This is a genomic window from Billgrantia saliphila (assembly GCF_002930105.1).
Taxonomy (GTDB): Bacteria; Pseudomonadota; Gammaproteobacteria; order Pseudomonadales; family Halomonadaceae; genus Halomonas; species Halomonas saliphila.
This window is the reverse complement of record NZ_PJRN01000008.1, coordinates 56,273-171,615: the sequence shown is the minus strand read 5'-3', so window position 1 is coordinate 171,615 and position 115,343 is coordinate 56,273. Positions and strand designations below refer to the sequence as shown.

85 protein-coding genes (2 of these 85 running past the window's edge) are annotated in these 115,343 nt (G+C 61.3%); 52 read left to right on the top strand and 33 right to left on the bottom strand.

Going from position 1 to position 115,343, the window contains the following annotated elements; genetic code table 11:
• A protein-coding gene (locus CYJ07_RS11120; protein WP_104203766.1) for a DNA polymerase II crosses the window boundary here: on the top strand, positions 1 to 1,342 show its 3' portion. 1,037 nt of this gene lie to the left of the window's left edge; 1,342 of the gene's 2,379 nt are visible here — the last part of the coding sequence; its start codon lies off the left edge, out of view; it ends in the stop codon at positions 1,340 to 1,342.
• A gap of 12 nt (positions 1,343 to 1,354) precedes the next feature.
• On the opposite strand, the gene CYJ07_RS11115 is transcribed toward CYJ07_RS11120, so the two are convergent.
• Entirely contained in the window at positions 1,355 to 2,506 is a 1,152-nt protein-coding gene (locus CYJ07_RS11115) for an LBF_2804 family protein (RefSeq protein ID WP_156085492.1), read from the bottom strand.
• 265 nt (positions 2,507 to 2,771) lie between these two features.
• Between CYJ07_RS11115 and CYJ07_RS20615 the strand changes: the two genes are divergently transcribed.
• Genes CYJ07_RS20615 through CYJ07_RS11105 form a run of 3 tightly spaced genes read left to right on the top strand, consistent with a single transcriptional unit; the run spans position 2,772 to position 6,934 of the window.
• Positions 2,772 to 3,332, top strand: a complete 561-nt coding sequence (locus CYJ07_RS20615) for an efflux RND transporter periplasmic adaptor subunit (RefSeq protein WP_231489612.1) — start codon at positions 2,772 to 2,774, stop codon at positions 3,330 to 3,332.
• Positions 3,329 to 3,829 (top strand): efflux RND transporter periplasmic adaptor subunit, encoded by a 501-nt coding sequence (locus CYJ07_RS20610; RefSeq protein ID WP_231489611.1) that lies wholly within the window; start codon positions 3,329 to 3,331, stop codon positions 3,827 to 3,829. Before CYJ07_RS20615 ends, CYJ07_RS20610 begins: the two co-directional genes overlap by 4 nt.
• A 15-nt stretch (positions 3,830 to 3,844) precedes the next feature.
• Positions 3,845 to 6,934: an efflux RND transporter permease subunit gene (locus tag CYJ07_RS11105; protein WP_104203764.1), complete on the top strand. Its 3,090-nt coding sequence runs from the start codon at positions 3,845 to 3,847 to the stop codon at positions 6,932 to 6,934.
• Here the strand turns inward: CYJ07_RS11105 and CYJ07_RS11100 are convergent.
• From CYJ07_RS11100 to CYJ07_RS11090, 3 genes are all read right to left on the bottom strand, one after another.
• Complete coding sequence (locus tag CYJ07_RS11100; RefSeq protein ID WP_197038324.1) at positions 6,874 to 10,149, bottom strand: transglycosylase domain-containing protein; 3,276 nt, start codon at positions 10,147 to 10,149, stop codon at positions 6,874 to 6,876. The genes CYJ07_RS11105 and CYJ07_RS11100 overlap by 61 nt on opposite strands.
• Before the next feature lie 175 nt (positions 10,150 to 10,324).
• Positions 10,325 to 11,803, bottom strand: a complete 1,479-nt coding sequence (gene thiI / locus CYJ07_RS11095; protein ID WP_104203762.1) for a tRNA uracil 4-sulfurtransferase ThiI — start codon at positions 11,801 to 11,803, stop codon at positions 10,325 to 10,327.
• 151 nt (positions 11,804 to 11,954) lie between these two features.
• Positions 11,955 to 12,239: a hypothetical protein gene (locus CYJ07_RS11090; protein ID WP_104203761.1), complete on the bottom strand. Its 285-nt coding sequence runs from the start codon at positions 12,237 to 12,239 to the stop codon at positions 11,955 to 11,957.
• A gap of 421 nt (positions 12,240 to 12,660) precedes the next feature.
• On the opposite strand from CYJ07_RS11090, the gene CYJ07_RS11085 reads away from it, so the two are divergent.
• The 6 genes from CYJ07_RS11085 (at position 12,661) to CYJ07_RS11055 (ending at position 29,290) form a co-directional block, all read left to right on the top strand.
• The gene (locus CYJ07_RS11085; RefSeq protein ID WP_104203760.1) at positions 12,661 to 14,880 is read left to right on the top strand and encodes a TolC family outer membrane protein; all 2,220 of its coding nucleotides are present in this window, start codon (positions 12,661 to 12,663) and stop codon (positions 14,878 to 14,880) included.
• Positions 14,881 to 15,028: 148 nt separating this feature from the next.
• The gene (locus tag CYJ07_RS11080; protein WP_231489610.1) at positions 15,029 to 17,200 is read left to right on the top strand and encodes a type I secretion system permease/ATPase; all 2,172 of its coding nucleotides are present in this window, start codon (positions 15,029 to 15,031) and stop codon (positions 17,198 to 17,200) included.
• Positions 17,200 to 18,639 carry an HlyD family type I secretion periplasmic adaptor subunit gene (locus CYJ07_RS11075; protein ID WP_104203758.1) on the top strand — a complete coding sequence of 480 codons (1,440 nt, stop codon included), beginning with the start codon at positions 17,200 to 17,202 and terminating at the stop codon, positions 18,637 to 18,639. The genes CYJ07_RS11080 and CYJ07_RS11075 overlap by 1 nt, the downstream gene beginning before the upstream one ends.
• Positions 18,639 to 19,250: a response regulator transcription factor gene (locus CYJ07_RS11070; RefSeq protein WP_104203757.1), complete on the top strand. Its 612-nt coding sequence runs from the start codon at positions 18,639 to 18,641 to the stop codon at positions 19,248 to 19,250. The genes CYJ07_RS11075 and CYJ07_RS11070 overlap by 1 nt, the downstream gene beginning before the upstream one ends.
• Positions 19,251 to 19,447: 197 nt before the next feature.
• Positions 19,448 to 28,873, top strand: a complete 9,426-nt coding sequence (locus tag CYJ07_RS11060) for a retention module-containing protein (protein ID WP_156085491.1) — start codon at positions 19,448 to 19,450, stop codon at positions 28,871 to 28,873.
• A 90-nt stretch (positions 28,874 to 28,963) separates the two neighbouring features.
• The gene (locus CYJ07_RS11055) at positions 28,964 to 29,290 is read left to right on the top strand and encodes a tryptophan synthase subunit beta like protein (RefSeq protein WP_104203755.1); all 327 of its coding nucleotides are present in this window, start codon (positions 28,964 to 28,966) and stop codon (positions 29,288 to 29,290) included.
• A gap of 14 nt (positions 29,291 to 29,304) precedes the next feature.
• Here CYJ07_RS11055 and CYJ07_RS11050 read toward each other — a convergent pair whose 3' ends face one another.
• From CYJ07_RS11050 to CYJ07_RS11030, 5 genes are all read right to left on the bottom strand, one after another.
• Entirely contained in the window at positions 29,305 to 31,224 is a 1,920-nt protein-coding gene (locus tag CYJ07_RS11050; RefSeq protein ID WP_104203754.1) for a bifunctional diguanylate cyclase/phosphodiesterase, read from the bottom strand.
• Between the two features lie 111 nt (positions 31,225 to 31,335).
• On the bottom strand, positions 31,336 to 32,043 hold the full coding sequence (locus CYJ07_RS11045) for a transglutaminase-like cysteine peptidase (protein ID WP_104203753.1): 708 nt from the start codon (positions 32,041 to 32,043) through the stop codon (positions 31,336 to 31,338).
• Positions 32,044 to 32,169: 126 nt separating this feature from the next.
• Entirely contained in the window at positions 32,170 to 33,360 is a 1,191-nt protein-coding gene (locus CYJ07_RS11040; RefSeq protein WP_104203752.1) for a cation diffusion facilitator family transporter, read from the bottom strand.
• Positions 33,357 to 34,550, bottom strand: coding sequence for a 1-acyl-sn-glycerol-3-phosphate acyltransferase (locus CYJ07_RS11035; protein WP_104203822.1), 1,194 nt, complete (start codon positions 34,548 to 34,550; stop codon positions 33,357 to 33,359). Before CYJ07_RS11035 ends, CYJ07_RS11040 begins: the two co-directional genes overlap by 4 nt.
• A gap of 14 nt (positions 34,551 to 34,564) precedes the next feature.
• On the bottom strand, positions 34,565 to 35,497 hold the full coding sequence (locus CYJ07_RS11030; RefSeq protein WP_104203751.1) for a recombination-associated protein RdgC: 933 nt from the start codon (positions 35,495 to 35,497) through the stop codon (positions 34,565 to 34,567).
• A gap of 290 nt (positions 35,498 to 35,787) precedes the next feature.
• Here CYJ07_RS11030 and CYJ07_RS11025 point away from each other — a divergent pair, with 290 nt between their 5' ends.
• From CYJ07_RS11025 to rpsA, 7 genes are all read left to right on the top strand, one after another.
• The gene (locus CYJ07_RS11025; protein ID WP_104203750.1) at positions 35,788 to 36,216 is read left to right on the top strand and encodes an acyl-CoA thioesterase; all 429 of its coding nucleotides are present in this window, start codon (positions 35,788 to 35,790) and stop codon (positions 36,214 to 36,216) included.
• Positions 36,217 to 36,369: 153 nt separating this feature from the next.
• The gene (gyrA, locus tag CYJ07_RS11020) at positions 36,370 to 39,084 is read left to right on the top strand and encodes a DNA gyrase subunit A (protein ID WP_104203749.1); all 2,715 of its coding nucleotides are present in this window, start codon (positions 36,370 to 36,372) and stop codon (positions 39,082 to 39,084) included.
• Between the two features lie 17 nt (positions 39,085 to 39,101).
• On the top strand, positions 39,102 to 40,187 hold the full coding sequence (gene serC, locus CYJ07_RS11015) for a 3-phosphoserine/phosphohydroxythreonine transaminase (protein ID WP_104203748.1): 1,086 nt from the start codon (positions 39,102 to 39,104) through the stop codon (positions 40,185 to 40,187).
• Positions 40,188 to 40,191: 4 nt separating this feature from the next.
• Positions 40,192 to 41,280, top strand: a complete 1,089-nt coding sequence (gene pheA / locus CYJ07_RS11010) for a prephenate dehydratase (RefSeq protein WP_104203747.1) — start codon at positions 40,192 to 40,194, stop codon at positions 41,278 to 41,280.
• A gap of 2 nt (positions 41,281 to 41,282) precedes the next feature.
• Positions 41,283 to 43,580 carry a bifunctional prephenate dehydrogenase/3-phosphoshikimate 1-carboxyvinyltransferase gene (locus CYJ07_RS11005; protein ID WP_104203746.1) on the top strand — a complete coding sequence of 766 codons (2,298 nt, stop codon included), beginning with the start codon at positions 41,283 to 41,285 and terminating at the stop codon, positions 43,578 to 43,580.
• Positions 43,577 to 44,263, top strand: a complete 687-nt coding sequence (gene cmk, locus CYJ07_RS11000) for a (d)CMP kinase (protein WP_104203745.1) — start codon at positions 43,577 to 43,579, stop codon at positions 44,261 to 44,263. The genes CYJ07_RS11005 and cmk overlap by 4 nt, the downstream gene beginning before the upstream one ends.
• A gap of 180 nt (positions 44,264 to 44,443) precedes the next feature.
• A complete protein-coding gene (gene rpsA / locus CYJ07_RS10995; RefSeq protein WP_104203744.1) occupies positions 44,444 to 46,120 on the top strand; it encodes a 30S ribosomal protein S1 in 1,677 nt (558 codons plus the stop codon).
• 97 nt (positions 46,121 to 46,217) lie between these two features.
• Here the strand turns inward: rpsA and rimO are convergent, their stop codons facing one another.
• Positions 46,218 to 47,579 (bottom strand): 30S ribosomal protein S12 methylthiotransferase RimO, encoded by a 1,362-nt coding sequence (rimO, locus tag CYJ07_RS10990; protein WP_104203743.1) that lies wholly within the window; start codon positions 47,577 to 47,579, stop codon positions 46,218 to 46,220.
• A 168-nt stretch (positions 47,580 to 47,747) separates the two neighbouring features.
• Between rimO and CYJ07_RS10985 the strand changes: the two genes are divergently transcribed.
• Entirely contained in the window at positions 47,748 to 48,158 is a 411-nt protein-coding gene (locus CYJ07_RS10985) for an SRPBCC family protein (RefSeq protein WP_104203742.1), read from the top strand.
• Positions 48,159 to 48,252: 94 nt separating this feature from the next.
• Complete coding sequence (locus tag CYJ07_RS10980; RefSeq protein ID WP_104203741.1) at positions 48,253 to 48,435, top strand: hypothetical protein; 183 nt, start codon at positions 48,253 to 48,255, stop codon at positions 48,433 to 48,435.
• A 33-nt stretch (positions 48,436 to 48,468) separates the two neighbouring features.
• Here the strand turns inward: CYJ07_RS10980 and CYJ07_RS10975 are convergent, their stop codons facing one another.
• The 3 genes from CYJ07_RS10975 to CYJ07_RS10965 form a co-directional block, all read right to left on the bottom strand.
• Positions 48,469 to 49,242: a universal stress protein gene (locus CYJ07_RS10975; RefSeq protein WP_197038322.1), complete on the bottom strand. Its 774-nt coding sequence runs from the start codon at positions 49,240 to 49,242 to the stop codon at positions 48,469 to 48,471.
• The gene (locus CYJ07_RS10970; protein ID WP_231489609.1) at positions 49,235 to 51,649 is read right to left on the bottom strand and encodes a Lon protease family protein; all 2,415 of its coding nucleotides are present in this window, start codon (positions 51,647 to 51,649) and stop codon (positions 49,235 to 49,237) included. Before CYJ07_RS10970 ends, CYJ07_RS10975 begins: the two co-directional genes overlap by 8 nt.
• Positions 51,650 to 51,763: 114 nt before the next feature.
• Positions 51,764 to 52,669, bottom strand: a complete 906-nt coding sequence (locus CYJ07_RS10965) for a LysR substrate-binding domain-containing protein (protein ID WP_104203739.1) — start codon at positions 52,667 to 52,669, stop codon at positions 51,764 to 51,766.
• A 108-nt stretch (positions 52,670 to 52,777) separates the two neighbouring features.
• On the opposite strand from CYJ07_RS10965, the gene CYJ07_RS10960 reads away from it, so the two are divergent.
• The 3 genes from CYJ07_RS10960 (at position 52,778) to CYJ07_RS10950 (ending at position 55,456) form a co-directional block, all read left to right on the top strand.
• Positions 52,778 to 54,007 carry an MFS transporter gene (locus CYJ07_RS10960; RefSeq protein ID WP_104203738.1) on the top strand — a complete coding sequence of 410 codons (1,230 nt, stop codon included), beginning with the start codon at positions 52,778 to 52,780 and terminating at the stop codon, positions 54,005 to 54,007.
• Positions 54,008 to 54,044: 37 nt separating this feature from the next.
• Positions 54,045 to 54,644, top strand: a complete 600-nt coding sequence (locus CYJ07_RS10955; RefSeq protein ID WP_104203737.1) for a 2-hydroxychromene-2-carboxylate isomerase — start codon at positions 54,045 to 54,047, stop codon at positions 54,642 to 54,644.
• Positions 54,645 to 54,709: 65 nt separating this feature from the next.
• A complete protein-coding gene (locus CYJ07_RS10950; RefSeq protein WP_104203736.1) occupies positions 54,710 to 55,456 on the top strand; it encodes a tellurite resistance TerB family protein in 747 nt (248 codons plus the stop codon).
• 162 nt (positions 55,457 to 55,618) lie between these two features.
• On the opposite strand, the gene CYJ07_RS10945 is transcribed toward CYJ07_RS10950, so the two are convergent.
• From CYJ07_RS10945 to pilB, 6 genes are all read right to left on the bottom strand, one after another.
• Complete coding sequence (locus CYJ07_RS10945; RefSeq protein WP_104203820.1) at positions 55,619 to 56,482, bottom strand: DNA replication terminus site-binding protein; 864 nt, start codon at positions 56,480 to 56,482, stop codon at positions 55,619 to 55,621.
• A gap of 2 nt (positions 56,483 to 56,484) precedes the next feature.
• The gene (gene yacG, locus CYJ07_RS10940; protein WP_104203735.1) at positions 56,485 to 56,712 is read right to left on the bottom strand and encodes a DNA gyrase inhibitor YacG; all 228 of its coding nucleotides are present in this window, start codon (positions 56,710 to 56,712) and stop codon (positions 56,485 to 56,487) included.
• Positions 56,713 to 56,762: 50 nt separating this feature from the next.
• Positions 56,763 to 57,368, bottom strand: a complete 606-nt coding sequence (coaE, locus tag CYJ07_RS10935; RefSeq protein WP_104203734.1) for a dephospho-CoA kinase — start codon at positions 57,366 to 57,368, stop codon at positions 56,763 to 56,765.
• A 9-nt stretch (positions 57,369 to 57,377) separates the two neighbouring features.
• Complete coding sequence (locus CYJ07_RS10930; protein WP_104203733.1) at positions 57,378 to 58,235, bottom strand: prepilin peptidase; 858 nt, start codon at positions 58,233 to 58,235, stop codon at positions 57,378 to 57,380.
• A gap of 9 nt (positions 58,236 to 58,244) precedes the next feature.
• Positions 58,245 to 59,477: a type II secretion system F family protein gene (locus tag CYJ07_RS10925; protein ID WP_104203732.1), complete on the bottom strand. Its 1,233-nt coding sequence runs from the start codon at positions 59,475 to 59,477 to the stop codon at positions 58,245 to 58,247.
• Positions 59,478 to 59,545: 68 nt separating this feature from the next.
• On the bottom strand, positions 59,546 to 61,336 hold the full coding sequence (pilB, locus tag CYJ07_RS10920; protein WP_104203731.1) for a type IV-A pilus assembly ATPase PilB: 1,791 nt from the start codon (positions 61,334 to 61,336) through the stop codon (positions 59,546 to 59,548).
• A 348-nt stretch (positions 61,337 to 61,684) separates the two neighbouring features.
• Here pilB and CYJ07_RS20840 point away from each other — a divergent pair, with 348 nt between their 5' ends.
• Complete coding sequence (locus CYJ07_RS20840) at positions 61,685 to 62,074, top strand: pilin (RefSeq protein ID WP_331280928.1); 390 nt, start codon at positions 61,685 to 61,687, stop codon at positions 62,072 to 62,074.
• Positions 62,075 to 62,293: 219 nt separating this feature from the next.
• On the top strand, positions 62,294 to 64,111 hold the full coding sequence (locus tag CYJ07_RS10910; RefSeq protein ID WP_104203730.1) for a DUF7305 domain-containing protein: 1,818 nt from the start codon (positions 62,294 to 62,296) through the stop codon (positions 64,109 to 64,111).
• A 76-nt stretch (positions 64,112 to 64,187) separates the two neighbouring features.
• Here CYJ07_RS10910 and CYJ07_RS10905 read toward each other — a convergent pair whose 3' ends face one another.
• A complete protein-coding gene (locus CYJ07_RS10905) occupies positions 64,188 to 64,916 on the bottom strand; it encodes a Crp/Fnr family transcriptional regulator (RefSeq protein WP_104203729.1) in 729 nt (242 codons plus the stop codon).
• Positions 64,917 to 65,717: 801 nt separating this feature from the next.
• Between CYJ07_RS10905 and CYJ07_RS10900 the strand changes: the two genes are divergently transcribed.
• Positions 65,718 to 66,098 carry a histone-like nucleoid-structuring protein, MvaT/MvaU family gene (locus CYJ07_RS10900; protein ID WP_104203728.1) on the top strand — a complete coding sequence of 127 codons (381 nt, stop codon included), beginning with the start codon at positions 65,718 to 65,720 and terminating at the stop codon, positions 66,096 to 66,098.
• A gap of 85 nt (positions 66,099 to 66,183) precedes the next feature.
• Here the strand turns inward: CYJ07_RS10900 and CYJ07_RS10895 are convergent, their stop codons facing one another.
• On the bottom strand, positions 66,184 to 67,005 hold the full coding sequence (locus CYJ07_RS10895) for a helix-turn-helix domain-containing protein (RefSeq protein WP_104203727.1): 822 nt from the start codon (positions 67,003 to 67,005) through the stop codon (positions 66,184 to 66,186).
• 357 nt (positions 67,006 to 67,362) lie between these two features.
• Between CYJ07_RS10895 and CYJ07_RS10890 the strand changes: the two genes are divergently transcribed.
• The 18 genes from CYJ07_RS10890 to CYJ07_RS10805 all read left to right on the top strand — a co-directional run bounded on the left by CYJ07_RS10890 (position 67,363) and on the right by CYJ07_RS10805 (position 92,350).
• Entirely contained in the window at positions 67,363 to 67,659 is a 297-nt protein-coding gene (locus tag CYJ07_RS10890; protein WP_231489607.1) for a hypothetical protein, read from the top strand.
• A gap of 24 nt (positions 67,660 to 67,683) precedes the next feature.
• Positions 67,684 to 68,187, top strand: coding sequence for a hypothetical protein (locus CYJ07_RS10885; RefSeq protein WP_104203725.1), 504 nt, complete (start codon positions 67,684 to 67,686; stop codon positions 68,185 to 68,187).
• A 495-nt stretch (positions 68,188 to 68,682) separates the two neighbouring features.
• Entirely contained in the window at positions 68,683 to 69,690 is a 1,008-nt protein-coding gene (locus CYJ07_RS10880; RefSeq protein WP_104203724.1) for an NAD-dependent epimerase, read from the top strand.
• A 39-nt stretch (positions 69,691 to 69,729) separates the two neighbouring features.
• The gene (locus CYJ07_RS10875; RefSeq protein WP_104203723.1) at positions 69,730 to 71,202 is read left to right on the top strand and encodes an MBL fold metallo-hydrolase RNA specificity domain-containing protein; all 1,473 of its coding nucleotides are present in this window, start codon (positions 69,730 to 69,732) and stop codon (positions 71,200 to 71,202) included.
• An 81-nt stretch (positions 71,203 to 71,283) separates the two neighbouring features.
• Entirely contained in the window at positions 71,284 to 72,606 is a 1,323-nt protein-coding gene (locus tag CYJ07_RS10870; protein WP_104203722.1) for a UDP-glucose dehydrogenase family protein, read from the top strand.
• Between the two features lie 24 nt (positions 72,607 to 72,630).
• Entirely contained in the window at positions 72,631 to 73,452 is an 822-nt protein-coding gene (gene cysQ / locus CYJ07_RS10865; protein WP_331280927.1) for a 3'(2'),5'-bisphosphate nucleotidase CysQ, read from the top strand.
• Between the two features lie 68 nt (positions 73,453 to 73,520).
• The gene (gene wecB, locus CYJ07_RS10860) at positions 73,521 to 74,666 is read left to right on the top strand and encodes a non-hydrolyzing UDP-N-acetylglucosamine 2-epimerase (protein WP_104203818.1); all 1,146 of its coding nucleotides are present in this window, start codon (positions 73,521 to 73,523) and stop codon (positions 74,664 to 74,666) included.
• A gap of 29 nt (positions 74,667 to 74,695) precedes the next feature.
• The gene (gene wecC, locus CYJ07_RS10855; RefSeq protein ID WP_104203720.1) at positions 74,696 to 75,976 is read left to right on the top strand and encodes a UDP-N-acetyl-D-mannosamine dehydrogenase; all 1,281 of its coding nucleotides are present in this window, start codon (positions 74,696 to 74,698) and stop codon (positions 75,974 to 75,976) included.
• A 54-nt stretch (positions 75,977 to 76,030) separates the two neighbouring features.
• A complete protein-coding gene (locus CYJ07_RS10850; RefSeq protein WP_104203719.1) occupies positions 76,031 to 78,790 on the top strand; it encodes an FkbM family methyltransferase in 2,760 nt (919 codons plus the stop codon).
• Positions 78,787 to 80,967: a glycosyltransferase family protein gene (locus CYJ07_RS10845; RefSeq protein ID WP_104203718.1), complete on the top strand. Its 2,181-nt coding sequence runs from the start codon at positions 78,787 to 78,789 to the stop codon at positions 80,965 to 80,967. The genes CYJ07_RS10850 and CYJ07_RS10845 overlap by 4 nt, the downstream gene beginning before the upstream one ends.
• A gap of 47 nt (positions 80,968 to 81,014) precedes the next feature.
• Positions 81,015 to 82,580 carry a heparinase II/III domain-containing protein gene (locus CYJ07_RS10840; RefSeq protein ID WP_197038320.1) on the top strand — a complete coding sequence of 522 codons (1,566 nt, stop codon included), beginning with the start codon at positions 81,015 to 81,017 and terminating at the stop codon, positions 82,578 to 82,580.
• A gap of 773 nt (positions 82,581 to 83,353) precedes the next feature.
• On the top strand, positions 83,354 to 85,111 hold the full coding sequence (locus CYJ07_RS10835; protein WP_104203716.1) for a hypothetical protein: 1,758 nt from the start codon (positions 83,354 to 83,356) through the stop codon (positions 85,109 to 85,111).
• On the top strand, positions 85,112 to 86,353 hold the full coding sequence (locus CYJ07_RS10830) for a glycosyltransferase family 4 protein (protein ID WP_197038319.1): 1,242 nt from the start codon (positions 85,112 to 85,114) through the stop codon (positions 86,351 to 86,353). It begins immediately after the preceding gene.
• 5 nt (positions 86,354 to 86,358) lie between these two features.
• Positions 86,359 to 87,570 carry a glycosyltransferase family 4 protein gene (locus tag CYJ07_RS10825; RefSeq protein WP_104203715.1) on the top strand — a complete coding sequence of 404 codons (1,212 nt, stop codon included), beginning with the start codon at positions 86,359 to 86,361 and terminating at the stop codon, positions 87,568 to 87,570.
• Positions 87,560 to 88,834, top strand: coding sequence for an exopolysaccharide biosynthesis polyprenyl glycosylphosphotransferase (locus tag CYJ07_RS20600; RefSeq protein ID WP_104203714.1), 1,275 nt, complete (start codon positions 87,560 to 87,562; stop codon positions 88,832 to 88,834). Before CYJ07_RS10825 ends, CYJ07_RS20600 begins: the two co-directional genes overlap by 11 nt.
• 116 nt (positions 88,835 to 88,950) lie before the next feature.
• Positions 88,951 to 90,306: an O-antigen ligase family protein gene (locus CYJ07_RS10815; protein ID WP_231489606.1), complete on the top strand. Its 1,356-nt coding sequence runs from the start codon at positions 88,951 to 88,953 to the stop codon at positions 90,304 to 90,306.
• Entirely contained in the window at positions 90,306 to 91,463 is a 1,158-nt protein-coding gene (locus CYJ07_RS10810) for a glycosyltransferase (protein ID WP_231489605.1), read from the top strand. Before CYJ07_RS10815 ends, CYJ07_RS10810 begins: the two co-directional genes overlap by 1 nt.
• On the top strand, positions 91,460 to 92,350 hold the full coding sequence (locus CYJ07_RS10805; protein ID WP_104203713.1) for a hypothetical protein: 891 nt from the start codon (positions 91,460 to 91,462) through the stop codon (positions 92,348 to 92,350). Before CYJ07_RS10810 ends, CYJ07_RS10805 begins: the two co-directional genes overlap by 4 nt.
• An 85-nt stretch (positions 92,351 to 92,435) precedes the next feature.
• Here the strand turns inward: CYJ07_RS10805 and CYJ07_RS10800 are convergent, their stop codons facing one another.
• The 3 genes from CYJ07_RS10800 to CYJ07_RS10790 are packed head-to-tail and all read right to left on the bottom strand — an operon-like array spanning position 92,436 to position 95,186.
• A complete protein-coding gene (locus CYJ07_RS10800) occupies positions 92,436 to 93,341 on the bottom strand; it encodes a glycosyltransferase family 2 protein (protein WP_197038318.1) in 906 nt (301 codons plus the stop codon).
• Between the two features lie 23 nt (positions 93,342 to 93,364).
• Complete coding sequence (locus CYJ07_RS10795) at positions 93,365 to 94,090, bottom strand: lipopolysaccharide kinase InaA family protein (protein WP_104203711.1); 726 nt, start codon at positions 94,088 to 94,090, stop codon at positions 93,365 to 93,367.
• Positions 94,091 to 94,118: 28 nt separating this feature from the next.
• A complete protein-coding gene (locus CYJ07_RS10790) occupies positions 94,119 to 95,186 on the bottom strand; it encodes a glycosyltransferase (RefSeq protein ID WP_104203710.1) in 1,068 nt (355 codons plus the stop codon).
• Between the two features lie 361 nt (positions 95,187 to 95,547).
• Here CYJ07_RS10790 and CYJ07_RS10785 point away from each other — a divergent pair, with 361 nt between their 5' ends.
• Positions 95,548 to 96,351 (top strand): glycosyltransferase family 32 protein, encoded by an 804-nt coding sequence (locus CYJ07_RS10785; protein WP_104203709.1) that lies wholly within the window; start codon positions 95,548 to 95,550, stop codon positions 96,349 to 96,351.
• A gap of 74 nt (positions 96,352 to 96,425) precedes the next feature.
• Here the strand turns inward: CYJ07_RS10785 and CYJ07_RS10780 are convergent, their stop codons facing one another.
• From CYJ07_RS10780 to CYJ07_RS10745, 8 genes are all read right to left on the bottom strand, one after another.
• The gene (locus CYJ07_RS10780; protein ID WP_104203708.1) at positions 96,426 to 97,706 is read right to left on the bottom strand and encodes a hemolysin family protein; all 1,281 of its coding nucleotides are present in this window, start codon (positions 97,704 to 97,706) and stop codon (positions 96,426 to 96,428) included.
• Between the two features lie 85 nt (positions 97,707 to 97,791).
• Positions 97,792 to 98,802, bottom strand: coding sequence for a GSU2403 family nucleotidyltransferase fold protein (locus tag CYJ07_RS10775; protein ID WP_104203707.1), 1,011 nt, complete (start codon positions 98,800 to 98,802; stop codon positions 97,792 to 97,794).
• Between the two features lie 98 nt (positions 98,803 to 98,900).
• Positions 98,901 to 99,224, bottom strand: coding sequence for a helix-turn-helix transcriptional regulator (locus CYJ07_RS10770; RefSeq protein ID WP_104203706.1), 324 nt, complete (start codon positions 99,222 to 99,224; stop codon positions 98,901 to 98,903).
• A complete protein-coding gene (locus CYJ07_RS10765) occupies positions 99,221 to 100,567 on the bottom strand; it encodes a type II toxin-antitoxin system HipA family toxin (RefSeq protein ID WP_104203705.1) in 1,347 nt (448 codons plus the stop codon). The genes CYJ07_RS10770 and CYJ07_RS10765 overlap by 4 nt, the downstream gene beginning before the upstream one ends.
• A gap of 762 nt (positions 100,568 to 101,329) precedes the next feature.
• Positions 101,330 to 101,848 carry a CAP domain-containing protein gene (locus CYJ07_RS10760; protein WP_231489604.1) on the bottom strand — a complete coding sequence of 173 codons (519 nt, stop codon included), beginning with the start codon at positions 101,846 to 101,848 and terminating at the stop codon, positions 101,330 to 101,332.
• Between the two features lie 66 nt (positions 101,849 to 101,914).
• On the bottom strand, positions 101,915 to 103,336 hold the full coding sequence (locus CYJ07_RS10755; RefSeq protein WP_104203704.1) for an FAD-binding oxidoreductase: 1,422 nt from the start codon (positions 103,334 to 103,336) through the stop codon (positions 101,915 to 101,917).
• Positions 103,336 to 104,640: an L-fuconate dehydratase gene (locus CYJ07_RS10750; RefSeq protein ID WP_104203703.1), complete on the bottom strand. Its 1,305-nt coding sequence runs from the start codon at positions 104,638 to 104,640 to the stop codon at positions 103,336 to 103,338. The genes CYJ07_RS10755 and CYJ07_RS10750 overlap by 1 nt, the downstream gene beginning before the upstream one ends.
• Positions 104,641 to 104,694: 54 nt before the next feature.
• Positions 104,695 to 105,858, bottom strand: a complete 1,164-nt coding sequence (locus CYJ07_RS10745; protein ID WP_104203702.1) for a fumarylacetoacetate hydrolase family protein — start codon at positions 105,856 to 105,858, stop codon at positions 104,695 to 104,697.
• 185 nt (positions 105,859 to 106,043) lie between these two features.
• Between CYJ07_RS10745 and CYJ07_RS10740 the strand changes: the two genes are divergently transcribed.
• The 8 genes from CYJ07_RS10740 (at position 106,044) to nanR (ending at position 114,081) form a co-directional block, all read left to right on the top strand.
• Positions 106,044 to 106,808 (top strand): SDR family NAD(P)-dependent oxidoreductase, encoded by a 765-nt coding sequence (locus CYJ07_RS10740; protein ID WP_104203701.1) that lies wholly within the window; start codon positions 106,044 to 106,046, stop codon positions 106,806 to 106,808.
• Positions 106,805 to 107,830: a 4-hydroxythreonine-4-phosphate dehydrogenase PdxA gene (gene pdxA / locus CYJ07_RS10735; RefSeq protein ID WP_104203700.1), complete on the top strand. Its 1,026-nt coding sequence runs from the start codon at positions 106,805 to 106,807 to the stop codon at positions 107,828 to 107,830. Before CYJ07_RS10740 ends, pdxA begins: the two co-directional genes overlap by 4 nt.
• Positions 107,827 to 109,023, top strand: coding sequence for a four-carbon acid sugar kinase family protein (locus tag CYJ07_RS10730; RefSeq protein ID WP_104203699.1), 1,197 nt, complete (start codon positions 107,827 to 107,829; stop codon positions 109,021 to 109,023). The genes pdxA and CYJ07_RS10730 overlap by 4 nt, the downstream gene beginning before the upstream one ends.
• Positions 109,024 to 109,155: 132 nt before the next feature.
• Positions 109,156 to 110,148 carry a sialic acid TRAP transporter substrate-binding protein SiaP gene (locus CYJ07_RS10725; RefSeq protein ID WP_104203698.1) on the top strand — a complete coding sequence of 331 codons (993 nt, stop codon included), beginning with the start codon at positions 109,156 to 109,158 and terminating at the stop codon, positions 110,146 to 110,148.
• 50 nt (positions 110,149 to 110,198) lie between these two features.
• Positions 110,199 to 110,741, top strand: a complete 543-nt coding sequence (locus CYJ07_RS10720; protein ID WP_104203697.1) for a TRAP transporter small permease — start codon at positions 110,199 to 110,201, stop codon at positions 110,739 to 110,741.
• A gap of 27 nt (positions 110,742 to 110,768) precedes the next feature.
• Positions 110,769 to 112,148, top strand: coding sequence for a TRAP transporter large permease (locus tag CYJ07_RS10715; protein WP_104203696.1), 1,380 nt, complete (start codon positions 110,769 to 110,771; stop codon positions 112,146 to 112,148).
• A gap of 17 nt (positions 112,149 to 112,165) precedes the next feature.
• The gene (locus CYJ07_RS10710) at positions 112,166 to 113,236 is read left to right on the top strand and encodes an Ldh family oxidoreductase (RefSeq protein ID WP_104203695.1); all 1,071 of its coding nucleotides are present in this window, start codon (positions 112,166 to 112,168) and stop codon (positions 113,234 to 113,236) included.
• A 131-nt stretch (positions 113,237 to 113,367) separates the two neighbouring features.
• Positions 113,368 to 114,081, top strand: coding sequence for a transcriptional regulator NanR (gene nanR / locus CYJ07_RS10705; protein WP_104203694.1), 714 nt, complete (start codon positions 113,368 to 113,370; stop codon positions 114,079 to 114,081).
• A gap of 184 nt (positions 114,082 to 114,265) precedes the next feature.
• Here the strand turns inward: nanR and CYJ07_RS10700 are convergent, their stop codons facing one another.
• Positions 114,266 to 115,343, bottom strand: the 3' portion of a protein-coding gene (locus tag CYJ07_RS10700) for a UxaA family hydrolase (RefSeq protein ID WP_104203693.1). 563 nt of this gene lie beyond the right edge of the window; 1,078 of the gene's 1,641 nt are visible here — the last part of the coding sequence; its start codon lies beyond the right edge, outside the window — the gene reads right to left on this strand; its stop codon occupies positions 114,266 to 114,268.

Genomic DNA, 115,343 nt, shown 5'->3' with positions numbered 1-115,343 from the left:
CATCTTCGAGAAGACCGAACTGATCGACTTTCTGCTCGAGCGCGCCAGCGTGACGGGGTTGCCCGCCGACCGTAGCGGTGGCTCGGTGGCGGCATTTTCACACCTTTATCTGCCGCGCATGCATCGGCTCGGCTACGTGGCGCCCAACCTTCTCCAAGGGCGGGGAGAGCAGGGCGAGAACAGTCCAGGTGGCTTCGTCATGGATTCACGCCCCGGTCTCTACGATTCGGTGCTGGTGCTCGACTTCAAGAGTCTTTATCCCTCCATCATTCGTACCTTCCTGATCGATCCCGTCGGCTTGGTGGTGGGATTGGGGGAGTCTGAGGCCGACACGGTGCCGGGCTTTCGCGGGGCACGCTTCTCGCGCAGCCGGCATGCGCTGCCCGACATGGTGGCCCGAGTATGGGAGGGGCGAGAAGCGGCCAAGCGCGAGGGCAACGCGCCGCTCTCCTACGCGCTCAAGATCATCATGAACGCGTTCTATGGCGTCCTGGGCTCGCGCGGTTGTCGCTTCTTCGATCCTCGCCTGGCATCTTCCATCACGCTGCGCGGCCACGAGATCATGCGTCGCACGCGGGAATTGATCGAATCCGAAGGTTATACCGTTATCTACGGTGACACCGACTCCACTTTCGTGTGGCTGGGGCAGGCACACGAGGAGCACGCAGCCAGGGCCATCGGGATGAGGCTGGCGGAGCGCGTCAACGCCTGGTGGCGCGATCACCTGGCGGGCGAACTGGGCCTCGCGAGCGCGCTGGAACTTCAGTTCGAGACACACTTCCGGCGCTTTCTGATGCCGACCATCCGCGGGGCCGAGGAGGGTAGCAAGAAGCGCTATGCCGGGTTGGTGCGCGAGGCGGATGGCAGCGAGCATGTGGCGTTCAAGGGGCTGGAGACGGTACGCGCCGACTGGTCGCCGCTGGCCAAGGTATTTCAGCAGGAACTTTATCGACGCATCTTCCTGGGAGAGCCGTATCGGGACTACGTGCAGGACTTCGTGAGACGTACCCTGGCGGGCGAACATGATGAGTTGCTGGTCTTTCGCAAGCGCTTGCGGCGTCGGCTGGACGACTATCGGCGCAATGTGCCGCCACACGTGCGTGCCGCGCGCATGGCCGACGAACTCAATGAACGATTGGGCCGACCGCAGCAATACCAGAGCGGCGGCTGGATTCGCTATGTGATGACCGTGGCGGGACCGGAGCCACTGGAGGCACGGCGCTCGTCGATTGATTACCAACACTATGTCGCCCGTCAGCTCCAGCCGGTGGCAGATGCCATCCTGCCCTTTGTCGGGGGCGATTTCACGGCGCTGATCGATCGCCAACTGGGCTTGTTCTAAACGCTTCGTAGGTCATCCGCTTGAGGGAGTGATCCTGGGGTGTCCCACAGCCGGTCCACGGCTGCGGAACGCTTCGCCGTCAAGGAACCGGCGGCGCCAGGAGCGGACTTTCTCTGTCGGATACTCCTTGTCGCATGCCTCGAACAGCTCTTCGAGAAAACGCCGGCGATTGCCGTGCGGCTTGCCGACCATCACCGTGGCGGCGGTAAGCAGTTCCAGAAGTCGACGCCTCTCGCCGCGCTCGAGGCGCCCCAGGACATGACGCTGTTTCGGCCAGTCGACGTCGATATGGTGGTGCTCGCAATCGAAAGTCTCGAGCAGGCGAGCCAGCAGGTAGACGTGATTGGGGTGAGCGTCCTGATGACGCATGATCATCTCACCGAGCGCATGCAGCAAGACGTGGCGCCCGGCCTCGCTCAAAGGCTCCTGCTCCAGAGCAGCGAGCAGTGCCTCGATGGCATGCGGACCCAGCGCCTGCTCCCTGGCTCGGAGCATGATGCGCCAAGTGATGGCGGCATTCCATGCGGCATAGAGCGGCCCGGTGACCAGCGGCAGCAGGCTACGAAGTGCTGCCCGGCCCAGCAGGCGACGTAGCAGCACACGCAGCAGGAAGCTGCTGGCGCCTACCTTCATGCGATACATCACCGCCATGACGATGAGCCGCCAGCGATTCATCTGGGCATAGGGGTCGATGCCGTAGAAGCGATGTCGCGGACTGGGAAATTCCAGGGCGACACGGGACAGGCCGTGCAGGACCAGGCGGGCATGAGGATTACCGCCCAGCGGGGTGTCGGCCAGTCGGCTGATGACGGCAACGCCATGCAATGAATTCCAGTAGAGGAAAGCGATTTCCCCCGCACTGATCAACCCGGCCAGGGCGAGGAAGCCACTCCAGTAGGGCCATTGCGCACCCGGTTCCGTGTCCTCCATGCCGCCGAGCATGCTTTGGCCCAGATACCACTCCATCCCACCGATGAGACCACCCGACATGATCCCGGCCAATGCCGCGCAGGCTACCCTGCGCCGTGTGGTGCGTTCGAGTTCAGCGGGTGTTCGCTGCGATGAGGCCGGTCCGGCACTGCAGCGCTGCAGTAGGGCGGCCGCCCAGCATTCCATTCGGCTGGGGGTCGGAGCGTATTCCTGGTCCGGTCTCGCGTCGGCCATGAGGCGTCATCACTTCCGGTGTGAATGTTTACATAGCGTAGCGTCTTGAAACGAAATGCACGACCGAACTCAAGGAAGCCCTGGCTTGCTGGGATGAAGTAAATTCAAACGTATGCTTGAATGCAGGCGTCGACGTGGTCATGCCCACGTGGGCCAGTAGGTGTTCTATAGTGTGCAGTTTTCGGCATCCCGCATGATTCGGCTTCGTCTCGTGTCAGTTAACGGCCGGGCGGCAAGGGTTGCATCGTTCGACAGGGAGGTGGACATGAAAGCGGCATGGGGGGTTGGGGCTCTGCTGCTCCTGGCGCTGGCCGGGTGCGACGGCAAAGGCGACGATGAATCAGGCGAGCCGGAGCCGCGCGTCGTCAAGCTGATCGAAGTGGGTGCTCAAACCCATGTGCCGAGCCGGCGCTTCGTGGGGCGGGTAGAGGCGGTGCGAACCGTCGATCTGTCGTTTCGCGTCGGCGGGCATCTGGTCGAGCTTCCGCCACGCCAGGGCGAGGTAATTCCTCGCGGCGAGACGATCGCAAGGCTCGACGCCACCGACTACGAGCTGGCAGCCAGGCGTGCCGAGGCCGAGTATGAGCTGGCTCGACGCGAGATGCAGCGTACCCGGCAATTGCTCGAGAGCAACTCGGTTGCCCAGTCGACCTTCGACGAGGTTCGCACCAACTACGAACTCGCCGCGGTGCAGCGAGACAGCGCCCGGCAGGATCTCTCCTACACCTCGATCGAGGCGCCGTTCGATGCGCTCGTCACGCGCCGTCTGGTGGAAAACCACAGCAACGTGCCCCCAATACCGCAGTCGTCCGCGTGCAGGACGTGACGGAGCTTCGGGTCAAGATCAACGTTCCCGAATCGCTCATTCGCCATGTGGACGAACCGGACCGCTTCGCCGTCGAGGCGGAACTGCTCTCCCAGCCGGAGAAGCGCTTCTCGCTGGAGTATCGCGAGCATGTCACGGAGCCGGACGAAGTGGCGCAGACCTATGAGGTCGATTTCGCCATCGTCGATCATGAGCAGAGTGGTGCACGGCCCGGCATGACGGCGTCGGTGTCGATCTCGCTGATCGATGCGGTCGAGCACGGCGCGCTGCTGATACCCGTCGACGCTCTGGACAAGGATAGCGGCGGCGACTTCCGTGTCTGGGTCTATCGCGCCGATGAGCGGCGCGTCGAGCCGCGACAGGTCGTGGTGGGCGAAATACACGGTGAGACGGTGCCGGTACTCGCCGGCCTGCAGCAGGGTGAGCGCATCGTGGCTGCGGGCTCTCATCTGCTGGCCGAAGACGTTCGCGTACGGCCCATGGAAGAGAGCCTCTAAGACCGGGAGCAGGATATGGATATCGCCAAGTCATCCATCGAGCGGCCGATACTCACCTGGCTGATCGTCATCGTCTGTCTGTTCGGCGGCCTCTGGGGATTCACCAACTTGGGCAAGCTCGAGGATCCCTCATTCACCATTCCCAACGCCATCATCAACACGCCATACCCCGGCGCCACCGCTCAGGAAGTCGAGGAGGAAGTCACCGAGCGCCTGGAGATGGCGATTCAGGAACTGCAGCAGATCGACCTGATCGAATCGGTCTCGATGCCGGGACGCTCGGAAATCGAGGTCGAGGTGGCCTCGAACTATCGCAGCCACGAGTTGCCGCAGATCTGGGACGAGCTGCGGCGAAAGGTCAACGATGCCCAGGACGACCTGCCGCAAGGGGCCTTGCCCTCCCAGGTCAACGACGATTTCGGCGAGGTCTACGGCATCTTCTATGCCGTGACCGCCCCCGGCTATTCGCCCGACGAGATCCGCGACATCTCGCGCTTTCTGCAGCGTGAAGTGCTGACCGTCCCCGATGTGGCCCGGGTGGCTACGGCGGGCGAGCGTGAGGAGACGATCTACATCGAGATACCCAACGAGCGTCTTACCACGCTGGGTATCCCCATCGATCATGTAATCAATACGATCCAGACCGAAAACCAGATCACCCAAGCGGGATCGATGCGCATCGGCGACGAGCATGTACGGATCGTGGCGCGTGCCGGCGTGGATAGCGTGGCCAACATCGAGGCGATTCGTATCGGTCGCCCCGGTACCACCGAGCAGGTCTCGTTGATCGATATCGCCAATATCTACCGCCAGCCCCAGGAAGTGCCCGATCACCTGATTCGTCATGACGGCGAGTCGGCCTTCACCCTGGCCGTGGCCGGGGTGGCCGAGGCCAATATCGTCGAGGTGGGCAGAGCGGTGGAGCGCCATCTGGCGTCGCTCGAAGGGCGAATTCCGCTCGGCGTCGAACTCCACCCCATCTACGAGCAGCATCACGTGGTCGACGAGGCGATCAACGATTTCCTGATCAATCTGGCGACATCGGTCGCCATCGTGATCGGCGTGCTCTGCGTATTCATGGGCTGGCGTGTCGGCATGGTGGTCGGCTCGACGCTGCTGTTGACGGTGCTCGGCACGCTGTTCTTCATGTGGATCTTCGAGATCGAAATGGAACGGGTCTCGCTGGGGGCATTGATCATTGCCATGGGCATGCTGGTTGATAACGCCATCGTCGTAGCCGAAGGTATGCTGATCGACATGCAGCGCGGCCAGCCCGTCAAACAGGCCGCCAGCGATGCCGCCAAGCGTACCCAGATCCCGCTGCTGGGGGCCACCGTCATCGGCATTCTGGCCTTCTCCGGCATCGGCCTCTCGGATGACGTCACCGGCGAGTTTCTGTTCTCGCTGTTTGCGGTGATTGCGATCTCGCTGCTGCTGAGCTGGATATTGGCCATCACCGTCACGCCGCTGTTCGGTTTCTATCTGTTCCGCGGGGCGCGGATCCAGAGCGACGGCGACCCCCACGGTGGCTGGCTTTATCGTCTGTATTCCCGCTTTCTCGGGCTGACGCTGCGTCTGCGCGGGTTGACCGTCGTATTGCTGGTCGCGATCACGGTCGCCTGTGCTTGGGGGTTCTCCTTCGTTTCGCAGTCGTTCTTTCCCGACTCGAACACGCCGATGTTCTACGTCAATTACGAACTCCCCCAAGGCAGCGATATCCGCGCCACCCGCCGCGACGCCGAGCGGATCGAAGCCTATCTGCTGGAAAAACCCGGCGTCGAGCATGTCTCGACCTTCGTCGGGCGAGGAGCGACACGCTTCATGCTGACCTACGCGCCGGAACAGCCCGACACGGCCTATGCGCAGTTCCTGGTGCGAGCCGAAAGTCTCGCGCGTATCGACGAGCTCGACCCCGAAGTCTACGCCGAGCTTCGCGCCGAGTTTCCCGAGGCACGGGTACGCACCCAGCGCATTCAGTTCGGCCCGGGAGCGGGCGCACAGATTGAGGCCCGCTTTCACGGCAGCAACCCGGCTGAGCTGCGTCAGTTGGCCAACGAGGCACAAGGCATCATGCATGCAAGCGACAGCCTGATCGACGTGCGGCATGACTGGCGCGAGCAGGAAACCGTCGTGGTGCCGCTGTTCAACGAGGAGCGGGCGCGCATCGCCGGTGTGACTCGCGACGAGCTGGCCCAGACGCTGGAGTTTGCCTCTTCGGGGGTGCGCGCCGGCACCTATCGCGAAGGCGACCACCTGATACCCATCGTGGCACGCCCACCCGACGAGGAGCGGCACGACGTCTCGCGGCTCGAGGATCGCCTGGTATGGAGCAGCGCCGAGCAGCGGTTCATCCCCATCGCCCAGGTGGTAGACGCCTTCGATACACAGAGCGAGGAGGCACTGATCCACCGTCGCAATCGCGTGCGCACGTTGACGGTGCAGGCCGACCCTGCCGAGGGAATCACCGCAGCGGCCGCTCTCTCCACGGTGCGCGAGAACATCGAAGCCATGTCGCTGCCACCGGGGTATTCCCTGTCATGGGGCGGTGAATACGAAAACTCCTCCGACGCCCAGGCGTCGCTGGGGCGGCAATTACCGCTGAGCTTCGTGGCGATGCTGCTGGTGTCGATCTTGCTGTTCGGCAAGCTGCGCCAACCGTTGATCATCTGGTTGGTGGTGCCGATGTCGATCTGCGGCGTGGTGATCGGCCTGCTGCTGATCGGGCTGCCGTTCTCGTTCACTGCGCTGCTGGGGATGCTCAGCCTGTCGGGCATGCTGATGAAGAACGCCATCGTGCTGGTCGACGAGATCGATGCCCAGATTGGCTCGGGGAAAGAGCGTCTGAGTGCGCTGATCGATGCCAGTATCAGCCGTCTGCGGCCCGTGACGCTGGCGGCCGGTACGACCATTCTCGGCATGTTGCCACTGCTGACCGATGCCTTCTTCAACAGCATGGCGGTAACGATCATGGGCGGCCTGGCCTTTGCCTCGCTCTTGACCCTGTTCGCCGTCCCGGTGTTCTACTCTCTGTTCTTCGGCATTCCCTATCGGCGAGCCAGCGCCGCGGGTGAGGGCGAAAGTAGGGGGGAGGCCGGTGTCGTGTGAGCGGCGGAGCGAGCCGCCGTATCGGGCGGCGGCTCCTCGTCGGGCCCTGCATACTGATAGTAGGGGAGCGAGGAGCTCACGCAGCCTCTGCGCGCGGCTTCGAGTTCGTCCCGCAGGACGATCTGCAGCTGATCGGGCTGGAGGTTGGGACGGGGATCGGCCTGGAGGTAGGGCGTCAGGATCGACTCCATGCCCTTGAGTACCTGGACTGGCAGGGCGGAGGTGAAGCGGAAATTCGCCGCGGCGTCGCCCGCGACGTAGGCGGTCAGGGTGCCGAAGTGATCCTCGCCGAGATAGAACACGAAAGTGGCGGTTCGGTTGCGTGCGCGCGATTCGATGATCTGGCCGCTGCGGGTCACGGTCTCGATGCGGTTGTCGCCGGTGCCGGTTTTCCCCCCCAAGGCGAGCTCGCTGCCGTCGGCACCTGCAAAGCTGCCATGCAAACGCCGGGCGGTACCGCTCTCCACCACATCGGCCAGCGCTTCGCGCAGGACAGCGGCCACTTCCGGTGCCATGACCTGGCGAGAACGCTCGGCCACCGGCAGGAAACGGGTCTCATAGGGCGTTCCCGCGGCGAAGTGCAGTTCGTCGATGCGCAAGGTGGGAAATTGCACACCATCGTTGAGGATGATGCCCATCAGTTCCGCCAGTGCCGCTGGGCGATCTCCCGAGGAGCCCACGGCAGTAGCCAATGACGGTACCAACTGGCCGAAAGGATAACCCAGCCGCTGCCAGCGCTGTTGAATGTCGAGGAACGCCTCGACTTCCAGCATGGTGCGGATACGCACGTCGCGAGCGCTGCGATGGCGGGTGCGGAACAGCCAGCCATACACTTCCTGACGTTCCTCGGCGCTGGCGGAGATGGCTTCGCCTAGGCCTGCCTGCGGTCGGTCGAGCAGGAAGCCGAGCAACCACAGCTCCAGTGGATGCACCTTCGCGATGTAGCCCTGGTCCGACAGGGTGTGGTTGTCGGGGGCGTAGCGCTCGTAGAGCGCCTCGACGCTATCGGCACCAGGCACCGCATCGGCAGGCAGCCACCGCTGCAGGAAGCTGGCCAGATCATCGCGGTCGGCCTCGGGAAAGAGATAGCGATGCACCGCCGCCAGGCGTGAAGGGGTGCGGCTCAGTCCGGTAACGAACGCATGCAGGCGCTCATCGCTATCCAGGTTGCGGTACTTGTTCCAGAAGCGCTGGAGGAAGGTGCGTCCCTCGCGGTCGGCGAATCGGCGCAGGTACGCCTCGCGGCGCGGGTCGTTGTCGTCCTCGAGCAGTGGAGTACGCGATTCCTCGTGGTGAATGCTATAGCGCACCAGGTCCCGCATCAGGCGAATGAACGGAAGATTGAGCGATTCGCGCATGGCCTCGGTGAGCGTCGCATTGCGGCCATTGTCCTCACGGCGGAAATTGCTGAACGTGTGACGCCCGCCGCCGGTAAAGAAGGCTTCAGACGGACTCGCCGAATAACGGCGCTGCATGGCGTCGGCCAGGAGCGTCTCGAGGGCGATATCGGGGGTTTCGATGAGCAGATCCAGCACCCAGCGGCTGAGCACATCCTGTCGATCCACCTCGACTTCCCGCAGCGCATCGATGCTCTTGCCGGCATGACGTCCATGCAGTTCCGCGATGACTTCCAGGTAGTGGGCCATGACCCGCAGCTTGGCAGTGGAGCCAAGTTCCAGCTTGCTGCCCTCGTTGATATCGAAAGGCTGGTCGGTATTGTCGGTTTGCACCCGTACCATGAAACCGGCATCCGTCCGTTCGAACAGAGTGAAACTGTAGCGTACGTCCCCGGTGCTCTCGGGCGAGAGCATTCGTTCGCCCAGTAGTCCGATTTCGGCGGCGAACTCGGGCTCGGCGAGGTGATGCAGGTATGCGGTGACTTCGCGCTGGAGCCTGCCATCGAGCGTGGTACGTGCCGAGAGGTCGAGGCGATCCAGATCGTAGAGCGGTACGTCGAGCAGCCCGGCGAGTCGCTGCCGAGCGACCCGAAGCCCTCTATCGGGTGTGACGTTCAGGTCGAAGGGTTGCTGCTGGGGGTCGCGGAATACGAGCTGCTGGGCCAACGCCGCCTGGGCGATATCGGACGGCACGATCCCTTCGTCGACGAGTAGCCGTAGATGGCTGTCGGTCAATCTCTCCAGTGCCTGACGTCCCCCCGACAGATACCAAGAAGGACGTCGTTGCGCGATCATCAGGGCCACCACCTGGCGCAGGGCCAGCCCTTGCGCCTGACGATCCTCGGTCTCGTCGAAGTCGGTCGACAAGCGCTGGTTGAGTGTGTCGAAGTCCGCGCCGAACCAGGCCCAAAGGCCATCGCCCAGGCCGTGCACCTCGCCGTAGCCCGGCGCCGCCGATAGCGGTACGGAGTTGAGGTAATCCAGCGCCACATCCTGGCGAGCCGTGAGGGTCTGGGGGCCATGGCGGTAACTGCGTACGCTGGCCGAGACCATCTGTCGCAGCTTTTCGCGCGGCGATCCCGTCAGGCCGCGTGGCGAATGGCGGTACTTTTCCAGCTGAGTCGCCAGCGTGCTGCCGCCCGCCGCCTGGCCGGGCAGGTCAAGCGCACGGCCGACCTGAGAGATGGCCGCCTTGGTGAAGCGCGGCCAGTCCACCGCAGGATTGGCATAGGGGCTGCTGTTATCGAGCAACTGTCGATTCTCGATATAGAGCAATACCTGCAGCACCAGGGAGGGGATGGCCTCGAAGTGGGAATATTGACGCTGCGGATGGCGGAAACTGTAGAGCGTATCCCCGCGACATTCTGTCAGGGTGAGGCCGGCCTGGGTCTTTTCGGGGTAGGGGGGGAAGAAGCCCCAGTGGGCATAATCGAGCAGTGCGGGTGAAAAACGTGCCTGTTCGGTGATTTCGTAGCCGCGTGAATAAAGACGCTCTTCGAAGTCCGGTAACCGGGCGTATCCCAGGCGCTGATCGAACGGGCCGTGATCGGGATACGCGATGCTATCGCTTTTGCCTGAATTGAGGGCATAGCGAAGCGTAGCCGCGTAGCGCGACAATTCCTGTGCCTGGAAATGCGACGTCTTGGCTTCGGCCACCAGCAGCGTGGCCAGCGACACTCCGAACAGACCGAACAGTACGCCAAGGACGATCCACAAATAACGATGACTGGCATCCGGGCGCACCGCCGGCTCGAGCCGAGGCTCCTCGAGAAAAGGAGAACGGGGCTCGAGCGACTCGCCACCTTCAAGCCACGACACGTCGGACGCTCCCCGGCGTGACGAAGAACCGCGCACACCCATGCGTCACTCCCACCCGACCGCGACTTATAAGTTGTTTGTAGCGCAGCCGGACAGGGCAATAAAGAGCTGTTACAAAAAAAAGAGCGGTTACAAATAGGATTGTTACAAATGGTGTTGTTATAAATAGAGAAACTCAGCCGTTTCGATAAACGCCGAAGTGGGTCATTCCCCGGTCGTGCAGATGCAGCGCTTGCATGCGGCTCATGACGCCCTGGTCGCAATAGAGCAAATAGCGACGGTCGTCGGGGAGTGTTTCGGCGCGCGCCTGCAATTCGAAGAAGGGGATCTCCAGGCACTCGACATTCTCGAGCGACAGCGGTGCCGCTTCCCGTTCGGCCGGGGGACGGATATCGATTACGCTGATCGGAGCATCACGCGCCGCCACCGCCTGCAGGTCGCTGACCACCTCGAGGACGGGTGCGTCGGTTGGCAGCGACTCCATGAGACGGTCGGAGCGAGTCGTGGTCGCATTCGCGACCGCGGCGTCCAGCACGCCAAAATCGAAGTTTTCCTCGGCGTCGACCACCTTGTCGCGGCGGGCCTGTGTATTGGGTCGCTGGGACACGGCCCCGCACACTTCCGGCATGGTCTCGGCGAAGCGCGCAGTGCCGATCTGCCGAGCGGTATCGATGATCGTCTGCTTATCCTCGGCGATCAGCGGACGCAGAATGGGCAGTTCGCTGGCTTCGTCTATAAGGACCAGGTTGGTCAGGCTCTGGCTCGACACCTGGGCGATGGCATCGCCGGTCACCAGTATGGGAATGCGCGAACGTGCCGCGATGCGGCTGGCCGCGCGTACCATCATGCGCTTCAGCACGACACCGATCAGCCCGTCGGGAATGCTGCGCTGTAGCTCCCCGACCACGCCCTCGAAGGGCACCGAGATGAACTTGACCCGATGCGATCGACCGTAGGTTTCCCAGAGATGATGGCAAACCTCGCGTACCGCCGCTTCATGGCCGGCTCCTCCGAGCTCGAAAAATAGCAAATGAGTCTTGATACCACGACGCATCATCTTCCAGGTGGCGACGGGTGAATCGTAACCGCCCGAAATCAGCGACAGGGCCTGGCCCTGTAGCCCCAGTGGGTAGCCGCCAAGCCCCGGCCAACGCTGGCGCACCAGGCGCAGCCGGTCGTCGACCACCTCCACACGCACATCCACGTCGGGTTCCTTGAGCTGCACTCGAGAGTCGGGCGCGGCGTCGAGCAGCTCCCGTCCGAGGTGGCGCTCCAACTGCTCGGAGGAAAAGTCGTGCTCCCCGCGGCGTTTCACCGTGATGCGGAAAGTGCGGCCGGCGATTGCCTCGCGCCATACCGGCAGCAGGCGCTCGGTGGTATCGGCAAAGGAGTGGAACGGAACCTCTTCGACGCTCTGGATCTCGTGGATACCCGGAATGTGGCGAAGCATTTCTTCGAGCTGGCGACGCCACTCGGGAGTGGCCTCACTCGGGATTCTCACCTTCAGGGCATCCCAGCCGCCCTGAACATGTACCGCATCGCCGAGAGGACGAAGCACGTTGCGTATATTTCCCACCAGGCAGCGGGTCATCTGCCGACGCACAGAGCGCGACTTGATGGTGATCTCGGGAAACAGTTTGAGCAGGTAATACATGGGCATGCACTTGTAAAATTTCTGGAAAACAATTGCTTGCCATTATACCAGAGGGAAGGCCGCAGGACCCGATCGGTTCCTGTGCAAGCGGAATGGACGAAGGATGAGAGAAGCCGGGCGGTTTGGCGCCCGGCTGGGGCGGCGCTCGAACTCAATAAAGGGCTTGCTCCTCGCTGACCACTTCCTTCAGCAGCTCCAGAAAGAGTTTGTCGGCTTCCGAATGTTCCTGGGGGTCTTCGGGAATGTGCACGCTGGTGGTGTCGGATATCTCGTTGGCGATGCGCGCCATGACATCGTCGGGCTTGCCCTCGCCGAGGTGTCGGCGGGCGATCTCCAACGAGTTCTCGAGGATGCGGGGTTCCTGCAGCAGTTTCTTGATGAAACCGCGCAGCTCGTAGATGACGCGCGTCTTTTGAATCTCGGATGAAGCGGACATGGCGGTCTCCTCGTGCTGGTGGCCGTGTCGACATGGGCTGACGATAGCATGTTTGGCAATGTCAGGAGAGCGATGCGGGTAGTCACAGGGTGTGCTGAACCGCGCCTAATCAAGTACTTGATAGAAGTCATGCGAAAGGTTGACACGCAAGGTTTAAAAATTGTTGGCGAAACCGAAAAGCTCGGTTACGCTGCCTTACAAAACTGCGTACAGAGGCCTGCTTTCTCATCATTTTGTTACATAAAAGTAACATAGTGGTATGAGAACGAATCAGGTGGAGACGAGTTTCGATAGGGAATCGGGAAAGGATGCACCGTCCGGTCTGACCGGATGAGCCCCGCCATAACAAGAAAACAACCTCTACTGCCAGTCGGCCTCGCCGTACTCAAGGGGGCGGCCGAATCATGATCAGGGAACACCCATGAAGAATGCTATCGACTTATCTCATGTCCACCAGCTTGCCAAGGCTGTCGTGGTGGGCTCCTCGTTGTCGCTACTGCCCATCGCCGCCGCCGTGGCGCAAACCCTGCCGCCGGGCCTGGCGGCGCCGGGTTCCAGCGATCTCCAGCAAGTGGTACGCCAGGCACTGGTCACCAATCCCGAGGTGAAGGCCGCCTGGAACGGCCTCAGTGCAGCCGGCCATGATGCCGATGTGGCGCGCGGCAACTATCTGCCGAGCCTAGACCTGTCGGCCGGTATCGGGCGCGAGGAGCGGGAAGGGGATGGTCGCGGAAGCTACGACACGGATTTCGCCGAACTGCGCCTCAGCCAAATGATCTACGATGGCTTTGCCACCCGCAGCGAAGTCGAGCGGCTCGACCGTGCGCAGCTGGTGCGTTACTACGAATTGCTCGGTGCCAGCGAGAACGTGGCGCTGGAAGCCGCTCGTGCCTATCTGGACGTACGCCGTTACCGCGAGCTGGTAGGGCTTGCCCAAGGCAACTATGCCGATCACCTGCGCGTATTCAATCAGATCGAGGATCGTGTACGTTCCGGTGCCGGGCGTGGCGTCGATCTGGAGCAGATCAGCGGTCGTCTTGCGCTGGCTGAGTCCAACCTGATGACCGAGGCGTCCAACTTGCACGACGTGACGGCACGCTATCAGCGTATCGTCGGTACGCTGCCCGCGGAGGACTTGGCGCCGGCACCGCAGCTCGACGACCGCCTACCGCCTTCGGTGGCCGAGGCAGTCGATCTGGCTTTCCAGGGCAACCCCGACTTCCATGCCGCCATCGAGAACATCGAGGCGGCCCGCGCGGAACATTCCGGCACCCGCTCGGCCTTCCAGCCGCGTCTCGATCTGCGTGGCCGCACGGGAACCAACAACAACGAGACGGGTTACGACGGCTTCGGACGTCGCGACCGGCACAGCATCGAGCTGGTCGCGAGCATGAACCTGTATCGTGGCGGTAGCGATCTGGCCTCGTTCCGGGCCGCTAGCGATCGCGTCGAACAGGCAATCGACCAGCGCGACCTGGCTTGCACCAACGTGCGCCAGACCACCCAGATCGCGTTTAACGACACCCGTCGTCTGCGCGAACAGCTTCGCTATCTCAACGAGCATCGTCAGTCGATCGACCGGGTTCGCGGCGCCTACCAGCAGCAGTTCGATATCGGCCAGCGCACGCTGCTGGACGTGCTGGACAGCGAGAACGAATACTTCGAGGCGGGCCGCGCCTACATCAATGCCGAGTACGATATTGCCTTGGCCGATGCCCGCACATTGGCCGCCATGGGCCAGCTCATGCAGTCGCTTGGGGTGATGCGTGACGATATGCCGACCCTGGCGGAGCTGGGCAGCGACGGCATCGAGCTCGACCCGGACACGCTCTGCCCGGTGGAAGGTCCCCAAGGCTACACACTTGCCGACTTCACGCGTGGCGTCAGCGCGCCGGCACCGACCCGTGCCCCCGACATCACGCTTTCTGCCGACGCCCTGTTCGCCGTCAACAGCGCCGAACTGGGGCCCGATTCGCGCCAGGAGCTGACCGAGTTGGCCGAGCGGATTCGTGCGCGTACCGATCTGGCTCGTGTGTTCATTGCCGGTCATGCCGACAGCACAGGTGGCGATGCGATCAACGATCCGCTGTCCCAGCGTCGTGCCGACAGCGTGGCCGACTACCTGGCGAGTCAGGGCGTCGATCGCAGCCTGATCGAGACTCGCGGCTACGGCTCGCGCCGGCCGGTCGCTGGCAACGATAGCGTCGAAGGCCGTCGCCAGAATCGGCGCGTGGAAGTGACTCTCGAGCGTGTGGGCGAAAACCTCGACATGACGTTCTGGCCGGGCGAAGCCCGCACGGCCGAACTGGCGGAGTCGAGCATTGCCGAGGCTTGGGCCGCCGAGCGGCCCGTGGCGAGCGTCTACGGAGAGCTTGAGAACGGCCAGACGATGGCGGCCGATATGGCGCCGAAGACCGGGCCGGGCACTTACCTGCAAGTCGTGGCGCTGCGCGATTCCATCAAGGCGGAACACGTCGGCAGCGAACTGAGCGGAGCGCTGTCCCAGCCGTCGCGACTGGTGAGCAGTTCCGGCTTGCATCGGGTCCAGCTTGGTCCGATCGCCGACGATGCCGATCTGACTGTCTTGCGCTCCGAACTCGAGCGTCTCGGTTATGACGGCAGCTACATCGTGCAGGGCTGAAAGGCCTGGGGCTGACGTCGCCTCGCATCCGACGTATTGCGTGCGGTGACGTCCCGATTCATCAAGCCCTGGGTGATGGCCCGCTACCGGCCATTGCCCTATGCCCCGTCCGGCTCGCTGCCGGGCGGGACTTACCCCCGAGGTCCACGTGACGCAGCAAGAAATTCTGGATTCCTCCCTGGGACTCCCGCGTTCGGCAGTACATGACGAACTGCTCGAATGCCTGCAAGCCGTGGCGCATGCCCACGACCACACGGTCACTCCCGATTCGCTGACCGCCGGTTTGCCCTTGGAAGAGGGGCGGCTCACCCCCGGCGTCTTTCCGCGTGCGGCCGCCAGAGCAGGCATGACGGCGCGCATCGTCAAGAGTCGCCTGGTTCAGCTCAATCCAGCCCTGTTTCCCGTGGTGTTGCTGCTCGAGCCCGGTCGCGCCTGTGTGTTGCAGGCTCTGGATATAAAGGCCCGTCGGGCGCAGGTGATCTTCCCTGAACTCGGCGACGCCGTAACCGAGGTCGAACTGGACGGCTTGGCGGACAGCTATAGTGGACAGGCGATCTATGTCCGCCCACGCTTCCGCTTCGATGCGCGTGGACCCGAGGTCGGCAAGCAGCGTTCGCGCCATTGGTTCTGGGGCGTGATTCGCGAGAGTCGCCGTCTCTACCGCGATGTCGTCGCCGGCTCCGTGATCATCAACCTATTTGCCGTGGCGATGCCGCTATTCGTGCTCAACGTCTACGACCGTGTGGTGCCCAATCATGCCACCGAGACGCTGTGGGTGCTGGCGGCGGGCATCTTCGTCGTTCTCTGCTTCGATCTCGCGCTGCGCCTGATGCGCAGCGCCTTCATAGATCTGGCCGCCAGTCGGGCCGATGTCAAACTGTCGTCACGAATCATGGCGCAGGCCCTGGGGCTGCGCATGGAGGCGCGTCCCGCCTCGACGGGCTCCTTCGCCTCGACACTGCAATCCTTCGAATCCGTGCGCGCCTTCATAGGCTCGGCAACCGTAGTGGCGCTGGTCGACCTGCCTTTCGTACTGTTCTTCGCTGCCATCATCGCGTTAATCGGGCCGCCCTTGGTGCTGCCGGTACTGGCCGGTATCGTTTTCGTGCTGCTCTACGCCTTGGCGGCACAGGGCAAGTTGCACGAGCTTTCCGAAACTACCTGGCGAGTCAGCGCCCAGCGCAACGCTATGCTGGTCGAATCGATATCGCACCTGGAGACGGTCAAGACACTGCGGGCAGAGAGCCGATTGCAGGGTTCCTGGGAAAAGGCCAGTGCATTCCTCTCCAGAACTTCGGCCCAGCTACGCCTGGTCAGTACTTCCGTCTCCAACGTGGCTATGTGGGCACAGCACACCGTAGCGGTGGCAGTGATCCTGATGGGGGTCTACCTGATCATCGAAGGCGACTTGACCCAGGGTGGCCTGATCGCCGCCTACATGTTGTCGTCTCGCGCCATGGCACCGGTAAGCCAGGCGGCAGCGCTGCTGGCGCAGTATCACCAGTCGGCCACGGCGCTGCAGTCGCTCGAGGGCGTCATGCAGCGCCCCGTGGAGCGCCCCGAAGGCAAGGCCTTCATCAGTCGCCCGGTCATAAGCGGCGAGATCCGCTTCGACAAGGTCTCTCTGCGCTATCCGGACGAAGAGCGCGATGCGCTGCGCGACATTTCGTTGAAAATCGAGCCGGGCGAGAAGGTCGCACTGCTCGGGCGAGTCGGCTGCGGCAAGACCACGCTCAACAAGTTGCTGCTGGGTCTGTACGCCCCCACGGCCGGGTCGATCACGATCGACGGAGTCGACCTACGCCAGTTCGATCCGGTGCAGTTGCGACGCCATATCGGCTACGTGCCGCAGGACGTCAGCCTGTTCTTCGGCACGCTGCGTGACAACATCGTGGCAGGGGGCGGAAGCGACGGTGTCGATGACGAGGCGCTACTCAGGTCGATCCATCTCAGCGGCTTGGAGGATCTGGTCAATAGCCACCCGCAGGGCATCGACCTGCAGGTGGGCGAACGCGGCCAGATGCTGTCCGGGGGGCAGCGCCAGTCCGTGGCGATTGCTCGGGCGCTGGTGCACGACCCGCGAATCCTCCTGCTCGACGAGCCCACCAGTTCGATGGACCACGCCAGCGAGGAGGCCTTCAAGGCCAACCTCAAGCAATACGGGGAAGGCAAGACCCTGCTCGTGGTGACCCATCGGACGTCGTTGCTGTCGCTGGTCGATCGCATCATCGTGATCGACGCCGGCAAGGTGGTGGCCGACGGCCCGCGGGACAAGGTGGTGGAGGCTCTGCGCAAGGGCCAGATCGGGAGGGCCGGCTGATGGCGGCACCGCAAGCGAAAGCTCGCAAGAGCGCCGAGCAGCAGGGCTTCGAGGCGATCGGTCGCTTCTCCGACGTGGGCGGCAAGGCGTTTCGGCCCTTCATCGATCGCCTATTCGCCAAGCGCGTCACCTCCGCACACCTCAATCGCGACTGGAGCAGTGACGCCGACTGGGCGCGATTGCAGCAGGATCCCATGCGCGCACGTGCCCTCCTGTATGTCGTGCTGTGCGCCGTCGCCGCCCTCGTCACGTGGTCCTATTTCGCCTCGATCGACGAGGTGACGCGCGGGATCGGCCGCGTCATTCCTTCGAGCCAGCTGCAGAAGGTGCAGTCCTTCGACGGTGGTGTGGTACAGGAGATCCTGGTACGCGAAGGGCAGCTCGTCGAGACCGGGCAAGTGCTGATGCGTATCGATCCCACCCGCTTCGTGGCCAACTTCCGCGAGAACCGTGCCCAGGCATTGGCCCTGCGGGCAAGGGCCGAGCGGCTGCGCGCCCTGGTGACCGACACCTCTTTCGAACCCGACGAGTCACTGCGTGCCGAAGCGCCCGAGATCGTCGTCCAGGAGCGTGCCGTGTACGAGAGCCGGCGCGAGGAGTTGCGCGAACAGGAAAGCATCCTGCGCGATCGCATTCGTCAGCGCGAGGAGGAGCTCAACGAAGCCAAGGCGCGACGCGACACCGCACAACGCGAGGCCAACATGGCCGGCCAGGAATTGAATCTGACCCGTCCGCTGCTGCAGTCGGGGGCGGTATCGGAAGTCGATATCCTGCGTCTCGAGCGGGAAGTGTCCCGCGCCACCGGCGAGCGCAACCAGGCGGCTGCCGCGGTGGCGCGTCTCGAGGCGGCCGTCGAGGAGGCGCGCACGCAACTGCGCGAAGTCGGCGCGGAGCGACGCAGCGAATGGCGCAACGACCTGGCCCAGGTGCTTGGCGATCTCGGTGCGCTGGATGAATCGAGCGCGGGCCTGCAGGACCGGGTCAGGCTGGCTGAGGTTCGCTCGCCGGTGGATGGTGTCGTCCAGCGGTTGGGTATCACCACGCTTGGCGGCGTGGTGCAGCCCGGCCAGGAGGTCGTGGACATCGTGCCCAGTGGCGATCAGTTGCTGGTCGAGGCGCGCATCGCACCGCAGGACATTGCTTTTCTCCGCCCGGGACAGCCCGCCACGATCAAGCTCACCGCCTATGACTTCGCCATCTTCGGCGGACTGGAGGCTGAGCTCGACCATATCAGCGCGGACACCATCACCGACGACAAGGACAACACCTTCTACCTGGTGCGGGTAAGAACGGTGGAGGGGGAAGGCCTGGGTAGCGATATCCAGGTCATACCCGGCATGACGGCTCAGGTCGACATCATGACGGGCAAGCGCACCGTGATGCAGTACATGCTCAAGCCTGTCCTCAGGGCATGGAGCGACTCCATGGGGGAACGCTGATGGTCCATCTGTTTGTCGCGCGCAGGCGTGACGAGATTCCGCGCTGGCGTAACGCCTTCCCGGAGGCGCGCCTGGTCAATGCCGACCAGGCACGTGTCATGGCGGCCGCCGGCGATAGGATTTGGCTCATGACGGATTGCCCCGAATGGTCGCCTCTGGCCTCTTACCTGGCGAGCCGAGGCGCCATCGTGGTCGTGATGGCGTTGACGCCGAGCGATCAAGAGGCGCTACAGGCGCTGCAGGCCGGGGCCCGGGGCTATATCCATGCACTCTCGCCGGCCGAGCTGCTGCTGCAGGTGGCGCTGGTTACCGGCAATCAAGGAATCTGGGTGCCCGCCGAGCTGCTCGGTCGCGTGCTCGGCGCCACTTTCAAGGGGCTGGGGGGCGCCGAACGCCTTCCTCGCGAGAGCCTGGCGGCCCTGACCGAGCGCGAGCGAGCCGTGGCGATGGCGGTGGCGGAGGGGCTTAGCAACAAGGCGGTGGCGCGTCAGCTCGATATTACCGAGCGTACGGTCAAGGCCCATCTAGGTGCCGTGTTTCGCAAGCTGGCCGTACGCGACCGCATGCAGCTGGCGCTCATGCTGGCGAGACAGGGTGAAAGGGTTTCCTGAGGTCGCTTCTTCTGATTGTCATTAGCAAAGGCTTACCGAAATTTTGGTAAGCCTTTTCGCTTATGTCTGGCTGCCATACCACGGACCCTGTCCTTCGGTCCAATATTCATGTCACGTTGCGTAACTTAATGTGACAGCGTGAACCGAATAGCCTCCGCTGATCGGACAACAACTGCTGATGCAACAGGAGCCAAGTCATGGCCATTGCTACCGTCATTTCCATCACCGGTCAGGCCTGGGCGCGCGATGCCGAAGGCAATCTCCGTGAGCTGCGTGTCGGAGATACGCTTCAGGAAGGTGAAGTACTCATCACCTCCGATAACGGAAGCGCTCAGCTCGACTTCGCCGACGGTCTGGAGCCGACCCTGGTGGAAGGGGGCGAACAGGTAGCCATGACACCTGAGCTCGACGCCGAAGAGGCGCCCGAGCCTTCGGACTTCGCTGCCCTGGATGAGGATCTGGAGGCACTGCTGTCAGCACTGGAGGATGAAGACACCGATCTGCTCGATGTGCTCGACGCCACCGCGGCCGGCGCCGGTGGAGGCGGTGCGGCAAACGGGGGCCATAGTTTCGTGCGCTTGGCACGCATTGCCGAGAATACCGATCCGCTGTCATTCGACTATGGCTTGGGGCAGGCCAATGACCTGCCAGAGATAGAGGAGGCGGCTTTTGACATCGTCGCGCCCACGGCTGGTCCGCTCGACGCTTCTCTTCTCGACGTGGAAACTCTCAGTGAAACGGGCTCCGTCGTCAGCGGCGTGTTGCCGTTCTCTTTCGGCACGGGAGCGAATGGCAGCGTAACCTTCGTGGCCATGGATGGCGTGCAGGTCCAGGTCGGCGCTGAGACGTTGCTGTTCAGCTGGGATGCCGCGACCAACACCTTGTCGGCGATTTCCGAAGCGCGTGGCGAACTCATCTTCACCATTGAACTCAACCCCGCCACCGGCCAGTTCACCCTTACCCAGGTAAGCAACCTGTTGCATGAAGGGGGAATGGACGAGGCGGTGGCCAATCTGGTCTACACCGTGACCAGCAGCAGCGGCTCGGCAACCGGCACCCTGACTATCACCATTCTTGACGACGCCCCGAACCTCGAGCTGGGCAGCGTCGACCTGAGCGGCGTGGCCCTCGAGACCCAGGACAGTGAAACCGTCGGCGGCACCTCCGTCGCCAGCGGCAGCGTGGCGGTAGCCTTCGAGGCTGCCGTCGACGCTCAGTACGGCGCCGACGGCGCGGGCAGCACCGTCATCGACGGCTATGGCCTGACGCTGGGCAACGTCCACCACAGCCTGACCAGCGGCGGCGAGCCGGTGGTTTTCGCCCTGGTCGACGGAGCGGTGGTAGGCACCGCGAACGGCGTGGAAGTGCTGCGCATCGAGATCGACGCCGAGAGCGGTGCGGTCACCGTCACCCAGTCCGCGCCGGTGGACCATGCCGGCCAGGGTGCCGACAGCATTGGCCTGCCTGCCGGCCTGATCGGCGTGAGCGCCACGGTCACCGTGACCGACGGTGACGGCGACACCGCCACGGAAACTCTGAATGCCGATCTGAGCGGTACGATCAGCATCAGCGATGACATGCCGAGCCTCGAGCTGGGCGAGGTCGATCTCAGCAACGTCGTCTTCGAGACCGACGACAGCGAGACCCTAGGGGGCAATATCTCCACCGCCAGCGGCAGCGTGGCGGCCGCCTTCGAAGCCGCCGTCAATGCCGGCTACGGCGCCGACGGTGCCGGCAGCGTGGTGGTCGACGGCTATGGCCTGACGCTGGGCAACGTCCAGCACGGCCTGACCAGCGGCGGCGAGCCAGTGGTCTTCGAACTGGTCGACGGCGCGGTGGTGGGCACCGCGAACGGCGTGGAAGTGCTGCGTATCGAGATCGACGCCGAGAGCGGTGCGGTCACCGTCACCCAGTCCGCAGCGGTGGATCACGCCGAGCAGGGTGACGACAGCATTGGCCTGCCCGCCGGCCTGATCGGCGTGAGCGCCACGGTCACCGTGACCGACGGTGACGGCGATACCGCCACGGAAACTCTGAATGCCGACCTGAGCGGTACGATCAGCATCAGCGACGACATGCCGAGCGTTGAGACCGACACCGGCGAGATATCCGACCTGGTGGTCGACGAGACCACCCTGGGCGTGTCGGCCAATGCCGACTTCTCTAGCGCTTTCACCATTGCCTTGGGGGCCGACGGCGAAGGGAGCGTCAGCTACAACCTAAGCGTCGAGGGCGATGGAACGACCACGCTACAAGCGACGGCCAGCGGCGAAGCCATCAAGCTGGTGGACGACAACGGCGTGATCGAAGGTCGCACCGCGAGCGGTGAACTTGCCTTCACTATCGGCGTGAATGCCGAAACCGGCATGGTCACTCTTACCCAGCATCTGGCCCTGTCGCATCCGGATGGCACCACCCCGTCCGACGTGCTCGACCTGGCTGGTAGTGGCCTCATGCTCAACGCCACGGCCACCGATGGCGACGGCGACAGCATTACCATAGGCATCGACTTGGGTGGCCAGCTCAGCTTCGTCGACGACGGCCCACAGGCCAACAACGATGTGGGCCTTGTGGGACTTGGGCGCTTCGAGAAGTCCGGCAACGTCATGAACGACGATGATCAGGGCGCAGACGGTGCCGAAGTCACTCACGTTAAGTTCGGTGACCAGGTCGTCGAGCTGATAGATGGCACTGCTGTCATCCAGGGAGTGCATGGCGAGCTGACCATTCATGCCGATGGCAGCTACACCTACGTTCGCACCGCGACTCCGGACCACCAGGGCCTATTCGCTGATCAGTTCACCTACACCCTGACCGATGGCGATGGTGATACCGACACTGCAACATTGACCGTAGGCGGTATCGACGCACCGGTATTCGTCAAGAACCCTCTGGGCTGGAAGCAGGATGCACACCTGACCGTCAACGAGGCGAACCTGGCGAACGGCACCAACCCCAATGAGGGTGCACTGACCAAGACCAGCGGCTTCATCATCAACGCGGTCGATGGCTTGGCGACACTGAACATCGCCATCGGTGAAGGCGACGACGCTCTGTCGCTGACGGTCACGCGTAACGAAGACGGCAGTTTCAATTTCGCCGATGCCGCCATCGAAGCCGACGGTTACACCCTTGCCGTGACCGGGATTACGCCACTGCCTTTCGGGCTTGGCTACAGCGTCAGCTACGCCTATACCCTCGAGAACAACAAGGACCACTCTGGTGCGAGCGTTGACGAGGCGCTGGTGCGCAACTTCACCATTACGGCCACGGACCGTGACGGTGACACGTCGAGCGGCAGCCTGAAGGTCAAGATCATCGACGATGCTCCCGTCATCGAGACCGACAGCGGCGTACTGGCCGATCTGGCGGTCGATGAGACGAGCCTGGGCGAACCGGCCACGGCGGACTTCTCGGGCGCCTTCAAGATCGACCTGGGAGCCGACGGAGAGGGTGGGGTCAGCTACAGCTTGGGTATCGAGGGTGATGGCTCCACTGCGCTGAAGTCCACGGTCAGCGGCGAAACTATCCAGCTGGTAGATAACGCTGGCGTCATCGAAGGCCGCACCGAAAGTGGTGAGCTTGCCTTCACCATCAGTGTCGATGCCGAGACCGGTGAGGTCACGCTGACTCAGCACCTGGCCCTGTCGCATCCCGACGCGAGTACGCCGAACGATATCCTCGATCTGTCCGGCAGCGGTCTGGCATTGACAGCCACTGCAACCGACGGTGATGGCGACAGCACCTCCGTCAGCATTGATCTGGGAGAACAGCTGAGCTTCGCCGACGATGGCCCGCAAGCCAATAACGACTTGGGCATCGTGCAACTGGGCCGCTTCGAGAAGTCCGGCAACGTCATGGCCAATGACGAGGCGGGTACTGATGGCGCCGAAGTCACGCACGTCCAGTTCGGCGATCAGCGCATTGAACTGGTCGATGGCGTTGCCACAATCCAGGGTGCGCATGGCGAACTGACTTTCCATGCCGATGGCAGCTACACCTACGTTCGTACCGCGACCCCGAACCACCAGGGCGTGTTCACGGACCAGTTCACCTATACCCTGAGCGACGGCGATCGCGATACCGACACCGCGACACTGAACGTTGCCGGCATCGATGCACCGGTCATCGTCAAGAATCCCTTGGGTTGGCAGGGTGCGCACCTGGTCGTCAACGAGGCGAACCTGTCGAATGGCACCAACCCCAATGAGAGCGCCCTGACCAAGACCAGCGGCTTCTTCGTCAACGCGGTCGATGGCTTGGCGACGCTGAACATCGCTATTGGTGAAGACGACGACGCTCTGTCGCTGACGGTCACGCGTAACGAAGACGGCAGTTTCAATTTTGCCGATGCCGCCATCGAAGCCGACGGTTACACCCTTGCCGTGACCGGCATCACGGTGCTGCCTTTCGGGCTTGGTTACAGCGTCAGCTACGCCTATACCCTCGAGGACAACAAGGACCACTCCGGCGCGGGCGATGACGAGGGGCTGGTGCGCAACTTCACCATTACGGCCACGGATCGTGACGGTGACACGTCGAGCGGCAGCCTGAAGGTCAAGATCGTTGATGATGCTCCCGATGTCGAAACCGATACCGGCGCGCTGTCCGATCTGGCGGTCGATGAGACGAGCCTGGGCGAACCGGCCACGGCGGACTTCTCGGGTGCCTTCAAGGTCGACCTGGGAGCCGACGGAGAAGGCGGAACGGCTTACAGCCTGGAACTCGAAGGCGATGGCAGCACCACACTCATGGCGACCGAAAGCGGCGAAGCAATCGTCCTCGTGGTCAACGGCGGTGTGGTGGAAGGACGTACCGTGGACGGCAATGAATTGGCCTTCACCATCAGCGTCAATGCCGAGACCGGAGAGGTCACGCTGACCCAGCACCTGGCCCTGTCGCACCCCGATACCGCCGATCACAACGAGGGTCTCGATCTGGCCGGTGCCGGCTTGAAGCTCAAGGCGACTGCAACCGATGCGGATAACGATACTGCCAGCGCCAGTGTCGATCTCGGGGGGCAGCTCAGTTTTGCCGACGACGGCCCGCGTATCGAAGGAATCGAGCCTTCAGGCCATAAAGTCACCATTACCAACATGAATAGCCTGGCGGGCTACAACAACAGCTTCGGCTACTACGTCAAGGGCGAGAATGGCGAGCCGACCACGGGAATGGTGGTATGGGCGAACGTCAAGAGCGGCCAAGGCAGTACCTATGAAATCGAGGGGCATGCTCCTGGAGATCTGGGCTATTTCCTCATTCCCAACGGTGCAAACCTGAATCCCGGTCTCGGTAACGAGACGGAGATCACTTTCGAGTTCGTCGATGGTGCTTGGGTGGCGGTAACAGAGGATGGCAGCCAGCTGGCAGGTCAGAATGCCAACGCCCCCGTGCTCTTCAACGATCCGACATTGAATCCTGGTGGCGCTTCCCATGTCGAGAACAATGCCCAGGAGGGGCAGCTCAACTGGGAGGATGTCGTCGGGGGCGGTGACAAGGACTACAACGACGTCAATATCCACGTGAGCTGGACGCCCGCCAATCTGACGTCCGACGAATCGAACCTTGGGACCAATGCCGAGTTCGACTTCTCGGGTCATTTCGATGTCGACGTCGGTGCCGATGGCCTGTCTTCGCAGGAGTACAGCCTGGGCGTAGCGGCACAAGGCGCCGACTCAGGTATCGTCGATACCGGATCCGGTCAGCCTGTGCTGGTCAAGGAAGAGGGCGGCAATGTTGTCGGCTATGTAGAGATCGGTGGGGTGCACGTGCCGGTCTTTACAGTGTCCGTCGACGCCAATGGTGTCGTGAGCCTGGAGCAGCATCGTGCCGTACAGCATTCGCTGCAGGGCGCAGTGGGCGAAAGCGATCCGGCCAATATCCTCTCCGATGTCATCTTCCTGACCCAGACCGTGGTGGATGGTGACGGCGACATTGCGGCCGCGACGATTGACATCGGCCAGGTGATCTACTTCCTGGACGACGGCCCCACTGTGCAGGACGACAGCATCAGCACCGGGGAAGACACCGCCGTTACCGCCAACGTGATGGACAACGACACCGTCGGGGCCGACGGCGCCACGTTGACCGCCGCCAGCCTGCGGATACCGCAGCAGGGCACGCTGAGCTTCGGCGCCAACGGCGAGATCACCTTCATTCCGGCAGCGGGCTTCGAAGGCGACGCGGTGATCGACTACACCCTCACCGACGCCGACGGCGATACCGCCAGCGCGACGCTGACCGTGACCGTGGCGGCCGACTCCGAGCCGACCATCAGTATCGGCGCCGACAGCGACAGCGTTACCGAGGCCGGCCTCAACGGCGGTAGCCAAGCCGGTGACGGCTCGCACATCACTCAGGGCACGTTCGCCATCGACACCGGCAACGATGGCTTGGCGAGCCTGGTGATCGATGGCATTGACGTCACCAAGGGCGGCACGGTCGAGGGCAGCTACGGCACCCTGGTCGTGACGCTCGGCAACGACGGCAGCTACAGCTGGACCTACACGTTGAACGGCGCCACGGACGATCACGAGACCCAGGGGCCCAGCGTCGATGACGTTCGCGACAGTTTCGAGTTGGTCGCCACCGACAGCGATGGCGATAGCGCCAGCGATAGCCTCGTCATCGACATCGTCGATGACGTCCCGACGGCCAGTGACCAGAATGTTGGCTCGATTACCGAGGATGGCGGCACGGCTTCGCTCTCCGGAAACCTGTTCAGCGACCAGCATGCCAGCTTCGGAGCCGACGGAGCGGGCAGCGTTGCCTGGACCGGTGCAGCTGTCGAGACGCTTGCCGATTACGGCACCCTGTCGCTCGACGCAAACGGCAACTGGAGCTTCACGCTGAATAACTCCCTGGCGGCGGTCCAGGAACTCGGCGATGGCGATAAGCTGAACTTCCAGCTTGAGTACACGGTAACCGATAAGGATGGGGATACCGAAAGCGGCTCATTGACAATTAGCATCAATGGCAACAACGATGCGCCGCTCACTACGGACAGTGTCGTCAGCACGAATGAGGATACAACTGTCACGCTGGGCATCGATGCCTTCGGCAATTATAGCGACGTGGAGGGCCACGAGCCGACCGCCGTGCAGGTCGTTACCCTGCCGAATAACGGCGTGCTCAAGCTCGACGGGAAGGACGTAGCCGCGGGGGATGTTATCAGCGCCGCTGATATTGTCGCCGGAAAGCTGAACTTCACTCCTAACGAGAATAGTGACGAAGAAGGCTCCTTCACCTTCAAGGTTCAGGATGCTGAAGGGGGATGGTCTGAAGCTGCCAACACGGCACAGATCAATGTCGATGCGGTGGCCGATGCGCCGAACGTCAGTATCGAGATCGGCGAACAGACACCTGTCTACGAAACGGGCGATGTCATCCCGTTATCGAAAGGCATCTCTCATGTGAAATATCTGCTCAGTGATGGCCGAACACTGAAGTTGGATGGTTATAAAGGAGACGTCAAGGATCCTTCCGATCCGACCAAGTACATTACCGATATCGAAAAAACGACTGGTCTGACGGTGGTCGATTACTATATCAAGGCCGGCACCGGCGTTTATTCACCCAGCGGGGAGTATCTCGGAGAAGCATCCAGAGGGAATGCCAGCGATCCTCTGGCTAACCAGGCGGATATCGAGGATTCGACGGGTGACTATGATGCCGGAAATGTGTATGTTTTCGCTGGAGAAGCGGAAAGTTACCAGTTCGATATCGAGATCAGCGCAAGCCTGGACGATCTCGACGGTAGCGAGTCGCTGGGCCTGGTGATTTCCGGTGTGCCTGAAGGCGCCGAGTTGAATCAGGGTACAGCGAATCCCGATGGTACCTGGACTATCGAAGTTCCTGCAGGAGAGACCGACTATGTGTCGGAAGGCCTGATCATTACCGTACCCAAGGGTACCGATGAGTTCACTCTCACCGTCAAGGCAACGGCCACCGAGTCCAGCCCGAATGGAGATGTTTCGGTCGAGACGGCTGAAGCGACGGACAGCGATACTGCTGCCATGGACAAACTGAAAGTCGAGGGCAATGACGACAGTACGGTTGAGACTGGAGCGGGTAACGACGTACTGATTGGTGACATGGGCGGCAAGTTCTCCATCGTCGAGCCTGGCCAGGACTACAACATCTCGCTGATCGTCGATGTGTCCGGCAGCATGGCGGAAGCTTCAGGCACCGGCAGCCTGAGTCGCATGGACCTGACCAAGCAGGCCCTGCTGAACCTGGCCAATCAGCTCAAGGACCATGACGGCACGGTCAATGTGCAACTGGTGGCGTTCTCATCTGGATCAAGTACGAAAGCTAATATCCAGAACTTGAACGATGGAAACGTCAATCAGCTCATTGCGGCGATCAACGCGCTGAGTACGAATGGGAGCACGAATTATGAGGCGGCGTTCCAGCAGGCTGTTTCCTGGTTCAATGCCCAGCAAGGCAACGGCGCTTCCACTGCTGACGGTTTCCAGAATCTGTCCTACTTCCTGACCGATGGTGATCCGACGGTTTACTTCAATTCTCGTGGTAACCTGAAAGGGCCGGGAACTAGCACTAGCTACGAGGTGTTCAAGGAATCCGTCGAGGCCTTCGAGGCGCTGAGCAATATCAGCCAGGTGCATGGGACGGGAATTGGCAGCGGGGTCAGCGAGAACTATCTGAGGTTCTTTGATAATACGAATGATGCTGGCGAAGATTCTGAATCTTTTGTAGTAGGACAAAAATTGGTTTGGTCTTGGACGCCCTTCCCTGGGTTTTACCCAGTGGACGTAGTCGAGAGTGTCACTGGCCCCGTTGGTGAAGTCGATATCGTCAATACCCCCTCGGACCTCGACGCTGCATTGCAGGGTGGTTCGCGGAGCGATGAGCTGGCTGCGCTGGGTGACGATGTGCTTTCCGGCGGGGATGGCAATGACATCCTCTTCGGTGACGCCATCAACACCGATCACCTGGCCTGGACCAACGGTAATACCGGCGAGTCGTACACTGCGGGCAGCCACAATGGAATGGGTTATGCAGGGCTTGTGGAGTACCTGCGCTGGGCGAGCGGCAACCCGGGTGATGCGCCGAGCGACGAGGAGGTCCTCTCCTACGTCAAGTCTCACTGGCAGGAGCTGATGGATAGCGCCCGCGCCGATGGCGGCAACGACATCCTTGATGGCGGAACCGGTAATGATGTGCTCGTCGGCGGCGGCGGCAGCGATACCCTTATCGGCGGCGCCGGCGACGATACTCTCTACGGTGGATTGGGCGCCGATACCTTCGCTTGGAAGCTGGGTGACGAAGGGAGCGACAGCGATCCCGCCAAGGACGTCGTGAAAGACTTTACGACGGGTGAATTCGGGCTGGGCGACGAGGCGGACCGGCTGGATCTGGCGGAATTGCTCCAGGGCGAGGGAAGCGATTCGATTGGCGACTTCGTCTATGCAGCCGAAGAGGGCGGCAATGTGGTGCTCTATGTCAGCTCTGATGGCACGCTTGGGGGTAACAAGGAGAACGCCGATCAGATCATCACGTTGGAAGGCAAGTCGTTCGGTGACTTTGGTGCGAATGCCGACGACAGCGCCGATCTGTTGCAGAAAATGTTGGCAAGCGGCCAGCTGAATATCGACCAGTAATCCATTACAAGTAGCAGCAACTTCGCCCTGCCCGGAGACACCGGGCAGGGCGTTTGTTAATCTGCGCAGAGACAATACGAGGGCGGAACCATGTTCATCAAACGCGACGATTCGGGGCGGGTCGCACAGGTCAGCCACGAGGAAACGGAGGAATGCCATGAATACATGCCTTCCTCCTCGCCCGAACTGCAGCTCTTCCTATCGGGAGATGCCGAAAGCCTGGCGCTGACGAAGTCCGACCTGGCGTTCGTGCGGGTGTTGGAAGATGTCATCAACGTCTTGATGGACAAGGGGGTGATCAGCTTCACCGATCTGCCCGAGCCGGCCCAGCAGAAGTTGCTTGATCGTCAATCGTTGCGCCAACGCATGAATAGCGTGGGGTTGATGTCGGACTCAGACGACAGCGGTGTCATCTGAATCCGAAGTGACGCTCAGTTCATATCGCCGGTTTGCGTGTGGCGTACGCCCGGTCCAGTAACGCCATCCAGCCCCAGATTGAAGAGCACCTCGGCGGCGCCACGGCTCTCCACGCCTTCGGCGATGGCCATGATGCCCAGCGAGTGGGCCAGGGTGGCCATGCCGCGCAGCAGGCTCTGTTGGTCCTGCCGGTCCTCGACACCTTGACTCAGCGCGGCGTCGATCTTCACGAAGCTCAATCCCAGATCCTGTACCCCTTCGATCTTGCCGAACTGGGTGCCGACATGCTCGAGACCTACCTTGCAGCCCAGCGTCAGGAGGGCGTGGCAGAGTGTCTTGAGCGCCTGAGGCTGCTGCAAGGCGACCGACTGCGGTAGCTCGAACCAGAGCAGAGGCGCGATGTCCGTCCGGGCGCGGACGCGAGCGATCAACTCGCCGACGAAGTGGCCGTCGCCCAGCGAATCGGACGACAGGTTGATACCGACTGGCTTGCCGCTGGCGGCGGTGTCATCCATGGCGGCGCTGACCACGGCCAAGTCGAGGATGGGCGACATACCCAGGCGCCCGACCCACGGCAGGAAAACGCCGGCCGGACGCCATTCGCCTTTCAGGCGCAGCCGGGAAGGCGCTTCGTGGTGTATCAAGCGATCATGAGCGTCGAGTACCGGATAGTGCGCCAGCAGAACTCCCTGTTCGAGGGCTTCGGACAGCGCTTGACGCCATTCGTCGTGCCGCGTGAAGAGAACACTGCTGGCCGGCTCTTCGACCCGGGTCTGCCCGAAGGGTCCCTGGCTCTCCGCGCTGGCCAGGGCGCCGTCCAGGCTGGCCAGCAGCTCACCTCGGCCTTCGCCCTGGTGGTACTGGCAAAGCGCGGAGGGCAGCGACACGTCGGCGCTCAGCTCTTCACCCAGACTGCGCAGGCGTTCCTCGAGGTCGCGACCGACCGCTTCCAGGTCGTGCTGGCGTGGCAGGATCAGGGCAAAATCGCTGCCGTTCAGGCGCCCCACGGTACCGTACCCGTATAGGTTCGCCAGTTGATCGAGGCGTCGAGCGATCCGAACCAGCAGCGTGTCGGTTGCGGCATGGCCGAGCCTCTGGTTGACCTCGGCCAGGCGTGCAATACGTACCATGGCCAGGGTGCCGCTGGCATCCTCCTTCTCGCTGCGCAGATGCGATTCCAGCCGGTCGAGCAACGGGGCGCGGGTCAGCGTGTCGGTTACCGGATCGTGCTGCATGCGGCGGCGCAGCTGGTCGAGCTTGTCGCTCTCCTCGCCGAGCATCTGACGTACCGCTTCCGAAAGGCGATTCATGGCCTGCACGACGACTCGAAGTTCCTGCGTTCGAGGTTCGTTGGCGATGGTGAAGCGGCGCTGGCCGATGGCCTGGGCCTGGTTGACCACGTCACGCAGCGGACGGCGAATAGCGCGCACGATCCAACTGGCCAGTAGCAGGCTGATGGTACCGGCAAGGGCGAACCAGCCGGTCAGCACCAGGGTGCTGCGCCACAGCGAGCGGTACGCATAGCTGTGCTGGCTTTCCAGCTCCAGTATGCCGAACTGACGCCAGCCATCCTGTACCACCGCCTGCCCCGGGGCCACCTCGAAGCGCACCAGATCGACGAACCATGCCGGCACGTCGTCGATATGCTCGCTGGCCTCCCGCTGCTCGATGATGCCGCCTTCCGGGTCGTAAAGCGCGATGCGCCGGTAATGGCCGGTGTCGAACTGGGCGGCCAGCAGCAGCTCGAGGGTCACCGGGTCCTTCTCCATCTGGCTCATGGAGAGCGCCAGGGCGTTGGCGTTGTCGCTGTTCTTGATGTGGGTCTCCTGCTCGATGTAGTGCCGGCTACTCGTCACGCCGATGAGCAGGCTGCCGACAAAGGCCAGCAACAGCAGTGCCGCAATGGTGAGCCAGAGCTGCTTGATCAAGGACATCGTATCGTTCCCCCAGGAATGAACGTCATGCTGCGTTCCGTTGCACACGGCTGCCGAGCGCCGGCGTCAACTGCCTGTGCTTGGCCGTAGTGCGTTTTTTTCGTTGTCGTCTCACAGAAACCCCTGCTGCTCCATGCGCTCGATCACGCTACGCCAGCGTGACAACCGCGCCAGCGGATCCGCTCGCGACTGCGGGGAGCCGCCAGTCCATAGGCCGGTGCTGTTGAAGCTGAAGAGCGGGTCGAGATCGGTACGCTGTGTCGCCGGCGTGATCGAGGACACCAGGTTGTCCAGCAACAGAGGCACGGCGGTAGGCGTCTCGTAATACCCCAGCACCATGTGTGCCTGCGTAATCTGGCTGCGGCCGATACGCGCCCGCACGTAGATCATGCGCAGCTTCGAGCCCGGCACGCCGATCTCCTTCAAGGTCACGTACTTGGCGATCGAGTAGTCCTCACAATCGCCTTGCCGCTTGCCCATGGTTTCCAGCGGCGTGGCCCAGTAGTCCTCCTGCCGCCAGATATCGATGTCCTCGAGCCAACGCACGCGTCGATTGAAGAATTCGTTCACTTCGCGCAACTGGGTATTCAATTCGGCGCCCTGGAGGCGATCCAGCAGGGTGAACCACTCTTCAAGCATCGCCAGCCCCGCACCCCCGTGGAGACGTTGCATGCTGTCGCGCAGGCGGGCGCGATCGATGCGAGCTTCCAGTATCCCCGGCGATAGCCCGAGCCCGGCGGCCAGCCATAGCGCTCCCAGGCCGGCCAGGAAACGGCGTCGGCCTGGGGAATGAGCGGGTGAGGCGGGGGGTCGTGTCATCGAGTCGCGCCGGGAGGGATGTTAAGGAATGTAACTCTTCGGCACGAGTATAAAGGAGGGCGGCGTTAACAAATAGGTATGACCCGTATCATACCCGTGTACGAGTGGGCCGGGCTTGGAGCGGGGTTAGCCTTTCCCCGGCCCTTGCCACACCCTCAGGCGGCCCATCCAGCTGAGGTGAGGAGAGCATTTGCGCAGTTCGTGGGCGGCGTCATCCAGGCTCTGGCCGGCGGGGAGTTGATGCACGTATACCGACACATCGATCTGCTCGGCCAGGTAGTGAAGGTCCAGGGCGACTCGGTTGTGCCAGGCCGGGCAGTCTTGCCACACTTCGTCGAGGATGCTCTCGACGTCGCTGCGCAAGGGCAGGCCGGGGCGCAGGCTATGCTCGATCTGGTTGGAGTCGTCCTCGGGATCGATATGGAAGGTCACGTCGGCCAGTTCGGGGTAGGCCTCACGCAGTTGACGACTCACCGCATTGCCGATCTCGTGGGCCTCGGAGACGGACAGTCTCGGCGGCACGACGATATGCAGGTCGAGCACCACGTGGCTGCCGACCGAGCGGGTACGCACGTCGTGCACGCTATCCACTCCGGGTACTGCCTCGGCTACGGCTTTCATCTTCTGCTGGTCGCTTTCGGGCAGGGCGGTATCGATCAGCTCGCGTCCCGACTCCCACAGCAGCCGCCAACCCACTTGTCCGACCATTATCCCAACCACGATGGCGGCGACTGCGTCGACCCAGCCGGCGCCGAACTGTGCGGCCACTAGGCCCACCAAAACCACGCCAGTAGAGAGGGCGTCCGAACGCGAATGCCAGGCATTGGCCTCGAGTAGGCGCGAGCGAACACGCTTGGCGACACTCATGGTGTAGCGGAAGATCCACTCCTTGGCGATCAGCGAGAGCAGGGCGACGCCAATGGCCCAAATACCGGGGGCGGGTATCGGATCGCCGTCCAATAGGCGGGAGAGGCTGGCCCAGGCGATGCCGCCGGCGACGAAGATCAACACGCTGCCCAGCCATAGCGTGGCCAACGTCTCGATGCGCCCATGTCCATACGGGTGATCGATATCGGGTGCCTGGCGGCCGAAATGGGTCGCCGCCAGCACGAAGACATCCGTCACCAGGTCGGAGAAAGAGTGGATGCCGTCCGCGATCAGCGCCGCCGAGCCGACCATCCAGCCGGCCAGGACCTTGAGCAGGCCGACGGCACAGTCAATGACGGCACCGATCAGCGTGACCCGATGCGCCTCTCGGGCCTGGGTCTCGCGATTCAGGGTGCCGCGTGGAGACGGCGGCGAAGTGGCTGCATTCATCGTAGCGACGATGCCTCGTTATCGATCAGCCGGGATGCCTTGTGGCGTACCGGGTTGGCATACTGTGCCAACCACCAATTGCGCAGCTCGGCGGGAACGTCGTTCAGGCGCGCCTGGAAACGGGCGCGGTCAACATCGCTGACCTCGCTCAGGTCCAGCAGTTCCGGCGCATCGCCCAAGGCTTCCAGCGCCAGATAGTGGCTGGGGAAGAGACGATAGCCTTCGACCACCTGGCGATCGATCTCTGCGGCGACGGATTCGGGCGTATCGTAATTCGCTCCCAGCGGCTCGCCGAAGCGCAACTGCACGCGCCCCTTGTGCCCGGTGATGCCGGCGACGATCGACTGGATGTCTTCGAATTCGCTTTTCTCGTAGCGCCCTTGGCTATGCACCGCATGCAGCTCGCGCGCTTTCTGCAAGTCACAGGGATCGTACTCGTAGCTGATCGACACCGGTACCAGCCGCAGCTCGGCGATGGCGGCGCCGATGGGGGCCTGGCGGTCCTCCAGGCGGCGAGCCATGGTCAACATCTTGACGATCGCCGGGTCGGTGCGGTCGATGCCGTCCTTGGCGCGTCCCTCGCGCTGGGCCATCCAGATCGAATGGTTGTCCTCGATGATGGAGTGGCGAATATAGCTCGAGAGCGACTGGTAGGCGGCCAGCATGGCGCGCTTGCCACGCAGCGCGCGCGGTACGATGAAGCTCTTGTTGAGCCGCATCAGATCAGTCACGTAGGGTTTCTTGAGAAGGTTATCGCCAATGGCGATGCGTACCGTGTCGCGGCCCGCCTGGTGCAGGGCATAGTTAACGAACGCCGGGTCCAGTGAGATATCGCGATGATTGCCGATGAACAGATACGCGGTGTTCGGGTCCAGGCGATCCAACCCTTCGACGCGGAATTCGTCGGTGGAGGTGCGGAGCATCCGCTCCATGTAGTACGCCACACGCATCTGGAAGTCGCGTACGCTGAACACGTCACGAGTCTCGCGACGAATGGCATAGGAGGCGACGGCGCGTGCCAGCCACGGCATCCGCCGATGAAGACGCGGCAGGCGGTAGCGGGTCAAGGCGTCGAGCAGTTCGCGATTGCCGGCCAGACGCGCCAGCACTGCGGCCACCTCGTCGTCACGGTAGGGGCGGATATCGGCCCAGGGGTCCTCGGCCAGGTTGCCGGTCGGTGTCTCGTTCATCGAAGTATCATCGGTCATGCACTGTCCTGCGATGCGGCCTGGGAGGCTTCGCCGCCCAGCCATCCGATCAATTGCTCTATTTCTTCCGCCAGGGCCTGACTCATCAGCATGAAGTCGGCCTCGAGTCGCACGATGGCGTCTCCATCATCCTCAGTCTCGCTCGCTTCGTCGATTAGTGCGTCACTGAAGCGCAACGATTTAAGAGTCAGGTCATCGTGCAGTACGTAGCCGAGCCGGCCTTCGATCTCCACGCCCAGACGACTGGCCTGGCGGCCTGCCGCCAGCAACTGCTGGATTTCGTCGCTATCCAGATCGACCTGGCGGGCACGCAGCACGCCGTCGTCGCCCTTGGCCTTGAGCTCGACCTGGTCTCCCAGCTGCAGCGAGGTGGGGCGAGAACCTTCCTCTGCGAGCCATTGGGTCATCGCGCGCATCGGCAGGGTGCGGGTCGCCAGCGGCGTCACCTTGAGGCTGCCCAGCGTCTCGCGTAGCAGGTCCAGCGCCTCCTCGGCACGCTTGCGTGAACTGGTGTTCACCGCGATCAGGTCGCGGCGCGTGTCCCACCACATATCCACCTTCTGGGTGCGCACGAACGCTTGCGGCAAGAATTCCTCGTAGACCTGCTCCTTGAGTTCCTGCTTTTCCTTGCGGCGCAGCTTGCGGCCTTCGCGCGTCTCGATCTCGGCGCCACGCTCCTCGACCTCCTCGCGCACCACGCCGGCGGGCAGCAGCCGCTCGTGGCGAAGCATGGTCATCAGCCGTTGCCCCTGCAGCTCATGCAGCAGGGCGGTGCCGGCACGCCCCGCGGGCGGGCACCAGCCCACGCGCCGGGCTTCCTGACTGGCCGGCGGACGCGCCGCCTGTTCGGCCAGCGCCGTCTCCAGGTCGGCCGCGGGTATCGCCGCGGCCCCATGCAGGCGGTAAAGGTGCAAGTGCTTGAACCACATGGCGCATTCCCTGAACGAAAAGGACGCATATTATGGCGAAGGGGGGGCGGGGGTTCCAGTGGCAAAGCGGAAGCGACGATAGATGAAAATTCAAACTGTTGTTTGAATTGGTTGTCGGAGCGGGCCTAGAATCGGGAGCGCCGACTCGGCCAAAGCATACCGGTCGCTGCCACAGCCTGGGCCGCCGTATCGTTGGCAAGCGTCGATCAGGGCGGGCCGCCAATGACTGTCTGATAACGCCTATGGCTGACTTTTAGCCTATGGCTGTCCTATATATAGGGAGAGTTAAAGTGGATGCTCGTATTTCCCGCGTCACTCTGCGCGTGCGCGGCTATCATCTCGATGGCTACGGCCACGTCAACAACGCACGCTATCTCGAGTTCTTCGAAGAGGGGCGCTGGGGCTACTTCGACGACCGTCCGGATCTCGCCCGTCACTTCGCTTCCGGTAACCCGGCGCTGGTGGCGGTGAACCTCAACATCAACTACCGCCTGGCCGCCGTGGCGGGCGACGACCTCGAAGTGCTCACCCAGGTGGCCGAACTCGGTAGCCGCAGCGCACGCATGTACCAGCAGATCCGCCGTCTGAGCGACGCAAGGCTGGTGACCGATGCCGACCTCACTTTCGTCCTGCTCGACGTTCGCGCCCAGCAATCCATGGCCATCGAAGGGGAGATCCGCCAAGCGCTGGAGCCGTTGGTGCTGCCCAAGCAAGATTAAGCCACAGCACCATCTGCCCGGCCCTGTCCAGGCTTTCCTTGCGCTGTCCCGCACGCTGCCTTTGTGCCCGTCAGAGTGGTATGATGGCAGGCTGCAATGGCGCGTCGCACGCGACGCGCCAATCCGCTTGTAGCGCAAAGGATTCGACAACCCATGGGTGACATCGCCAGAGAGATTCTGCCAGTCAATATCGAGGACGAACTCAAGCAATCGTATCTCGACTACGCGATGAGCGTGATCATCGGCCGGGCGCTGCCGGACGTGCGGGACGGTCTCAAGCCGGTACACCGGCGCGTACTGTTCGCCATGCACGAACTCGGCAACGACTGGAACAAGGCCTACAAGAAATCGGCCCGTGTAGTGGGCGATGTCATTGGTAAGTATCACCCACACGGTGATAGCGCGGTCTACGACACCATCGTGCGCATGGCACAGGACTTCTCCATGCGCCACGTGCTGGTCGACGGCCAGGGCAACTTCGGTTCCATCGACGGCGACAGCGCCGCGGCCATGCGTTACACCGAGGTGCGCATGGCCCGGCTCGCCCACGAGCTGCTGGCCGACCTCGACAAGGATACGGTCGACTGGGTCGACAACTACGACGGCACCGAGCGCATTCCCGACGTGCTGCCGACCAAGGTGCCCAACCTGCTGATCAACGGCTCCTCGGGCATCGCGGTGGGCATGGCCACCAATATCCCGCCGCACAACATGGGCGAAGTGATCGATGGTTGCCTGGCGTTGATCGACGACTACACCCTGACCGTCGACGATCTCATGGAGTACATCTCCGGGCCCGACTTCCCCACCGCGGGCATCATCAACGGGCGTGCCGGCATCCTCGAGGCCTACCGCACCGGGCGCGGGCGCATCTACGTACGCGCCCGACACACCATCGAGCACGACGACAAGACCGGCCGCGACCACATCATCGTCACCGAGCTGCCTTACCAGGTGAACAAGGCGCGGCTGATCGAGAAGATCGCCGAGCTGGTCAAGGACAAGAAGATCGAGGGCATCGCCGAGCTGCGCGACGAGTCCGACAAGGACGGCCTGCGCGTGGTGATCGAGGTCAAGCGAGGCGAATCCGGTGAGGTCGTGGTCAACAACCTCTTCGCCCAGACCCAGCTGCAGAACGTCTTCGGTATCAACATGGTCGCGATCGAGGACGGCCAGCCCAAGATCCTCAATATCAAGGAGATTCTCGAGGCCTTCATTCGTCACCGCCGCGAGGTCGTCACCCGGCGCACCCTGTACGAACTGAAGAAGGCTCGCGAGCGCGGCCATATTTTGGAAGGCCTGGCCGTGGCCATTTCCAACATCGACGAGGTGATCGAACTGATCAAGGCCTCGCCGAGTGCCGCTGAGGCCAAGGAAAAGCTGCTCGACAAGGTATGGCAGCCCGGGCAGGTCACCGCCATGCTCGAGCGCGCCGGTGCCACCTCGTGCAAGCCCGAGGAGCTCGAAGAGGGCTTCGGTCTCAACACCACCGGCACCGAGTACCGCCTCTCGCCGGCCCAGGCTCAGGCCATCCTCGAGCTGCGCCTGCATCGCCTGACCGGGCTCGAGACCGAGAAGCTGCTCGACGAGTACCTCGGTATTCTCGAGAAGATCGCCGAGCTCTCCGCGATCCTGGCCTCCAGCGAGCGACTGCTCGAGGTGATCCGCGAAGAACTCACCGCCGTGCGCGATCAGTTCAGCGATCCGCGGCGTACCGAGATCCAGGCCAGCCACCTCGACCTCTCCATGGAGGATCTGATCGCCGAAGAGGACATGGTGGTCACGGTTTCGCGGACCGGCTACGCCAAGACCCAGCCGCTTTCCGACTACCAGGCCCAGCGTCGCGGCGGTCGCGGCAAGTCCGCCACCGCCATGAAGGACGAGGACGTCATCGAGCATCTGCTGGTGGCTTCGACCCACGACACCGTGTTGCTCTTCTCCAACAAGGGCAAGGTCTACTGGCTCAAGGTCTACGAGATGCCGGTGGCCAGTCGCGGGTCGCGCGGCAAGCCGCTGGTCAATTTGCTGCCGCTGGACGAGGGCGAGTCGATCAACGCCATCCTGCCGGTGCGCGACTACAGCCCCGACTGCTACATCTTCTTCGCCACCGCCAAGGGCACCGTCAAGCGCACCAGCCTCGACCAGTTCTCGCGGCCGCGTAGCGTCGGCCTGATCGCCATCGATATCGAAGAGGACGATCGTCTGGTGGGCGCCGCCATCACGTCGGGCAACGATCATGCGATGCTGCTTTCTTCCAACGGCAAGGCGATCCGCTTCGAGGAGACCACCGTGCGCGCCATGGGGCGCACCGCTCGCGGCGTGCGTGGCATGCGCCTGCTGGGCGGCGCCGAGGTGATCAGCCTGATCATTCCCCAGAGCCAGCAGATCGATGCCAATGCCGACAATGACGCGGAGGGCGAAGAGAATGCGGCCCTGGAGAACGGCAACGGTGGGCAGATCTATATCCTCACCGCCTCCGAGAACGGCTACGGCAAGCGCACTCGGCTCGAGGAGTTCCCGCTGCGCGGGCGTGGCGGCCAGGGCGTGATCGCCATGCAGACAAGCGAGCGCAACGGCGCCCTTGTGGCCGGCATGCAGGTCTACTCAGCCGACGAGATGATGCTGATCACCGACCGGGGCACGCTGGTACGTACTCGCGTCGACGAGGTGTCGATCACCTCGCGCAACACCCAGGGCGTGATGTTGATCCGCCTGGGCAACGACGAGAAGCTGGTCAAGACCGTGCGCATCGACGAGCCGGAGGCGGACGACAGCGAAGCCATCGAAGGCGAGTCGGAGGGGGCAGCACAGTCCGAGGCTACTGATTCGTCAGAGCAGGGCGCGGCCGACGAGAACGAAGAATCCTGAAACGGAACACCACGCTGATGACACGCCACTATAACTTCTGCGCCGGTCCCGCGGCGCTGCCCACCGCGGTGCTCGAGAGGGTGCGGGAAGAGATGCTCGACTATCACGGGCGCGGGCTCTCGGTCATGGAGATGAGCCACCGCTCGCCCGAGTTCGTGGCCATCGCCGAGCAGGCCGAGGCCGACCTGCGCGAGCTGCTCGATGTTCCCGAGAACTACAGGGTCCTGTTCCTGCAGGGCGGTGCCAGCCTGCAGTTCTCCATGGTGCCCATGAACCTGCTGGGGCGGGGCGGCAGTGCCAACTTCGTCTATACCGGGATCTGGGGCAAGAAGGCGCAGGCGGAAGCGAAGCAGTTGGGCTTTGGGGTGCACGTGGCGGGGTCCAGCGAAGCCAGCGGCCATACCGAAGTGCCCGCCCAGGCCGACCTGGCGCTGTCGGATGATGCCGTCTACCTGCACTACACCGCCAACGAGACCATCGGCGGGCTCGAGTTCGACTATATCCCCGATGTCGATGTGCCGCTGGTGTGCGACTATTCGTCGAGCATCCTGTCGGGGCCGCTCGACGTGTCGCGCTTCGGCGTGATCTATGCCGGTGCGCAAAAGAACATCGGTCCCGCCGGCCTGACCCTGGTGCTGGTGCGCGACGATCTGCTCGACCGGCGCTGCGAACGCATGCCCAGCCTCTTCGACTATCGCGCCATGGCCGACGCGGGCTCCATGGTCAATACGCCACCCACCTATGCCTGGTACCTGGCGGGTCTGGTGTTCCAGTGGCTCAAGCACGACATTGGCGGCCTGGAGGCGATGGATGCGCTGAACGCACGCAAGGCAGCGCGGCTGTATGCCTACATCGACGAAAGCGGGCTCTACTCCAATCCGATCGCCAGACACAACCGTTCGCGCATGAACGTGCCCTTCGTGCTGGCCGACGAGCGGCTCGACAAGCCGTTCCTGGCCGAGGCCGAGGAGGCCGGGCTGCTCAACCTCAAGGGGCATCGTAGTGTCGGCGGCATGCGGGCGAGCCTGTACAACGCCGTGCCCGAGGCAGCGGTCGAGGCGCTGATCGCATTCATGGCCGACTTCGAGCAACGCAGGGGATAAGCCCATGACCGATACCCCCAACCTCGACTCGCTGCGCGAACGCATCGACGATCTGGACAACGAAATCCTGCGCCTGATCAGCGCCCGCGCGGAGTGCGCCAAGCGAGTCGCCGAGGTCAAGACCCAGAGCGACCCGAGCGCCGTCTTCTACCGCCCCGAGCGCGAAGCCCAGGTGTTGCGTCGTATCATGGAGCTCAACCCCGGGCCGCTCAACAGCGAGGAGATGGCGCGGCTGTTCCGCGAGATCATGTCCGCCTGCCTGGCACTGGAACAGCCGACCAAGGTGGCTTATCTCGGGCCGGAAGGCACCTTCACCCAGCAGGCGGCGCTCAAGCACTTCGGTCACAGCGCGGTCAGCATGCCCATGGCGGCCATCGACGAGGTCTTTCGCGAGGTCGAGGCGGGGGCCGTCAACTACGGCGTGGTGCCGGTGGAGAACTCCACCGAGGGCGTGGTCAGCCACACCCTGGATTCCTTCATCGACTCCTCGATCCACATCTGCGGTGAAGTGGTGCTGCGCATTCACCATCACCTGTTGATCGCCGACACCACCCTGCGTGACAAGATCTCGCGCATCTACTCGCATCCGCAGTCGCTGGCACAGTGTCGCAAGTGGCTCGATGCGCATTTTCCACGTGCCGAGCGGGTGCCGGTCTCGTCCAACGCCGAGGCGGCAAGACTGGTCAAGAGCGAGTGGCACAGTGCGGCCATCGCCGGCGACATGGCGGCCAAGCTCTACGGTCTCGAGAAGATCGCCGAGAAGATCGAAGATCGCCCCGACAACTCCACGCGCTTCCTGATCATCGGCAGCCAGCACGTGCCGATGTCCGGCGAGGACAAGACCTCGATCGTGGTGGCCATGCGCAACCAGCCCGGCGCTCTGCACGACCTTCTGGAGCCGTTCCATCGGCACCAGATCGACCTCACGCGCCTGGAAACGCGCCCCTCGCGCACCGGTGTGTGGAACTACGTCTTCTTCATCGACTTCAAGGGCCACGTGGATGAGCCGCGAGTCGCCGCCGTACTCGAGGAAGTGCGCCTGCGCGCCTCCGAAGTGAAGGTGCTCGGCTCCTACCCCGTGGGCGTGCTGTAGGCGTGGCGGTCGGCAACGCCCACGGTGAGCCGTCGGCCGAGTCGCGCATCCTCATCGTCGGCCTGGGGTTGATCGGCGGTTCGCTGGCCGCCGCGCTGCGCGCCTCCGGTCACGAACGGAGCATCGTTGCTTGCGACCCGGACGCCGCCGAGATCGAGCGCGGCATCCAGATGGGCCTGATCGATGGGGGCGATACGCGGTTGGCGCCGCTCGTCGAGGGGGCCAGTCTGATCGTCCTGGCGGTGCCGGTGCTGGCCATGCGGGGCGTGATGGCCGACCTGGCCGCGGCGCTGCCGAAAGGCGCCGTGAGCGGCGCGGCGCCGCGCGTGGTGATCACCGATGTGGGCAGCACCAAGGCCGCGGTACGCGACTGCGCCCTGGCGGCCTTCGGCGAGCTACCGGCCGGGCTGGTGCTGGGACACCCCATCGCCGGCTCGGAGAAGAGCGGGGTGGCGGCCTCAGATCCACGGCTCTACGCCAATCACAAGGTCATTCTCACTCCCGCGGCCGATACCGCCCCGGCTGCCGTCGCTCGCGTGCGGGCGCTGTGGCAGGTGTGCGGTGCCGAAGTGCTGGAGATGGAGGTGGAGCGGCACGACCAGGTGCTGGCGCGCACCAGCCACCTGCCGCATCTGCTGGCGTTCTCGCTGGTCGATACCCTGGCGCGCCAGGACGAACGCCTGGATATCTTCCGCTACGCGGCGGGAGGCTTTCGCGACTTCACCCGCATCGCCGGCAGCGATCCGGTGATGTGGCGCGACATCTTCACCGCCAACCGCGATGCCGTGCTGGCCGCCCTCGACGACTTCGAGGCGGGGCTCGGCCGGTTGCGCCGCGCGGTGGAGGCCGGCGACGGCGATGCCATGCTCGCCACCTTCGACCGGGCGAGCCATGCCCGGCACTATTTCGACTCTCTCCTGAACCAGACCAGTTATCAGGCGGAATACCAGATGCAACGACAAGGCAAGCTCTCCTTCCGCGCCGCTCCCGGCGGGCGCGTGGCCGGGCGCATCCGCGTGCCCGGCGACAAGTCGATCTCCCATCGCTCGATCATGCTCGGCGCCCTGGCCGAAGGGGTCACGGAGGTGAAGGGCTTCCTGGAAGGGGAGGACAGTCTGGCCACCCTGCAGGCATTTCGCGAAATGGGCGTGGCTATCGAAGGGCCGCACCAAGGGCGGGTGACCGTGCATGGCGTCGGCATGCACGGCCTCAAGGCACCTTCCGGCCCGCTCTACGTGGGCAACGCCGGTACCGCCATGCGCCTGTTCGCCGGCCTGCTGGCGGGGCAGGGCTTCGACACCGAGCTGATCGGCGACGCCTCGCTGACCAAGCGCCCCATGGGACGCGTGGCCGACCCGCTGCGACTGATGGGAGCGAAGATCGACACCGCCGAAGGCGGGCGTCCGCCGCTGAAGATCCGTGGCGGCCAGAAGCTCAAGGGCATCACCTACGACATGCCCATGGCCAGCGCCCAGGTAAAGTCCTGCTTGCTGCTCGCCGGGCTCTATGCCGAGGGCGAGACTCGCGTGCGCGAGCCGGCACCGACCCGCGACCACACCGAGCGCATGCTGACAGGCTTCGGCTATGAGGTGCACCGTGACGGCGACACCTGCTGGCTCCAGGGTGGCGGCAAGCTCGCCGCGGCGCCCATCGACGTTCCGGCGGACATCTCCTCGGCGACCTTCTTCCTGGTAGCGGCGGCCATCACACCGGGCTCCAACCTGCTACTCGAACACGTGGGGATCAACCCCACCCGCATCGGCGTGATCAACATCCTCAAGCTGATGGGCGCCGATCTGCGCCTGACCAACGAGCGCGAGGTGGGCGGCGAACCGGTGGCCGACCTGCACATTCGCTATACGCCGCTCAAAGGCATCGACATACCCCTCGACCAGGTGCCGCTGGCCATCGACGAGTTCCCGGCGCTGTTCATCGCTGCGGCCAGCGCCAATGGGGTGACCCGCCTTCGCGGCGCCGAGGAGCTGCGCGTGAAGGAGTCCGATCGCATCCAGGCCATGGCCGACGGCCTGGCCATCATCGGCGTCGAGCACACCGTGGTAGAGGACGGTATCGATATCGTCGGTGCCGGCGACCGCGAGGTAGCCTACGGCGGGGGGCGTATCGACAGCCTGGGCGACCATCGTATTGCCATGGCCTTTGTGGTGGCCTCCCTGCGTGCGGGAGACGAGATCGTCATCGACGACTGCGCCAACGTCGCCACCTCGTTCCCGGGCTTCACGGAACTCGCACGGGTGGTTGGCCTCAGAGTGAGCGAGGAGACGCAAGAGGTGGGGGCATGAGCGAAGCCAAGGTGCTGACTCTGGATGGGCCCGGCGGCGCCGGCAAGGGCACGATCAGCCGTCTGGTCGCGGAACGCCTGGGCTGGCGCCTGCTCGATAGCGGCGCCCTTTACCGCCTGGTGGCGTTGGCTGCCAAGCGTCACGGCATCGCGCTGGACGACGAACCGGCTTTGGCGCGGCTCGCCGCCGAACTCGATGTGGTGTTTCTGGCGGAGGACGAGAGCACCCGGGTGCTGCTGGAAGGCGACGATGTCAGCCGTGAGTTACGCACCGAGCAGGTAGGCGATGCGGCGTCGCAGGTGGCCGGGCTGAATGGCGTGCGTCAGGCGCTGCTGCAGCGCCAGCGCGACTTCCGACAGGCCCCCGGCCTAGTGGCCGACGGCCGCGACATGGGCACCGTCGTATTCCCCGATGCCGACCTCAAGGTATTCCTCACGGCGAGCCCCGAGGAGCGTGCCAGACGGCGCCACCTCCAGTTGCAGGAAGCGGGGGTGGATGCTAGTCTATCGAGTCTTTTGAAGGAAATTCAGGCACGCGATGCACGTGACATGCAGCGCAGCGTGGCTCCGCTCAAACCGGCGGAAGATGCCATAACGCTGGATACCACGCGTCTGAGTATACCGGAAGTGGTGGAACGGTTGACGGAGTGGCTGGCCGAGCGCGGCCTCGTCCCCGAGACTTGATCTCCCTTGCGGCGCCCTCGATGGATGTCATGGCATGGTCGGGCAACTTCCCAACTCGGCAAGCCCGGCCAGGTCCAACCAGCGCTAACATCCCCGGGGGTTTGGTAAATAAGGCCCGCACTCGCTGGTGGTGCGGAGAAGGCGGCAACGCCTCAACACCGTTGATCACGTAGGAAAATCATGAGCGAAAGCTTTGCTGAACTGTTTGAACAGTCCCTTCAGGACATCAACATGGAGCCGGGCGCCATCGTCACGGCAACTGTCGTCGACATCGAGGGTGACTGGGTCACCGTCAATGCCGGCCTGAAGTCCGAAGGACAGATTCCCGCGGCTCAGTTCCGCGACGAGAACGGCGAGCTCACCATCGCCGTTGGCGACGAAGTCAGTGTCGCCCTGGAAGCCGTCGAGGACGGTTTCGGCGAGACGCGCCTGTCGCGCGAGAAGGCCAAGCGCGCCGAAGCCTGGAAGGTGCTGGAAGCGGCCTTCGAGAAGGAAGAGATCGTCAAGGGTGTGATCAACGGCAAGGTCAAGGGCGGCTTCACCGTCGACATCGACTCCATCCGTGCATTCCTCCCGGGTTCCCTGGTCGACGTGCGTCCGGTGCGCGACACCGCGCATCTCGAGCACAAGGAACTCGACTTCAAGGTCATCAAGCTCGACCCCAAGCGCAACAACGTGGTGGTGTCCCGCCGCGCCGTGCTCGAAGCCGAGAACAGCGCCGAGCGTGAGGCCCTGCTCGCCACTCTGCAGGAAGGCCAGCAGATCACCGGTATCGTCAAGAACCTGACCGACTACGGCGCCTTCGTCGACCTCGGCGGCGTCGACGGCCTGCTGCACATCACCGACATGGCCTGGAAGCGCATCAAGCATCCGAGCGAGATCGTGGCCGTGGGCGACGAGATCAACGTCAAGGTGCTCAAGTTCGACCGCGAGCGCAACCGCGTCTCCCTGGGCCTGAAGCAGCTGGGCGAGGATCCGTGGGTCAACATCAAGGACCGCTACCCCGAGGGTACCGTGGTGCCGGCTCGCGTCACCAACCTCACCGACTACGGCTGCTTCGCCGAGCTGGAAGAGGGCGTCGAGGGTCTGGTCCACGTGTCCGAGATGGACTGGACTAACAAGAACATCCATCCGTCCAAGGTCGTCAACATCGGCGACGAAGTGGATGTCATGATTCTGGACATCGACGAGGAGCGTCGTCGCATCTCCCTGGGTATCAAGCAGTGCACGCCGAACCCGTGGGAAACCTTCAATGCCCAGTACAACAAGGGCGACCGCGTGTCCGGTACCATCAAGTCGATCACCGACTTCGGTATCTTCATCGGTCTGGAAGGCGGCATCGACGGTCTGGTTCACCTCTCCGACCTGTCCTGGTCCGAGCCGGGCGAAGAGGCCGTGCGTCGCTTCAAGAAGGGTGACGAGGCGGAAGCCGTCATTCTTTCCATCGATCCGGAGCGCGAGCGCATTTCGCTGGGCATCAAGCAGCTCGATACCGACCCGGTCGCCGAGTACCTGTCCGTCAACGACAAGGGCTCCGTGGTCAGCGGTCGTGTGGTCGAGGTCGATGCCAAGGAAGCTCACGTCGAGCTGGCCACTGACGTCGTCGCCGTGCTCAAGGCGTCCGAGATCAGCGCCGATCGCGTCGAAGACGCGCGCAACGTGCTGACCGAAGGCGACACCGTCGAGGCCCGCATCGTCGGCGTCGATCGCAAGAACCGCGCGATCAGCCTGTCGATCAAGGCCAAGGATCAGGACGACACGCGTCAGAACCTGAAGAAGCTGCGCGACCAGGAAGTCGAGACCGGTGGCCCGACCACCATCGGCGACCTGATCAAGCAGCAGATGGGTCAGGACTGATCGTCCTTCGAGCTCCGCTTGCCGGAGCTCGAACCCGGCTTTCGAGCCAAGAAAAACGCCACCCTAGGGTGGCGTTTTTTATGTCTGGCTTGCTTCTCTAAGCCGAGTAGTAATCCAGGAACTTCACCGGCTGGCTCTCCTCGATCACCTCCGCCCATAAGTCGTACTCGTCGGCGTTCGTCACCCTGGCTCGAACCACGTCGCCGGGGCGCAGCGTGCGTGCCGACTCCAGGAACACCATGCCGTCGATCTCGGGGGCATCGGCCTCGCTGCGGCCGATCGGTCCCTCCTCGTCGGCTTCATCCACCAAAACTTCGATCTCGCGGCCGATCTTGCCCTGTAGGCGAGTGGCGGAGATCTGCTGCTGGTGGGCCATGAAGCGCTCCCAGCGCTCCTGCTTCACCTCGTCCGGCACCGTTTCCAGGCCCAGTTCGTTGGCTGGCGCGCCTTCCACCGGCGAGTACTGGAAGCAGCCTACGCGGTCGAGCTGGGCCTCGCTCAGCCAGTCGAGCAGGTACTGGAAATCCTCTTCGGTCTCGCCGGGAAAACCGACGATGAAGGTGGAGCGAATGGTCAGCTCGGGGCATATTTCACGCCAGCGCTTGATGCGCTCGAGCGTCCGATCCTCGAAGGCGGGGCGCTTCATGGCCTTGAGCACCTTGGGGCTGGCGTGCTGGAAGGGGATGTCCAGGTAGGGCAGGATCTTGCCCGCCGCCATCAGCGGGATCAGCTCGTCCACGTGGGGGTAGGGGTACACGTAGTGCAGGCGAACGCGGATGCCGAGTTCGGAGAGCGCCTCGCACAGCTCGGTGAGGCGTGTCCTCACCTCGCGGCCGCGCCACTCGCCGGGCGCGTAGCGCAGATCCACGCCATAGGCGCTGGTGTCCTGGGAGATCACCAGTAGCTCCTTCACGCCGGCCTTGGCCAGCCCTTCGGCTTCGCGCAGTACGTCACCTACCGGGCGGCTGGCCAGCTTGCCGCGCATGGAGGGAATGATGCAGAAGCTGCAGCTGTGGTTGCAGCCCTCGGAAATCTTCAGGTACGCATAGTGGCGCGGCGTCAGCTTGACACCCTGGGCCGGCACCAGGTCGATGTGCGGGTCGTGCCGGTGGTCGCGCGGGGCCGCCTCGTGCACCGCGCCGACCACGCGCTCGTATTGCTGGGGGCCGGTGACGGCCAGCACGCTGGGGTGGACGTCGCGAATCGCGCCTTCGTCCACGCCCATGCAACCGGTTACGATCACCTTGCCGTTTTCGGCAATCGCTTCGCCGATGGCATCCAGCGACTCGGCCTTGGCGCTGTCGATGAAGCCGCAGGTGTTGACCACCACCACATCGGCGTCGTCGTAGCTGGGCACGATCTCGTAGCCCTCGGTACGCAACTGGGTCAGGATACGCTCGGAATCCACCAGCGCTTTGGGGCAACCCAGCGACACGAAACCGACCTTGGGTGTGGACATGCAGAACCTCTTGGAAAAAATGGGGCGCTTCATCTCGCTCGGCGGTTTGCTGAGCGCTACCGGACAAACGCCTGCGCGAGCGAAGATATAGCCATCATAGAGCAGGATGAGTACCCTGCAGATTGAAGGAAGAGCATTTTAGCGTCGTCCGGGATTATAAGGAACCGCATGGCCACCATCGAACACAGTGCAATTCTCAGAGCTCCGCCGGAGCGGGTCTTCGCGCTGCTGGAGCGGGTCGAGGACTTTGCCGATTACTCCGACCTGATCCAGGCGATCGAGCCTCTCGGCGGTGATCGCTACCGATGGCATGTCCATGCCGTGGGCATGGACTGGACCTTCGATGGCGCTATCGTCGAGAAGCGCCCGCCGGAACTGCTTTCCTGGGAATCCACCGAAGGGGTGTACAACAAAGGCAGTTACCGGCTCGTTCGGGTGGACGAAGGCACCGAGGTGCACTTCACGTTGACCTATACCCTGCGCAATCGATTCATGGAAAAGGCCGTGAACAAGGCAGCCAGGCCGTTGGTGAACAAAGTGAGTCGTCAAATATTGGAGAGAGTCGAGGCGAGGCTATAGCAAAATTTGATCGTCGCGACTCCTTCTGGTCCGCCACGGCGAGGACTACACTCGACTCGACGAGGCCGATTCGGCCTCATTGAGGAATGCTGTCGTGTTCGAAGGGCTGATGTGGTGCTTCGTGGTGCTGGTGGCTCAGCTTGTACTCCTCCATTATGTCGATCGGCGCGTCGACGCCATGCCGCGGCTGCAAGAGCCGCCCCTGGAAACGCCGGAAGCCCCGATTCCGTCGCCTCCCTGGACGCCAACTCAACAGGGAGAGCGCCTCGACGCTTGATCGGCGCTTGGCATCCAGGCTCGGCGCTTTTATCTATGGGATGACGAGAATCGGAAGAGGCAGTCTTGCCAACAGATCGGCATCCTCGTCGAGCAGCTGGACCAGCTCGGCGCGATGCAGTAGCAAGCCTCCGGCTTCGGCTCGGGACACCAAGCTCTCGAGCTCTCCGGCGTGGCGCGCGTGCAATGGCGCCATGCCATCGAACAGCGAGACGAGCGGCTCGGGAATCGCGGGGGCGGCTTCATGTTCGGTCCCCGCTTGGGCTCGCCAGCGTAGCGGGCCGGGTCGGAAGGGGTGCCGGTCGTCCCACAGCAGCACGGCGCAGGGAGCCTCCAGGATCAAGCGACGGCTGGTGGAGCCCAGGCGCGCGCCCCAGCGCTCGGTGACGCCCGCCTTGCCCATCACCAGCACGTCAGCGGGGCCGGCCAGGGTCAGCGCTTCGCTTGCCACCTGCCCGCGACCGACCTCGAGCCGGTGCCGTACATGGCGACCGGCGACGGCGGCGGTGAGCGCCCGGTTCACGCGCTGACGCTGGCGGACGAGAGTGGCTTCCAGCGAGGCGTGCGTGAAAGGCCGCGTCGCCCCCGACTGACTGCCGATTTCGCAGGAGAACGGGAAGGCCGCACACGCCATCAGGTCCATGTCCTCCACGTAGAGGGCCACCAGCTCGGCCTGTCGTCGGCTGGCCAGATCCACGGCGACGGCCAGTGCCGAGAGGCTATGTCGCGAGGCGTCCAACAGAGCCAGCACGCGAGCGGCGTTCAGTAGCGGTGCTTGCTGGCCATCGGTTCGCTCCTGTTCACTCATCGTCATTGACCTCCTCGCCGTCACCTGGGGCGTCCTCCTCCTTGTCATCGCCATCGCCGACTCGCTTCTTCACCGCCCTGTGAAAGCTTGCCAGGCGTTCGACCACCCGCGCATTGACGCTGCCCGCGGGGTAGCGGCCGCTCTCGTCCGCCTCGCCAGGTGGCATGCCGGTCAGCATTTCCAGTGCCTGGTCGAGCCGCTCGATGGCATAGATCCTGAAATCGCCGGCTTCCATGGCCTCGCGAACCTCGCGCTTGATCATCAGGTGCTCCACGTTGCTTGCCGGGAGCAAGATGCCATGTCCCTTTACATCGCCGCGCGCCCGGCATACATCGAAGAAACCCTCGATCTTTTCGTTGACGCCACCCACCGCCTGTACGCGCCCGTGCTGGTCGATCGAGCCCGTCACCGCCAGCCGCTGGTCGATCCCGACCCGGGCGATGGCCGAGATCAGCGCGCAGGCTTCGGCCACCGACGCGCTGTCGCCTTCGACACCGCCGTAGGATTGCTCGAAGGCAAGGCTGGCCGAGAGCGACAGCGGCACGTCGGGGGCGTAGCGACTGGCCAGGCAGCGCGACAGGATCATCACCGCCTTGGAGTGGATATGCCCACCCAGGCGCGCCTCGCGCTCGATATCGACGACATGGCCTGGGCCGGGGCGTGCGGTCGCCGTGATCCGGGCGGGCTGGCCGAAGGCATAATCGCCCATGCTGAGTACCGTGAGGCCATTGACCTGACCGATTCGCGAACCTTCGATCTCGATCGCCACGGTGCCGCGGACAATTCGCTCGCGGTTGAGTTCATGCAATCGGCTGGCGCGCCAGAGCTGCTGCTCGACAGCCTTCTCGATATGCGCGCGCGAGATGACCTTGGCACCGTCGCGATCCGCCCAATGGTCGGCCTCCTGCAGCAGATCGTTCAATACCCGGTGGCGAGCGACGAGCTTTTTCTGGTCGTCGGCCAGGCGACTGGCTCGCTCGATGGCGGCCGCCACGCCGCTGCGATCGAGAGGTCGCAACGTCGCTTCACGGGCGAGAGTGGCGATCATGCGTGCATAGAGCGACTGGTGGCTATCACTACGGTCCAGCTCGTCTTCCAGGTCGGCCTGAACCTTGAACAGCTCGAGGAAATCGGGATCGTTCTGGCACAGCTGGTAATACGAATGGCGTTCGCCCAGCAGCACGACCTTGACGTCCAGCGGCACCGGTTCGGGTTCCAGCGTGATGGTACTCATCAGTCCGTAGGTCTGCTCCAGCGATTCGGTGCGGATCTCGCCGGCGCGAAGTACGCGCTTGAGCGTCTCCCTGGCGCCGGATTGCATCAGCAGGGCGCGCGCGTCCAAAAGCAGGTAGCCGCCATTGGCGCGGTGCAGGCCTCCGGCACGAATCAGCGAAAAGTCGGTGAGCAGCGTGCCGTTGTGCACATATTGCTCGATGCGTCCTACCAGATGCTGATGCGTCGGCAGATCGACATGCACGACCGGCGCGCCGGCACAGCTTTGGTTGTCGACGATGAGGTTGAGCCGGAAACGGTTGAAGACCGTATCGGGCGAGGTCTCGGGCTGCTCCTGAAGGAACGAGTCCGCGTGCTGCAGGATCGCTTGGCGAATCGCCCGCAGATGATCCATGACTTCGTCGTGACCGCTGTAGCGCTCTTCCAGTTCGGTTAGCGGCGCATCGATCACCGATTGCAGCATTTCTTCGTTGAGCGCCTTGATCTGCTCGCGCAGTTGCTTGGCCAGGCGCGGCATCTGGCGAATCGCCTGGCTCAGTTTTTTCTGCAGCACTTCCACCGTGCGCTCGATGCGCTCACGCTCATCCCTTGGCAGCTTCTCGTACTCCTGCGGCGACATCATCGCGTCACCGTCGGCGGGGGCGAAAGTGAAGCCGTTGGGGGTGGAGAGAAGCAGAATATCGAGCTCACGCGCTTCGCGGCGCACCGCTTCGATGATGTCGCGCTGCCGCTCGCCCATTGCCTGCTTTAGTTCGTGCAAGCGATTCTGGTACTCGTCGCCCTCGAACAGGGCGGGAATGGCCGTACGCAGCTCCTCGACCAGTTGCTCGATGTCGGCGCGCAGCACTCGCCCCATCCCCGAAGGCAACAGTAAATGACGCGGGCGCGAGGGGTCGTCGAAATTGAAGCGATAGGCGATATCGGGTGGGCTGGGCTCCCGTTGGGATCGCTCGGTGAGGAAGCGCTCCACCATCTGGTATTTACCGTGGCCGGAGTGACCGAGTACGTAGAGGTTGAAGCCCTCGCTGCGCATCGACGTGCCGAAATCGAGTGCGTCACGGGCACGTTCGTGCCCGCTCAGCAAATCCAGCGATTCCAGTTCGCTGCTGACCTCGAAGTCGAAGGCATCTTCCGGGCAGGCGCGGTAGACCTGCGAGACGTCCAGGGGTTTCACCAAGCTTTCTCCTTGTCCCATTTCTTCGCTACCGAGTAGCTTCTGGTGGGCTGGCAGGTGCCGAGCGGCGCAGTCCCAGTATGGCGGAGTGCTCACCTCCCTGCATGAGGCAGGTCAAGTCCGCTTTCCTGCGGGAAAATCCATTGTCCCGGCCTGGAAGGTGTCGAGCAGCCAGCGCTTCACGATGCCTGCCGCAGGGCTGAGCGGCAATCTTCGGCTGTGGACGAGGAAGAGATGGCGGCGTGCAGGCAGGCTGGCCTCGAAGGGAATGACGAGTCGTCCCTGCTCGAGGGCTTCGCGGCTGAGCAGGGAATCTCCCAGGGCGATACCCAGGTCGCTTTCGGCAGCCTGGTGGGTGAGCAGTGCTTGATCGACATGGAGATGGCGCGTGCCGCCCAGCGCCAGGCCGTATCGTTGTGCCAGACGATACCAATCCTGATGCAGGATATCGTGGATCAAGGTGACGCCGTGCAGCTTGCCTTCGGCCAGTGCCGGATGGTCCGCCAGGTAGATCGGGCTGCAGAGCGGCAGCACAGTGAGCCGCGCGAGTAGCGTGGTGTCGTAGCGCTCGTCGGCTTGCGGAAGGTAGCGGATCGCCAGGTCATTGCCGACTTCCTGCAAAGAGTAAAGCAGGGGAGAGGCGCTCAGGCGCAGCTCGATGTCGGGATGCTGCGAGCAGAAGGCGGGCAAGGCCGGGCCAAGACGCATCAAGGCGAAGGCAGGCGGCAAAGCCAGCCGCACCACCCTGAGCCGATCTACCTGTTGCATCGACTGGCTGACACCGACCAGCTCGTCCATCAGAGGCGCCATGCGGCGATAATAGGCGTTGCCCGCTTCGGTGAGAGCGATGGAGCGTGCCCGACGCTCGAACAGCACCAGGCCAAGCCAGTTCTCCAGTATCTTGATCTGTTGGCTGATGGCCCCCGCCGTGACCGACGCCTCATCAGCGGCCTTCTTGAAGCTGAGGTGCTGGGCGGCTAGGCAGAAGCACTGGATTGCCTTTAGCGGTGGTTGGCTCATGACCGTGTTTTTCTCTGTCATGGAAGCGGAATTACTCATTTGTTGATGTAACAGAAATTACCGAGCATGGCGATGATTGCTTTGGATTCATCTAGGGGAGATAGCGCCATGCGTAAGGAACGCCTGTCCGCCGCGACCTGGTGGCTGATTTTATGTGGCTCACTTGTGCTGATGCTCTCGTTCGGCATTCGCTCGAGCATGGGCTTGTTCATGCAACCGATCAGCGAGGCCAATGGCTGGGGGCGCGACCTCATCGGTCTGGCTCTGGCGATCCAGAACCTCGCCTGGGGCGTGATCGCTGTCATTGCCGGTGGGCTGGCCGACCGGTTCGGCACGGTGCGCGTGGTGGTGGCCGGTGCCGTGCTCTACGCGCTCGGCCTATGGCTGACCGCCGGCGTCGAACAGATCTGGGTGCTCAATTCCGGCGCCGGTCTTCTCGTGGGAGCCGGGGTGGCCGGTACGGCCTTTGGCATCGTGTTGCCCGCCATGGCACGTGCGGTTAGCGAGGCACAGCGGCAATGGGTACTGGGGATCGGAACCGCCGCGGGATCGATGGGACAATTTCTGCTGGCGCCCGTCGCCCAGGGGTTGATCGACTGGCTCGGTTGGGCGGGAGCGCTCAATGCCATGGCCTTGCTGAGCCTCACCATGGCGCTGCTGGCCATGCCCCTGGCCGCATCGGATCGCGGCATGAATGGCATGGCCGAGATCGCCTCGCCAGAGGCATTTCGCGACACCCTTCGGCTGGCGCGTGGTCACGTCTCCTACTGGCTGCTGACCCTGGGCTTCTTCGTCTGCGGCTTCCATCTCGCCTTCATTACCGTGCACATGCCGGCCTTTCTCGGCGATGCCGGCTTCGACGCCAAGGTCGGCGCCTGGTCGATCAGCCTAATCGGCCTGTGCAACGTGGTGGGCGCCTTCATGGCCGGGGTGATCTCCAGCAGGGTCTCCAAGCGCCTGGTGTTGATCGTGATCTATGCCGGGCGGGCGGTGGCGATCACACTGTTCATGCTGCTGCCGCTGAGCCTGACCACGGTATTGGCGTTCAGCTGCGTGATGGGCTTCCTGTGGCTGGCTACCGTGCCTCCGACCTCGGGGCTCGTGGCGACCATGTTCGGCACTCGCTACATGGCGACCTTGTATGGCGTGGTATTCCTGAGCCATCAGATCGGCAGTTTCACCGGGGTATGGCTCGGCGGCTTCCTATACGAGACGACCGGTTCCTATGTGGCCGTCTGGTGGAGCGGGGTGGTGCTGAGTCTGGTGACCGTGGCGTTGCACTGGCCGATCCGTGAAGCCCCGGCTAACGTAATGCGAGCGGTGACGCCATCGACCTGATGATGTCCATGGCCGCAAGGCGAGACGAGGAGGGGCAATGACGTTCACGTTCTGGTTCGAATTCGCCAGTACTTATTCCTATCCAGCGGCGATGCGACTCGAGCACATGGCCGCCGAGCGGGGCATCGAAGTGCGCTGGCAGCCTTTTCTGCTGGGGCCGATCTTCAAGGCGCAGGGCTGGAACGACTCGCCGTTCAACCTTTACCCGGCGAAGGGGCGCTACATGTGGCGCGACGTCGAACGACTGTGCGAGCGCGATGGCATTCGCTTCCGCCACCCTTCGCAATTTCCGCGCAGCGGTCTGCTGGCGGCGCGGATCGTTGTCATGCACGCAGACGAGGCCTGGGTACCCGCCTTCGTGCGGAGTGTCTATCGCGCCAACTTCGAGCATGACGAGGATATCGCCGACCCGCAGGTGATCGCCGACTGCCTGGCTGAGCTGAAGCTGGATGCCGAAGCCGTGCTGGAGGAGGGGCAGCGGCCAGAGGCCAAGGCGGCCTTGCGCGAAGCCACCGGGCGTGCCGTGGAACTCGGCATCTTCGGTGCGCCGTTCTTCATGGCTGGCGACGAACCGTTCTGGGGCTATGATCGAATGGAGCAGGCGTTGGCGTGGTACGCGTCGCAGCGTTCCGCCTGAATACGGACTGCGCCGGCAAACGGCGCAAAATGCTATTTTCGTCTCGATTGACTGGAGTGAAGCGGATGAACGCCAGCAAGATATTGCAGCAGCTCATGCAGCAGGCCGGTGGCCAGACGGGTGGCCAGAAGAGCGGTGGTATGGATGTGAAGGGTATGCTCGAGGGGCTATCTCGCCAGCTTGGTGGCGGCTCATCGGGTCAGGCTTCGACCGGGGGAAGCGGCATGGACATGAAGAGCCTGCTGGGCGGCGGCGCCATGGGGCTGCTGGTAGGCTCCAAGCGCGGTCGTAAGCTCGGCGGCAAGGCGCTCAAGTATGGCGCGATCGCGGCAGTCGGTATGCTGGCCTGGAAAGCCTGGCAGAACTCGCAGAACGCTCAAGGCACTCAAGACAAGGGCAACCGGCCGGCGAGCAACGGTGCCGAAGGCGAGCGGGTCGAGGTGTTGGAAGGCGAGTTACAGGAACGGCGCAGTCTCGAGCTGCTGCAGGCCATGATAATGGCCGCCCGCGCCGACGGCCATATCGACGAGCAGGAACGCGAGCTCATCACCCAGCAGATCGACGCCCTGGGGGCGGATGACGAGCTGCATCGCTGGGTCGAGCGCCAACTGAGTGCGCCGCTGGATGCCGAAGCGCTCGCGCGTGAGGCCGACTCCCCCCAGGCGGCGCGTGAGATGTATCTGATCAGCGTGGCGGTAATCGACGAGCAAAACCCCATGGAGCGTGCCTGGCTCGACCAGTTGGCCAAGGCACTCAAGCTCCCATCGGAACTCACTGGAGAGCTGGAACACCAGGCACGGCAAGCAGGCTAGTGTTTCTTCCCAGCTCGATTCAGAGGGTGCTTACAAAAGTTACGAGCGATGGCCAGGCAAGGCGGAATCAGCCGAAAAAGCGGAGTTTACGAGCTTGTAAATGAGTATTTTGAGGCTGAATCCAACGCAGCATGGGCGAGCATAGTAGTTTGTAACACCCTCTCAGCGATAGCGGTAGATACGCAGGCTCGGCAGGTAAGGATGCTCTTCCAGCTTTTCATCGCTGCGCCGAGCGCGGGTACGGCTCTGCGGCGGGGCCGCCGGGGGTAGGTTGTGGTCGGGAAGCCGGCCGCGCGGTGCGGGCAGGAACAGCGGCAGGGCCACGTTCATGGCGCGGCGGGTGCGGCCGTCCTCGAGGGGTTCGCAGTAGAACAGGTTGGCACGCATCAGCGGCGCCTGGGTCTGTACCTGGGCCAGCGGCTCGCTGTCGGGCAGGCCGGCCAGCTTGCGCAGCTGGATGCGCACGTGCGGCGCCTCGGTATCCAGCGTCAGCAGTTTCTGCTCCACTTCACGCACGGTGAGCCGCTTGATCGAGCGGCCGCTTGAGTACCAGGCCAGTCGTACCCGGGCCACCGGCGCCTTGGCCGTGGGAATGGCCCGCCAGCACTGCTTGAGGTGCAGCCGCGCCAGGCCGCTACCGCGCAGGTGGTCATGCAGCTGTGGATGACGAAAGGGCAGTACCGCCTTGGCTTCGGCCAGCAGCGGTGGGTGATGCTCGCGAATATGAGCGAGTCGAGCGGCGAAGTCGGCCTTCGCCGCGTTTACCTCGGCAACCTTCTCCAGAAGCCTTTCATCGGCGGCCACCAGGCCGACATGACTGCGCGTGGCGCGGCCGTCCTGGCCATCGGTATACCAGAAATCAAGCAGGGCACGTCGCAGCCAGGCGGTGCTGGCCTCGGCCTGGAAGGCCCAGGCCTCGGCGGGTGAGCGCTCATAGACGGCCAGCAGCGCCTCGGTGCGGTCGATCAGTGTGTCGAAGGCGGCCTCGAGCTCCGCCAGCAGGCGGTAGCTAGGCGCCGGCGCCAGCGTCACGGCTCCTCGCCTCGATCGGCGCGGGCCAGCCACTCCTCGATATTGCTCTCGTCCAGCGCCGGCTCGCCGGCGATGCGATGCGACTCGTCGGCCCAGGCACCCAGATCGATCAGCTTGCAGCGCTCGCTGCAGAACGGTCGAAAGGGGTTCTTCTCGCTCCACTCCACCTTGTTGCGACATTGCGGGCAGGCGACGGTCAGGGGGCGTTGGTTGTGTTGGCTCATGAATCTCGTAGCGGTTGATGGCTTTGGCCATATTCTAGCGCGTATGGCGCCTAAGTGAGGGCCGCCATTTCCCGGTATCGCCGATCCAGCTCGGCCACCTGGGCAGCCAGGTCTTCCTCGTCGCCGCTGTTGTCGATCACGTCATCCGCACGGGCAAGGCGCTCGGCTCGCGGCATCTGGGCCGCCACGATGGCGCGCGCCTGGGCGTCGTCGACATCGTCGCGGGCGGCGGTGCGGGCCAGCTGCAGGCTCTCCGGTACGTCGATCACCAGACAGCGATCCACCATCTTACTTTGGCCGGATTCGAACAACAGCGGCGAGACCAGCAGCACATAAGGGGCGCCTTCGGCCTGAAGCCGCTCCAGGTGGGCGACGATCCGCTCGCGAATTCGCGGATGCGTCACCGACTCGAGCCAAAGGCGTTCACTCGGCTCGGCAAACACGATCTCGCGCAGCGCACGGCGGTTCAGGCGACCATCCTCCAGCAGCGTTCGCTGGCCGAAGCGTGCGGCGATCTCGGCCAGCGCCGGCTCGCCGGGCTCCACCACTTCACGTGCCACGTCGTCGGCATCCACCCACGGCACGCCAAGCGCGGCAAAGGCCCGTGCGACGGTGGATTTGCCGGAAGCGATTCCGCCCGTTACGCCAACGATCATGTCGTCTCCCTACTGCAACCCACTGGCTCTCAAATAAAACGCCATCAGCGGCTCGCCCACCAACAGCGCAATCCAGCCGGCCATGGCCAGATAAGGGCCGAAAGGCATCGGTGCACCGCGCAACCGCGGCAGGGCGAGCTGAATGGCCACCCCGACCACGGCGCCCACGCCGGCCGAGAGGATCAGCACCATGGGCAGGTACTGCCAGCCCAGCCAGGCGCCCAGCGCCGCCAGTAGCTTGAAGTCACCGTAGCCCATTCCCTCTCTGCCGGTCACCAGCTTGAACAGCCAGTAGACGCTCCACAGGGCGAGATACCCTGCCATGGCGCCAATTACCGCATCGTGCAGCATCAGCGGCTGAAAAAGCAGCTGGTAAAGCAGGCCGGCCCACAGCAGGGGCAGGGTGACGATATCGGGCAGTAGCTGGGTGCGCAGGTCGATTACGGCCAGGGCCAGCAGCGCCAGGCAGGCCGCGTAGATGAAAAGCCCTTGCCAGGTGGCGCCGTAAAGCGCGACAACGGCCAGGGCCAGGCCCGCCCCGGCCAGCTCCACCATGGGGTACTGCGGGCTGATGCGCGCCTCGCAGGCGGCACAGCGGCCACGACGCTTGAGCCAGCCGATGACGGGCAGATTGTCGTGCCAGGCGATCGGCGTCTCGCACTGGGGGCAGAGCGAATGCGGTACCAGCAGGTTGAAACGGGGCGGTGTCTCTTCGGGAAGTTCCAATGCCTCGCGCGCTTCGGCCCGCCAGCCCAGCATCAGCATGACGGGCAGGCGCACGATCACCACATTGAGAAAGCTGCCCAGGCACAACCCGAGCACGGCCACCAGCGGCCAGAGAATGGCGGGGGGTAGGTCAACTAGCAAGCGAATACCTCATAGCACCGTGCCCAACTCGAAGATCGGCAGGTACATCGAAACCACCAGGCCGCCGACCAGCACGCCCAACACCACGATAATCAGGGGCTCGAGCAGTGAGGTGAGCGCATCGACCTTATTGTCGACCTCCTCCTCGTAGTAGTCGGCCACGCGGTTGAGCATGGAATCAAGCGAGCCGGACTCCTCACCGATACCGACCATCTGCACCGCCAGGGCAGGGAAGCGCTCTGTGAGTCGCATGGCGAAGTGCAGCTGCTGGCCGGTGGCGACATCCTCGCGGATCTGTTTGGCGGCACGCTCGTAGACCAGGTTGCCGGTGGCGCCGGCAGCGATGTCCAGGGCTTCTACCATGGGCACGCCGGCGCCATAGGTGGTGGCCAGGGTTCGGGAATAGCGCGCCACCGCGGACTTGTCGAAGATATCGCCGAGCACCGGGATCTTCAGCATGAAGGCATGCACGCGGTAGGCAAAGGCGGGTGAACGCTTGATGCCCTGCCTCAGCAAGTAGATAGCGACGATCAGACCGCCCAGGCCCCACAGCCAGAACTGCTGGGCGAATTCCGACAGGGCGATGGTCATGCGGGTCATGGCCGGCAGTTCGGCCCCGAAACCATGGAACAGGCTCTCGAACTGCGGCACCACTTTGATCAGCAGCAGGGCGGTAACCGCCACGCCCACCAGGATCACGGCAATGGGATACCACAGGGCTTTCTTCACCCGGCCCTTCAGGGATTCGATCTTTTCCTTGTAGGTGGCGACCCTGTCGAGCATACGATCCAGCGAGCCGGAACTCTCGCCGGCTTCCACCAGGTTGCAGAACAGGCTATCGAAATGATCCGGATGCTGGCGCAGCGCCTGCGAGAAGCTGGAGCCCGCCGCCACCTCGTTCATCATCTGCTGCACCACCGCGCTCATGGCCGGCTTGCGAATGCTCTCGGCTACCACCTGGAAGGCCTGAAGTACCGGGACCCCGGCGCGTATCATGGTGGCCATCTGGCGCGCGAAAAGCATCACGTCGCGTGGCTTGATGGTCCCCATTCCACCGCCGATCCCGCTCCGGCGGCGTACGTTCTTGACAATGATGTTCTGGTTGGCCAGCTCGCGCTCGACCTCGAACCTCTCGGCAGCCACCACTTCGCCGCGAACGGTGCGCCCGCCGGGCCCCTTGCCCGTCCAGCGCCAGCGATACAGTTTCAGCTTCCTCGGCGTTTTCGCCGTTCTGCTTGCCATAGGTTCCCTGCTGCTCGTGAAGCGTTACTATGTTTTTCGGCGCAAAGTGGCGTGGCTTGAGCCGAACCTCAATCTTTCGTGACGCGATTGATCTCGGTCAAGCTGGTGATCCCCTGCATTACCTTCAACAGGCCGCTTCGTCGCAGATCAGGTTGGCCCTCTTCGCGTGCCAAGCGATCGAAGTCCATGGCATTCCCGTTACGCATGATCAACTGGCTCATGGAATCGCTGATCGGCACCACTTCATAGATCCCCACGCGGCCTTTGTAACCATGCGTGCAGTGCTTGCAACCCACCGGTTCATATACGGTGGCGCTACCGACCTCGTCTTCGGTAAAGCCCTCTTGCAGCAGTGCTTCGCGCGGTATCTCGGCCGGCTGACGACACTGCTTGCACAGGCGGCGGGCCAGGCGCTGGGCGATGATCAGGCTCACCGAACTGGCGATATTGAACGGCGCCACGCCCATGTTGGCCAGGCGTGTCAGCGTTTCCGCCGCTGAGTTGGTATGTACCGTGGAGAGTACCAAGTGGCCCGTCTGGGAGGCTTTCACCGCGATCTCGGCGGTTTCCAGGTCGCGAATCTCGCCCACCATCACCACGTCGGGATCCTGGCGCAGAAAAGCGCGCAGGGCACTGGCGAAATCCAGGCCGATCTTGGGTAGGACGTTGACCTGATTGACGCCTGGCACCTTGATCTCCACCGGATCTTCGGCGGTACAGATATTGCGCTGTATCTCGTTGAGGAGGTTCAAGCCGGTATAGAGCGTCACCGTCTTGCCGCTGCCGGTCGGGCCGGTCACCAGGATCATGCCCTGGGGATGGCTCAGCACGGTCTCGTAGAGCTGGCGTTGATCAGGCGTAAAGCCCAGCGCATCGATGCCGATCTGCGCCGAAGCGGGGTCGAGGATACGCAGCACGATTTTCTCGCCGTAAACCGTGGGCAGCGAATTGACGCGAAAGTCGATCGAGCGAGTCTTCGAGACTTTCAGCTTGATCGCGCCATCCTGGGGCAGGCGGCGCTCGGAGATGTCGAGCCGCGCCATGACCTTCAGCCGCGCGGCGATGCGCGTGCGCATGGCGAACGGAGGACGGGCGGCCTCCATCAGCATGCCGTCTACCCGCATGCGCACCCGGTAGCTGGTCTCGTAGGGCTCGAAGTGGATGTCCGAGGCGCCGCGACGTATGGCGTCGAGCAGGATCTTGTTGACGAACTTGACGATAGGCGCCTCGTCGGCGCCGCTGGAAGCGGCATCGGCGGCGATATCCTCGCTGATGTCGATGCCATCCTCGAACTCGAGCTCGCTCAGCGCATCGTCCACCCCGGCCAGTTCGTCCATCAGGCTGCTCTCGTGCTGGGCCAGGTAGGCCTCGAGCACCGGCAACAACTGATCTGCGGGGCTGAGCACGGCTTCGATGCTGAGCCCCGTGGCGAATTGCAGCTCGTCGAGCTGGGCCAGGGTCGAGGGGTAGGGCACCGCGACCGTCAGCCGGTGGTTGCGCCGCGTCAGCGGCACCACGCATAACTTGCGCAGCAGCTTGTCGGGATACTCCCCCGCCGGCGGCAGGCTGGATAGCCGTAGCGCATCCAGGTCGACGATCGGCAGGCCGTACTCCCAGGCAGCGCACAGGGTGGCCTGGCGTGCGGTGACCAGCCCGGTCTCGATCACGTGCTGCAGCAGGCTGTGCTCGGCTTCGCGCGCCTCGTGCTCCGCCCGTTCGGCCGCGGGGCGAGAGAGCAGGCCGTCCTCCACCAAGCGCTTGGCAAAGCCACGTAGCCCATCGTTGTTGCTCGCACGCTTCAGCGTGGCGTGCTCCTCGGATGGCGTGGCAGCGGTGGGTGGGGGGCGGTAGTTGGTCATGGCGCCTCTAGTATTGCCTGGATGGGATAATCGTAAAGTACCAGCATTCTAGTCCGCATGGCATGACACAGCACAGCACAGCGCAAACGCTAACGCCATGCTGGCATTAACGATCTCATGGATTATGCTGGGGGCAACCTCATGCAGACGTAGGTAGCGCTTGCAGGAGGGAGAACGCGTAATCTAATGTAAGCGGTATGAGCCCGGGCTCAGGGGGCAGGCCCTGGCTCGGGGGAACGAGAACAGGGCGTAGCCCGGTTTGGTTGGCGGCCTGTGCCGCAGATGGGATCGACGCCTCGAGCGACCACCACGCGTATCGCGACGGGCAAGAGCAGGGGATCAAGGGCAATGAACATGATGCGTATGACGAAAGCGATGCAGGCACGGGCGACAGCCAAGCGAGGTCAGGGCGGTTTCACCCTGATCGAGCTGCTGATCGTGGTGGCAATTATCGGAATTCTGGCGGCGATAGCGATTCCGCAGTATCAAAACTATGTCGATCGCTCTGAGGATGCTGCATGTCTAAGTGAGGCTAGATCTTATGCTTCGGCTGTCGCAGCTGAACGGGCTTTAGGTTCGGGAGATCCTGGTACAAGTGCTGTTTTCAACGGAGCGACGGATGGGTCATCTCCTTCATGCTCGACGCTGGCTGTTGATGCAACCAATAACAACCTTGTTTCATATGACTCTGGAACAGGTACCGGTAACGCTACAGGCAACGTGGCAATAGGCATTTAATCGCGCTAATAGCCAAAGGCTAGATTTAAAGGCTGGCTATGGATTAGCCAGCCTTTTTTCCTTTAAATATTAACTTTCTTGGTCTCAGTACCACTGCTACTGCCACTACCACTATTATTATAGTGTCCATTTCCTCATCCTTTCTGATGACCCCAGCCATCTCTTGGGTTAAAATTCTGTATCAGAGCGTAACCATGATGCACACCGGAGGTGGCGGCGATGGCGGGTTCGCAGCGACAGGAGGGCGTCGCGCTGGTCTTGGTGCTGGCGCTGCTGAGCGGCTCGCTGATGCTCGGCCTCGCGGGGATGAGCAGCAGCCTGGTCAACGAAAGGTTGGCGGGGAATTTTCGTGCGGGCATCATCGCGCATAACGAGGCGGAAGCCGGGCTCTACGGCTTCAATAGCGAGCTGCGGGAAGCCATAAGAGCGCTCAACCGAGGCGAATCAGCCACTCCCCCCGTATTTGCGTCCAGTTCGAACTTTCTTGCCGACCTGCGTGACAGTGCTGAGAAGGCCAGGGACGCGGATAGCTGGGAAGAGAGTCTCGAGGCGCTGGACGATGCGCTTCCCGGTCCGCCAGGCAGCTGGTCCGGCTGGCAGGGTTTATCAACTGGCGGGCGCTATCATTGGCGTATCCTCCCAACCTTGCCGGCGGATGATACGGCTCTTGCCGGGGCCCTGGGGCTGCGCATCGAAAGCGAGGGCTTTTATGGGTACTCCCAGGGCGATGAAGGAATCGTGCGAACGGCTTCGGCGCTCCTGATCTTGCCGGAGCTACCGACGGGCGGTCGGCGTGGCCTGATGAGCTGCGAGAGCATCCGGCTCAAGGGTAGCGGTATGATCGATAGCTACGATTCGCGCTTAGGGAGCTACGGAGGCAGCAACTCGCGGCGAAGCAATGTCGATGTCGCCAGCCAGACGGAAGACTCCGAGATCAAGGTCGAGGGTTCTGCGCCCATTTACGGCAACGTGGCGGCGAGCGGTCGCTTCACCGCCGAGGGCTCAGGAGAGGTATATGGCAGCGTACAAGCCTACGATACGATCTCGCTCGTAAGTGGCGGAGTGGATATCTACGGCAATACGACTGGCATGGGCGATATCGTATTTCAAAGTAGTGGCACGATCCATGGTGACGTCCATTCCGGCCGCCTGCTGCACTTCAAGAACTATTCCGCTCAGATTAACGGTAATGCAAGAGCGCCGCTCGTCCTGTCTGATAATCGCGCCCCCGATGCACATGTGAGCGGTGGGCTCACTATTGGCGCGGAACCACCCGATGCCGATTCATTTGGCTTTCGTCCCAAGAGCTCAACGGAAGAGTGCAGTGTGCATGGGCGTTACACGGCGTATGCTCCCTACCTGTCGAATAACGTAGGGGAATACGTGGGGCCACTCATATTTGGCGGTGGGGGCCGCACCATTACCATCGGGCAGCGGGGCGATGGGCAGCTTAGCCTGGATGACCCCAATGGTACGCCGAGGCCGATAGGAGCAGAGCCCGAGACGGGGCCTTTTATCGTAAGAGCCGACAAGTTGGATCTTGGCGGTAGCGCTGAGTTGCAAGTGGGTGAGGTGGGTAAGCCGATCGACCTGGTGCTGGTTGTCTCCGGAGATGTTGAAGTCGGCGGTGGCTCCGCATTCCGTATAGCGGAGGGGAGCTCCGTGACATTGGTAACGTCGGGTAGAGTGAATTTCCCCAGCGGTGTGGTAATAGGAGACAGCAAGCCTACGCGCACCCTGCCCGATGGTACCGTGAAGCCTGTTCTATCCATCGTTTCTTCATATAACGACGGTGGGGGAGCAGCGGGGGTGAGAATTTCCGGCGCGTCCAATGTTTACGGACAGATTATTGCGCCCAACTCAGAAGTTTTTATCGGTGGCAGCGGTGGGTTCTTCGGTGAGGTCAGTGCACGAAGCATTTTCGTCGATGGCAGCGGTGGCTTCCATTACGACGAAGCGTTCGATGACATGGATGACGGCATCGTCGACGATGGCGAAATCGAGCTGCCGGAACTGAAGGCCATCTGGGTCGGCTAATGACGGTGCTTCGTCCTGCCATACAGTGACTCGCTCCGGCCTGAAGCCAGAAATTTGGAATCAGAAATTAATGTGTTTACAGCAGATCATGCTGGAACCCTCCCAGCGCCGCCAGGCCGTGCCAGTTCTTGATCTGAATCTGCTTGTTGTCGCAGTTTTCGATTAGCCCCTTGCGCTTGATCTTGTTCAGCGAGCGGCTTACGTGCACGCTGGAAAGACCTAGCGCTTCCGATATCTCGACCTGCGTCAAGGGAAAGAAGTAACGGCCCTTGAACGTCAGGCCCGCGGCTCGCGAGCGCGCATAGCACTCGCATAGCAGGTTGGCGATTCGCCCTTCGGCACTGCGTGACGAAACATTGATGAGCCAGCTACGAGCAAAGCACAAGCTCATGTGGCCCGAGGTGCGAAACAGGCGAAGGATTCTCGGCCTATCGAAAAGCTTTTCGGCACACTCCGGCTGTATTGTCGCGAACCTGACCCGCGTGATGGCCTTGATGGAGAAATCCAGCTTGCAATGAAGCCCCTGACCGTTATCGCTGACATCGCCGGGAAGAAGTAACGAGGTGATGGGGGCACTGCCATCCTGCAGGGTCTTGTAACGGCAGGCCCAGCCCTTTTCTATAAGATGCAACCTATCCAGTACGTCTCCCTCGCGGGCCAGGTGGCTTCCTTTCTTGACCTCGCGCGGTGGACCGACGCTATTGCGAAATACACGCTTGTCTTCGTCGCATAAATCATTCCTGGCAGTGAAGTTATGGAACAAATACATGCCTTTCCCTTTGCCTGGCTTGCTCAATGACTTCATGGGGCAGTGTAGCAAAGGGCGGGGTATTGACAAATTGATGACTTGGGTAATGAAAATTTACTGTCATGGCGCGATACGAAAGTTAATCCTTGTGCTTCTTTTGTAAAAGGTGTGTTGATGCGCCTTGGCTGGTCCGTCTTGCCGAGTCTTGGCTCTTCTCGCAGCCGTTGCAAAGAGGCAGCGGGCGGGCCATGTCAACCAGTGTGGCAATGCACAGGTCGCGAGCATGGAAAAGATGTCTGGGCTTCACATGGCTGGCTCTAACGCGTTATCTGTCGCTGAGGCAGGCGTTCGTACCCTTGTGATCTCGCGAGCAGACTGGGTACCGGCGCAGTGGTCGAAACCCCCTCAAGAGGCACGTTAGTTCTTGTCCATGCGCTACCTCTTGAAACGGCCGCTCAGTCAGGCGACAAGCTGCAGTGGTCAGGTTCGGCAAGCGCATGGCGATGCTTGGGAGGCCATCCGATCGCCGGCTATAACGTTCCAGCGTCAAATTGCCGCTCTCACGGTGCAGTTGGCTTTACGGCTGGGGTGTCGAAGGCGCACGTTGCGTTGCGAAGATAAGGCACGATCAAGCGCAAGCCAAGCGATCGACAACAGCGCCGGCACAATTTTCGTAAGAAATTTCAAGTGCGCTAGGCGCTCTCCAGTTGGCGCTTTCCGTGTCGGTGATGTACCGCTTTGTTTGTTTGACGCTGACACTTTCAGGAGCTAAAAAACAAAGAGAGTATTGTCATATGGCCTGTCTTGATGTATTTATTGGACCGCATCCCGTGAAATCTCCCAAGCAAGGAAAACGCAATGTCTCTTCTCAGTGAGTTCATGCAAAAAGAGCAGCAGCTCAAGCAGCTTCAGGCCGATATGGAGCGTCTTCAGAACGACGATCGCTTGAAGGCCGAGCTGGAATTCAAGAATAAGCTCGAATCGCTGATGCGTGAGTTCAACAAGAGCTCGTCCGACGTCATCAACCTGCTGGAGCCGCAGGGCGGCAAGAGCGCTAGCGCAAAGGCGCCGGCCAGCAGTGGTGGTGGTCGTCGCAAGCGCAAGCTGAAGATCTACAAGAATCCGAAAACCGGCGAAGTCGTAGAGACTCGCGGTGGTAACCAGAAGACGCTGAAAGCCTGGAAGGACGAGCACGGCGCCGACACCGTAGAAGGTTGGCTGGTTCGCGTGGAGTCGTAACGCGCAATGAAAGCCGGGTCAATAAGGCCCGGCTACGGTTGTATGGCGTTTCATGCAGCCTTGGTAGTGATTCACTCTCTCAAGATCATTCCTTGAGAACGGGAAGCTGCATCGTCATCCCGCTATCGCACCATTCGACGCGAACGGCCTCGCCGCTGGCAAAGCAACGCTTTCTGGGCAGCCCTTCGCTGACCAGATACTGCACCACGGCAGGAATTTCATCCAGACATTCGATCGACACGCAGGCGTGTCGCTGCGCCGGTAGTTCCAGCAAGCGAAACGAAGCTGGTATGGCAACGCCGGCGGTCGAGGGCTTGTCGATCAACGGGCCCAGATCGATGCGTTCCACCTGGCTATCCAGGGGCGTATTGTGCATCAGGGCGATGTTGGGACCCTGTTTCAGTCGCTCCGGTAATGCATCGGAACCGCGAATTCTTTGCGCCAATTTGCGCAAGCTGTTCGTATGGCGTTCACGCAGCTGTTGATAGATTCGTGTCACCAACGCTTGCCGGGTGGGTAGCTTGCGGATCTCGAACGCTGGCGGGTCGCCACTATGCTCTTGGCGATAGGGGTTGCGATATAGCTTGATGCGCTGCTCCTGGCGATATTGGCGCGGTGTTTGGTTATGGTACCGCAGGAAGGCGCGGCTGAACGCGGAATGGTTTTGATAGCCGCACCGCATCGCGATGGTTTGAATGGGGTAGGGAGTGAAGGCGAGCAGTCGTGCCGCCTTTTCCAGTCTCAGCGTATCGCGATAAGCACTGGGGGAGAGGCCGAAGCACTGCTTGAACCTGCGCCGAACCTGAGAGGTCGAATATCCGAGTCGGCTGGCGAGGTCCTCGATTCCCTGCTGGCTTTCCAAATGATCCTGCAGCCAGATCTCTGCCCGCATCATCTCGTTGAACATTCGTTAGTCCCTTGCACTGTATGTGCAACCATTGCCGAGGGGCAATCGTTGCCTCCATTGTTCACGGACACCCTCGTGGGAGCCTCGCAGGCTATGCATATAATGCATAAAGCCCTTTATGTTTTTTAATTATTCGCACCTTTATGCGCTGTGGTGAGAGTCGAAGGCAAGTTCGGTTACGCAGGTTGACCGTTTGTGCATATTTTTTATGCCCTCAGGCATCCTGTCGATAACCTCAGTTATCAATGAGAGCTATTCAGGTTCGCAACGGCCTCTTCGCTACGCGTTTCTTTGACGGTATACTCGAGTGATTCGCAATCGAGTGCCAGTCAGGTACTTGAGCACTTACGGATGCAAATGAGAAATCAGAAGCCCAACCGATCCATGGACGAGCGCGAAAAGCTGCGCAAGTTTCGTGAACTCGACGACGCCTTCGCCCAGGCGCTTCGTGAGCTGGAAAAGCCCAATTCCCGGCTCGACATTCCCACTGGCCCGCCCGTGCGAAGCCTGGCCGAGCTGGAAGCCGAAGAGCAGCAGCAGCGCGAGCAGGCCTTCAAGAAACGGCTCGAGTCGTTGATGAAGGAGTATGCTCAACCTACAGAGAGCGTAGCCCACCTGCTGCGGACCATGCGGTCGCTCGGACACATTGCCTGAACCTGGCGCATCGACGATGAGTTCATGGCTGACATGCACATGACCTATTTCCTGGTAATGGGCAGCCTGGTGCTATCGGTGTTATTTACCGTTGCCTGGGCGTTATCTGTCATCCTGCGCTGGCTGACTTCCGGCTTGCCGGGGCGCAATAGAACGTCAAGCAGAACGGCTGCGAAGGCGGCGCGCAAACCCGCGAGGCAGGCGGGTGCGACGCGCAAGCCCGCGCCGCGCAAGGCGGATAATAGCAAGGCAGCCGGTAAGGCGGCCTCCAGCAAGGCTGACAAGCCTCCCCGGGAACCCTGGCGCCTGACGCGTCGGCTTGCCGAGTGGCGCTCCAGTATGCCCTTGGCCTTTGTAGTCGCCTTGATCTATCTGGTCGCAAGGCTCGCCGCTCATGGCATGAGCTTTCGCCCGCCCTATACCGCCCCCGACGGCTTCCATGATCTCGTGATCGGCCTCGGCTGGCTCTCGGCCGGCCTCATCTTTATTGCGTTGCTCCATCGTCTCGCTGCCTGGCGCTGCCGCTGAGAGCGTGCGCCTCATGCTTTCGGATGCTTTTCGTCATGAATTCGTAAAAGCCCGGTCAACAGCTTGAGTTGTCAAGGCCATTTAGCGTCACATGGCGGTAGAGCGAGTCGCGCGAGTCCCGTAGAATTGCCGGATTCCTATAACGATACCGTGCAGAGGAAACCGTCGAGCACCTGTTCGCCAGCAGACCGTGAACCGATCAAATCTCGAGGCTGCCGCTGGCCCGGAGATTCGCCTGCTCGCTTAGTGTGTTCGTGACCGTTTCTCGGGATCGCTCGTATCTCAGGGCAAGGGAAGTGCCCGGAACAATCCCTGGGCGGTAGCGTGTCTGAATGGCTTGGTGAGGTTGGCCCATACCCTTGGCATGAGACGAATCATCTCGCAGTTCCTTCAGGTTTTGTTAAAACTGGAAACCTAATGAATCTGCTGTGTAACTGGCATATTGCCGTCAGGGATGCATAGGACATGGACAGGGGACAGGGGACAGGGGCCAGCGTGAAAATTCTCGTCACAGGTATTGCCGGGTTCATTGGTCACGCCGTAGCGCGGCGTCTTAGTGGGCGGGGCCATGAGATTGTCGGCATCGATAACCTCAACACCTACTATGACGTATCGCTCAAGCAGGCGCGGCTGCAAGACTTGGCCGACTGTCGCGACGTTCAGTTCATTCATCTGGAACTGGCGGATCGCGAAGCCGTAGCGGCACTGTTTCGTGAGAACAACTTTGACAGGGTGATTCATCTGGCCGCCCAGGCCGGAGTGCGCTACTCGCTGGAAAACCCGCATATCTATGCCGACTCGAACCTTATCGGCCATCTCAATGTGCTGGAAGGGTGCCGCCTGCACCAGGTGGGGCACCTGGTCTACGCTTCGTCGAGCTCTGTCTACGGCCTGAATGCCAAGACGCCATTCGACACCTCCGACAGCGTGGACCACCCCGTCAGCCTTTATGCGGCAACCAAGAAAGCCAATGAACTAATGAGCCATACCTACGCGCATCTATACGGTATTCCCATGACGGGATTGCGCTTCTTTACCGTGTATGGCCCCTGGGGTCGGCCGGACATGGCGATCTTCAAGTTCGTCAAGGCGATGTTCGAGGGCAAGCCGATCCAGGTATACAACCACGGCGATATGTCGCGTGACTTTACTTATGTAGACGATATCGTCGAAGGCATCGTGCGCATTCTCGATGTGATTCCCCAAGCCAACCCCGATCGGCCCGCTGCCACCGCCAGGCCGGACCTGAGTACCGCCCCCTACGCGCTGTACAACATCGGCTATGGCGCTCCGGTTTCGCTGATGGACTTCATCCGGGCGCTGGAGGCAGCTACCGGGCGCGAAGCGATTTGCGAATACCTACCCATGCAGCCCGGCGACGTGCCGCGTACCTGGGCCGATACCGAAGCATTGCTGCAGGCCACCGGCTACCGGCCGAAGGTGCACGTGGAAGAAGGCGTGCATCGCTTCGTCGAGTGGTATCGCGGTTTCTACCAGATTTGAGCACGAGAAAGTTGGATGACGAGACTCGGGCGGCCTGACATGGACGACACTCCGCAGATCCTTCACCATGGTGGCGCCACCGGCGTAACCGGCAGCTGCCACCGTTTGCAGGTCGCCGCGGATCGTGCGTTGCTGATCGACTGCGGTCTGTTCCAGGGGCAGGATGCCGATCACCTGGACAGCCTCGAGCAGCACCGGGTGCGCTTCTCGATCGATGACGTGCTGGCGCTGGTCGTCACGCATGTGCATATCGATCATATCGGCCGCTTGCCGCACCTGTTAGCCGCCGGCTACCGCGGGCCGATTCTTTGTTCGGTGCCCTCAAGGCGGTTGCTGCCGCTGGTCATCGAGGATGCGCTCAAGGTCGGGTTTACTCGCGACCGGGCCCTGATCGAACGCTTCCTGGCGGAAGTGGAGCCGCGCCTGGTCGCGCTGGACTATCGCGCCTGGCATACCGTGGTCGACGACGAGCGCCACCGCATCCGTGTCAGGCTCCAGCGCGCCGGGCATATCCTCGGCTCCGCCTATGTCGAGGTGGACACCCACGACAGGGCCACCGGCCATAGCCAACGCACGGTATTCTCCGGGGACCTGGGCGCGCCTCACGCGCCGCTGCTGCCTGCGCCGAAACCACCGTATCGCGCCGACGTGCTGGTGCTGGAAAGTACTTATGGCGACCGGCTGCATGAGGACCGCCTGCATCGCCGCGACCGGCTGAAGGCAGCGATAGACCGAGCGCTGGAGAACGGAGGCACCGTGGTCGTGCCGGCGTTCAGCGTCGGCCGCACCCAGGAGCTGCTCTACGAGCTGGAAGGATTGATACACCGCGCTACCGACGCGCGCTGGCGCGACCTGGAAATCATCGTCGATTCGCCGCTGGCGGCGCGATTCACCGAGGTGTACCGCGAACTCAAGCCCTGGTGGGATGCCGAAGCCCACCGCCGGCTGCGCAGCGGGCGCCATCCGCTCAGCTTCGAGAATCTCTATACCGTCGACGACCACGCCGCCCACGAGCGCACCGTGGCGTACCTGGCCGAGAGCGGACGCCCGGCGGTGGTGATCGCCGCCAGCGGCATGGTTAGCGGCGGCAGGGTGGTCAACTACCTGAAGCGTATGCTGAGCGACCCGCGCCACTGCGTGCTGTTCACCGGTTATCAGGCCGCCGGCACCGCGGGCTGCGACATCCAGCGCTACGGGCCGCGTGGCGGCTGGGTCATGCTGGACGGGCAGCGCATCGACATTCGCGCACAAGTGGAAACCGTGAACGGATACTCCGCCCACGCCGACCAGCACGACCTGCTCAATTTCGTGCGTCGCATGCGCCAACCGCCGCGAGACATTCGCCTGGTACACGGTGACTCCGGCGCCCAGGCCGCACTGCAGACGAAGCTGCAGGAATGGGCCAAAGGGGCGGGACGTGAACTGACGGTTACGCTGGGTGCGGGACGTGCGCTGGCAGAGTCTCAGCCGGCCAACGCCCATGCCGATGCCAGCACCGAGGTGTCGGCATGAGCCGGTCTATTTCGCCTTGCAACGTCAGCTGCCTAATATCAAGTATTCCTTTACCAACGCACATTCAATAAAGGGACGGCAATGAACGTTACCGTATTTGGAACCGGCTACGTTGGATTGGTACAAGGTGCCGTGCTGGCCGATGTGGGTCATCACGTCGTGTGCGTGGACGTGGACGACGCCAAGGTCGAGCGCCTGAGAAAGGGCGACGTCCCCATCTACGAGCCCGGACTCGAGCCGTTGGTGAAGGAGAACTACGCTGCCGGTCGGCTGGAGTTCACCACCGATGCCGCCGCCGGTGTCAAGCATGGCCAGGTGCAGTTCATTGCCGTGGGTACGCCGCCGGACGAAGACGGCAGCGCCGACCTGAAGTACGTGTTGGCCGTGGCCGAGACCATCGCCGAGCACATGGAGCGCGACCAGATCATCATCGACAAGTCCACCGTGCCGGTGGGCACCGCCGATCGAGTGCGCGACAAGGTGGATGCCATCCTGGAAGCCCGGGGACGCAAGGATCTGCGTTTCGATGTGGTCTCCAATCCCGAATTCCTGAAGGAAGGCAGTGCCGTCAGCGATTGCCAGCGCCCCGATCGCATCATCATCGGCACCTCGAGCAAGCAGACCGAAGACGTGATGCGCGAGCTCTACGCGCCCTTCAGCCGTCAGTTCGACAAGATGATCGTGATGGACGTGCGCAGCGCCGAGCTGACCAAGTACGCCGCCAACTGCATGCTGGCCACCAAGATCAGCTTCATGAACGAGATGGCCAACCTGGCGGAACGCCTGGGCGCCGACATCGAAATGGTACGCCAGGGCATCGGTTCCGATCCGCGGATCGGCTATCACTTCATCTACCCCGGGGTCGGGTACGGCGGCTCGTGCTTTCCCAAGGACGTGCAGGCCCTGATCCGCGCCGCCGACGGTATCGACTTCGATGCCAAGGTGCTCAAGGCCGTGGAGGCTCGTAACGAGGAGCAGAAGACCACCCTGTTCCAGAAGATAGAGCAGCACTACCAGGGTAGCCTGGCCGGCAAGACCTTCGCCCTGTGGGGGCTGGCCTTCAAGCCCAACACCGACGACATGCGCGAAGCGCCCAGCCGTGTACTCATGGAAGCGCTATGGAGAGCCGGCGCCAGTGTTCAGGCCTTCGACCCGGAAGCCATGGAGGAAGCGCAGAGACTCTACGGCACCCGCGACGACCTGCACCTTTGCGGCACCAAGGAAGCCGCCCTGCGCTGTGCCGACGCGCTGGTGATCGTCACCGAGTGGCAGAGCTTCCGCGCGCCGGACTTCGAACTCATCAAGCAGCAGCTATCGGAGCCGCTGATCTTCGATGGGCGCAACATGTTCGAACCCAAGCGCATGGCCATCAAGGGCTTCACCTATCTTTCCGTTGGGCGATAACACGCTGAAGCCACAGGAGTCTTTTTGACCGCTTTTGTTACAAACACCATGCGCGCCCGTCTTATCGAAGGCGTGCACGCCGTGGGGCAGCAAGTTCTGAAGATCTACGTCCGTGACTTCGTGGTGGAAACCAAGGAAGACAAGAGCCCGCTGACCGAAGCGGACATGGCGTCCCACCATGCTCTAGTAGCCTTGCTCGAGGCGGAAACGCCGGGTGTGCCGATCCTGTCCGAGGAGTCAGGGGGAATCCCTTACGAGACACGCCGAAGCTGGCAGCGTTACTGGCTGATCGATCCGCTGGACGGCACCAAGGAATTCATCAAGAAGAACGGCGAATTCACACTCAACGTGGCGCTGATCGAGGAGGGGGTGCCCGTTTTCGGCATCGTGCATGCGCCCGCTCTGCAGACGACCTGGATAGGCCACGTGGAGCACGGCGCTTGGAAGAAGGAAGGAGAGGGGCCATGTTATATGATCGCAACACGTTCGCTGCCGGATCCTGAGCAAGATCCATGGCAGATCGTGAGTAGCCGTTCTCATGCTTCACTCGAAGTCGAAGCGTTTTGTGCCGGTTTACCAAAATACGAGCGTATCGTTGTGGGTAGCTCTCTCAAGTTCTGCTTAATTGCTGAGGGCAAAGCCGATCTCTACCCTCGGTTCGGTCCAACCTGCGAATGGGATACTGCAGCGGCCCAAGCCGTGGTTACCGCCGCTGGCGGAGCGGTGCTCAACATTCAAACACTCAAACCGCTACTCTACAACCAGCAGGAAAGTCTGCTCAACCCGTTTTTTATCGCATGTGGAGAGCAGGAGTTACCTTGGCAAGTTATCCGTCAGCATGCCTAAACGAATGACACGTTGCGAATGATTTCGCTATCATCTTCCATACATTCAATACCTTTATTCCCATGCCCATCAAAACTCTCTGCGTGTTCGGCACGCGTCCCGAAGCCATCAAGATGGCACCCCTCGCTCTCTCTCTTGCCGCCGACGAGCGTTTCGACGCCAAGGTATGTGTGACCGGCCAGCACCGCGAGATGCTGGACCAGGTACTCGAACTATTCGAGTTGGTGCCGGATCACGACTTGAACATCATGAAGCCCGGGCAGGATCTCACCGATGTGACCACGGCCATCTTGCAGGGAATGAAGGCCGTTCTGGCCGAAGAAAAGCCGGACATCGTGCTGGTGCACGGCGACACCTCCACGACGCTTTCCGCCACGCTGGCCGCCTACTACCAGCAGATCCCCGTGGGCCACGTGGAAGCGGGCCTGCGCACCGGCAATCTCTATTCTCCCTGGCCGGAGGAAGCCAACCGCAAGCTGACTGGCGCATTGGCGGAGCTGCACTTCGCCCCCACGGAGCGTTCGCGACAGAACCTGCTCGAGGAGGGCGCGGCGCCCGCCAAGGTGTTTGTCACCGGCAACACCGTGATCGACGCGCTGCTCGACGTGGTAAAGAAGCTCGAAGACAAACAAGCCTTCCAGCAGCGTTTCGCGGAGCAGTTCGATTTCCTCGATGCCAATCGCAAGCTGATTCTGGTCACCGGACACCGTCGCGAGAGCTTCGGTGGCGGATTCGAGCGTATCTGCCAGGCACTGCGCGATACCGCGGTACGCCATCCCGAAACGCAAATCGTCTATCCGGTGCACCTCAACCCCAACGTGAGGGAGCCCGTGAATCGGCTGCTCTCCGACATCGATAACGTGCACCTGATCGAGCCGCTGGACTACCTGCCGTTCGTCTACCTGATGAATCGCGCCCATCTGATTCTGACCGACTCGGGCGGCGTGCAGGAAGAGGCGCCTTCGCTCGGCAAGCCGGTACTGGTAATGCGCGACACCACCGAGCGGCCCGAGGCCGTCGATGCCGGTACCGTCAGGCTGGTGGGCACCGATGTGGAGCGTATCGTCAGTGAGCTGCATACCCTGCTGACCGATCAGGTGGCCTACGAGACGATGAGCTATGCCCATAACCCCTATGGCGATGGCAAGGCGTGCCAGCGTATCTGTGATGCCCTGGTCACAAGCCTGAAATACGCCAGCTCTTCTTATCCGTAACTTCGCATCGTACTTCCTTGGATGGAACCATGAACTTCAACACCATCTCCGTAATCGGCCTGGGCTATATCGGCCTGCCGACGGCCGCCGTCATCGCTTCCCGCCGCAAGCAAGTCATCGGTGTGGATATCAATCAGCATGCCGTGGATACCATCAACCGCGGTGAGATCCATATCGTAGAGCCCGAACTGGATATCGTCGTGCGTGCGGCGGTGAAGGAAGGCTACCTTCGCGCCACCACCACGCCGGAACCGGCGGATGCTTTTCTGATTGCGGTGCCCACACCTTTCAAGGCGGAGAACGGCAACGAGCACGTGCCGGACCTGACCTACATCCAGGCGGCCAGCAAGACGATCGCTCCGGTGTTGAAGCGAGGCGACCTGGTAATACTGGAATCCACCTCGCCTGTAGGCGCTACCGAGCAGATGGCGGCCTGGTTGGCTGAAGCGAGGCCGGACCTGACGTTTCCGCAAACCCATGGGGAAGAGTCCGATATTCGCGTGGCCCACTGCCCGGAACGCGTACTGCCTGGCCACGTGGTGCGCGAGCTGGTGGAGAACGATCGTGTCATCGGCGGCATGACGGCCAGGTGCTCCCAAGCGGCGACCTCCCTCTACCGAATTTTCGTGGAAGGGGAGTGCATTACCACCACGGCCCGTACTGCCGAGATGGCCAAGCTCACGGAAAACAGCTTCCGCGACGTGAACATCGCCTTCGCCAACGAGCTTTCCATCATCTGCGACAAGCTGGATATCAACGTATGGGAGTTGATTCGACTGGCCAACCGTCACCCGCGAGTCAATATCCTGCAACCTGGGCCTGGTGTGGGCGGCCATTGCATTGCCGTGGACCCGTGGTTCATCGTCAGCGAAACGCCGGAAGAGGCAAGATTGATTCGCACCGCGCGTGAGGTGAACGACAGCAAGCCCCACTGGGTAATCGACAAGGTTAATGAGGCCGTAGGCAAGTTCCTGAGCGCCAATCCTGATAAGACAGCCAAGGATGTCACCATTGCCTGCTTCGGTTTGGCTTTCAAGCCGGATATCGATGATCTTAGGGAAAGCCCGGCATTGAAGATCGCAGAGGCCATTGTAGTGACGCATCCTGGCTCGTTTCTGGTTGTGGAGCCGAACATTAAGGGGCTGCCGGAAGGCAAGCTAGCCGACGCTAGATTAGTTGACCATATAACAGCCCTAGAGACTGCCGATGTGGTAGTACTTCTTGTGGACCATAAGACCTTCAAAAGTATTCCAGCTGGTCAGTTAAAAGAAGACTATCTAATCGATTCGCGTGGAGTATGGACCAGTTAAGGTCATGCTTATCAGTATTCTTTGGCTATATATGCTTGCCTTGGGGTAAAATAAATGACGGAGCTGACGAGTATCACTATTGATGGTGTAAGCTATCAAATAGTCTTGCCGGATAAAAATACCGATTATATTCAAGGCAAGATTGCCAAGGAAGGCGCTCCTTACGAATCGGATATGTTGAAAGATATGGCGTCCAGGCTTAAGAATGACGACTTGGTGCTGGATGTTGGAGCAAATATAGGCAACCATACTCTATATCTTGCTGCAATAGTCGGTTGCCGCGTGATTGCTTTCGAACCTAATGCACATTTGTGTAAAGCCCTTGAAGAGAGCATAGAAGTAAATGCGCTTTCTGAAAGCGTGAAGATTCATTGCCTAGGCGTAGGGAGCAGCAGTGGGAAAGCAAAATTTTCACATCTCGATCAAGCTAACCTAGGTGCTCAATCAATTGAGATCACTAATAATGAAGAGGCAGATGTTGATGTTATAAAATTAGACGATTTAGTATATAATGATACTGTTCGGGCTATAAAAATCGACGTGGAAGGCATGGAACTGGCTGTTCTTAAAGGTTCTGAAAATCTTATTGCGAAAAATAAACCAGACTTGTACATAGAATGCCAGTCCGAAGAAGAATTTAATAAAATTTATGAGTGGGTGTCTCAGCGAGGATATATATACTGGGATACGTTCAATGCCACTCCGACACATCTTTTTTTGTGTAAAGAGAGTGTGGATATTGTACGGCATTACCCGAAGATAACAAAAAATTCTTTGCAAGATAGTTATAAACAAAGAGAGAGAATAAAGGATTTAAGGGGTAAGTTAAGTCAAGCAAATGCAAGGTACAAAGATGCATGTCAAAAAATAAATTCGCTAAATTTGCGATGCAAAGATATCGAAGAAAAATATTTTCTTTCTAAGAAAAAATTTGATGATCTCGAAGGGAAATATCTTGCTTCCATGGAAAAGGTGATTGAGCTAGAAGGGGAGTTAAGCTCATTTAGATCCAATTTCAAAGAGCTGTCTGATAAATATCGAAATGCGCGTATAGAGCTCCGAGATGCTTGCCATCAGCTGTTTTTGGTAAGATCTAGCAAGGCCTATAAGACAGGGTTGTACCTAAGGGCTGCGTCTTATTCATTTGGTGGCGCCATTAAACTCCCCGTGCGGCTGCTTCGCCTTTATATAAATAACGAAAATGCCCCCCATGAAAAACAAAAAGGAAGGTTCAGGAAAGAGAGAGTTAAGAAATATGCTGTTGATAAAATAAAAAAGATTGCCTTTAAGTGTGGGTGTTATCACCAACTTTCATGGGTTAAAAGAAAATACGATGAGGTAATGATTTCTCATGTTACGTTGCGAAAAAGAAGCATAGAAAAAATTAAGAAAAGTCAGGCTTGCATTAAGTATGGAGAAAGCGAATTGGCGACAGGAGTAGCCTCGCTTGATCCCATAACGCATGACCCGAAAAGTGTCCGTCTTGTCGAAGATTTAAATGTTGCATGCATTTTAGATGAGTTTACCTATGAGTGCCTTTCGCATGAAGTCAATCTAATTAAAGTTATGCAAGATAATTGGCGTGGCGAAATTGAAAATAGAGACATCGATTTTTTACTTGTTGAAAGCTGCTGGAAGGGTAACGACGGTAACTGGGGCACGATTACCAAGGGCAGCGGTGGCGGTAAAAAGCTCAGCGGCCTGCTGCGCTACTGTAATCAACGTGGCATTCCCACCGTGTTCTGGAACAAGGAAGACCCTCCTCATTACGAGAAATTCGGACCGATCGCCGCACTTTTCGACCTAGCGATTACCACCGACGTGAATATGGTGCCGCGCTACAAGGAAGACTTCGGCATCAATGCCTACCCGCTCTCCTTTGGTGCCCAACCAAAGGTTCACAACCCAAAGCCGGTGATTCCACGCCTGCCTAAGGCTGTGTTCGCCGGTTCCTACTACGGCGACAAGCCCAAGCGCTGTAAAGATTTCAATGAGGTTATGGGCCAACTGGAGCTTGCCGGGGTACGGTATGACATCTTCGACCGAAACTATCAGAAAGGTATCGGAAAATTCGCTTTCCCCGATCACTACCAGGCCTATATCGTCGGTAACCTCCCGCCAGATGAGGTATGGAAGGCCCATAAGGGCTACAAGTACCAGGTCAATATGAACTCGGTGCAGGACTCCGCCACCATGTTTGCCCGTCGGGTCTACGAGTCTCTGGCCTCCGGCACGCCGGTGATCAGTAACGAATCAGTAGGCGTACGCGAGCTGTTCGGCGATATCGTCATCATGCCAGGCAAGCAGAGCATCGCCGAGCAGTTGAGGGCGTTGGAGGCCTCGCCTCACGCCTACAATGAACTGGCCCGACGTGGCGTGCGGGCGGTGATGCGTGAGCATACTTATGGCCACCGCATCCAGGCGCTTTGCCGCCTGCTGGGTATGGTCGTCGATATTGATCTGCCCAAGGCCACCCTGGCCGTTACCGTCAGCAGCGAAGCCGATATCCAACGTGCCAAGCAGCTGTTCGAAGCCCAGACCGCGCCTCGTAAACAGCTTTTCATCGAACTGGAGAACTTCGACACTGCCTTTCAGTTCCTGAACGAAACCAACGACACCGTGACCTACGCAATGCAGATCGCCCGCGAGTTCTATGCTGACGAGCGCCAGTATTACGGCAACGATCGAGTCCTTAGGCACAACGTGAATGAACCTCTGCATGCCGAGGCTTTGGAAGACTTTATCTACTGGGGAGCAGGGCAAGGAAATTTAGCACAGCCGCAAATCATCAACCAGGCGGAGGTGCGAGCATGAGTCAGCATACCCACAAGAAAGTGCTGGTCGTCTCCTGGCACTTCCCGCCCTACAAAAGCTCCTCAGCCTTCAACCTTTTCAAGCGCCTGAAAGACACCGGCTACGAGTATGACGTACTGCAGATCAAGCGAGCAGACAAGCCCGATAATGAAGGAATGTTTCGCTACGCCAGTAGCCGCTTCAACCGCTACCAGGTATTGGTACCTACGGAGGATGCACGTGACCCGGAGGCCCGCGCCCACTATGTGGAGAAGGTGCTGGATTTCTATCAGCGCCTGAAGAATCATAACCACTACCGAGTGATGATCTCACATTCCCAAGAGATTGCCTCGCACTTGGCGGCCATGGCCATCAAGAAGGCCAACCCCGAATTGCGCTGGGTGGCTTCCTTCGGTGACCCGGTCGCCGCTAATCCCTTCAACGAGTCCTACAAGTTCCCAATGCTGGGAGAGGACAGCCAGACCGAAGCCGACGTGCTCCAGCAGGCCGACCGGATCATCGTTACCAACCCCTACCAGCAGGCCATTATGACTGAAAGCCAGGCCCAGCCGTTGGATAGCGATAAGTTTTTTGTGCTACCGCACTGCTTCGATGAGCGCATGTACCCCAGCCAGCCTGAACAGGCATGCAATAAGCATCACAAGGCATTGGAAGAGAAGGTCTTCCGCTTCATGCACGTTGGTATGCTCTACAAGTTCAAGCGCACCGCAGAACCTTTCATGCAGGGCGCTCAGCGCCTACTGGAGAAGCATCCGGAGCTGAAAGGGCGTTTCACCTTGGATTTCTACGGCGCCAACGACCGTTACATTCAGGCCGCAGCCGACTACGGCCTGGAGGGCATCGCTAGCTTCAAGGGCACCGTCAGCTACCTGGAAAGCCTGGCGGTTATGACCCAGGCAGATTGCCTGATGCTGCGCGATGCCGACTTCAGCGACCAAGGCCTGCGTGACACCCCGTTCTACCCGGGCAAGCTCGCAGACTACCTGGGGGCCAAGAAGCCCGTTCTGGCTGTGACCATGGCTCATGGCTGCGTGCCGGACATGCTGGCTAAGCTGGGTGGCGCCTCGCTCACTGAGGGTGACATTGAGGGCATCGCCGATGCCATGTGGGATGCCATTCAGGGTCGGCTAACAATTAATACCGAAGAGGCAGAACGTTACTCCCACCACCACACAGCCGAGCGCGCCCGACAGGCGTTAACCTTTCCGCAGGACAAGCAAAAAATCCTGATCGCGGGCCACGACCTGAAGTTCGCCAAGTTCATCATGGAGGCTATTGAGCAGCGGGATGACCTTGAACTTCTCGTTGATCAGTGGCAGGGACATAGCAAACATGATGAAGAGACAAGCCTTAACCTCCTAAACCAGGCCGACATTATCTTTTGTGAGTGGGGGCTAGGTAACCTGGTGTGGTACTCCCAGCGTAAAAAACAAGGGCAAAAGCTTGTCACGCGAGTCCATGCTCAAGAGTTGAGAACACGCCACCTTGACCAGTGCCGCCACGAAAATATCGATCACTATATCTTTGTGTCGCCTTACTATTTTGAATTGATGATTGCTGAATTTTCCCTGGAGCGCAAGAAATGTAAAATGATATTCAATATGGTGGACACAGAGTTGCTGGATAAGCCTAAGCTGTCCGGAGCCGAGTTTCACCTTGGTATGATAGGTGACGTGCCTCAATCTAAACGTTTGGATCGAGCACTAGACATCTTCGCAAATCTTTACGAGAAGGATAGACGCTTCAAGCTGTTCATAAAGGGTAAGCGGCCAGAAGACTACCCATGGATGCACACCGTGGAAAGAACGGAGGAAATGGCTTACTATCAGCGGCAATACCAAAGAATTAGGGATAACTGCTGGGAATCTAATGTAATTTTCGAGGGCTTTGGTCCAATTGACGAGTGGCTGGAAAAAATCGGTTGGATTCTCTCTGTTAGCGATCATGAGAGCTTTCACATGGCTGTGGCAGAGGGGATGGCTAGTGGTGCAACACCTATTATCATTAGATGGCCTGGTGCTGAAACAATTTATCCTTCTTCAGCCATAGTGGACTCTGTCAACGATGCTGTTGAAAGAATCATGAATGGCCATATTAGGAAAATAGGGAGTTTTAGTTCTGATAAGTTCAGTAAAAAACCTCTTTCAAAAACTTTTTTGCGTATACTGGATTGTTAAATTTCATTATGTTTAGAGCTAAGTATTATAGCGTGGAGCAAATAAATTTGCTTTTTTCTTTGACTTGGTTTGGGAAAAGCCTGATTCCTGGGTCAGGAGCTAACCTCTGGCGACAAGGTAGTGTTTCGATACTAAATCAGCCGCCATACAAGCTAGATATTCCTGTTAACTGGTTAGATGATCCATTTGATCATCGCAGTTGGCGATGGGTGTTAAATTCATTTCAGTGGATGGATAAGCTTCTTTCTGATTTTAAAAATAACAAAGATGAGGCTGCAATACAGAAATGCGTAAACTATTTTTTCGATTGGGCAGATTTTTACATTACAAAAGGGCAGAGCGGTGAGTTTCTTTGGAAAGATGATGCTGTTTCGTTTCGAACGCTTCGCCTTTCGATTATAGCCACCTATATTTTTAATTCTGGTTGCTTTGCTGAAGAAAAGAAAGAGCTGACAAGGGAGGTTGTATATAAGCACTACTTAGAGCTTTCTGACCCTAAGAAATTCAAAAGCAATAATCATGGAATTTTTCAGATGCGAGCCTTAATTTGTCTCTTGGCTCTGCATCCAAGTGTGGGAAATGTAGAGAAGGATAAAGCATACGCTGCAAAAAGGATTAATTGGTTATGGGAGAAGCAATATGGCACGCAAAACATGCATTTAGAGAATAGCACAGGTTACCATCAGTATATTGTTAAAGAGTTTGAGGAAATACTTGATAGTCCAGAATTTTCAGGAATAAGGTTTAACTTTGATAAGGATAAGATACAAGAGGTTAAAGGCAATACAAGGTTTCTTTTTCACCCAAATGGTACTAGTACATTGTTTGGCGATTCTAATTTCGTTCGCCACGAACACGAAGTGGTTATGGGGGATTATGTTTTTAACGAGGCTGGATACGCCATTCTTGCGGGAAACGAACCAACGAAAAAAAATTCCTACCTAGCAGTTAGGACCGGATTTCCAAGCAATGCACACCGTCATTCAGATGACTTTTCGTTAGAGTGGTCAGAAAAAGGGCAGGTGATTCTTCAAGATTCAGGCAGATATAGTTATGACTATAATAATCCTTACAGAATTTTTGTTAGCAGTGCCAGAGCCCATAATACAGTTTCTGTTGATGGGGGGAATTTTCCTTGGTGGGGAGATTTTGATAAAACAGATTATTATGCAGGGGCTGTAACTTTTTTCAGAAGTGGCAAGTTAAGTGGGAAATTGGTATTAGAAAAAAAATTTTCTAAACCTGATGTTAATTTTAATCGTTCTTTAGAAATTAAGCGCGGCAAGTCACTTAGAGTTATCGATACCCTTAGATCATCCTCTATACACTTCTATGAGCAGTGGTTCCATTTGGCAGAGAACTTTGCCTACAAAGGCGAAGATGTTGCAGGACATCTGATTTTCGAGACAGATTCTTTAATTCTTTATGTCTTCCCCCCTGAGAATTCAGAAATATTAGTTAGTAAGGGCCAAGAACAGCCGTTTATTCAGGGTTGGGTAAGCTACCAGGAAAAACACATAATACCTAGATGGAGCTTCGGGTTTAGAAAAAATGAACTTAAAAAATGTACGTTTGATACAATGCTAGAAATATGTGAAAAAGAAATGTTATAAATAACCAAGGCGATAATAAAAGACGCTATTAAATTAGCAGTTTAATTTTATGAAATTTATCTCTCAGTAGTGTTTGTAAGACGTCAGGTTGATTCAGCCACTGCCTCAGCGATAGCTTATAAGGTGCCTCAATTGGTTTATATCCTGCTGCTAATAGAAATTGAAAAAGATGTTATATCCGCGTATGCGGGCCTCTCTCGTCTTTGCCAGCAACACATTTGCTGAAGTTAATAGTTGGCCTTGTTTATTCCTACGTAGCGAGCCTTGCGGAAGCTAGTAAATATTTAATGGCATGAAGCGGATTCACGAGCTTGATGCGGTACTTGTATAGTCTTTTGTAGGCCGCTGTAGCGTGTTCTGGGGCTGTCTCAAAATGTCTTGCTAGCGCCGAGCCGCGGCGACACAACATAAGAGGGGGTCGTAGTAATTTTCTATTATTTCTAGAAAATCAGCATACCTGTGAGCTCGCTTCGGCAATATATTTAGTCAACGTTGAGAGCCAAGTTAGCGGACGCGATGGTCCGATGGCGCGAATCAAGTTAACGACGATATTAAGCTAATGTTCGATGACCGCATCGGCCCAATATGGTTCTTTAAGGCAGAAATTGTGTTTGCCCATATTGTTCTACTTCATCTGCATATCGGACTGCTTACCCTATCCGTACTGCTTGTCCTATTTCTGGTGGAGAGCGCGGCTACCACAATGGAGGTCTTAATGTGAACGTTCCTTTTCGCATGATAGGTATTGTTCCGCTAGGCAGGTATCAATCTTATTGAAGATTTTTGATCAGGCACTCTTTATTATGCTTATGCAGGTTATAAAATCATTGCGTTGGTCTATTTCGCTGGGTGTCAAGTTTATCCGCGTGGTGCCCTTTCACACGAGCGCCATCGTTACCGTCACGCTAGTGTCTCAACTTTCCTCTCTTTTGGCATCGTTTCTTCCTCTGAAGGTTGTTATTCTGCTGGGTTCAGATGGTGTTCCGCATTATTTTCCAGCCTCCTTCGCTGAGATGGATCGCGATATCTTAATCGCTGGGTTGAGCGCAGCTACTCTGGGCTTTTTCCTTGTCCATGTATTGGCGGAGCGCCTCATCGACTGGATTACCGGTCTAGGTACGAGCCGGCTATTGAAAAACAGCCATAAGATGGTGCTATTTGAGAATCAGGACCAAGTGGCGGCAGGTGGGTATCAGCGCTATTCGCGGGCTTTGGCCAGTGGCGTATTCATCGTATTTTCGCTGTGCGGTTTGGGATGGTTCTACCCTGAAGTCTCTTTGATGATGGTGGGGTATGCGGTGTTCACTTTTCTAGTGCTCTGGCTTCTGCACCGACATAGCTCAACGATGCATGAGAGACTAGATACACAGTTACGTGAAGTACTAAATGTAGTGGCAGGTGTAGGGTTTTTTGTTACCTTTGGGTATTTAGTGTCGGATTTTATTCTTTGGCGGCCCCCTGGAGTTATTGTCGCTATTGTGACTTTGATCCTTAGTCGTCAGATTATGACGCGGTCTACCGGTCTTGTTGCGGACTTAGCTGCACTGCATCAACAAGGAGTCAAGCTAGACGCCCTTTTCTTTCATGGAAAAGTTTTGCTGTCGCATACCGTTCAACCCGAACGATCAATGTGGCCGCTGCTGCAGCCTCTCGCGCGCCAACATTGGATAAGGGCAGTGATGGAGGAATTGGTAGGAAAAATTGAGGGAAATGTTATTTGCAAATGGCATCAGACTGGGCAGACTAATGTCGCCGCCCTCAAGGTTGAAACTGGCACACGGTGCTACCTGGTTAAGCTGTTCGAGAAAAATCGCAGCTCACTCGCCTTGCATGAGGCCACCCTGATGGGGGAGAGCATACCTGGGCTTCCGGCACCTTGCTTCGTGGGTGCTACTCAAGTCCAGAAATTCCACTGCTTATTATATGAAGTTCCGAAAATGCGCCCCCTGGAACTTCCAGAAGTAAAGCCTTATGCAAAATCACTGTTACACCACTTGCTAACTGTCGAACCACCACCCCAGCTCTGTCACCGATATCAGCGTTCACGACCAATGCTCTGGCAGCGTTTTAATATAGAGTTGCTTGAGCGCTTGCGTATTGCTGCCAACACCGATGAAGAGCAAGCATCGCTCGTCTTCCTCTTGGATAACTTGGCCCGGATGAATGCGATTTTAAAAGGGCTTCCTATGGTGATATATCAGCCGGATTTATCTCAAGATGCAATCAGGGTCGTAGACGAGATAACTCCTTTGTCGCTGAACTGGGGGCGGTGGTCACTTGAGCCATTAGGCGCTGGTTGGCCCGTGGTGGAAGCAAGCCTGAGTCAATTGGAAACTGCCATTGTGAAAGCCTCCGAATCCCGACCGGCGTTGCATCGAGTGGCCACCAAGCATGCCGAGCTATCAGCATTGGCGTTTGCCTTGGTGCGGGAGTGCAATTCCCAACGCTATGTACAAGCCTTGGAAATTTTGCCCGCGTTGATGGACCGCTTGACTGAGAGCAGGACGTACTTTATGAGAGAAAAGCAGTAAATGATGCAAGAAGAAGAGCAGCGCAGGCCGGATACTGGCCCCAAGGTTAATATGCTGGTATGTAACGCATTTGTGAATGATGCGCGCGTCCGGAAGGAGGCCGAGACCCTGGCGCTGGCTGGCTATCAGGTTACGGTTCATGCGCTTGCCTTGCCGGGTATCGCGCCGCGGTTGGAGGTGCTCGACAGTGGCGTCCGGGTGCAGCGCCATGGGGCCGATGAGACCAGGTCGGCGCAGCTATACGACACCAACCAGGGCGAGCGCTCCAGACGGGAGATGCTTGCTCTTCTAACCTCTCGTGCCAGAGCATTGATCAGTATGACCTGTTCGGCATATCGAGCTAGCCCGGATATCGTGCATGCACACGATGTGAACATGCTGCCAACCGCCTGGCTGGCTGCCCGCCTTGCCAAGGTACCTTTAATCTACGATGCCCACGAGATCAGTACGGACCGGGAAGGGTACAAGGCGTTTCGCGGCCTGGTGGGCTGGATCGAAAAGAAGCTCATGCCCAAGGCGGCCGGCACCATCACCACGACCGAGGCGCGCGCCAAGTTCTTCGCACGCGCCTATGGCATACCTCGCCCTCTGGTGCTGCAGAACCGGCCGCGGTTGGCCAAGGTGGAGGGGGCCAACCGAATCCGTGAAGAGCTGGGGCTTACCGAGCCGTGGCCCATCGTGCTTTATCAGGGTGGACTGCAGTCGGGCAGGGGGCTTCCTCGGCTGGTGGAGGCGGCCGCCAGCGTACCGAATGCCTATTTCGTCTTCATAGGTGGTGGGCGCCAGGCCGCTGAGCTGCACGAGCTGACCGCCAAGCTGGAACTGGGCGAACGCGTGCGCTTCATTCCCACCGTGCCACTAGCTGAGTTGCCGTCCTATACCGCTTCGGCGGATATCGGCGTACAGCCCATCGAGAACACCTGCCTGAACCACTTCACCACCGATTCCAACAAGTTGTTTGAGTACGTGATTGCTGGGCTGCCGGTCGTGGCCAGCCAGCTCCCCGAGATCGGCAAAGTGGTGCGGCACCACGATCTCGGTTTGCTGGTGCCGCCGGGCGACACGGCGGCCTTGGCAGAGGCGATACAGCGCCTGGTGGATGACGTTGAGCTGCGGGCCTATTATCGCACCCGGGCGGAACAGGCGGCCCTGTCGCTCAACTGGGAGACCCAGGAGCAGGCCTTGGTGGAACTCTACGAGCGGATTCTATCACCCTCCAAGGCCGGTATCTCGCCGCAGTGAGTCGAATGCGTATCCTGTTGCTAGGTTTTTATTACCCGCCGGACATCAGCGCCGGCGCTTTTCGTGCGGAAGCGCTGGTAACTGCGCTGGAGCGTCGCCTGCCGGAAGGCTGCGAGCTGCATGTGATCACCACGATGCCCAACCGCCACAGGCATGAAAAGGATTTGCTCAGCGAGGAGGAGGCTCTGCCGGGCGGCGAGGTGCGTATCACCCGGCTGTTGGTTCCCGGCGGTGGGCGGGGCATGGCCTCGCAGGTTCGTGCTTTTGCTTCCTATGCGCATCAGGTGCGCAAGCGGGTTCGTGATGAGCCTTACGATCTGGTCGTCTCGACTTCGTCCCGCCTGATGACGGCTGTACTCGGCGCCTGGGTTGCGCGCAGGAAGAAAGCGCGGCTCTATCAGGATATACGCGACAACTTCGTCGAGAACCTGCCCTTCGTGCTGCCCGGGGGCACCGGCAGGCTTGTGGCGCCGCTATTTGGCATGTTCGAGCGTTGGGCGCTGGTTCGAGCCGACAGGATCAACCTGGTATCGCGGGGGTTCGAGCCCTATTTCCGATCACGCTACCCGCGGCAGCGCTTTACCTGGCATACCAATGGCATCGATCCGCTTTTTGTCGAGGCGTTCGAGTCCGGGGCTTTCCAGCCACAAGCCACAAGCCGAGAGAACCGGGAAGATCAGCCGCTTCGCGTGCTGTACGCCGGCAACCTGGGTTTCGGGCAGGGCATCGAACATATCCTTCCCGGGCTTGCTCAGCGGCTGAAAGGGCGTGCCGAGTTCAGGGTCATCGGCGGGGGAGCGGGGCGCGAGCCGCTGTGCAGCGCGCTGGCGGAGCATGGGGTAGGGAATGTGCAAGTGCAGGATCCCGTTCGGCGCCCGGCGCTGCTCGAGGCCTATCGTGAAGCGGATGTGCTCTTCCTGCATTTGAACGACTTGCCATCGCTGGAAAACGTGCTGCCTTCCAAGCTGTTCGAGTACGCGACGACGGGCCGGCCCATCTGGGCGGGGGTGGCGGGGGTTCCCGCTCGCTTCATTGAAGAGGAGATAGACAACGCGGCATGTTTCCCACCGTGTGACGTTGAAGGCGCCGTCGCGGCCTTGGGGCGACTTGAGGTATCCTCTCGCCCCCGGCCGGCATTCGTGGCCAAGTGGCGTAGAGACAGGATCATGGGCGATATGGCCGACGATATCTTGGCACTGGTGAAGCATGAAGCGTGAGTATCAGCGCCGCCATTCGCGGTGGTACGAAATCCTGTTGCTGGGCTTGTCGATTCACGTGCTGGTGGGGTTACCACTGGTTATCATGCTGCCGAGCTTGGAGCGCTGGGGCTGGGGCTTTTGGCACTATCTGCCGGATGTGCGCAGCAATACCTTGATCGCTATCGGCCTGGCCTTCATGGCCACGGCGCTGACGTTGCGCCGCATGTCGCGCTTTCCCGGCGCGCAGCTCGCCGCCAATATCATGCCGACGGTGACCTTCGCTTTCCTGATCGCGGTGGCGCTGCTGCTGTTCACTCGCGAGGGATATACACGCCAGGTGCTGTTCGGCGGTTACCTGGTCAGCCTCGTCTGGTTCTATCTCGGTTATTTCATCAGCCGACGCTTTCGCAAGCCCAAACTGGCATTGGTGCCGTTCGGGGAGGTACGTCAATTGATAGGAACGCGCCGCGCCGATATCCGCCTGCTTGAGCTGCCCGACCTGGAAAAGATGAGAGTGGATGGCGTAGTGGCGGACCTGCGCGCCCAGGATTTGCCGGCTGAATGGGAGATGTTTCTGGCCCGGTGCACGCTCAGTCATATCCCGGTGTACCATGTGCGGCAAGTCGCTGAATCCCTCTCCGGCCGGGTCAAGATCGACCACTTGTCAGAGAACGAGTTTGGTAGCCTGCTGCCGTCTCTCTTCTATGTCGGCTTCAAGCGCGTCATCGATTTTGTCGGCGCTCTGCTGCTCTTGCCTATTCTGCTGCCGGTCATGCTCGTTATTGCCACCGCCATCAAGCTGGATAGTAAAGGACCGGTTTTTTTTCTTCAGCCGCGCATGGGGTATCGGGCCCGCCCCTTCCTGATGTACAAATTTCGCAGCATGTACCACGACATGAGCGGAGAGGACTTCACCATCTCGGAGGACGACCCCCGTATTACGCGAGTGGGCCGTGTGATCCGCAAGTACCGCCTCGATGAGCTGCCCCAGATTTTCAATATCCTCAAGAGCGAGATGAGCTTTATTGGGCCGCGACCCGAATCGGTAGCCCTTTCGGAATGGTATGAAGTCGACGTGCCTTTCTTCAGCTATCGCCATGTGGTACGGCCGGGCATTACCGGTTGGGCGCAAGTCGAACAGGGCTATGCCGCCCAGGTAAAAGGCATGGTCAAGAAGCTGCAATACGATTTCTACTACATCAAGCACTTCTCGCTATGGCTGGATGTATTGATCATATTGAAAACCGTTCGTATCTTGTTCACGGGATTTGGTGCACGCTGAATTCGGTATGTGCCATAACCGCCTTCGTTGCCGCGCCCTGCGCGGCAACGTCGTTTTAGCGGAGCGGAATCTGCTACCATGCGCGCTCCCCTAATGATGCAAAGAGTGGCGCAGCAGTGAGGCACCCCCTATCCCTACTTGAGCCGGGCGAGCCCAATCCCGCCTGGAGTTCTCCCCTTTGGTTGTGCTGGTTGGGTCTGCTGTGCGTGCTGCTTTATGCCGGGCTGCGCCTGGTCGAACACGGTCTCGCTGAGCAGGCCGGTACCCTCATGGCCCTGACGGGCCTCTTTGCCGTCCTGCGCTGGGGGCGAGACATCCGTGGCAGCGGTCCGCTATGGCTGTTGCTGGCCGTCGTGGTGGTGCAACTGATTTCCTGGAGCGCTGGTTACCTCAATCATCCCGAGTGGGTGAGCGACAACCCGCGGCTTGATCGGCTGGCCAAGTGGTTTTTATTCATTGGCCTGGCCTGGTGGCTGTGGGGGAGCACGCGCGCCACCTTGTTGGCCTGGAGCCTGGGCCTGGCGGGCCTCATGGTGGCCGTGTTCTGGCACGAGGGCAGCCTGGAACAATGGGAGCTGGGGTTGCTGGGGGCTCGGGCCGAGTTTGCCATACGCAATTCGCAGCACGATGCCATGCTCTTCGGCACCGGCTTGATTGGGCTGGTCTGCTTTGCCGGACGCTGCTGGCAGGGGAGCGGTGCCTTGGTTTGGGTGCGCCGCTTGCTATGGACGCTGGCCCTGCTGGTTTGCCTGGCTGGTATCGTCATCACCCAGACCCGGGCGGTGTGGCTCGCGGTGCTGGTGGTCATGCTGCTGCTGCCGGCCATGGTGTGGCGGGCGAGTCGAAGGGCAACGCACCGTTCTCGGTGGGGATTGGCTGGCGTGGCGCTGGTGATACTGGCCGGCGCGGTGGCCTTGCATGAACCGGTGACCCAGCGGCTGTCCAACGAGGAACATATCATCGACCAGGCGATGGAGGGTGACTGGAAAGCGATACCCTACAGCAGCATCGGCAATCGGCTGCTCACGTGGCGCGCCTCGATAGAGTGGATAGCCGAGCGGCCGTTGGTCGGCTGGGGCGAGGAGGGGCGTAGCCTGGTCATCGAGCACACCGATTGGCTACCGGACAAGACCAAGGAGCTTTACGGTCACCTGCACAATACAACCCTCGAGATTCTGGTCAGCTACGGTTTGCTGGGCTTGTCCGTGGTGCTGTTGCTGATCGTCTGGATTGGTCTCGGCACGTGGCGTGCTTGGCGGGCTGGCGTGATGCCTGGCGATATGGCGCTGTTCGGGGCCGGGTTCTTTGTCTTCTATGCCATCATCAGCCAGTTCGAATCCTACGGCAGCTTCTGGACGGGAGTTTATGTCCAGAATTTGATCGCCGGTGGGCTGGTAACGCATATCTGGCGTTGGCAAGTCGCCACGGGGCGACGCGTCTTTCCTTCCATGCAACGCAAGGCAACCTCCTGATGCGTACCCTGGTGGTGGTTCGGTCGCTGAAGATGGGCGGTATGGAGCGCGTGGCCGTGAACCTCGCGGATGCGTTTGCCCAGGCCGGACACGAGAGCCATTTGCTCAGTTTCCGGCGTGTGAAGAAGCCGCTGGCGCCGGAACACGAGCAGGTGCGTCAGCATCATCTGGCGCTGCGTTGGTGGGCTCGGGCCACCGGGGTGGGGCTGCTGCTCGAGCTGATGGCTCGGCTGTTCCTGAATCCTTTTGTGAAGCGCTCGTTGTTCCTGGGCTCGGGCATCATGGGAGGCGTGGTGTTTCGGGTGTGGCTCAGGGCCTTCGAGCGTCGCCATGGGACAGTGGATCGCATCGTCTTTCGCGGAATAGGAACATTCGAGCTGGTATGGGCGTTCCGTGACGACAGAGCCTGCTATGTGCTCGAGAACATCCTGCACGTGCGGGAGGATAGTTGGCGGCGACGCCTCTTCGCTCGCTGCTTGTATCAGGGGCGCCACTTGGTGACCGTTTCCGATGGAGTCGCTGATAGCGTGCGTCGGGCCATGGAGGTTTGGCGCTTCAAACCGGCTTCCCTGCGGGTGGTTTATAACCCCTGCCCGGTGGAAAGCATCCGGCGGCAGATGCAGCAACCCGAGCCGAACCTTCCCGAGGAACCTTACATTGTGAATGTGGGGCGGCTGGTGCCGGCCAAGGACCAGGCATTGCTGTTGCGGGCCTATTCCCGGTCGGGTGTCACGCTGCCCCTGGTGCTGGTGGGTGACGGCCAGGAGCGAAACCGGCTCGAGGCGTTGGCGAAGGAGCTGGGCATCGCCGAGCGTGTCATGTTCGCGGGGCAACGAGACAATCCGTACCCCTGGATGCATCATGCTCGTCTGTTCGTGCTGAGTTCGCGCTTTGAGGGTATGGGAATTGTACTGTTCGAGGCACTGGCTTGCGGTACGCCGGTTCTCAGCGTGGATTGTCCGGGCGGAATTCGCTCGGTGCTGAAAGGTGAACTCGAGACGAGTATCGTCCCTCATGATGAGAAGAGTTTGGCGACCGGAATCCACGCAGGCGTTCAGGGAGAGAAGCCGCCGATCAATGAGGCCTGGTTGGATGACTTCAGGCCTGAGGGCGTGGCCAATCGATTCCTGGCATCGGCTCGGCAAGGCGAATCATGAGAAGAACGCTACCTCAGCCGCCCGGCGGGGACCCGGCATTCGCACCGCTGGCGGATGAGCGAATGTACTGGCCGGTACAGCGTACGAGACTGCAGTGGGCGGTGCGCCAGGGCTTCCAAGCGGCGGTGGGCGACCCCATTGAGCGGCTGGCGTTTGGCCTATGGAAGAATCAATTGCCGGGGGGCGCCCGGGTGGAGCGGCTCGGCCTGCCGCGGCGAGCGGTCGAGCGGGAGCTGGGCAGCGCGCTTGTGTTGCGCGTGGATCCTCGCCAGTTAATACGCAGCAGGGATTGGCGAGGCTATGCCAAGCGGCAGCGACCCGCCTCCTCCATGTTCATTTGGGACGGTAGCTGGGACCTGCGGCGCGGCGACCTCCGTCACAGTTCGCGTTACCTTTTCGTCAGCGACCTGGACATGCATCGTAACGACCTGACCGAGAGCGAGGCGTTTCAGAAGCTGATGTCACGACTGGAGGCGGGCAGGCCGTGGCGGTCTCACCAGAAGGGGCTATTGCTGGACAGCGAGGCGCGAATCCTGGCTTATCTCAATATCTACCTGAGTTTCATGGACGACATGGCCGTATGGGGCTTCGATGACTCGCTCGGCAAGGATGAGTTGGGGGTGGCCGTCACCCGCGAGGGGCGACTTCTCAAGATCAATCGCGGCTTGCATCGCCTGGCCATGGCGCAGCGGGTGGGGCTGGATGAGGTACCCGTCAGCGTGAAGGCCGTGCATAGGGAATGGTGGGAGCGAGTCACCGCCGGCGTTAGCGGCCAGGCGGCCCTGGAATGTCTGTCGGCGGCGCTGCTGGAGTGCAAACCGGAAACCGAGCCGGGGCCGCTGGATCCGGCCAAGAGTGGTAACGAGTGGCTTGAAGACAAGCCCTGAGCACATTGTTTATCGTGAAGAGGATTTCGCTTTTCCCGATATTGGTATGCTGGCTGCACAGGGCATTGTGGGTCGCTAAACGCTTCTACCTGAAAAAGGAAAGTAGATAACGCTTGATCATGCGGGCGTTTAAATGAATCCTTCCTTCCGACACTGCGTCCCGTATGGTGGAACGAAATCTTTGGTTCTGCTTCATGCGATAAAGTGATTGAAGGACGGACTTAATGTCGGCTTCTACAAGTTGTTTGAGCTGATTTGAAGTCAAGGATTGGGTGAGCGTTTCGTTCGCGCGGATAGCTCCGATGAAGCGCTCGCCCTGCTCAATGATCCTGGCGTGATCATGCCGGGCTCTCTGCGTATCGACTTCACGAACCATACAGCACTGACCGCCGGCATATCGTGCCTCCTGCACAGCGAGTGCGCGAAGGAAGAATTCAACGTCCTCTTTTTTCCTAAGCGCCTCGTTGAACCCTTGCAGTTCATTAAAAGCGGATTTCTTCATGAGGAAGCTGTTGGTATGCAGCCAGCCCATGTTGTCTATGTATTCATCAAGCGTGAGGGGAGATGAATATTCCTTCTGGCCGGGAAGCAGTGATTCTTCGGTTACGTCGCTGATTTTGTCGCCAAAGATGATTCCGGTGAAATTCGGCTGCTCCAGGGCCAGCTGCATTCTGCTGGCTACGGCAGTATCGACAAGGAGGTCGTCGGAATCCAGGAAGCCGATATATTCGGCATTGCTAAGGGATACGCCGCGATTTCTGGCGGCCGACTGCCCCTGATTGCTTTCCAGTCTATGGATCGAAACCTTCGGCTCTGCCCTATAGTGCTCCTTTAGGCGAGCATGGCTGTCGTCCGTCGAGGCATCGTCGACGACAATGCAACGGGTTTTTTCCCATGTCTGCGAAAGCACGGAGTCGATGGCTTCTTGAACATGAGGCCAACGATTGAAGCAGGGGATAATAATAGCCACTTCGGGCTGATGTGCATGCATGGGTTCGATTAGCACCTTGGACGTCATCGGATGTAGCGCCAGCTTTCTTGGTGCCACAGGGTTTCGAGCCTTTCTTCGGCCTTTTTACGGTACTCTTCGCCTCGCAATTTCGTTGCCGTCAGCGATCTCTTGAGCGCCGGCCATTGGTCGGCGTTCTTGGTTGGCAGTCGGCGCACATGGGCGTCTATCCAGTAGATTTCGCCCTTGGCATCGATGAGCAGATTGTTGTAATGCAAATCCCTATGTGTGTAGCCCATATGGGCGAGTTGAGCGACTTGCTCGCAGAGGCGCTCCAGGAATGACTCTCGGCCGGCCTCGTCCATCTCGTCGAAGACTTCGCCGCCGGGGCGTGTGTCGTGGACACGTTCCATTAGCAAGAGCGAAGCGCTACGGTTATTAGGGTTCAGTGAAATTCCCCAGCCGTAGCAGCGAGGCGTCTTCAGGCCGGCGCGACGCAGCACCTGCAGGCTCAAATACTCCATGCGTCCATCGGATTGCGCGAGCCAGCGTTTTTCAATGTAGTCCTGCAGCAGCCACTTGAGCGGCGCTTGGCGGCGGTTGAACTTGTCCGGTACCACTTTGGCCAGGATGCGATGGTCGGTAGAAAGGAAAAAGCGGCTACTGCCTATCGACTCGAAAGCCTCGGTGGTCGTGGTACTGAGCAGCGCGAGTTGATCCGGTAGGTCCCGATTATGGAAAACCAGATAGCGCAGTCGGCGATCATTGAAAGGGAGGTCGAGCAGCTTCACGTCATGTCCTGATTACTGAGCCTCGAGTTCATAATGCCTCGAATTGGGGCAGCACCGTTTCCTTGAGGAACTGCCGGTAGTGGCCTTCTTCGATCACGACAGGGGCTTGGTCCATGCGTTTGATCGCATCGGCCAGGCCTTTTTCGTCTTCAGGTGCCACCAGAAAGTCGGCTAGCGTTCCGGTCAGTATTTCCCGCGGCCCGCTGGGGCAATCGGTGCTGATCACGGGCGTATGCAGCAGTAGAGCCTCGATGAGCACCCGTGGCAAGCCCTCGGCATCTGATGTCAGGATTACCGCCTTGGCTCGGGCGATCCAGGGGTAGGGGTTGCGGTGGTAGCCGGCCAGGATGACGCGATTCTCGAGGCCTAGATCAACGATCTGTTCGCGAATGGCGGCTTCGTGTTCCGGTTTGCCTTTGCCCATGATGACCAAGGGCGTGTCGACGCCGCTCTTGGCGTAGGCGCGCAGCAAGCGGTCATGACGCTTGCGAGGCTCCAGGGCCGCCAAGCACAGGAAATATTCTCCCTTTGGCAAGTCGGCCGGCTCGGCGGCCATTGCCACGAAGGGTTCGCGCTCGTAGGGGTTGTAGATGGAAATGATGCGCTCGGCCTTCAGGCTGACCACGTCCTCCAGGTTCTTCTTGACCCCTTGGGAGACGGCGATGACCTGGCGGCCGTCGTAGAACCGCCGCACCTTTTCGAAGGCGCGCTTGCGCTTCGTCGAGTCGCTGAACTTGGCCGAGACGTCGGATTTCACCCAGAAATAGAGGTTGGGTAGACGCAAGTGGCGAGTGATCTTGTCGCAGGAGCAGGAGATCACGACGTCGGGCTTCCACTTTCTTAACGCCTTGTCGATCCGCTTCGCCTGCCACTTCTCGGTGAGTACCGTGGAGGTGGCCTTGGTGAACTGAGTAACCACGCCCAGATTCTCGATGCGTAGCCCTTCGGGGATACGATGCTCGATCAGCTCCCGCAGGGTGAAGACGATCACCTCGTGGCCCCGCTGGCGTAGCTGGTCGGCGGTATAGAGCAGCGACTTCTGGGCGCCGCCACCGTAGAGATCCTCGATGACGAAGGCGAAGCGTTTATAGGCCACTGACGTTCCTTTGGCTGACGACTGGTAAATAGGCGAGAGGCTATCACAGAGAGAGGGCTAATGACGGCGTGTCATCGATGACATGACGAAACGGAGTCATCACTCTGCCGTTCCTCCATTAGCAGAGTGCGTTGAAAGCTCTTCCGCAACCGACCGCTTACGTCCGCGATGGAATGATAATGTTCGCTTTTCTTCGATGCGGCTGCAATGGCAGCGCCTGGTTGAACTGCGCAGGCACGATCCTGTCTCAGGAAGGTCCGTCTGGGGTGGGCCTGGGCGGGAGTTGTTGCAGTACGACTCGAGAGCGTATGCCGATTGGCGCAGCGCATCACGTAAGACGTTTCGTATATAGGGGAACCCGATGAGGAAGCTGGTTGTGCTGGCCTTTGCCAGAATCGTCAAACTGCTGGCCAACGTGACCAAGCTAGGCGCCTACGCCTTTCATGCGATCTTCCCCAGAAAGCGTTTCACCATTCCCGAGCGGGCCGCACCCTGGTGGCGGTCCCGCCAGCCGTCCGCAGTGCCCCGCACCATCTGGCAGACCAACTTTACCGACAAGGCGACGCTGCCGGTCTACCTCAATTACCTGTTCAACCGGCTGATGGCGCCGAGCTTCGAGTATCGCTTCACGATTACCGAGGCACGGGCGGACTTCATCCGCGAGAACTACTCACCGGAGATCTTCGAGGCCTACTCTCGATTGCAGGTGGGGGCGGCCCAGGCCGATTTCTGGCGTGTGCTGGTGCTGCACAAGCATGGCGGGGTCTACCTGGATATCGATGCCCACGTGGTCTGGCCGCTGGGGCGCATCGTCAAGCCGGACATGGAGGAGCTTTACCTGACTACGCGGCGGGGGAAGCTCACCAATTACTTTATTGCCAGCAAGCCGAACAACCCGAATATCGAGCGGATCGCCGAAGCCATCTACACGAACATCGAGAGCGACGCCGACAAGAAGGTATTCGACATGACGGGGCCGGGGGTGTTCAACGAGGTGCTGTCGGTCCACGAGGTTCCCACGGCGTCGTATCGCTACACCTGCAACCAGGGCAATTTCACTAACGAGTACTTCCAGTACATCGACAAGCCCCAGGGCAAATGGACGAAGGTGCAGCACAAGATCGACGTGGTGCGTAAGCGCGAGCCTGTCAAAAGCGAGATTTGAACGACCGGGCGCCATGGGCGCAGGACGGCAAAGGGTTTGCCTGCCTGTTCTGAAGCTGAGCCAGTCTCGTTCGGTCAGCTCGCTGCGTCCACTCGCTGCACGAGCAGCTTATCGATGCGCCGCCCGTCCATGTCTACGATCTCGATGCGCCAACCTTCGACCGTGATGACTTGCCCCACCTGGGGCAGTTCCGCGGTGCGGTGCAGCACGAGCCCCGCCACCGTCTCATAGTCAGCGTCGTTCAACGAGGTAATGCCGATATGATCGGAGAACTCATCGACTGGCATCCAGCCTGCCACCAGCAGCGAGCCGTCTACTCGCTCGACGAGCTTGGGTTCATCCGTTTCCGTCTCGTCGAATGTGCCGATGATGGCCTCGAGAATGTCCTTTGGAGTAATGATTCCTTCGAAATTGCCGTACTCGTCGTAAACAAGAAGCATATGGTCGGGGGCTGACTTCAGCCGCTCGATGACCTGCATGGCTGGAAGAGCATCGTTTATAACCGGGGCACGGCGCGCCAGTGTTCGTGCGTCGAAATTCGCCTCCGTGGCTTGCAGAAGATCGAGGCTATGCAAGACCCCGACGATATCGTCTTGCCCGTGACCACGCAGCGGCAGGCGTGAGCGCCCCGAGGCCTTGAACCGCGCTAGGGTGTCATTGAGAGATTCTCCGGTCTCGGCAAGCTCGACCTCGGGCCGCGGTGTCATCAAGCCCCGCGCGGAACGATCGGCGATGCGCATGACTCCGGCGATCATCTCGGTCTCTTCCTTCTTGATGACCCCAGCGCCTTCCGCTTCGGTGATTAGCATCCGAATTTCCTCATCGTTGACGGAGGTGTTCCGCTTGCCCGGCTGGCCGAGCAGCAAAAGAATGAGCTTCCCAGATCGATCCAATAACCACACAAGAGGCAGGGCTGCCCGAGACAGCAGCGACATGGCCGGCGCCATGCGTGACGCCACCCCCTCCGGATCGGCAAGCGCGATCTGCTTGGGCACCAACTCGCCGATAATCAACGAGAGATAGGTGATGGCCACTACAACAAGGCCAACGCCCAGCGGTTCGGCAAGCGTTGCCGGTACCCCCAAGCCCGGCAGCGCCTCGGCTAGTTGCACGCCAAGCGTAGCCCCTGAGAAGGCGCCGGAAAGGATGCCGACCAGGGTGATGCCTATCTGCACCGTCGAGAGAAAGCGCCCCGGATCATCGGCAAGGGAGAGTGCGGTCTTCGCACCGCGCGAGCCACGCTCGGCACGTGCTTTGAGTCGTATCGTTCGAGACGAGACGATAGCCAGCTCGGACATGGCGAGTATTCCGTTGAGAACAATCAGGCCGAGGACGATGAGTATATTGATGAGCATGGCTGTCCGTTGCGTCAGTTCTTGGGCGTTTGCCATTATCGCATGTCGACGAAACAGAGTGTCTGACACGTGCCGTCCCGCTCGCCTACACGTCGTACTCGTCGAGTTGTTGTCTCGCCTGCTGCGAAACCAGGTGCGGAAAGGCTCGCTCGACGGCGCGTGTCGTCACTAGCTCACGCAGTTCATCACGCAACAGGGTGGCTACCAGGCGGGCCTGCGCTTCGTCTCTGTGGCGCTTGACGGGCTCCCGATCGGGCTGCTGGCTGACATGCCATTTATGTAGCACGAACGCGCGTGGGTCGACCGTGGCGAGTCGCAGCGGCATGCCACGCTCATCGAAGACGACCGCATCGAAGTGCGGTGAGGCGATCGCCCACTTCAGTGAATCTATCCCTACCGGTTTCAGATCTTCCGCCTCCAGGTGCCGCTCGAAATCGCTCATGGCCATGGGCCCCGCGGCTTGGCTGATGAAGTCGATCATGTAACCGTGAGCGTTGACCGCGCGGAACTCGAAGGGAGCATCGGAGAGCGGTTGGAAAGAGCGGTCGCTGGATTGGATGACCGACAATAGCGTCTCACCCGCCAGGGCCGTGACGATCCGTAGGCCTTGCCGAGCATCCATGAGAACGTCGATGTCGGCAGTTGCCAAGTGTTCGGGTTCGATCAACACACCGGCACGTGCTTCATACGCATAGAGTGCGTTGGTACCGATCACGCGAAAGGGTATGTTCTTGCGCTGCAGTGACCTGATTGCCCTGGCACCGGCCAGCGGGAAACGATTCAATCGGTTTGCCCGGATGTAGGCCGCATGTAATTGGAGTTGTTCCTTGAGTGACTGCTCTCGGGTCTGGTATTCGGCCTTGCTGGTGTTGAAGGCTTCTAGAAGTGCCTCTGTCTCGGGAGATCGGGGGCCGAGCGAATGGTTCTTGCCGCCCGTGTAGGCACGGTAAAGATACTCTCGTCCATTGATGCGCTTCCAATGCATCGAGCCTTTGAACTCGCGCGCTCGGGCTCGATGTTGCTCAAGGGCCTCGAAGAGCTGGGCCGCATTGACGGCTACTCGAGAAGGTTCGGATTGGAGACGCTGGAACGACATGGCGAGATCCTGAACGGTTTTAACTAATTAGCTTTCATGATAGAGGGTAAATTAGTTAAAAAATAGAGAAGCTGCCTAGCAGGGCCAGACGAGCGACCCTATCGAACGGTTGATTGGGTTCGTTCCATGGCCTTTTCCAACAGCGCGGTTTGGCGCGGCAGCAGGCCCACTTTTAGCCCCAGTGGGCGGTAGACACGGTTCATTACGGTAAACGACACATTTCCCTTGCCCTGTTCCATGTCCGACAGGGTGCGCCGGCTGATGCCGACCAGCTCGGCATAGGCCTGCTGCGAGAGACCCAGCGTGTCCCGCCGCAGTCGCCTTAGCGCCTCTCCCTCGTCGATCGCTCCCCTCAACAGTGCCTGGACCACGTCGAGCAGGGCTTGCTCGCGTTCATCGGGAGTGAGCTGACGTCGTTTCATAGCAACCCCCAGCGCTTCAATCGCTCATCCAGCGAGCCCAGACCAACGGCAGGCATTTCGAGAATGCGTTGTGGTACCCCGCGTTCCTTCAGTCGATCACGCAACCCGCTGAGCTTGCCTGCGGTGTCACGCAGCGTTTCCATGGTGCGTTCCGCTGGAGCGTGATGATCGAGGGCTTGTGCGATGGCGGCCCAATCGAACTCTCCCCCTTCCTCGAAGGGGGCGCCCCAGCGTGTGGTGCGCGTGACGCCCTCGGGATCGGCCTTCATCGGGGCGAAATCGTAGACGGGGGCATGCCAAATACCCTCTGGCCGCTTGAGCAGCGCCGCATTGCGGCCGTGATTGTCCGAGTTGCCGAACGCCACATTGAGCAGGTCGCGCTTGACCCACTCAGTGACGAAACCAGCGCGATCGAAGGGCTCGCCGAGTTCCGTGACACGGTGCTGCTGCGCAAGCCGCTCGACGAGTCCTTCCATCACGGTGAAGTGGTTGAGATGCGTGCCGGGGGCCGCGCCAAACAATGCGTAGATCGATTCGAGGCCAAAGCGGGCGAGGCCATCGGTGCGCATTTCCACGTCGAAGCGGGGGAGCCAGAGCGAAGGGTAGCGCTGTCCTTCGATCAGCCGCATCTGCTGTGTGTCGATGGTATCGACCCCAAGCGTATGCAGTTCCTGATAGTAGTGATATTCGGCACGCAGGATGTCGCAATCGTCAGGGCTTCGCCTGCCGCGGGGAAACTTGACCAGATAGTGAAGATCCGTGTTGCTGGGGGCATCCTGCCAGGTGTCGATCCAGATCCGGTCCTGCTCGTCGCAGCGAACCAGCAGCTTGGGCGCTTCGCCACCAGCCCCCGTGGCACCGCCGCTGGCGGCGCCCATCTGCTGGGCATACTCGAGAAAATCCGTGTGACGTTCGACCACATCCTCGAGGCTGAAGCGATGCTGCTCCAGGCGAGAGCCGAGTGGCCGTTCGGGCACGGCTTCCTTGATGCGCAGGTTGCCCACGGGTGCGATGGTGCCGTAGCGCAGTAGCTCGCTATCCTGCTCGCCTGTCGACAGCGCCTGCAGACCGAGATGATTGACCCAGTACCTGCGGCTTGCTCCCGCCGGCATGATGTCCTCGAGAAAGCCGAACCAGCGTGGCGCATCGTGCTTCAGCATCAGCTCGACGGGCAACGCCATACTGCAGGCATGCTCGTCGTCGCGCCCCAGCCACTCCAGGGCATACGCCTGCATATAACCAAGCCGAGCGGGGCCGTTCGTGCCGAGCTCTGGCTTGGGTATCTCGAGCAGGGCGGCATCGTGCCAGGCGTGGTCCATGTAGATTTGTAGCGTGAGTCGCATGGTTTTCGCTTTTTGAGCATTACGTTGCGCAAGAATAGCATCTGCTGAGAAATTTGAGAATCTTAATGCTCAGATACGCTGGCTGACTGGTTTTCAGCGCAAAATATTGCTCATGGCGTTCGGAGGGAGTTCGAGTGAGAGTTCCAGAAAGGATGCCTCGGAGATCCGAAAAGCGTCAGCGATGATGGCATCACCCAGGCACCGCTTGACCAAGTGGTTAAAAAACGCAACAGCGGCATTGTGGAAGCGTTTTCCATGCGGCCGCTGCCTGCGTTGACGTCATCTGTGGCGCGTCGGGACCTAAACGTGAACGGTTACGGCAAAGTGACGTTTGGGTGATGAAATGTAGATACGCCTGCGGCATGATGTTACTGGTAAACCCATAGGAGAAACCTCATGACACGCCAGCATCCCGATGTAGTTTCCGGCTGTGAAGTGCTGAATCACTGGGCCTCCCATGCCGTTGCACAGCGAGCGGCTCACGACGCGATTGCCGCTTATATTGGCTGAGTCGCGCTGAGCACTGCCTGACGGACCACGGAGGGTCCTCTTTTCTTTTCTACAATTCCTCCGATCTACCTGCCTCGTTCTCCTTGCGCATGATCTCATCGATAACACATCGGCAATATCGGCATAGGCCGCGTAACGCTTGCATGTGATCAATAAATTTGACGTTAGTCTTAGATGACAGCCCTTGGCATGCCAGAGACACAGCTAGGCGACGGACTCACGTGCCGCAGCGCCGTAAATGGCTGGCGCGAGCTAGCGTGGCTGAGCCAATACTTGGGTCCAGAAGGGCGAGTATTTCGACTCCGACGCCTCGACCGACGCCGCGCCCATCTCGGTGAACTCTGAATTCATCAGGTTGGCGCAGTGGCCGGGGCTATCGACCCAGCCTTCGACCACACTGGCGGCATCCGGTTGGCCGGCGGCGATGTTCTCGCCGACCCGTCGCCAGGCGTAGCCGGTTTCATCCACCCTGGCGGCGACGCCTTCATCCTCTTCGTCGGTATGGCTGAAGAACTCATTCTCGGCCATGGCGCGGGAATGGGCCTCGGCGGCTTCCGCCAGACGGCAGCTCCAGGTCAGCGGATCCGCCGCCTCGAAGGCCTCGTCACCGCATTGCCGGGTTTCACTACGCGCCTCGTTGACGCGTTCGAGCAGCTCGCGCTGCTGCTCGCTGGGCTCGCAATCTTCTTGTGCCTCCTGCGCGAGAGCCGGCGTGCCGGTTATCGCCAGTGCCAGGCAGGTCATGAGGGGAAACCGTAAGCTTTGGCGCATCTTCTTGCCTCCTTTCTCTTCTTTTATCTTCCCTCTTCCATCTTCGCTCTTCTCTTCCGACTTTTCTCACTCTTCGCCGGGCGCCGGCAGGATCCGCCCCGGATTCATTAGGCCATCGGGGTCGAACAGCGCCTTGATGCCTTCGGCGAGTTCGCGCTCAACAGGCGAGAGCCGCGAGAGATAGGCGTGCCGCTTGGTGCGACCGATGCCGTGCTCGGCGCTGATGCTGCCGCCGAAGGTATCGAGCAGCTCGAACAGTCGCTCCTCCAGATCGTGCAGGTGCTCGCGTTTGGCGGCATCGGGCATGGTTGTCGGCGGCAGGATATTGAAGTGCAGGTTGCCGTCGCCCACGTGGCCGTAGGCGATGATCTCGCACTCGGGCGATGCCTCCATGATCGCCTGGCTGGCGCGTTCGACGAAGTCCGGTATCTGCGAGATGGGCACGGCGATGTCGGTGCGCAGGTGTTCGCCGCGCCGCCGCTGCCCCTCGAGCATGCTCTCGCGAAACTGCCACAGCGTTCGCGACTGGGCTTCGCTGGTGGCCAGGGCGCCGTCGAGGACCAGGCCCTTTTCCATGCCGTGTTCCAGCAGCGCCTCCAGCATGGTGCCGAGATCCACCGGTCCAGTGGCCGCGACTTCCATCAGCACGTACCACGGGTAGGGGGAGTCCAGCGGGTCGCGCAGTTCGGGGCTGGCCTCCATGGCGAGTTCGATACAGCGCCGCGGGATCAGCTCGAAGGCGGTCAGCAGGTCGCTGCAGTCGCGCCGCGCACGGGCGTAGAGTTCGATCACCGCCGCCACCGAGGGCAGCCCGAGCAGGGCGGTGCGAGACTGATCGGGCCGCGGGCAGAGTTTGAGCACGGCACCGGTGACGATGCCCAGGGTGCCTTCGCTGCCCAGCATCAGTTGGGGCAGGGCGTAGCCGCGGTTGTCCTTGTGCAGCACGTTCAAGGCATTCCATATGCGCCCGTCGGGCAGCACCACCTCCAGGCCCAGCACCAGCTGGCGCATCATGCCGTAGCGCAGCACGTTGAGGCCGCCGGCGTTGGTGGCGACGTTGCCGCCGATCTGGCAGCTGCCTTGAGCGCCCAGCGACAGCGGGAAATCGCAGTCGTGCTCGGCGGCGGCCTGCTTGATCTCTTCCAGAATGCAGCCGGCGTCCACGGTCATGGTGAAGCTGACCGGGTCGATGGCGCGGATGCGGTTCATGCGCTCCAGGCTGATCACCAGTTCGCCGCCGTCGGTGGCGGGCAGGGCGCCGGCGACAAGCCCGGTGTGGCCGCCCTGCGGCACCATGCGCGTGCCGTGACGGCGGCACAGGGCGACCACCTCCGCCACCTCGACCGTCGATGCCGGACGTGCCACGGCCAGCGGCATGCCCAGGCGGTCCCCGGCCCAGTCGCTGACATAGCGCGACATGTCGGCGGGGTCGCGCAGTACGCCACGCTCGCCGAGGCGCTCGGTCAAGGCGTCGAGCAGTTCGGACATCAGGCCTCCTCGCGCCAGGCTTCGCCATCGGGGTAATGGTGGCGCTCCAGCGACTCGGGATACATGGTGATGCTGTAGCCTGGGGCGGTAGGTACCTGGTAGCGGCCGCCCTTGACCGTCACCGGGTCGACGAAGTGCTCGTGCAGGTGATCGACGTACTCCAGCACGCGCCCCTCCAGGCTACCCGAGACGGCGATGTAGTCGAACAGTGAAATGTGCTGCACGTATTCGCAGAGCCCCACGCCGCCGGCATGCGGGCAGACCGGTACGCCGAACTTCGCCGCCATGAGCACCACCAGGATCACCTCGTTGAGGCCGCCGAGGCGGGCGGCATCGAGCTGGCAATAATCGAGCGCCTCGGCCTGGAAGAACTGCTTGAACATCACTTTATTGTGACAGTGTTCGCCGGTGGCCACGCCGATGGGGGCGAGGCGATGACGGATCTCGGCATGCCCGAGAATGTCGTCGGGGCTGGTGGGCTCCTCGATCCACAGCGGATCGTACTCGGCCAGGCGGCGCATCTTGACGATCGTTTCGTCGACGTCCCAGACCTGGTTGGCGTCCATCATCAGTACGTTGTCCCAGCCGATCTCCTCGCGCAGCAGCGCCGCACGGCGGGCGTCTTCCTCGTTGTCGGCGCCGATCTTCAGCTTGAAGTGGGTCCAGCCCTCGGCAAGCGCCTCCCGGGCCAACTGGCGGACCTTGTCGTCGGGGTAACCCAGCCAGCCCGCCGAGGTGGTGTATGCGGGATAGCCGATGCGACGCATCTCGGCTTCCCGTTCGGCCTTGCCCGCTTCGCGCCGGCGTAGCAGGGCGATCGCTTCTTCCGGTGTCAGGGCGTCAGTGACGAAGCGGAAGTCCAGGCAGCGCACCAGCTCCTCTGGCGACATGTCGACCAGCAGCTTCCACACGGGCTTGCCCTCGCGCTTGGCCCACAGGTCCCACACCGCATTGACCAATGCCGCCGTGGCCAGGTGGATCGCGCCCTTGTCGGGGCCGATCCAACGCAGCTGGCTGTCGCCGGTGATCTCGCGCCAGAAGGCGCCCATGTCGCGGGTGAGCTCATCCAGCCGGCGACCTTCGATCAGGTGCTTGAGCGAATTCACCGCAGCCACGCAAATCTCGTTGCCGCGCCCGATGGTGAAGGTCAGGCCGTGCCCCTGGATGCCGTTCTGATCGTCGGTGTGCAGGATCACGTAGGTGGCGGAGTAGTCCGGCGCCGCGTTCATGGCGTCGGAGCCGTCCAGGTTGCGCGAGGTGGGAAAGCGGATGTCCTGCACCTCGATGCGGGTAATCTTGGGCATGCTCGTCTCCTTGAGAAAAAGCTTTCTTGTCGCCAGTTGCGTGGTTGTCCGTACTTATGCCCGGGCGAGGTGACGCATCAGCTCACGGATGCCGTAGCGCCAGGGTGGCAGCAGGTCGCTGCGGCCGACGTCGTTGACCAGGGCGCCGAGGGCCGGCGTGGCGATGGTGACCCGGTCCTCCAGATGGTGGGTGAAGCCCTGGCCGGGGCCGTCTCGATCCTGGATCGGCGAGAACATGGTGCCGAGATAGAGCATGAGGCCGTCCGGGTACTGGTGATGCGGGCCGATGGTCTGGCGCACCAGGTCGAGCGGATCGCGGCTGATCTCGCGCATGTCGCTCTCGCCCTCGAGCAGGAAGTCATCCTCCGCGCCTTCGATGCGCAGCGTGACCCGGCAGGCGCGCACGTCGTCGAGGGTAAAGCGTTCGTCGAACAAGCGAATGAAGGGGCCGATGGCACTCGAGGCGTTGTTGTCCTTGGCCTTGCCCAGCAGCAGGGCGCTGCGGCCCTCGATGTCGCGCAGGTTGACGTCGTTGCCCAGGCTGGCGCCACGCGGCCGCCCCAGGCTATCCACGGCCAGCACGATTTCGGGTTCGGGATTGTTCCAGTGGGAGGCGGGGTGCAGGCCCACGGTGGCGCCGAAGCCCACCGAGGAGAGCGGTTGAGCCTTGGTGAATACCTCAGCGTCGGGGCCGATTCCCACTTCCATGTACTGCGACCAGGCGCCTCGTGCCAGCAATGCTTTTCTGAGCGCCATGGCCTCGTCGGAGCCCGGTACGATGCGCGACAGATCGCTGCCGATCACGCCCTGTAGCTCCTCGCGCAGCTCGCTGGCGCGGCCCGGGTCGCCGGCCGCCTGCTCCTCGATGACGCGTTCCAACAGGCTCACGGCGAAGGTCACCCCGCAGGCCTTGATCGCCTGCACATCGCAGGGCGCCAGTAGGTGGGGAGCTCGCTGGGGCCTGGCCAGCGAATTTTCCAGCAGGGCCGCCACCGGGCCCAGCCGCTCGCCTTCGGCCTGGCTCACCGCGTCGCGCAGGTCGTCGCGCTCCAGCAGGTCGGCCATCGTCGGCCCCAGCTCGGTGATGTCGATGACTTCGCCGTCGCGCACGGTCACCAGCGCCGGGCCGGGGTGGGGCGTTTCTCGCCAGACCCGCCCTACCAGCAGGGCTTCACGGTGGTCGTGGGGCAGGCAGTCGGATGGCGAGACAGACTTCATGGTGCGCTCCGTTCGGCTGTGGCGGGCTGGCGCCTGGCCAGCACTCGCCTATCATGGTAGTTGTTGTCGTCTTGTATGACAGGTATGCCAACGACACGAATCCAACGAAACTATAGCAATTGGCACCGTCGCGTCGAGGCCGGCGGGTACGATCGAAACACACGCCCAAGACAACGGAGGATGGCATGTTCGAGGAGTGGAAAGGCAAGCGCGTATTGATCACCGGAGCGAGCCGCGGCATCGGTGCCGCGGTGGCACGCCAGGCGGGTGCGCTGGGTGCCCGCGTGGCGGTGCATTATTACACCAGCCAAGAACCCGCCGAGGCGGTGGTGCGAGCGATCCACGATGCGGGAGGCGAGGGCTTCACTGTGTGCGGCGACGTCAGCCGCAGCGCCGAGGCGACGCGCATCGTCGACGAGGCCGCAGAGCGCCTGGGCGGACTGGACCTGCTGATCAACAATGCCGGCGACATGCTGGGTCGCGTCGCGCTGGGTGAGATCGATGACGATCACTACGATCGGGTGATGGATCTCAACGCTCGCTCGGTGGTGATGGTTTCCCAGGCGGCGCTCCCGCATTTCAGGCGTACCGGTAGCGGCAACATCATCCATACCTCGTCGATTGCGGCGCGTAACGGCGGCGGGCCGGGCGCGGGCCTGTATGCCTCGGCGAAAGGCTTCGTCAGTACACTCACGCGCAACATGGCCAAGGAGCTGATGGACGACCGTATCCGCGTCAATGCCGTGGCGCCGGGGGTCATCGCCACCGATTTCCACGTGCGCCACTCCACCGAGGAGCAGTTGGCCGCGGTGTCGGCTTCCATTCCGATGGGGCGCACCGGTGCCGCCGAAGAGTGCGTGGGTGCCTACGTGTTCCTGGGCACCGATAGCATGAGCGGTTACATGACCGGCCAGATCATCGAGGTCAATGGAGGCCAGTTGATGCCATGAACGAGCGTGCGCCAGGCAAGTTCGATATCGCCATTACCATGGGCGATCCGGCCGGCGTGGGGCCCGAGATCGCTTGCCGGGCGCTGGCCGCGATGTCCGACGTCGAGCGGGCGTCTACGCTGGTGGTGGGCGATCCGGCCATCTTCCGGCGCGCCGCTCGCCTGCTGGGAGTGTCGCTCGAGTTCGTGCCGCTCGATGAGCAGTCTTCAGGTACGTTGGGCACGGCGCCGGGCAGCGTGGCGATCGCTGCGGTGGAGGCTCCTCCCGGGCAGGACATACCCGACGGGCAGGTCAGCGCCGGCGCCGGCGACATGGCGTTTCGCTGCATCGAGGCCGCAGTGGCGCTGGTGCAGGCCGGGCGCGCCGAGGTGATCGTCACCGCCCCGCTGAACAAGGCGGCGCTGCATGCCGCGGGCCACCATTACGACGGTCATACCGGCATGCTTGCCGCTCTCACCGGGGCGCCATCCTCCTTCATGCTGCTGGCGTCGGAGCGGCTTTCCACGCTGCATGTTTCCACGCACGTCTCGCTGCGCGAGGCGATCGAGCGGGTCACGCCGGAGCGTATCGCCGCCACGGTGAAAGCCGGTCATGCGCATTTGGTCGAGCTCGGCAATGTACGGCCGCGCATCGCGGTGGCGGGGCTTAACCCCCACTGCGGCGAGGGCGGCATCTTCGGCGACCAGGACGACCGGATCATCGCGCCCACGTTACATGCGCTGCGCGCCGAGGGGATCGACGTCAGCGGGCCGATTTCGGCGGATACCGTGTTCTACCGCGCTAGTCGCGGCGAATTCGACCTGGTTGTGGCGCAGTATCACGACCAGGGACATATCCCGGTGAAGCTCATTGCCTTCGATACCACGGTCAACGTCAGCCTGGGCCTGCCGATCCGGCGCACCTCGGTGGATCACGGCACGGCCTTCGACATTGCCTGGCAGGGGCGCGCCGATGCTACCAACATGGGGGCCGCCATTGCCTACGCTAGACGCCTGGCATCCTCCCCGGGGACGCCCGCGTGAGCCTCGATGTCGCCATCGTCGCCGATGATCTGACCGGGGCGCTCGACGCCGCGGCTCCCTTCGCCGGGCGAGGGATGGCGACACGGGTGGCGGTGAACCTGGAAGGGCTCGATATGGCGCTGGCTGCTGGCGAGGGCACCTTGCAGGTGGTGGCGGTCAATACCGGCTCGCGACATCTGGGCCGGGATGCCGCCATCCGGCGCGCGGCGGAGGCGGCCGAGCGGCTGCAGGCTTCTCGGCCGCGCCTGCTGCTCAAGAAAGTCGATTCGACCCTGCGCGGCCAGGTTGTGGCCGAGTCCGTGGCCCTGCGGCGCGCCAGCATGAAGCGTTTGTTGGTATGCCCCGCGGTGCCGAGCCAGGGCCGTTGCGTGCTGGATGGCGAAGTGTGGGTCGATGGCGAACCGCTCTCGGCCACCGCCTACGCCCGGGATGCTCTGTCGCCTGCGCTGGCGGGGCCCCTGGATCGTGGCTTCGCGGCAGACGGCGTCTCGCTGGTGCGCCACTCACTCGAAGCGGGGCGGCCTCTGCCGGTGACGGATTGCGTCGTCGACGCCACGGATGACACGTCACTGACGCGCATCGCCGAGCTGCTTCTCGAAGCCCCCGATGCATGGTTGCCGGTCTGCGCGGCAGGCCTGTCCCAGGCGTTGGCACTAAGTCCAGCGCTTACCCGGGGCCTAGCGCTGCCCCGGGGCCTGGCGGAGATGCCGCGGCCGCCGTCGCTGCCCGTGCCGGCACGTATACTGTTTGCGGTGGGCTCGCGGGCGCCTCGTGCACTCCGTCAGCTCGAAATGCTGCGCGAGTCGTTTCCCGAGGTTCCTTGGCAGCCTGCTTTCGGCCCGGGGTGCGGCGATGTCGACCGGCGCGTGCGAATCATCGTGCCGGGCGTGCCTGCGGATCAGGCGCCGGGTGCCGAGGCGGTGGCCGGCGCCATGGCCGAGGCGGTCGCCGCGGCGGGCGGGAGCGAGCGTGACGGTCTGCTGTTCCTCTCGGGGGGCGATATCGCCCTGGCCGTGCTGGAGCGTATTGGCGGCAAGTTCATCGATCTGCTCGGCGAATATTGCCCCGGCGTGCCGCTGGGGCATGTCAATGGCGACGTCGAACGCCCGGTGATGACCAAGGCGGGAGGCTTCGGCGAGGAGGATCTGCTGGTTCGGTTGATCGGTCGGGTTAGACATTCGTCGAAAGCCTGACCGCTCGGTTGCAGCCCAAGGATCCAAGGGCTAGCTTTCCATATGATGGTATGACACGTATACAAGAACCCATCGGCCGACGACGGTAGCCGCCGTCACAAGCATCGCTCAACTCGTAAGGAGAACAACAAGATGGTCAAGCAGAGCAACCGCCAGTGGAATCGTTGGCTTTCGACCACGCTACTGGTAGCGGGGATGGGCGCCGCGGGTGCCGCGAGCGCCGAGTCGCTCACCTTCGCTCACGTCTACGAGACCTCCGAGCCCTATCACGAGTGGGCCCTGTGGGCAGCCGACGAGATCGAGAAGCGTACCGACGGGCGCTATTCGATCGAGGTGCACCCCGCCTCGTCGCTAGGTAAGGAAGAGGACATCAACGAGGGGCTGACCCTGGGCACCGTGGACATCATTTATACCGGTACCCAATTCGCCGGCCGCGCTTATGGACCGATCGGCATTGCCGGCGCTCCCTACATGTTCCGCGACTTCGATCACTGGCAGGCCTACGCCGACAGCGACCTGTTCAAGGAGATCGCCCAGGGCTACCAGGACGCAACCGGCAACGTGCCGGTGGCGCTCAATTACTACGGCGAGCGCCACGTAACCTCCAACGAGCCCATCCTGACGCCCGAGGACATGCAGGACCTTAAGATCCGCACGCCAAACGCGCCGATGTACATGATGTTCCCCGAGGCGGTAGGGGCCAATCCGTCGCCCATCGCCTTCGACGAGGTGTACCTGGCGCTTCAGCAGGGCGTGGTCGATGCCCAGGAGAATCCGCTGCCGACCATTCGCGCCAAGGCGTTCTACGAGGTGCAGGATCATATCAACCTGACCGGTCATATCACCGATTCGCTGCTGACGATCATCGGTGGGCCGCTGTGGGATCGCCTCTCCGAGGAGGACCGCGAGATCTTCCGCGAGGTCTACCAGGAATCGTCCGAGAAGATCACACAGGACATCCAGCAGCAGGAGCAGGAGCTCGTCGCCTGGTTCGAGGAGCAGGGCGTGACGGTCAACGAGGTCGACCGTGAGCCGTTCCGCGAGGCGGTCGTTCCCGAGCACAACGGCGACGACGCCACCTGGGATCAGGAAACCTACGACCGGCTGCAGGAAATCGGCCAATAACCGTTAGAGGCGTGCCGCCCCCGAGCGGGGCGGCACACGGGAGGGCGCTCATGTCTCAAGATTCCCTGCCACCCGAGGCTGCCAGCATCGATCCCTTCGAAGACGACGATTTCGATTATAAGGCGTACGGCTGGGAAGACTGGCCGACGCTGGTCGTTTTCTGGGCGCTGGCCGCTGTCGTGTTCCTGCAGTTCTTCAGCCGCTACGTACTGGGCAGCTCGGTGGGCTGGACCGAGGAGATCGCCCGCTACCTGCTGATCGTGGTGGGCTTTCTCGGCAGCGCCATGGCGGCGCGCAAGAATTCCCACATCGCCGTGGAGTTCTTCTATCGCTACATGCCGGGCGGTGTCGGCCGGGTGATGTCGATGCTGGTGGATATCGGCCGCACCGTCTTCTATGCCGCGGGCGTGTGGATCAGCTACGGCCTGGCGGCCAAGACCAACGCGATGATGGTGTCGATCGACGTGCCCAAGGATGTCATCTACTACATCGTGATGGTCGGGTTCCTGCTGATGCTGGTGCGTTCGGTCCAGGTGACCATTCGCCACTGGCGTGAGGGCGAGAGCGAGCTGACCACGGCGAAGGATCGATGACAATGACAATCAACCGGAGAGCTCGCCATGCCTGAGGTTTCGGTCACGCAGCGCAAGGGGTCGGTCGTACCGCCGCTGATCGCCGCTCTGGCGGTCGCCTTCTGTGTGCTCATGGCCATCATGGGCTACTACCTGACGTTCCTGTTCGCCTCGATGTTCACCCTGCTGGTGATGGGGTTCCCCATTGCCGTGAGCCTCGCTGGTTCATGCCTGCTCTATGTGTACCTGACCGGCCGAGTGCCCGATATCGTGGTCGCGCACCGCATGATCAACGGCATCGACAGCTTTCCGCTGCTGGCGATTCCGTTTTTCATTCTGGCCGGCAACCTGATGAACCATGGCGGCATCACCACGCGGATCTTCGATTTCGCCCGGGCATTGATGGGCTGGATGCGCGGTGGGCTGGGGCACGTCAACGTCGGTGCCAGCATCGTGTTCTCCGGCATGTCGGGGGCGGCGGTGGCCGATGCCGGCGGGCTCGGTACCATCGAGATCAAGGCCATGCGCGACGCCGGCTACGACCAGGAATTCGCGGTGGGGATCACTGCGGCCTCGTCGACCATCGGCCCGATCATACCGCCCAGCCTGCCCATGGTGATCTATGGAGTAATGGCCGGCGCCTCGGTGGGCCAGCTGTTCGCCGCCGGCCTCATCCCGGGGCTGCTGATGGGCGCGAGCCTGATGATCATGATCGCCATCCTCGCCCGGCGGCGTGGCTATCCCCGCGATGCTTCGTTCTCCCCGGTTCTGGTGTGGCAGACGTTCAAGCGTGCCTTCCTGTCGCTGCTGACGCCGGTGATCATTGTCGGCGGCATTATCACCGGCGCCTTCACTCCCACCGAGTCGGCAATCGCCGCGGTGGTCTATGCGCTGATCCTCGGCACCCTGGTCTACCGCATCCTGACCTGGCGGCGGCTGCTCAAGGTCAGCATGGAGACCATCGAGACCACCGCCGTGATCCTGCTGATCGTCGCCGCCGCGTCGATCTTCGCCTGGATCCTGACCAGCAACCAGGTCACCCGACACGTGATGGAGCTGCTGGGACCGTTCTCGGACAATCCCGTCGCCATCCTGCTGCTGATCAACCTGGTGCTGATCGTGGTCGGCTGTTTCATGGAAACCATCGCCGCCATCACCATCCTGGTGCCCGTGCTGCTGCCGCTGGCCGTGAACGCCGGGGTCGACCCAGTGCACTTCGGCGTGATCATGGTGCTCAACCTGATGATCGGTCTGCTGACCCCGCCGGTGGGGATGGTGCTCTACGTGCTGTCCCGCGTCTCGAACATCTCCTTCGAGAAGTGCATGCGCGGCACGCTGCCGTTCCTGGTGCCGCTGGTCATTGCGCTGCTGCTGGTGACCTTCGTTCCGGCCATCTCCATGTGGCTGCCCACGCTCGTTTACCGCTGAACCGCTGAGGAGCGCCAATGCCTCGATCCGACGGACCCGCCACACGCGTGGCGGGTGCTGAACTGCAAGCCTTCATGCAGCGTGCCCTGGCACGCTGCGAGGTCGACGACGCCTCGCGTAACGCGGTTGCCCAGGCCTTGGTCACCGCATCGCGGATGGGTACCGACAGCCATGGGCTGCGCCTGTTGCCGCACTACGTGCGTGCGGTGCAAGGCGGGCGAATCAATCCGCGTCCCGCCATGCGCTTCACCCGGCGCCTGCCGGGAACCGGCTCCCTCGATGCCGACGACGGCTTCGGCCATCTGGCCGGTTATACCGCTATCGAGCACGCCATCGCCATGGCCGATGAGATCGGCATCGGCGCGGTGGCCGTCGGCCGTTCCTCGCACTTCGGTGCGGCGGGCTGCTATGCGCTGGAGGCGGCCCGGCGAGGCTACGTCGGGCTGTCGGTCTGCACTGCCGACGCCCTGGTCAGCCTGCACCACGGGCAACGCCCTTTCCATGGCACCAACCCCATTGCCTTCGCCGCACCGGTGCCCGATCAGCCCCCTTATCTGCTCGACATGGCAACCAGTTCGATTCCCTGGAACCGGGTCAAGCAGTACGCCGCCATCGAGCGGGAATTGCCGCTTGGTGTGGCGGCGGACGCCGAGGGTGAGCTGACGGTCGATGCCGCGCGGGCCGTTTCGCTACTGCCACTGGGTGGAGCCGATTTCGGTTTCAAGGGGGCGGGGCTCGCCGGCATGGTGGAGGTGCTCAGCGCGACGCTGACCGGCATGGTTCATGGCTTTCGCATGCTGCCGATGAGCGGTGACGACATGAGTACGCCGAGAGGGGTGGGGCATTTCTTCCTGGTCATGCGCCCCGACGCCTTCGTCGAGCGTGATGTCTATGATCGCGGCATGTTGGATTACCTGGCGGATCTGCGCGCCCAGCCCGCGCTGGAGGGGAGGGAGGTGCTGGCACCCGGCGACCGCGAGTGGCGCTGCCAGGCACAGCGCGATGCCGAGGGTATTCCGCTCGATTCCGCAAACGTGGTGGCCTACGCCGAGCTGGCGGAGGAGCTCTCGATTCCCGCTCTGCCCTAGATCGCGCGATCCATGTAACTGCAAGAGCGAGTGGCTGCGCGAACGAGTGGCCGCAAGTGAGTGCAAGGATGCAGTAACATAGTGGCCGGGTCCGCGTGGGGCTCGGATTGGCAGGCCAGGAGTTGCATTGCATGAGTCGATACAAGGTGGAGCGCAAGACGCTGTCGGAGCAGGTGGCCGAACAGCTCGAGGCGGAGATCCTCGAAGGGCGGCTGAAGGAGAACGACCAGCTGCCCTCGGAGCGCGAACTGATGGAGCAGTTCGGCGTCGGCCGTCCCGCCGTGCGAGAAGCGCTTTTCCATCTGCAGCAGCTTGGGCTGATCGCCATCAACAGCGGCACTCGTGCCCGGGTGATACGACCCACCGCCGAGGCGGTCATGGCGCGCCTTTCCGGCGTCACCCGGCAGCTGTTGTCACGGCCGGAAGGGCAGCAGTATTTCCAGGAGGCGCGGGCCATGTTCGAGATCTCGCTGGCGCGCTACGCCGCCCGGCATGCCGGCGAAGAGGATCTCCAGCGCCTGCGCGACGCCCTGGCCGATAACCGGGATGCCGTGGGCGACGAGGCGCGCTTCAAGCGCTCCGACAACGATTTTCATGGCGTGCTGGCGAGCATTGGTCGCAACCCCATCTTCGACGCCATTCATGTGGCGCTCTCCGAATGGCTCGACGACCGTCGCGCCCAGGTGCTGCAGCAGAAGGACGAGGACAAGGCGGCGCTTTCCGCGCATACCGAGATCGTCGAGGCGATCGAATCTCGCGACCCCGATGCCGCCGAGGCTGCCATGCGCCGCCACCTCGACCGGCACTATGGGACCTATATGAAGCTCAAGAAGCGTCTGGAGTAACGATCAGTTGCGCGTCGGTCAGGCTCGCTTCGCACGTGACATATGTTCCATAAACCATGAGAACGTAGGCGAGCAAAGGCCAGACAAGGCAAAAATCTGCGAAAGGACGGAGTTTACAAGCTGTAAATGAGTACCTTGAGCCGATTTTTAACGCCGTATGGCCGAGCGCAGCCACGTTATACCACTATAAAGAGACGCCGCGCTTCCAGGGAATGAAATCATACTGCGCCAGCCCCACCGCCTTGGGCGTATAGCGCCCCGAAGCGGCATCGATGCACAGCTGCAGGAGCTCGACGGCCAGTTCCTCGATCTGCGCTTCCCCACGAATGATCGGCCCCGCGTCGTAATCGATCACGTCGGCCATGCGGTTGGCCAACTCGCTGTTGCTGGCGATCTTCAGCACCGGTGCGACCGGGTTGCCGGTGGGTGTGCCCAGACCGGTGGTAAAGAGGATCAGGTTGGCGCCCGAACCGGCCAGGGCGGTGGTCGATTCGACGTCGTTGCCGGGGGTGCAGAGCAGGTTGAGGCCCTTGTGGTGTAGCGGCTCCGTGTAGTCGAGCACGTCGACCACCGGGCTGTCGCCGCCTTTCTTGGCTGCTCCGGCGGACTTCATGGCATCGGTGATCAAACCATCGCGAATGTTGCCCGGCGAGGGGTTCATCGAGAAGTCGGCCCCGACTCGGGCGGCGTGCTGTTGGTAGGCTTCCATCAGGATACGGAACCGCTCGGCCACGCGCTCGTCGCGACAGCGGGCCAGCAGTTCGTGCTCGACCCCGCATAGCTCGGGAAATTCGCTCAAGACACCGCTGCCGCCCAGGGCGACCAGGCGATCCACCACGGCGCCCACCAAGGGGTTGGCCGAGAGCCCGGAGAAGCCGTCGGAACCGCCGCATTCCACGCCCAGGTTGAGCGCCGACAGCGGGGCGGGTGAGCGCTCCACCTGGTTGGCTTGTCGCAGTCCGTCGAAGATCGTGGTCAACGCCTCGCGGATCAAGGCCTCTTCGCTGTGGCTGGCTTGTTGCTCCAGGTAGTGGACCGGGCGCCAGCCGTCGGGGTCGCGCTCGGCCACTGCCTGTTGCAGCAGCTCGATCTGCGCCTTCTGGCAGCCCAGGCTCAGTACGGTGGCGCCAGCCACGTTAGGGTGACAGATGTAGCCGGCCAGCAATTGGCATAGCGCCTGAGTGTCGTCGTCGGTGCCGCCGCAGCCCAGCGTATGCGTCAGGAAGCGCACCCCGTCGACGTTGGGAAACAGCCGCTCACGA

Excerpts from the sequence above, each read along its gene's own strand:
- CYJ07_RS11075 (WP_104203758.1), top strand. The coding sequence starts at position 17,200 with ATGGCGGCACCGCAAGCGAAAGCTCGCAAGAGCGCCGAGCAGCAGGGC.
- yacG (WP_104203735.1), bottom strand. The coding sequence starts at position 56,712 with ATGAGCCAACACAACCAACGCCCCCTGACCGTCGCCTGCCCGCAATGT.
- CYJ07_RS11115 (WP_156085492.1), bottom strand. The coding sequence starts at position 2,506 with ATGGCCGACGCGAGACCGGACCAGGAATACGCTCCGACCCCCAGCCGA.
- cmk (WP_104203745.1), top strand. The coding sequence starts at position 43,577 with ATGAGCGAAGCCAAGGTGCTGACTCTGGATGGGCCCGGCGGCGCCGGC.
- CYJ07_RS10740 (WP_104203701.1), top strand. The coding sequence starts at position 106,044 with ATGTTCGAGGAGTGGAAAGGCAAGCGCGTATTGATCACCGGAGCGAGC.
- CYJ07_RS10960 (WP_104203738.1), top strand. The coding sequence starts at position 52,778 with ATGCGTAAGGAACGCCTGTCCGCCGCGACCTGGTGGCTGATTTTATGT.
- CYJ07_RS10965 (WP_104203739.1), bottom strand. The coding sequence starts at position 52,669 with ATGAGCCAACCACCGCTAAAGGCAATCCAGTGCTTCTGCCTAGCCGCC.
- CYJ07_RS10800 (WP_197038318.1), bottom strand. The coding sequence starts at position 93,341 with ATGCATGCACATCAGCCCGAAGTGGCTATTATTATCCCCTGCTTCAAT.
- wecC (WP_104203720.1), top strand. The coding sequence starts at position 74,696 with ATGAACTTCAACACCATCTCCGTAATCGGCCTGGGCTATATCGGCCTG.
- rimO (WP_104203743.1), bottom strand. The coding sequence starts at position 47,579 with ATGTCCACACCCAAGGTCGGTTTCGTGTCGCTGGGTTGCCCCAAAGCG.
- CYJ07_RS11085 (WP_104203760.1), top strand. The coding sequence starts at position 12,661 with ATGAAGAATGCTATCGACTTATCTCATGTCCACCAGCTTGCCAAGGCT.
- CYJ07_RS11090 (WP_104203761.1), bottom strand. The coding sequence starts at position 12,239 with ATGTCCGCTTCATCCGAGATTCAAAAGACGCGCGTCATCTACGAGCTG.
- pilB (WP_104203731.1), bottom strand. The coding sequence starts at position 61,336 with ATGACCAACTACCGCCCCCCACCCACCGCTGCCACGCCATCCGAGGAG.
- CYJ07_RS20600 (WP_104203714.1), top strand. The coding sequence starts at position 87,560 with ATGAAGCGTGAGTATCAGCGCCGCCATTCGCGGTGGTACGAAATCCTG.
- CYJ07_RS10890 (WP_231489607.1), top strand. The coding sequence starts at position 67,363 with ATGAGAAATCAGAAGCCCAACCGATCCATGGACGAGCGCGAAAAGCTG.
- CYJ07_RS10745 (WP_104203702.1), bottom strand. The coding sequence starts at position 105,858 with ATGAAGTCTGTCTCGCCATCCGACTGCCTGCCCCACGACCACCGTGAA.
- CYJ07_RS10830 (WP_197038319.1), top strand. The coding sequence starts at position 85,112 with ATGATGCAAGAAGAAGAGCAGCGCAGGCCGGATACTGGCCCCAAGGTT.
- CYJ07_RS20615 (WP_231489612.1), top strand. The coding sequence starts at position 2,772 with ATGAAAGCGGCATGGGGGGTTGGGGCTCTGCTGCTCCTGGCGCTGGCC.
- CYJ07_RS11055 (WP_104203755.1), top strand. The coding sequence starts at position 28,964 with ATGTTCATCAAACGCGACGATTCGGGGCGGGTCGCACAGGTCAGCCAC.
- CYJ07_RS10900 (WP_104203728.1), top strand. The coding sequence starts at position 65,718 with ATGTCTCTTCTCAGTGAGTTCATGCAAAAAGAGCAGCAGCTCAAGCAG.
- CYJ07_RS10770 (WP_104203706.1), bottom strand. The coding sequence starts at position 99,224 with ATGAAACGACGTCAGCTCACTCCCGATGAACGCGAGCAAGCCCTGCTC.
- CYJ07_RS10975 (WP_197038322.1), bottom strand. The coding sequence starts at position 49,242 with ATGAGTGAACAGGAGCGAACCGATGGCCAGCAAGCACCGCTACTGAAC.
- CYJ07_RS10725 (WP_104203698.1), top strand. The coding sequence starts at position 109,156 with ATGGTCAAGCAGAGCAACCGCCAGTGGAATCGTTGGCTTTCGACCACG.
- CYJ07_RS10805 (WP_104203713.1), top strand. The coding sequence starts at position 91,460 with ATGAGAAGAACGCTACCTCAGCCGCCCGGCGGGGACCCGGCATTCGCA.
- CYJ07_RS10810 (WP_231489605.1), top strand. The coding sequence starts at position 90,306 with ATGCGTACCCTGGTGGTGGTTCGGTCGCTGAAGATGGGCGGTATGGAG.
- CYJ07_RS11040 (WP_104203752.1), bottom strand. The coding sequence starts at position 33,360 with ATGAATGCAGCCACTTCGCCGCCGTCTCCACGCGGCACCCTGAATCGC.
- nanR (WP_104203694.1), top strand. The coding sequence starts at position 113,368 with ATGAGTCGATACAAGGTGGAGCGCAAGACGCTGTCGGAGCAGGTGGCC.
- CYJ07_RS10775 (WP_104203707.1), bottom strand. The coding sequence starts at position 98,802 with ATGTCGTTCCAGCGTCTCCAATCCGAACCTTCTCGAGTAGCCGTCAAT.
- CYJ07_RS10755 (WP_104203704.1), bottom strand. The coding sequence starts at position 103,336 with ATGTCCGAACTGCTCGACGCCTTGACCGAGCGCCTCGGCGAGCGTGGC.
- rpsA (WP_104203744.1), top strand. The coding sequence starts at position 44,444 with ATGAGCGAAAGCTTTGCTGAACTGTTTGAACAGTCCCTTCAGGACATC.
- CYJ07_RS10760 (WP_231489604.1), bottom strand. The coding sequence starts at position 101,848 with ATGCGCCAAAGCTTACGGTTTCCCCTCATGACCTGCCTGGCACTGGCG.
- CYJ07_RS10875 (WP_104203723.1), top strand. The coding sequence starts at position 69,730 with ATGGACGACACTCCGCAGATCCTTCACCATGGTGGCGCCACCGGCGTA.
- CYJ07_RS20840 (WP_331280928.1), top strand. The coding sequence starts at position 61,685 with ATGAACATGATGCGTATGACGAAAGCGATGCAGGCACGGGCGACAGCC.
- CYJ07_RS10850 (WP_104203719.1), top strand. The coding sequence starts at position 76,031 with ATGACGGAGCTGACGAGTATCACTATTGATGGTGTAAGCTATCAAATA.
- gyrA (WP_104203749.1), top strand. The coding sequence starts at position 36,370 with ATGGGTGACATCGCCAGAGAGATTCTGCCAGTCAATATCGAGGACGAA.
- CYJ07_RS10895 (WP_104203727.1), bottom strand. The coding sequence starts at position 67,005 with ATGTTCAACGAGATGATGCGGGCAGAGATCTGGCTGCAGGATCATTTG.
- serC (WP_104203748.1), top strand. The coding sequence starts at position 39,102 with ATGACACGCCACTATAACTTCTGCGCCGGTCCCGCGGCGCTGCCCACC.
- CYJ07_RS10985 (WP_104203742.1), top strand. The coding sequence starts at position 47,748 with ATGGCCACCATCGAACACAGTGCAATTCTCAGAGCTCCGCCGGAGCGG.
- CYJ07_RS10905 (WP_104203729.1), bottom strand. The coding sequence starts at position 64,916 with ATGAAGTCATTGAGCAAGCCAGGCAAAGGGAAAGGCATGTATTTGTTC.
- CYJ07_RS11030 (WP_104203751.1), bottom strand. The coding sequence starts at position 35,497 with ATGTGGTTCAAGCACTTGCACCTTTACCGCCTGCATGGGGCCGCGGCG.
- coaE (WP_104203734.1), bottom strand. The coding sequence starts at position 57,368 with ATGATCGTTGGCGTAACGGGCGGAATCGCTTCCGGCAAATCCACCGTC.
- thiI (WP_104203762.1), bottom strand. The coding sequence starts at position 11,803 with ATGTATTACCTGCTCAAACTGTTTCCCGAGATCACCATCAAGTCGCGC.
- CYJ07_RS11060 (WP_156085491.1), top strand. The coding sequence starts at position 19,448 with ATGGCCATTGCTACCGTCATTTCCATCACCGGTCAGGCCTGGGCGCGC.
- CYJ07_RS10765 (WP_104203705.1), bottom strand. The coding sequence starts at position 100,567 with ATGCGACTCACGCTACAAATCTACATGGACCACGCCTGGCACGATGCC.
- CYJ07_RS11035 (WP_104203822.1), bottom strand. The coding sequence starts at position 34,550 with ATGAACGAGACACCGACCGGCAACCTGGCCGAGGACCCCTGGGCCGAT.
- CYJ07_RS10870 (WP_104203722.1), top strand. The coding sequence starts at position 71,284 with ATGAACGTTACCGTATTTGGAACCGGCTACGTTGGATTGGTACAAGGT.
- CYJ07_RS10750 (WP_104203703.1), bottom strand. The coding sequence starts at position 104,640 with ATGCCCAAGATTACCCGCATCGAGGTGCAGGACATCCGCTTTCCCACC.
- CYJ07_RS11045 (WP_104203753.1), bottom strand. The coding sequence starts at position 32,043 with ATGACACGACCCCCCGCCTCACCCGCTCATTCCCCAGGCCGACGCCGT.
- CYJ07_RS10825 (WP_104203715.1), top strand. The coding sequence starts at position 86,359 with ATGCGTATCCTGTTGCTAGGTTTTTATTACCCGCCGGACATCAGCGCC.
- CYJ07_RS11050 (WP_104203754.1), bottom strand. The coding sequence starts at position 31,224 with ATGTCCTTGATCAAGCAGCTCTGGCTCACCATTGCGGCACTGCTGTTG.
- CYJ07_RS10845 (WP_104203718.1), top strand. The coding sequence starts at position 78,787 with ATGAGTCAGCATACCCACAAGAAAGTGCTGGTCGTCTCCTGGCACTTC.
- CYJ07_RS10720 (WP_104203697.1), top strand. The coding sequence starts at position 110,199 with ATGTCTCAAGATTCCCTGCCACCCGAGGCTGCCAGCATCGATCCCTTC.
- CYJ07_RS10785 (WP_104203709.1), top strand. The coding sequence starts at position 95,548 with ATGAGGAAGCTGGTTGTGCTGGCCTTTGCCAGAATCGTCAAACTGCTG.
- CYJ07_RS10780 (WP_104203708.1), bottom strand. The coding sequence starts at position 97,706 with ATGCTCATCAATATACTCATCGTCCTCGGCCTGATTGTTCTCAACGGA.
- CYJ07_RS10715 (WP_104203696.1), top strand. The coding sequence starts at position 110,769 with ATGCCTGAGGTTTCGGTCACGCAGCGCAAGGGGTCGGTCGTACCGCCG.
- pdxA (WP_104203700.1), top strand. The coding sequence starts at position 106,805 with ATGAACGAGCGTGCGCCAGGCAAGTTCGATATCGCCATTACCATGGGC.
- CYJ07_RS10950 (WP_104203736.1), top strand. The coding sequence starts at position 54,710 with ATGAACGCCAGCAAGATATTGCAGCAGCTCATGCAGCAGGCCGGTGGC.
- CYJ07_RS10910 (WP_104203730.1), top strand. The coding sequence starts at position 62,294 with ATGGCGGGTTCGCAGCGACAGGAGGGCGTCGCGCTGGTCTTGGTGCTG.
- CYJ07_RS10710 (WP_104203695.1), top strand. The coding sequence starts at position 112,166 with ATGCCTCGATCCGACGGACCCGCCACACGCGTGGCGGGTGCTGAACTG.
- CYJ07_RS11070 (WP_104203757.1), top strand. The coding sequence starts at position 18,639 with ATGGTCCATCTGTTTGTCGCGCGCAGGCGTGACGAGATTCCGCGCTGG.
- CYJ07_RS10955 (WP_104203737.1), top strand. The coding sequence starts at position 54,045 with ATGACGTTCACGTTCTGGTTCGAATTCGCCAGTACTTATTCCTATCCA.
- CYJ07_RS10885 (WP_104203725.1), top strand. The coding sequence starts at position 67,684 with ATGGCTGACATGCACATGACCTATTTCCTGGTAATGGGCAGCCTGGTG.
- CYJ07_RS11105 (WP_104203764.1), top strand. The coding sequence starts at position 3,845 with ATGGATATCGCCAAGTCATCCATCGAGCGGCCGATACTCACCTGGCTG.
- CYJ07_RS10925 (WP_104203732.1), bottom strand. The coding sequence starts at position 59,477 with ATGGCAAGCAGAACGGCGAAAACGCCGAGGAAGCTGAAACTGTATCGC.
- pheA (WP_104203747.1), top strand. The coding sequence starts at position 40,192 with ATGACCGATACCCCCAACCTCGACTCGCTGCGCGAACGCATCGACGAT.